The sequence below is a fragment of the Vibrio agarivorans genome (assembly GCF_030409635.1).
GTDB lineage: Bacteria > Pseudomonadota > Gammaproteobacteria > Enterobacterales > Vibrionaceae > Vibrio > Vibrio agarivorans.
In genome coordinates this window covers 974,824-1,090,166 of record NZ_JAUFQF010000004.1, presented here as the reverse complement: position 1 = coordinate 1,090,166, position 115,343 = coordinate 974,824, and the positions used below count along the sequence as shown (strand labels likewise).

The 115,343-nt window shown below is 47.2% G+C and carries 107 protein-coding genes and 5 tRNA genes (1 of these 112 running past the window's edge); 41 read left to right on the top strand and 71 right to left on the bottom strand.

The annotated features are described in order from the left end of the window. The 10 genes from gspL to gspC form a co-directional block, all read right to left on the bottom strand. Positions 1-230, bottom strand: the 5' end (the start) of a protein-coding gene (gene gspL / locus QWZ05_RS13575; protein WP_290298852.1) for a type II secretion system protein GspL. 982 nt of this gene lie to the left of the window's left edge; only the first 230 of its 1,212 coding nucleotides appear in the window; its start codon is at positions 228-230; its stop codon lies off the left edge, out of view. After that, positions 199-1,233, bottom strand: a complete 1,035-nt coding sequence (gspK, locus tag QWZ05_RS13570) for a type II secretion system minor pseudopilin GspK (RefSeq protein WP_290298850.1) — start codon at positions 1,231-1,233, stop codon at positions 199-201. Before gspK ends, gspL begins: the two co-directional genes overlap by 32 nt. Beyond that, complete coding sequence (gene gspJ, locus QWZ05_RS13565) at positions 1,226-1,888, bottom strand: type II secretion system minor pseudopilin GspJ (protein WP_289960273.1); 663 nt, start codon at positions 1,886-1,888, stop codon at positions 1,226-1,228. Before gspJ ends, gspK begins: the two co-directional genes overlap by 8 nt. Then, positions 1,878-2,231, bottom strand: coding sequence for a type II secretion system minor pseudopilin GspI (gspI, locus tag QWZ05_RS13560; protein ID WP_289960272.1), 354 nt, complete (start codon positions 2,229-2,231; stop codon positions 1,878-1,880). The genes gspJ and gspI overlap by 11 nt, the downstream gene beginning before the upstream one ends. Positions 2,232-2,233: 2 nt before the next feature. Continuing rightward, entirely contained in the window at positions 2,234-2,848 is a 615-nt protein-coding gene (gene gspH / locus QWZ05_RS13555; protein WP_290298848.1) for a type II secretion system minor pseudopilin GspH, read from the bottom strand. Positions 2,849-2,899: 51 nt separating this feature from the next. Continuing rightward, positions 2,900-3,343, bottom strand: coding sequence for a type II secretion system major pseudopilin GspG (gene gspG, locus QWZ05_RS13550; protein WP_164649403.1), 444 nt, complete (start codon positions 3,341-3,343; stop codon positions 2,900-2,902). A gap of 356 nt (positions 3,344-3,699) precedes the next feature. After that, positions 3,700-4,923, bottom strand: a complete 1,224-nt coding sequence (gene gspF, locus QWZ05_RS13545; protein ID WP_290298846.1) for a type II secretion system inner membrane protein GspF — start codon at positions 4,921-4,923, stop codon at positions 3,700-3,702. Then, on the bottom strand, positions 4,923-6,407 hold the full coding sequence (gspE, locus tag QWZ05_RS13540) for a type II secretion system ATPase GspE (protein WP_290298844.1): 1,485 nt from the start codon (positions 6,405-6,407) through the stop codon (positions 4,923-4,925). The genes gspF and gspE overlap by 1 nt, the downstream gene beginning before the upstream one ends. Then, the gene (gene gspD / locus QWZ05_RS13535; protein WP_290298843.1) at positions 6,407-8,431 is read right to left on the bottom strand and encodes a type II secretion system secretin GspD; all 2,025 of its coding nucleotides are present in this window, start codon (positions 8,429-8,431) and stop codon (positions 6,407-6,409) included. Before gspD ends, gspE begins: the two co-directional genes overlap by 1 nt. A gap of 39 nt (positions 8,432-8,470) precedes the next feature. Continuing rightward, positions 8,471-9,394: a type II secretion system protein GspC gene (gspC, locus tag QWZ05_RS13530; RefSeq protein WP_390216543.1), complete on the bottom strand. Its 924-nt coding sequence runs from the start codon at positions 9,392-9,394 to the stop codon at positions 8,471-8,473. Positions 9,395-9,570: 176 nt separating this feature from the next. On the opposite strand from gspC, the gene hslR reads away from it, so the two are divergent. The 4 genes from hslR (at position 9,571) to QWZ05_RS13510 (ending at position 14,873) form a co-directional block, all read left to right on the top strand. Next, positions 9,571-9,978 (top strand): ribosome-associated heat shock protein Hsp15, encoded by a 408-nt coding sequence (gene hslR, locus QWZ05_RS13525; protein ID WP_289960266.1) that lies wholly within the window; start codon positions 9,571-9,573, stop codon positions 9,976-9,978. A 16-nt stretch (positions 9,979-9,994) separates the two neighbouring features. After that, positions 9,995-10,876, top strand: coding sequence for an Hsp33 family molecular chaperone HslO (gene hslO / locus QWZ05_RS13520; protein ID WP_290298838.1), 882 nt, complete (start codon positions 9,995-9,997; stop codon positions 10,874-10,876). A 333-nt stretch (positions 10,877-11,209) separates the two neighbouring features. Next, positions 11,210-12,835, top strand: a complete 1,626-nt coding sequence (gene pckA / locus QWZ05_RS13515) for a phosphoenolpyruvate carboxykinase (ATP) (protein ID WP_290298835.1) — start codon at positions 11,210-11,212, stop codon at positions 12,833-12,835. A 136-nt stretch (positions 12,836-12,971) separates the two neighbouring features. Beyond that, the gene (locus QWZ05_RS13510; RefSeq protein WP_290298833.1) at positions 12,972-14,873 is read left to right on the top strand and encodes an AsmA family protein; all 1,902 of its coding nucleotides are present in this window, start codon (positions 12,972-12,974) and stop codon (positions 14,871-14,873) included. Positions 14,874-14,998: 125 nt separating this feature from the next. Here QWZ05_RS13510 and QWZ05_RS13505 read toward each other — a convergent pair whose 3' ends face one another. From QWZ05_RS13505 to QWZ05_RS13495, 3 genes are read right to left on the bottom strand one after another with little or no spacing between them, the layout of a single operon-like run. Then, complete coding sequence (locus QWZ05_RS13505; protein WP_264874513.1) at positions 14,999-15,913, bottom strand: bifunctional GNAT family N-acetyltransferase/hotdog fold thioesterase; 915 nt, start codon at positions 15,911-15,913, stop codon at positions 14,999-15,001. 38 nt (positions 15,914-15,951) lie between these two features. Further along, positions 15,952-16,386, bottom strand: coding sequence for a D-aminoacyl-tRNA deacylase (gene dtd, locus QWZ05_RS13500; protein ID WP_264874514.1), 435 nt, complete (start codon positions 16,384-16,386; stop codon positions 15,952-15,954). After that, the gene (locus tag QWZ05_RS13495; RefSeq protein ID WP_264874515.1) at positions 16,358-17,299 is read right to left on the bottom strand and encodes a virulence factor BrkB family protein; all 942 of its coding nucleotides are present in this window, start codon (positions 17,297-17,299) and stop codon (positions 16,358-16,360) included. Before QWZ05_RS13495 ends, dtd begins: the two co-directional genes overlap by 29 nt. A gap of 126 nt (positions 17,300-17,425) precedes the next feature. On the opposite strand from QWZ05_RS13495, the gene QWZ05_RS13490 reads away from it, so the two are divergent. Then, a complete protein-coding gene (locus QWZ05_RS13490) occupies positions 17,426-18,064 on the top strand; it encodes a DUF2959 domain-containing protein (protein WP_264874516.1) in 639 nt (212 codons plus the stop codon). A gap of 147 nt (positions 18,065-18,211) precedes the next feature. Further along, on the top strand, positions 18,212-18,736 hold the full coding sequence (locus QWZ05_RS13485; protein ID WP_290298827.1) for an AAA family ATPase: 525 nt from the start codon (positions 18,212-18,214) through the stop codon (positions 18,734-18,736). 184 nt (positions 18,737-18,920) lie between these two features. Here QWZ05_RS13485 and typA read toward each other — a convergent pair whose 3' ends face one another. Beyond that, a complete protein-coding gene (gene typA, locus QWZ05_RS13480) occupies positions 18,921-20,750 on the bottom strand; it encodes a translational GTPase TypA (RefSeq protein ID WP_164649417.1) in 1,830 nt (609 codons plus the stop codon). Positions 20,751-21,262: 512 nt separating this feature from the next. On the opposite strand from typA, the gene glnA reads away from it, so the two are divergent. The 6 genes from glnA to add all read left to right on the top strand — a co-directional run bounded on the left by glnA (position 21,263) and on the right by add (position 29,855). Continuing rightward, positions 21,263-22,672: a glutamate--ammonia ligase gene (gene glnA, locus QWZ05_RS13475; RefSeq protein WP_264874518.1), complete on the top strand. Its 1,410-nt coding sequence runs from the start codon at positions 21,263-21,265 to the stop codon at positions 22,670-22,672. Between the two features lie 133 nt (positions 22,673-22,805). Then, positions 22,806-23,366: a DUF4124 domain-containing protein gene (locus QWZ05_RS13470; RefSeq protein WP_264874519.1), complete on the top strand. Its 561-nt coding sequence runs from the start codon at positions 22,806-22,808 to the stop codon at positions 23,364-23,366. 128 nt (positions 23,367-23,494) lie between these two features. After that, positions 23,495-24,541 carry a nitrogen regulation protein NR(II) gene (gene glnL, locus QWZ05_RS13465; RefSeq protein WP_264874520.1) on the top strand — a complete coding sequence of 349 codons (1,047 nt, stop codon included), beginning with the start codon at positions 23,495-23,497 and terminating at the stop codon, positions 24,539-24,541. Positions 24,542-24,658: 117 nt separating this feature from the next. Continuing rightward, positions 24,659-26,059: a nitrogen regulation protein NR(I) gene (gene glnG, locus QWZ05_RS13460; RefSeq protein ID WP_264874521.1), complete on the top strand. Its 1,401-nt coding sequence runs from the start codon at positions 24,659-24,661 to the stop codon at positions 26,057-26,059. A gap of 117 nt (positions 26,060-26,176) precedes the next feature. Then, on the top strand, positions 26,177-28,720 hold the full coding sequence (locus QWZ05_RS13455; RefSeq protein ID WP_290298823.1) for a bifunctional diguanylate cyclase/phosphodiesterase: 2,544 nt from the start codon (positions 26,177-26,179) through the stop codon (positions 28,718-28,720). Positions 28,721-28,853: 133 nt separating this feature from the next. Next, positions 28,854-29,855 carry an adenosine deaminase gene (add, locus tag QWZ05_RS13450; protein ID WP_290298821.1) on the top strand — a complete coding sequence of 334 codons (1,002 nt, stop codon included), beginning with the start codon at positions 28,854-28,856 and terminating at the stop codon, positions 29,853-29,855. Positions 29,856-29,913: 58 nt separating this feature from the next. Here the strand turns inward: add and QWZ05_RS13445 are convergent, their stop codons facing one another. The 22 genes from QWZ05_RS13445 to flgB all read right to left on the bottom strand — a co-directional run bounded on the left by QWZ05_RS13445 (position 29,914) and on the right by flgB (position 48,842). After that, positions 29,914-30,894 carry a flagellar motor protein MotB gene (locus QWZ05_RS13445; protein ID WP_290298819.1) on the bottom strand — a complete coding sequence of 327 codons (981 nt, stop codon included), beginning with the start codon at positions 30,892-30,894 and terminating at the stop codon, positions 29,914-29,916. Continuing rightward, positions 30,894-31,751 carry a flagellar motor stator protein MotA gene (gene motA, locus QWZ05_RS13440; protein WP_290298818.1) on the bottom strand — a complete coding sequence of 286 codons (858 nt, stop codon included), beginning with the start codon at positions 31,749-31,751 and terminating at the stop codon, positions 30,894-30,896. The genes QWZ05_RS13445 and motA overlap by 1 nt, the downstream gene beginning before the upstream one ends. A gap of 10 nt (positions 31,752-31,761) precedes the next feature. Next, on the bottom strand, positions 31,762-32,493 hold the full coding sequence (gene fliA / locus QWZ05_RS13435) for an RNA polymerase sigma factor FliA (protein WP_290298816.1): 732 nt from the start codon (positions 32,491-32,493) through the stop codon (positions 31,762-31,764). A gap of 17 nt (positions 32,494-32,510) precedes the next feature. Next, a complete protein-coding gene (locus QWZ05_RS13430; RefSeq protein WP_264874527.1) occupies positions 32,511-32,981 on the bottom strand; it encodes a flagellar basal body-associated FliL family protein in 471 nt (156 codons plus the stop codon). 10 nt (positions 32,982-32,991) lie between these two features. Then, on the bottom strand, positions 32,992-34,050 hold the full coding sequence (locus QWZ05_RS13425) for a flagellar hook-length control protein FliK (protein ID WP_290298814.1): 1,059 nt from the start codon (positions 34,048-34,050) through the stop codon (positions 32,992-32,994). Next, positions 34,047-34,352, bottom strand: a complete 306-nt coding sequence (locus QWZ05_RS13420; protein ID WP_264874529.1) for a hypothetical protein — start codon at positions 34,350-34,352, stop codon at positions 34,047-34,049. Before QWZ05_RS13420 ends, QWZ05_RS13425 begins: the two co-directional genes overlap by 4 nt. After that, positions 34,339-34,737, bottom strand: a complete 399-nt coding sequence (gene fliS / locus QWZ05_RS13415; protein ID WP_264874530.1) for a flagellar export chaperone FliS — start codon at positions 34,735-34,737, stop codon at positions 34,339-34,341. The genes QWZ05_RS13420 and fliS overlap by 14 nt, the downstream gene beginning before the upstream one ends. Before the next feature lie 9 nt (positions 34,738-34,746). Beyond that, positions 34,747-36,081, bottom strand: coding sequence for a flagellar filament capping protein FliD (gene fliD, locus QWZ05_RS13410; protein ID WP_264874531.1), 1,335 nt, complete (start codon positions 36,079-36,081; stop codon positions 34,747-34,749). A 551-nt stretch (positions 36,082-36,632) separates the two neighbouring features. After that, positions 36,633-37,694: a flagellin N-terminal helical domain-containing protein gene (locus QWZ05_RS13405; protein ID WP_290298812.1), complete on the bottom strand. Its 1,062-nt coding sequence runs from the start codon at positions 37,692-37,694 to the stop codon at positions 36,633-36,635. Positions 37,695-37,874: 180 nt separating this feature from the next. After that, positions 37,875-38,462 (bottom strand): hypothetical protein, encoded by a 588-nt coding sequence (locus tag QWZ05_RS13400; RefSeq protein ID WP_264874533.1) that lies wholly within the window; start codon positions 38,460-38,462, stop codon positions 37,875-37,877. A gap of 258 nt (positions 38,463-38,720) precedes the next feature. Continuing rightward, on the bottom strand, positions 38,721-39,776 hold the full coding sequence (locus QWZ05_RS13395) for a hypothetical protein (RefSeq protein WP_290298809.1): 1,056 nt from the start codon (positions 39,774-39,776) through the stop codon (positions 38,721-38,723). Between the two features lie 53 nt (positions 39,777-39,829). Beyond that, a complete protein-coding gene (flgL, locus tag QWZ05_RS13390; protein WP_264874535.1) occupies positions 39,830-40,735 on the bottom strand; it encodes a flagellar hook-associated protein FlgL in 906 nt (301 codons plus the stop codon). Between the two features lie 9 nt (positions 40,736-40,744). Then, positions 40,745-42,118 carry a flagellar hook-associated protein FlgK gene (gene flgK, locus QWZ05_RS13385; RefSeq protein WP_290298806.1) on the bottom strand — a complete coding sequence of 458 codons (1,374 nt, stop codon included), beginning with the start codon at positions 42,116-42,118 and terminating at the stop codon, positions 40,745-40,747. Continuing rightward, positions 42,115-42,675, bottom strand: coding sequence for a rod-binding protein (locus tag QWZ05_RS13380; protein WP_290298804.1), 561 nt, complete (start codon positions 42,673-42,675; stop codon positions 42,115-42,117). The genes flgK and QWZ05_RS13380 overlap by 4 nt, the downstream gene beginning before the upstream one ends. 11 nt (positions 42,676-42,686) lie before the next feature. Further along, a complete protein-coding gene (locus QWZ05_RS13375) occupies positions 42,687-43,826 on the bottom strand; it encodes a flagellar basal body P-ring protein FlgI (protein WP_264874538.1) in 1,140 nt (379 codons plus the stop codon). A 9-nt stretch (positions 43,827-43,835) separates the two neighbouring features. Next, positions 43,836-44,513: a flagellar basal body L-ring protein FlgH gene (gene flgH, locus QWZ05_RS13370; RefSeq protein ID WP_264874540.1), complete on the bottom strand. Its 678-nt coding sequence runs from the start codon at positions 44,511-44,513 to the stop codon at positions 43,836-43,838. Positions 44,514-44,533: 20 nt separating this feature from the next. Beyond that, positions 44,534-45,319, bottom strand: coding sequence for a flagellar basal-body rod protein FlgG (gene flgG / locus QWZ05_RS13365; protein ID WP_290298803.1), 786 nt, complete (start codon positions 45,317-45,319; stop codon positions 44,534-44,536). 11 nt (positions 45,320-45,330) lie between these two features. After that, complete coding sequence (locus QWZ05_RS13360; RefSeq protein ID WP_264874542.1) at positions 45,331-46,062, bottom strand: flagellar basal body rod protein FlgF; 732 nt, start codon at positions 46,060-46,062, stop codon at positions 45,331-45,333. A gap of 11 nt (positions 46,063-46,073) precedes the next feature. Further along, on the bottom strand, positions 46,074-47,264 hold the full coding sequence (gene flgE, locus QWZ05_RS13355) for a flagellar hook protein FlgE (RefSeq protein WP_290298802.1): 1,191 nt from the start codon (positions 47,262-47,264) through the stop codon (positions 46,074-46,076). A gap of 54 nt (positions 47,265-47,318) precedes the next feature. Beyond that, positions 47,319-48,026, bottom strand: coding sequence for a flagellar hook capping FlgD N-terminal domain-containing protein (locus QWZ05_RS13350; protein WP_290298801.1), 708 nt, complete (start codon positions 48,024-48,026; stop codon positions 47,319-47,321). Between the two features lie 9 nt (positions 48,027-48,035). Continuing rightward, complete coding sequence (gene flgC, locus QWZ05_RS13345; protein WP_264874546.1) at positions 48,036-48,473, bottom strand: flagellar basal body rod protein FlgC; 438 nt, start codon at positions 48,471-48,473, stop codon at positions 48,036-48,038. A gap of 3 nt (positions 48,474-48,476) precedes the next feature. Continuing rightward, positions 48,477-48,842 carry a flagellar basal body rod protein FlgB gene (gene flgB / locus QWZ05_RS13340; RefSeq protein ID WP_264874547.1) on the bottom strand — a complete coding sequence of 122 codons (366 nt, stop codon included), beginning with the start codon at positions 48,840-48,842 and terminating at the stop codon, positions 48,477-48,479. A gap of 168 nt (positions 48,843-49,010) precedes the next feature. Between flgB and flgA the strand changes: the two genes are divergently transcribed. From flgA to flgN, 3 genes are all read left to right on the top strand, one after another. After that, complete coding sequence (flgA, locus tag QWZ05_RS13335; RefSeq protein ID WP_290298800.1) at positions 49,011-49,748, top strand: flagellar basal body P-ring formation chaperone FlgA; 738 nt, start codon at positions 49,011-49,013, stop codon at positions 49,746-49,748. Positions 49,749-49,826: 78 nt separating this feature from the next. After that, entirely contained in the window at positions 49,827-50,123 is a 297-nt protein-coding gene (gene flgM, locus QWZ05_RS13330; protein ID WP_264874549.1) for a flagellar biosynthesis anti-sigma factor FlgM, read from the top strand. After that, entirely contained in the window at positions 50,123-50,578 is a 456-nt protein-coding gene (flgN, locus tag QWZ05_RS13325) for a flagellar protein FlgN (RefSeq protein ID WP_264874550.1), read from the top strand. The genes flgM and flgN overlap by 1 nt, the downstream gene beginning before the upstream one ends. A 38-nt stretch (positions 50,579-50,616) precedes the next feature. Here flgN and QWZ05_RS13320 read toward each other — a convergent pair whose 3' ends face one another. From QWZ05_RS13320 to QWZ05_RS13285, 8 genes are read right to left on the bottom strand one after another with little or no spacing between them, the layout of a single operon-like run. After that, entirely contained in the window at positions 50,617-51,048 is a 432-nt protein-coding gene (locus QWZ05_RS13320) for a flagellar export protein FliJ (protein ID WP_264874551.1), read from the bottom strand. After that, positions 51,038-52,381, bottom strand: coding sequence for a flagellar protein export ATPase FliI (gene fliI / locus QWZ05_RS13315; RefSeq protein ID WP_290298798.1), 1,344 nt, complete (start codon positions 52,379-52,381; stop codon positions 51,038-51,040). The genes QWZ05_RS13320 and fliI overlap by 11 nt, the downstream gene beginning before the upstream one ends. Beyond that, positions 52,378-53,238 carry a flagellar assembly protein FliH gene (gene fliH, locus QWZ05_RS13310; protein ID WP_290298796.1) on the bottom strand — a complete coding sequence of 287 codons (861 nt, stop codon included), beginning with the start codon at positions 53,236-53,238 and terminating at the stop codon, positions 52,378-52,380. Before fliH ends, fliI begins: the two co-directional genes overlap by 4 nt. Before the next feature lies 1 nt (position 53,239). Then, positions 53,240-54,265: a FliG C-terminal domain-containing protein gene (locus QWZ05_RS13305; RefSeq protein ID WP_264874554.1), complete on the bottom strand. Its 1,026-nt coding sequence runs from the start codon at positions 54,263-54,265 to the stop codon at positions 53,240-53,242. Next, a complete protein-coding gene (gene fliF / locus QWZ05_RS13300; RefSeq protein WP_290298794.1) occupies positions 54,255-55,970 on the bottom strand; it encodes a flagellar basal-body MS-ring/collar protein FliF in 1,716 nt (571 codons plus the stop codon). The genes QWZ05_RS13305 and fliF overlap by 11 nt, the downstream gene beginning before the upstream one ends. Before the next feature lie 10 nt (positions 55,971-55,980). Further along, positions 55,981-56,313: a flagellar hook-basal body complex protein FliE gene (gene fliE, locus QWZ05_RS13295; protein WP_264874556.1), complete on the bottom strand. Its 333-nt coding sequence runs from the start codon at positions 56,311-56,313 to the stop codon at positions 55,981-55,983. 17 nt (positions 56,314-56,330) lie between these two features. Then, the gene (locus QWZ05_RS13290) at positions 56,331-57,686 is read right to left on the bottom strand and encodes a sigma-54-dependent transcriptional regulator (protein WP_390216605.1); all 1,356 of its coding nucleotides are present in this window, start codon (positions 57,684-57,686) and stop codon (positions 56,331-56,333) included. Positions 57,687-57,706: 20 nt separating this feature from the next. After that, the gene (locus tag QWZ05_RS13285) at positions 57,707-58,570 is read right to left on the bottom strand and encodes a MotY family protein (RefSeq protein ID WP_264874558.1); all 864 of its coding nucleotides are present in this window, start codon (positions 58,568-58,570) and stop codon (positions 57,707-57,709) included. 656 nt (positions 58,571-59,226) lie between these two features. Here QWZ05_RS13285 and QWZ05_RS13280 point away from each other — a divergent pair. From QWZ05_RS13280 to flhA, 7 genes are read left to right on the top strand one after another with little or no spacing between them, the layout of a single operon-like run. Then, positions 59,227-60,099, top strand: a complete 873-nt coding sequence (locus tag QWZ05_RS13280; RefSeq protein WP_290298791.1) for a FliM/FliN family flagellar motor switch protein — start codon at positions 59,227-59,229, stop codon at positions 60,097-60,099. Then, a complete protein-coding gene (gene fliN, locus QWZ05_RS13275; RefSeq protein WP_264874560.1) occupies positions 60,096-60,473 on the top strand; it encodes a flagellar motor switch protein FliN in 378 nt (125 codons plus the stop codon). Before QWZ05_RS13280 ends, fliN begins: the two co-directional genes overlap by 4 nt. Beyond that, positions 60,457-61,230, top strand: coding sequence for a flagellar type III secretion system pore protein FliP (fliP, locus tag QWZ05_RS13270; RefSeq protein ID WP_264874561.1), 774 nt, complete (start codon positions 60,457-60,459; stop codon positions 61,228-61,230). Before fliN ends, fliP begins: the two co-directional genes overlap by 17 nt. A 2-nt stretch (positions 61,231-61,232) precedes the next feature. After that, the gene (locus QWZ05_RS13265) at positions 61,233-61,499 is read left to right on the top strand and encodes a flagellar biosynthetic protein FliQ (protein WP_264874562.1); all 267 of its coding nucleotides are present in this window, start codon (positions 61,233-61,235) and stop codon (positions 61,497-61,499) included. A 5-nt stretch (positions 61,500-61,504) separates the two neighbouring features. Further along, positions 61,505-62,278 carry a flagellar biosynthetic protein FliR gene (fliR, locus tag QWZ05_RS13260; protein WP_264874563.1) on the top strand — a complete coding sequence of 258 codons (774 nt, stop codon included), beginning with the start codon at positions 61,505-61,507 and terminating at the stop codon, positions 62,276-62,278. A gap of 2 nt (positions 62,279-62,280) precedes the next feature. Beyond that, positions 62,281-63,414 carry a flagellar biosynthesis protein FlhB gene (gene flhB, locus QWZ05_RS13255; protein ID WP_290298787.1) on the top strand — a complete coding sequence of 378 codons (1,134 nt, stop codon included), beginning with the start codon at positions 62,281-62,283 and terminating at the stop codon, positions 63,412-63,414. Between the two features lie 50 nt (positions 63,415-63,464). After that, the gene (gene flhA, locus QWZ05_RS13250; RefSeq protein ID WP_290298785.1) at positions 63,465-65,558 is read left to right on the top strand and encodes a flagellar biosynthesis protein FlhA; all 2,094 of its coding nucleotides are present in this window, start codon (positions 63,465-63,467) and stop codon (positions 65,556-65,558) included. Positions 65,559-65,622: 64 nt separating this feature from the next. Here flhA and epmA read toward each other — a convergent pair whose 3' ends face one another. After that, a complete protein-coding gene (gene epmA, locus QWZ05_RS13245) occupies positions 65,623-66,600 on the bottom strand; it encodes an elongation factor P--(R)-beta-lysine ligase (protein ID WP_264874566.1) in 978 nt (325 codons plus the stop codon). A 309-nt stretch (positions 66,601-66,909) separates the two neighbouring features. On the opposite strand from epmA, the gene frdA reads away from it, so the two are divergent. The 4 genes from frdA to frdD are packed head-to-tail and all read left to right on the top strand — an operon-like array spanning position 66,910 to position 70,265. Then, positions 66,910-68,739 carry a fumarate reductase (quinol) flavoprotein subunit gene (gene frdA / locus QWZ05_RS13240; RefSeq protein WP_264874567.1) on the top strand — a complete coding sequence of 610 codons (1,830 nt, stop codon included), beginning with the start codon at positions 66,910-66,912 and terminating at the stop codon, positions 68,737-68,739. Then, entirely contained in the window at positions 68,739-69,497 is a 759-nt protein-coding gene (locus tag QWZ05_RS13235) for a succinate dehydrogenase/fumarate reductase iron-sulfur subunit (protein ID WP_264874568.1), read from the top strand. The genes frdA and QWZ05_RS13235 overlap by 1 nt, the downstream gene beginning before the upstream one ends. Positions 69,498-69,499: 2 nt before the next feature. Next, positions 69,500-69,883, top strand: coding sequence for a fumarate reductase subunit FrdC (frdC, locus tag QWZ05_RS13230; RefSeq protein WP_289960210.1), 384 nt, complete (start codon positions 69,500-69,502; stop codon positions 69,881-69,883). A 10-nt stretch (positions 69,884-69,893) separates the two neighbouring features. Beyond that, on the top strand, positions 69,894-70,265 hold the full coding sequence (gene frdD / locus QWZ05_RS13225) for a fumarate reductase subunit FrdD (protein WP_264874570.1): 372 nt from the start codon (positions 69,894-69,896) through the stop codon (positions 70,263-70,265). Between the two features lie 70 nt (positions 70,266-70,335). On the opposite strand, the gene hslU is transcribed toward frdD, so the two are convergent. The 5 genes from hslU to priA form a co-directional block, all read right to left on the bottom strand. Continuing rightward, positions 70,336-71,667: an ATP-dependent protease ATPase subunit HslU gene (gene hslU / locus QWZ05_RS13220; protein WP_290298780.1), complete on the bottom strand. Its 1,332-nt coding sequence runs from the start codon at positions 71,665-71,667 to the stop codon at positions 70,336-70,338. 46 nt (positions 71,668-71,713) lie between these two features. Further along, entirely contained in the window at positions 71,714-72,253 is a 540-nt protein-coding gene (gene hslV, locus QWZ05_RS13215; RefSeq protein WP_264874574.1) for an ATP-dependent protease subunit HslV, read from the bottom strand. A 293-nt stretch (positions 72,254-72,546) separates the two neighbouring features. Beyond that, positions 72,547-73,092, bottom strand: coding sequence for an SPOR domain-containing protein (locus tag QWZ05_RS13210; protein ID WP_290298778.1), 546 nt, complete (start codon positions 73,090-73,092; stop codon positions 72,547-72,549). Positions 73,093-73,243: 151 nt separating this feature from the next. Beyond that, complete coding sequence (gene cytR, locus QWZ05_RS13205) at positions 73,244-74,281, bottom strand: DNA-binding transcriptional regulator CytR (RefSeq protein WP_264875450.1); 1,038 nt, start codon at positions 74,279-74,281, stop codon at positions 73,244-73,246. A gap of 127 nt (positions 74,282-74,408) precedes the next feature. Then, positions 74,409-76,604, bottom strand: coding sequence for a primosomal protein N' (gene priA / locus QWZ05_RS13200; RefSeq protein ID WP_290298776.1), 2,196 nt, complete (start codon positions 76,602-76,604; stop codon positions 74,409-74,411). A 277-nt stretch (positions 76,605-76,881) separates the two neighbouring features. Here priA and rpmE point away from each other — a divergent pair, with 277 nt between their 5' ends. The 8 genes from rpmE to QWZ05_RS13160 all read left to right on the top strand — a co-directional run bounded on the left by rpmE (position 76,882) and on the right by QWZ05_RS13160 (position 86,000). Then, positions 76,882-77,100, top strand: a complete 219-nt coding sequence (gene rpmE / locus QWZ05_RS13195; protein WP_004415989.1) for a 50S ribosomal protein L31 — start codon at positions 76,882-76,884, stop codon at positions 77,098-77,100. Between the two features lie 268 nt (positions 77,101-77,368). Beyond that, positions 77,369-78,652, top strand: a complete 1,284-nt coding sequence (locus QWZ05_RS13190; protein WP_264874578.1) for a malic enzyme-like NAD(P)-binding protein — start codon at positions 77,369-77,371, stop codon at positions 78,650-78,652. A 148-nt stretch (positions 78,653-78,800) separates the two neighbouring features. Beyond that, positions 78,801-80,105: a serine/threonine protein kinase gene (locus tag QWZ05_RS13185; protein WP_290298774.1), complete on the top strand. Its 1,305-nt coding sequence runs from the start codon at positions 78,801-78,803 to the stop codon at positions 80,103-80,105. 6 nt (positions 80,106-80,111) lie between these two features. Then, positions 80,112-80,690, top strand: a complete 579-nt coding sequence (locus QWZ05_RS13180; protein WP_290298773.1) for an ECF-type sigma factor — start codon at positions 80,112-80,114, stop codon at positions 80,688-80,690. A gap of 191 nt (positions 80,691-80,881) precedes the next feature. Continuing rightward, positions 80,882-82,036, top strand: a complete 1,155-nt coding sequence (locus QWZ05_RS13175; protein ID WP_290298772.1) for a conjugal transfer protein TraF — start codon at positions 80,882-80,884, stop codon at positions 82,034-82,036. A 161-nt stretch (positions 82,037-82,197) separates the two neighbouring features. Then, on the top strand, positions 82,198-83,535 hold the full coding sequence (locus QWZ05_RS13170) for a serine/threonine-protein kinase (RefSeq protein ID WP_290298770.1): 1,338 nt from the start codon (positions 82,198-82,200) through the stop codon (positions 83,533-83,535). After that, positions 83,532-84,110, top strand: a complete 579-nt coding sequence (locus QWZ05_RS13165; protein ID WP_264874584.1) for an ECF-type sigma factor — start codon at positions 83,532-83,534, stop codon at positions 84,108-84,110. The genes QWZ05_RS13170 and QWZ05_RS13165 overlap by 4 nt, the downstream gene beginning before the upstream one ends. 147 nt (positions 84,111-84,257) lie before the next feature. Then, on the top strand, positions 84,258-86,000 hold the full coding sequence (locus QWZ05_RS13160) for a hypothetical protein (protein WP_290298768.1): 1,743 nt from the start codon (positions 84,258-84,260) through the stop codon (positions 85,998-86,000). A 58-nt stretch (positions 86,001-86,058) separates the two neighbouring features. Here QWZ05_RS13160 and QWZ05_RS13155 read toward each other — a convergent pair whose 3' ends face one another. The 11 genes from QWZ05_RS13155 to QWZ05_RS13105 form a co-directional block, all read right to left on the bottom strand. Next, positions 86,059-87,000 (bottom strand): SPOR domain-containing protein, encoded by a 942-nt coding sequence (locus QWZ05_RS13155; RefSeq protein WP_264874586.1) that lies wholly within the window; start codon positions 86,998-87,000, stop codon positions 86,059-86,061. Between the two features lie 146 nt (positions 87,001-87,146). Next, the gene (locus QWZ05_RS13150; RefSeq protein ID WP_264874587.1) at positions 87,147-88,085 is read right to left on the bottom strand and encodes an ABC transporter permease; all 939 of its coding nucleotides are present in this window, start codon (positions 88,083-88,085) and stop codon (positions 87,147-87,149) included. A 2-nt stretch (positions 88,086-88,087) separates the two neighbouring features. Then, on the bottom strand, positions 88,088-89,065 hold the full coding sequence (locus QWZ05_RS13145; RefSeq protein ID WP_264874588.1) for an ABC transporter permease: 978 nt from the start codon (positions 89,063-89,065) through the stop codon (positions 88,088-88,090). A gap of 233 nt (positions 89,066-89,298) precedes the next feature. Then, on the bottom strand, positions 89,299-90,849 hold the full coding sequence (locus tag QWZ05_RS13140; protein ID WP_264874589.1) for an ABC transporter substrate-binding protein: 1,551 nt from the start codon (positions 90,847-90,849) through the stop codon (positions 89,299-89,301). 125 nt (positions 90,850-90,974) lie between these two features. Next, positions 90,975-92,696: a dipeptide ABC transporter ATP-binding protein gene (locus tag QWZ05_RS13135; RefSeq protein WP_264874590.1), complete on the bottom strand. Its 1,722-nt coding sequence runs from the start codon at positions 92,694-92,696 to the stop codon at positions 90,975-90,977. A 603-nt stretch (positions 92,697-93,299) separates the two neighbouring features. Then, entirely contained in the window at positions 93,300-93,539 is a 240-nt protein-coding gene (locus QWZ05_RS13130; protein WP_264874591.1) for a hypothetical protein, read from the bottom strand. A 58-nt stretch (positions 93,540-93,597) separates the two neighbouring features. Then, positions 93,598-93,674, bottom strand: a tRNA-Pro gene (locus QWZ05_RS13125). Positions 93,675-93,737: 63 nt separating this feature from the next. Then, positions 93,738-93,813: transfer RNA gene (locus tag QWZ05_RS13120), tRNA-His, on the bottom strand. A gap of 47 nt (positions 93,814-93,860) precedes the next feature. After that, positions 93,861-93,937, bottom strand: a tRNA-Pro gene (locus tag QWZ05_RS13115). 64 nt (positions 93,938-94,001) lie between these two features. Next, a tRNA-His gene (locus QWZ05_RS13110) sits at positions 94,002-94,077 on the bottom strand. 34 nt (positions 94,078-94,111) lie between these two features. Continuing rightward, positions 94,112-94,188: transfer RNA gene (locus tag QWZ05_RS13105), tRNA-Arg, on the bottom strand. 308 nt (positions 94,189-94,496) lie between these two features. Between QWZ05_RS13105 and QWZ05_RS13100 the strand changes: the two genes are divergently transcribed. Further along, positions 94,497-94,913 carry a c-type cytochrome gene (locus QWZ05_RS13100; protein WP_289962400.1) on the top strand — a complete coding sequence of 139 codons (417 nt, stop codon included), beginning with the start codon at positions 94,497-94,499 and terminating at the stop codon, positions 94,911-94,913. Positions 94,914-95,034: 121 nt separating this feature from the next. Here QWZ05_RS13100 and rep read toward each other — a convergent pair whose 3' ends face one another. Continuing rightward, positions 95,035-97,050, bottom strand: coding sequence for a DNA helicase Rep (gene rep / locus QWZ05_RS13095; protein ID WP_264874592.1), 2,016 nt, complete (start codon positions 97,048-97,050; stop codon positions 95,035-95,037). A gap of 283 nt (positions 97,051-97,333) precedes the next feature. On the opposite strand from rep, the gene QWZ05_RS13090 reads away from it, so the two are divergent. The 4 genes from QWZ05_RS13090 to ubiK all read left to right on the top strand — a co-directional run bounded on the left by QWZ05_RS13090 (position 97,334) and on the right by ubiK (position 102,535). After that, positions 97,334-97,912 carry a TetR/AcrR family transcriptional regulator gene (locus QWZ05_RS13090; protein ID WP_264874593.1) on the top strand — a complete coding sequence of 193 codons (579 nt, stop codon included), beginning with the start codon at positions 97,334-97,336 and terminating at the stop codon, positions 97,910-97,912. Between the two features lie 18 nt (positions 97,913-97,930). Next, positions 97,931-99,037 carry an efflux RND transporter periplasmic adaptor subunit gene (locus QWZ05_RS13085; protein ID WP_264874594.1) on the top strand — a complete coding sequence of 369 codons (1,107 nt, stop codon included), beginning with the start codon at positions 97,931-97,933 and terminating at the stop codon, positions 99,035-99,037. Positions 99,038-99,048: 11 nt separating this feature from the next. Then, complete coding sequence (locus QWZ05_RS13080; RefSeq protein WP_264874595.1) at positions 99,049-102,171, top strand: multidrug efflux RND transporter permease subunit; 3,123 nt, start codon at positions 99,049-99,051, stop codon at positions 102,169-102,171. Between the two features lie 112 nt (positions 102,172-102,283). After that, entirely contained in the window at positions 102,284-102,535 is a 252-nt protein-coding gene (gene ubiK, locus QWZ05_RS13075; protein WP_264874596.1) for a ubiquinone biosynthesis accessory factor UbiK, read from the top strand. A 110-nt stretch (positions 102,536-102,645) separates the two neighbouring features. On the opposite strand, the gene ilvC is transcribed toward ubiK, so the two are convergent. Then, complete coding sequence (ilvC, locus tag QWZ05_RS13070; protein ID WP_264874597.1) at positions 102,646-104,130, bottom strand: ketol-acid reductoisomerase; 1,485 nt, start codon at positions 104,128-104,130, stop codon at positions 102,646-102,648. 170 nt (positions 104,131-104,300) lie between these two features. Between ilvC and ilvY the strand changes: the two genes are divergently transcribed. Next, positions 104,301-105,191, top strand: coding sequence for an HTH-type transcriptional activator IlvY (gene ilvY, locus QWZ05_RS13065; protein ID WP_264874598.1), 891 nt, complete (start codon positions 104,301-104,303; stop codon positions 105,189-105,191). A gap of 69 nt (positions 105,192-105,260) precedes the next feature. On the opposite strand, the gene hemN is transcribed toward ilvY, so the two are convergent. The 5 genes from hemN to QWZ05_RS13040 all read right to left on the bottom strand — a co-directional run bounded on the left by hemN (position 105,261) and on the right by QWZ05_RS13040 (position 109,721). Next, positions 105,261-106,664: an oxygen-independent coproporphyrinogen III oxidase gene (gene hemN / locus QWZ05_RS13060; protein WP_290298761.1), complete on the bottom strand. Its 1,404-nt coding sequence runs from the start codon at positions 106,662-106,664 to the stop codon at positions 105,261-105,263. Positions 106,665-106,709: 45 nt separating this feature from the next. Then, a complete protein-coding gene (locus tag QWZ05_RS13055; protein ID WP_290298759.1) occupies positions 106,710-107,198 on the bottom strand; it encodes a DUF2489 domain-containing protein in 489 nt (162 codons plus the stop codon). An 8-nt stretch (positions 107,199-107,206) separates the two neighbouring features. After that, the gene (gene yihI, locus QWZ05_RS13050) at positions 107,207-107,770 is read right to left on the bottom strand and encodes a Der GTPase-activating protein YihI (RefSeq protein ID WP_264874601.1); all 564 of its coding nucleotides are present in this window, start codon (positions 107,768-107,770) and stop codon (positions 107,207-107,209) included. After that, entirely contained in the window at positions 107,767-108,408 is a 642-nt protein-coding gene (locus QWZ05_RS13045) for a class I SAM-dependent methyltransferase (protein ID WP_290298757.1), read from the bottom strand. Before QWZ05_RS13045 ends, yihI begins: the two co-directional genes overlap by 4 nt. A 695-nt stretch (positions 108,409-109,103) precedes the next feature. Continuing rightward, the gene (locus QWZ05_RS13040) at positions 109,104-109,721 is read right to left on the bottom strand and encodes a c-type cytochrome (protein WP_264874603.1); all 618 of its coding nucleotides are present in this window, start codon (positions 109,719-109,721) and stop codon (positions 109,104-109,106) included. Positions 109,722-109,870: 149 nt separating this feature from the next. Here QWZ05_RS13040 and yihA point away from each other — a divergent pair, with 149 nt between their 5' ends. Further along, on the top strand, positions 109,871-110,539 hold the full coding sequence (yihA, locus tag QWZ05_RS13035) for a ribosome biogenesis GTP-binding protein YihA/YsxC (protein ID WP_264874604.1): 669 nt from the start codon (positions 109,871-109,873) through the stop codon (positions 110,537-110,539). A 527-nt stretch (positions 110,540-111,066) separates the two neighbouring features. On the opposite strand, the gene spfP is transcribed toward yihA, so the two are convergent. From spfP to QWZ05_RS13025, 3 genes are all read right to left on the bottom strand, one after another. Further along, positions 111,067-111,114: a small protein SpfP gene (spfP, locus tag QWZ05_RS22415; protein WP_438356636.1), complete on the bottom strand. Its 48-nt coding sequence runs from the start codon at positions 111,112-111,114 to the stop codon at positions 111,067-111,069. A gap of 192 nt (positions 111,115-111,306) precedes the next feature. Further along, positions 111,307-114,099 (bottom strand): DNA polymerase I, encoded by a 2,793-nt coding sequence (gene polA / locus QWZ05_RS13030; protein ID WP_264874606.1) that lies wholly within the window; start codon positions 114,097-114,099, stop codon positions 111,307-111,309. Between the two features lie 725 nt (positions 114,100-114,824). Next, on the bottom strand, positions 114,825-115,283 hold the full coding sequence (locus QWZ05_RS13025) for a GNAT family N-acetyltransferase (protein WP_290298756.1): 459 nt from the start codon (positions 115,281-115,283) through the stop codon (positions 114,825-114,827). Between the last annotated feature and the right edge of the window lie 60 nt (positions 115,284-115,343).

The window sequence follows — 115,343 nt, the reverse complement described above, 5'->3', positions numbered from 1 at the left end:
AATTGGCGACTGGCGCCCTTTGGTATCTCTACGCGATTCAATGCCACATCGGTGGCTGATAGCAATAAAATAACGCTACGCTGCTGAGCATAACCCTGTAGCGTCTCTAGTTCTGATGCATTCGCTAGCTCACCACTAGCAATTACTTCATTATTCTGTGTAGACCACACCAACCATGGAACGGGAGAGTTCGGTTGGCTAGTTAGTCGAACGGTCAGAAACTCGCTCACTGATCCCTCCAAAACGACGGCGTACTACCGACGCTGTTTCCCTATTGTCACTATACAATAGGCTTCTAATTCTTACTCTAGACTGCTCAACCCAAACCTGAGCGTCTAACTCAAAATACTGGCTATCCACACCTAAAAAGGCTTTAGCTTCGTCACGAACACCAGCCTCAACACTGGACATTTCAGACTCGGCAAGGAAATCATCAACTGAATCCCATCCATCATAAGGGCGTCCCTCAATCAGGTTTTTCGCATCACTGTCAGAGAGGTGTGGATGAAACATAGCCTCTAACAATGGCGCTTGATGCGGCTCGATAGTATTGACATTTAACACCCACTGGTCTGTTGGCAATGCACACACCATCGGCGCCACTTTCTGCATTATCTCACCGGTCACACCATTAATCGCTCGCAGCTCGCTGCTGTCGGCAATCCAGCTGTTTGCGGTTAAATATGCCGGCTGCACACTCTCGTAGTAGCTATCTTCAACACCACTAATGGTCTGTGTACTGTTATCAGGGTCGATAAACTCATAGGTCGAGTCGGTAATGGTTTCCGCAAGGTAGTTATCGACATCCATCGCCTCTAGAAGATACTGCCATACACGCATAATATAGGGACGTTGGTTTGAGTTAGTTGGAATCGTTGCAGAGCCAATCGCATTCAAATTCAAACAGGCTTGGCGATCCCAAATTCGCCCGCGCGCCACGCCATAATCCAGAGGATAAGTCTGCTCCTCTAGGGCCCAAGCCTGAGAGGTATTAATCGTGTCACTGTCTTTGTAGCTCTGCTCGATACCAACAACAGCAAGAGCTTCAACCCCCAAGCTATACCAATACGCTTGCTGGTAATTAATCTGATTGGTCGCGCGTTTAAACTGGGTAAACAAGCGCCCAGACATGCTCGCCGCTATCGACGCCATCACTGCCAGTATCATTAACACGACGATGATGGCTACGCCTCGTTGTTTACGAGCAAAAGAGGCTTTACGAGATTTAACCATCCGTCTCACCGCCCGAATTTGTCAATTGGCCACCAGAGGTGAGGTAGATTCGCTCTATTTCACCATAATCTTCTAACTCCAAAGTGACCGACACTGCGCGAGGCAGTCGGTTGGAGACCGTCCACTCTTTAAGCCATTCAGAGCCGTTGTAAAAGGTCACTTCAAAACTCTCAACACCACTAAGCAGTGGGGCAACGATGGGCTCTTGCCCTACCGGCGTATCAGGGTAGCGCCACCAAGCACGCTCAAGCACTTGCTCTTGTGTGCGATATCCGACCTTTGTCACCTCTCCGCGAGGGAACTGCTGCTCTGGGTTATGCCAACCCAAACGCGTAAATACGAGACCTTTGGTATCAGAATCAAGTAGGTAGTCTTGCCAAAAAAGCAGAGCAGAACTTGGCTCTTCACCATTGGTGCGCATCGTACGCGTTGCCATCTGACGAAAATCATTGTCCATCATAACCAGCGCACGCTGAATTTCTTTCAGTCGCTCACTACGCTGCATCGACAGCTCATTACTCTGTTGCACCTGATTAAGCACTTGGTATGCGCCAACACTTAAACTGGCAAAAATAGCGATAGCCACCAGCACTTCAATTAAAGTGAAACCGCGTTGAGTTTTATTTACAGGCAATGAGCTAACTCTACGGGACATAACTTCTCACCGTAACAGAAGGCGAACCCTCTTTGGTTGTAGCGACACTCACATCAAATGCTTTGAGCAAGTTGTCCGAGGTTTTTACTGGCGCGACTTGCCAATACCAAGTTCGACCCGCCAACTCTTCAGTGCCCTTCTGTGCTCGCAGTCTGTTTGGCTCCAACATCACCTTTGCCATCTGGTTATCCACCACCATGGCGGCGAACGTCTTCTCTTCAAGATAACTTAGAGTATTAATATGCTGGCTCACCGAGCGGATCACCGCTATAGCAGCCGTGGCAAAAATCGCTAAAGCGACTAATACCTCAAGCAATGTCATACCCGATGTTTTGCGTCTCATCACTACTCTTCCCCCGGAGCCGGTTCGCCCGGAGCAAGGCGATGAATCACGCCATTTTCTGCGACGACAATACGCCAGTTATCGTCATTCACTTGTTCATCATTGGCCAAAATATTCAAACTAAAGGGCGTGATCTCACCACTTGAGAGAATAAAAATCTGTGGTGGTCGAGGTTTACTGTCGTTCTCAACATCTGCAAACATGTCCTCATCAAACAGAGAGCCTGGGTTAAACAGACTTTCATTATTTGACCAAACGTCGCCACCCAAAGCCATGCTCATCATTAAGCTGTCAGGCAGTGCGATTTCATTGGCCATGCCTTCTAGCTCCATCGCTTGCCAACCTTCATCACCAAGGGACATTAGATGAATACGATTCTGTTTTTCGTCTATTCGTAAGCCGTAGTTATGTCCACTCAACAGGGCTTCATCATTAAGCAGCTGCAGCTGTAAGAACAGTCGCTGGCTCTCTTCTTTCGCCTGATCTTCTGTCGAGTTCACAAATGTTGAAATCACGGCAACCGCACTGACCGAAACCAGCACTAACACCAACAGCAGCTCTAAAAGCGTAAAGCCATTGCTTCGACTTAACTTACTCGGGTTTGAGACAAAAAACACAATCACACTCTAAGATATGGGGTAAGCAAGGGCTTACCCCAATCAATACTATTACTGGAAGTCTTGCAGATTCCAGTTACCGATATCAGCAGCAGCGCCTTCGCCACCTTCTTGACCATCCGCACCTAGGGTGAAGATATCAATTGTGCCGTTATCACCAGGGCTTAGGTATTGGTAATCGTTACCCCAAGGGTCTTTTGGTAGGCGACGGATATAACCATTGTCACGGTAATTACGTGGCTCTGGATTGCTTGGCTTAGTCACAAGCGCTTCAAGGCCTTGGTCTGTTGTTGGGTACACGCTGTTATCTAACTTGTACATATCTAAGGCATTTTCTAAAGCAACAATATCGGTGATCGCTTTCTGTTGGTCCGCTTTCTCTTTGTTACCCAATAGGTTTGGCACAACAAAGCTCGCCAAAATACCCAAAATAACCACAACCACCATTACCTCTAGCAGGGTAAAACCTGATTGTTTCTTTAGTTTGTTTCTCATTTTCTTCTCCAAAAACAACACTATCAAGGCCTGAGATAGGCCATGGAATCTAATTCTCCTCCCCCTTATCAAGGGGGAGGCCGGGAGGGGGTTAACCATCCTCAACTCAATCGCAAAATTCTGCATTTGTTGACAGGCCGCATTAACCCCACCCTAACCCTCCCCTTCAAAAGGGGAGGGAACTGTTCTTCCCCTCCTCTTAAAAAACGGAGGGAGTTGTTTTGCTCCTCCCCCTTATCAAGGGGGAGGCCGGGAGGGGGTTAGCCCATACTCACTCAATCACAAAACTCTGCATTTGTTGAAAGGCCGCATTAACCCCACCCTAACCCTCCCCTTCAAAAGGGGAGGGAACTGTTCTAGCCGCTCATTAAGTTATTCATTTCTAGGATCGGCATCATGGTCGCCATGACAATGAACAAAACCAAGCCAGCCATCAATGCAATCAAGACCGGAGTAAAAATACCCAAAGCAATGTTCACCGTGGATTCAAAGTTAGCGTCTTGTGTGTCTGCCGCGCGAGTAAGCATCGATTCCAATTGACCACTTTGCTCACCACTGGCAATCATATGCAGCATCATTGGCGGGAACAATTTGGTCTGATCGAGCGCTTTACGCAAACTCGCACCTTCACGGACATTGTCCGAAGCGACGGTCACTTGCTGCTTGATAAAGTGGTTAGACATAACATCCACCGCCACTTTCATCCCTTCAAGAATCGGGATCGCACTAGATGTACAAATCGAAAGTGTACGCGCAAAGCGAGCCGTATTCAGCCCTTTACTGATGCGTCCCATCATTGGCATAGCAACGATTTTTTTGTCCCAAGCCAGACGGATATTGGGTTTAGACAAAGCAAACTTAGCAAGATAGACCAAGACAATGACGGAAATAAGAATCGCGACGCCCCACTCTTTGACAAAGTCACTCGAGGAAAGCAAGAACTCGGTTGATGCTGGCAGGTCTTGCCCCATCTGAATAAACTGGCCGACAATTTCTGGTACCACTGCAGCAAGCAGAAACGCGACGATACCAACAGCGAATACTACAAGTACGACTGGATAAATCAGAGCTTGTTGCAGCTTAGAGCGCATCTTCTGACGGTTTTCTGCGTAATCAGCGAGACGCTCAAGTACCGCATCAAGGTGCCCTGACTTTTCCCCTGCCGCCACCATTGAACGAAAGAGTTCATCAAAGATATGCGGGTAATCAGCCAGACTATCTGCCAAGGTATAACCTTCGGTCACTTTTGATCGCACTGCAGCCAACATGTTTCGAATACGTGGTTTTTCTGATTGCTCAGACACCGCTTTCAAACACTCTTCGAGTGGCATACCCGATTGTACTAGTGTCGACAGCTGGCGAGTGATCAGAGCCAGATCAGGAGTACTGATACCACGTTGAAAAGCGACTTTCTTAGCCGAAGAGGCCTTGCTCGATTTTGCGCGAGTCTCCGTCACTTCAACCGGAATTAAGCCCTGCTCTTTAAGACGGGCACGCACTTGTCTGGCGTTATCACCCTCGATAACGCCTTTCTTTTGCTTGCCTTTTGCATCCAGTGCCTTGTATTCAAACGCCGCCATTAGCCTTCCTTAGTGACTCGTAACACCTCTTCAAGAGAGGTCTTCCCTTGCAGAACTTTACTCAAGCCATCTTGACGAATGCTTGGGGTGTGCTCACGTACACTCTTTTCAATCGCCTGCTCACCGGCCTCACTATGAATCAGCTCTTGAACCTGCTCATCCACCAGCAACAGCTCATGAATACCGGTACGGCCACGATAACCTTTGTTATTACAATGTTCACAGCCGTTTGGACGGTAAAGCGTTAACTCTTGCTCTGCTGGCACACCAAACCACTTTTTCTGCTCGTTATCTGCTTGATAAGGCGTTTTACAGTCATTACACAGAGTACGTACTAGGCGCTGCGCAAGTACGCCAAGCAAAGATGAAGAGATAAGGAACGGTTCAATTCCCATATCACGCAGACGTGTGATCGCGCCAACAGCGGTATTGGTGTGCAGCGTCGACATCACCAAGTGACCCGTCAAAGAGGCTTGTACGCCAATTTGCGCTGTTTCTAAGTCACGGATCTCACCCACCATGACGACATCTGGGTCTTGACGCAGAATTGCACGCAAACCACGAGCAAACGTCATATCTACCTTTGGGTTCACTTGCGTTTGACCGATACCATCGATATCAAATTCAATCGGGTCTTCAACGGTTAAGATATTGCTTTCGCTGCTGTCGAGCTCTTGCAGGCCCGCGTACAAGGTTGTTGATTTACCAGAACCGGTTGGGCCAGTAACTAAGATAATCCCATGTGGACGAGCGATGATATTGCGGAAGTTTTCATGGGTTGCAGGCGTCATGCCTAAGCTATGCAGGTCTAGACGCGTCGCGTTTTTATCAAGAAGACGCATTACCACACGCTCACCGTGTGAAGACGGCATGGTTGATACACGTACATCGACCGCACGGCCACCGATACGCAGCGAGATACGGCCATCTTGCGGCACGCGTTTCTCGGCAATATCCAGTTTTGCCATTACCTTGACACGCGAAACAAGCAGCGGGGCAAGCTTGCGGCTTGGCGCTAGAATATCACGCAATACACCATCGACACGGAAACGAATCGACAGAGATTTTTCAAAGGTCTCGATATGGATATCCGATGCGCCTTCTTTGATGGCTTCACTGAGCATCGCGTTGATCAGTTTAATGATCGGGGCATCGTCTTCTGATTCGAGCAAGTCTTCATCTTGCGGCAACTCTTCAGCTAACGAGAAGAAGTCATCACTGTCAGCGCCAATATCTTCCATCAACTGACGCGCTTCGCTCGAATCACGTTGATACACCTCAGTGAGTTTTGTATCGAACGCTTCTTTACTCATAGAGTGCAAAGTGAATGCACGCGGTGACACGCGCTGCACTTCCAGCAGCGCTTTCATAGAGATAGGCTCTAAATGATAGAGAACACTGCCCTCGTCACCATGCTCCAATACCATTTGAAAACGGTTAGCAAAGCTAAAAGGCAGACGGTGATGAATAACCTCTGCTTCCATTACTTCGCTTCCATTTGATCAATCAATGCTTGTAGCTCTGGAGCATATTCACGCGACTGACCAAATTCAGGCAGTACTGGAATATGTTCATCATCCATCAGTCTCAAGCCTTGCTCTGCTTTCAATAGCTGCTCTGCACGTATGTAGTTGTACTTACGCTGAGAAATACCATCCGCTGACATGCCATCACGAATAATGGTTGGCTTAATGAATACCATCAGATTACGCTTTTCAGTCTGCGTGCTGGTCGATTTAAATAGCTGGCCAAGGTAAGGAATATCACCAAGTAGTGGTACTTTTGATTCACTCTCTAGTGCTCGCTCATCAATCAAGCCACCTAATACAATCATTTGGCCATCATCAACCATGACTGAGGTATTAATTTGACGCTTGGCAAAACGTACATCCACTGCCCCATTGGCACCTAACACGTTAGATACTTCTTGTTCAATATTAAGCTGAACCGAGTTGCCTTCGTTGATTTGAGGGACAACTTTCAACTTGATGCCGACCTCTTTACGATCAACGGTTTGGAATGGATTATCGTTATTCGAACCAGCAGTAGAGCCAGTTACAACCGGAACTTCTTCACCGACGATAAACGAAGCTTCACCGTTATCCATCACCGTGATGCTTGGAGAAGATAGGATGTTAGAGTGAGAATCTGTTGATACCGCACTAATTAGAGCTGTCCAGTCTCCCATCACTACACTCATTGCAGCACCGTTAACGCCTGATAGTGCCGCTGCTAGTGTTGAGTAATCACCAGCTTCAGTCGTAGTTTCATTACGCAGGAAGTTACCATCTGTATCGTACACTGCTGTTGTAGTCGTTGTATCCTGAGCTTCCTCAAGACCAACCATCACACTACCAATCGATGCGCCTGTGTTGCCGTACTGAATCATGGCACCCGTTTCTAGGTTACCCCATTGAACACCAAGGTTGATACCATCACCCTCTGACATCTCAACGATAAGGGCTTCAATCAATACCTGAGCACGGCGAATATCAAGTTGAGAGACGATCTCTTGCAGGGCATTCATAATATCTGGCGGAGCTGTCATTACTAGCGCATTGGTGTGTGGGTGAGCCGCAATCGTCACCTCACCACGTACATTTGATGAGCTGCTGCCTTGCCCAGCTGATTTTTCAGCTTGCAGGTTTTCAGAAACACCGCGCAGCACATCTACAAGCTCTTCCGCTTTCGCATACTTTAGGTAAACCACTCGGTTATTACCCTTGCTTGCCATTTCAACATCAAGCTGCTTAATAAGACGCTTTAGCTGCGCGCGAACTTTTGGATCGCCTGAGATAAGAATTGAGTTAGTGCGGTCATCGGCAACTAATTTAGGCTGCATGTTCGGTGGCGTGTTCTTCGCATCGGTTGTCTTATTAAGGGCTTCAACGATACGCACCATTTCGGCTGCTGACGCATTTTTCAGGTCAACAATTTCAATCTCTTTATCACCAGCTTGGTCAACACGCTTGATGATTTCAGCTAGGCGATTAACTACTGCAGCGCGACCCGTGATCAAAATGATGTTGGCAGGGTCGTAGTGAACCACGTTACCGGCACCTGCGTTATCATTTAGCTGGCGTAAAAGCGGAGACAGTTCACGCACTGATACATTACGCACCGCGACAACGCGTGTCACGACACTATCGCCTGCTGCGCTGTCATCGCCGACAACTGGAATCGCAGAGGTTTTTGCGTCTTTCGCCTTGATGACTTTGAGGATACCGTTGTCCATCTCAACTACAGCGAAACCATACACTTCCAATACGTTGAGGAAGAAGCTGTAATACTGCTCTTCTGTCAGCATATCGTAGCTTCTTACATCCACCTTACCTCGAACAGAAGGATCGACAATAATGGTTTTCTCGAGGTTGCGGCCAACAATGTTGATGAACTCTTGTATATCAGTGCCTTTAAAACTTGCACTAAAGTCTTCAGCTAGAACGGGCGTTGTTGTTAACAAGCTTCCTGCCAGTAGCCAAGCACTTTTCTTAAGCCAATGCTTCACGGTGTACTCCTAAAACTGAGCGGTTTTCTGACTCAGGGTTTAAAACTGTATATAGACATCGTACGGTTGACCGTCACGTTCTACCGTGAGGCTCAACTCGGTTAAGTTGCCGATATCTTGAAAAATCTGACCCATTGCCGCTGGATCGGTTAGGTCTTGTCCATTGAGTTGCGTGGCGATATCGCCATTTTGCAAACCAATCGACTCAAATAGTTCTCGGTCCTTACCTGGACTCAAGCGATAACCCACGACATCGCCATCGCGTTTGACTTGCGACATGCGAACATATTGGAAGAGTTGTTGCGGATCTTGCGAAATTTCCTGTTGAATTTGCTCCAAGCGGTCACTGTCCGGCTCTGGAGCAGCAGCTTGGCGTGATTGTACAGGATTTGCAGCAGGAGATTGTGAACGTTTGGTGTAATCGATGCCGTCGAGCATCAAGGTCTCGTCTCGACCAGAATTTTCAATGATCACGCGGTCGACAAGCACAGCTTTTAACTTAGCTCGAGTGCCTTCAATCGTTTCATCAAGGCCATACGTAGCCTGTTGGCCGCGATTGGCAATAACAGCGAGGCTCTTATTCGCACTGGTGCTTGCCACAACGCCTACCAGCGTGAGGTTCAATTTGGTTTTTGGCGCGTCAGTCACTACTGGTTGTTGGCGCTCAACTGGCGCAGCATCAGCCTGATAACGGCCGAACCAGTGCGCATTATGAACATCAGATAGATCAATAGAAGAGCGGCTTGAGTCGCCACTTGCAGAAACTTGCCCCGCTCGCCAAGGCGTGATCTCGGTTTCAGGCTCAAGGAGCATCCATACCATCTTGCCAAGAAGCCAAGCGGAAGATGACAGCAATACAATAACAAGCAGAGTGCTGATACGTCGTTGGTGCTGTTTTAGTAGGTTTAATAATGACTGTCCGTCAAAACGAGCCAAGTTGAAGGCAGTTGTAGCCAAACCCATGTCCTTATTGAAATAAATTGGTGCGCTATTATAGATAATAAATATTTCACTATATCATACACGCAAAGTAGACACGCTTTTTTGTTCTTTACAAAGCATTACACCTTGAAAAAGTGAGACCGCGCTACCATTGTGTGTGTGATTCGTTAATTAATGGTAGGAGAAACCAAGTCAGTATGGGTTCCAACAACACACGCAACGACCAAGGTGATCAAGCAGTACGTCTCGATAAATGGCTATGGGCAGCGCGTTTTTACAAGACACGCTCTATTGCTCGCAATATGATCGATGGCGGTAAAGTGCATTATAATGGTCAACGCAGCAAACCAAGTAAGGTTGTTGAAGTGGGAGCCACTGTTGCCTTGCGTCAAGGTCACGAAGAGAAAACTGTCGTGATCGAGCGTATCTCTGACCAACGTCGCGGCGCGCCTGAAGCGCAAACGCTATATAGCGAAACCTCGGAAAGTGTCCAAAAGCGTGAAAGCAATGCGATGCAACGTAAGCTACACGCCCACAACCCGAGCCCTGACCGACGCCCTGACAAAAAGCAGCGTCGCGATATTATTAAGTTTAAACACCAATAAGCTGGAGCTTCCTTCTATGGCAAACAATGTTTTAAATCGCTACCTATTTGAAGACCTTTCTGTACGTGGCGAGTTGGTACAATTGGATGATGCATACCAACAAATTATCTCCAGCAAGGAATACCCAGCAGCGCTGAAAAAGCTATTGGGTGAGCTCGTGGTTTCAACCACACTATTAACTGCAACTTTGAAGTTTGAAGGCTCTATTACTATCCAACTTCAAGGTGATGGCCCTGTTTCTCTTGCCGTCATCAACGGCGATCACGACCAAAAAGTTCGTGGTGTTGCTCGTTGGGAAGGCGATATTGCTGATGATGCTGGCCTGCACGACATGATGGGTAAGGGCTACCTAGTCATCACTATCGACCCGAAAAAAGGGGAGCGTTACCAAGGTGTCGTTGGTCTTGAAGGCGAGAACCTGACAGAAGTGATCGAAAACTACTTCGCCAACTCTGAGCAGCTAAAAACTCGTCTTTGGATTCGCACTGGTGAGCACGAAGGTAAACCACACGCAGCAGGTATGCTTATTCAAGTTATGCCAGATGGTACGGGCACACCAGATGACTTCGAGCACCTAGAGCAGCTAACCAACACGGTAAAAGACGAAGAGCTATTCTCTCTTGAATCTCAAGAGCTGCTTTACCGTCTCTACAACCAAGAGAAAGTACGCCTGTTCGAACCTCAACCTGTTGAGTTCTTCTGTGGTTGCTCACGTGAGCGCAGTGCTTCCGCTATCATCACGCTTGATCGCGCTGAGGTTGATGACATCATCGCTACCGAAGGCAGCATTGCTTTACACTGTGACTACTGTGGCAGCAATTACTCTTTCGATTCTGCGCAAGTTGCAGAACTCTATGCTGATGCGCAAGGTGGAAACGGCAACAACACCATCCATTAATTCGCTTAGATTATAAAGCACGTTAAATTCGTACTAGACCAGCCTTCGAGCTGGTCTTTTTTATGCCTAGGTTTCCTCTAAAACCCCGCCCTTATCACAATTTTATTTAACTTTATTTTTACAACTTATTAATATTAGAGCTATAGCGCAAACGTTTCAGTTAACGATAGAATATTTCAACCAGCTTGTGATGTAGGCATTAAAACCACAAAAAATTGGTGGATATTTTTTGAACTATCTCCCTGTTTTAACCCCGTCGCGTTGCTAGCATGGTGGACAGATTAAAATAAAAACACTCTTACAAAATCCCTACACTTCTTAAAAGGAGCACCTATGACTGTTATGGAACATACAAAGGCTGCAACACTTGATCTTTCCAGATACGGACTTGTTGGCGTAAAAGAGATTGTTCGCAATCCCAGTTACGACCAGCTATTCGAGGAGGAGACTCGCCCAGAATTAGAAGGTTATGAAAAAGGCACAGTGACTGAATTAGGCGCTGTTGCTGTCGACACGGGTATCTTTACCGGGCGTTCGCCTAAAGACAAATACATTGTCAAAGACGACTCAACGCGCGATACCATGTGGTGGTCTGATCAAGGTAAGAATGACAATAAGCCAATTTCTACGGAAGTTTGGCGCGATCTAAAACAACTGGTAACAGAAGAACTTTCAGGCCAACGCCTGTTCGTTATCGATGGTTACTGTGGTGCTAACCCAGATACTCGCCTTAGCGTACGTATCATCACAGAAGTGGCTTGGCAGGCTCACTTTGTTAAAAATATGTTTATTCGCCCAACAGAAGCAGAGCTGCAAAACTTTGAACCAGACTTCGTGGTGATGAATGGTGCGAAGACAACCAATCCGAAGTGGCAAGAGCATGGTCTGAACTCTGAAAACTTCGTCGCGTTCAATTTAACCGAGCGCATGCAGATTATCGGCGGTACTTGGTACGGCGGTGAGATGAAAAAAGGTATGTTCGCAATGATGAACTACCTACTTCCTCTGCAAGGCATCGCATCAATGCACTGTTCTGCAAACGTTGGCGAAGCGGGCGATGTCGCAGTCTTCTTCGGCCTGTCAGGTACGGGAAAAACCACGCTTTCCACCGATCCAAAGCGTCAGCTGATTGGTGATGATGAACATGGTTGGGACGATGACGGTATCTTCAACTTTGAAGGTGGCTGTTATGCGAAGACCATTCGTCTATCTAAAGAAGCTGAGCCAGACATTTATAATGCGATTCGCCGTGACGCACTGCTTGAGAACGTGACGGTTCGCAATGACGGCTCTATCAACTTCGATGATGGTTCGAAAACAGAGAACACGCGTGTTTCGTACCCAATCCATCACATCGACAACATTGTTAAGCCAGTTTCAAAAGCAGGCCACGCACAAAAAGTCATCTTCCTAACCGCTGATGCGTTCGGTGTGTTGCCGCCGGTTGCGAAACTGACGCCTGAGCAAACTAAATACCACTTCCTATCAGGCTTTACCGCAAAACTTGCCGGTACAGAGCGTGGTATTACCGAGCCAACACCAACCTTCTCTGCCGCGTTTGGCGCAGCGTTCCTAACGCTACACCCAACTCAATATGCAGAAGTACTCGTCAAGCGTATGGAAGCCGCTGGTGCAGAAGCTTACCTTGTAAACACAGGTTGGAATGGCACAGGTAAACGTATCTCTATTCAAGATACACGCGGCATCATTGACGCTATCCTCGATGGCTCAATTGATGAGGCAGAAACCAAGCAGATCCCGGTATTCAATCTAGAAGTACCACTTGACCTACCGGGTGTTGATAAAGAGATCCTAGATCCACGCGATACTTACGTTGACCCACTACAGTGGGAAAGCAAAGCCGAAGATCTCGCGCAGCGCTTTATCAATAACTTTGTTCAATACACTGACAACGACGAAGGCAAATCACTGGTTGCGGCTGGTCCACAACTTGATTGATTAAAATAAAAACTGATAAGTAGATTACAAGCCCTTCTTTTGAAGGGCTTTTTTTGTTGCTGTGAAACACATTCTGTTCCAAGCTATAGACTCAAGCCGTCTAAACAACGTCATAAATCACACAAGGAAGCAGTGAATGAAGAAGTGGTTAGTCATTATCGTGATAACCCTGTTGTTACTCTTTGGTGCCAGCATCGCCCTGCTTTGGTGGTTGCCCATAGAGCATAAGACGCGCTTAGTGAATGCCTTTCTTGAACCCTATGCACTGAGTGTCGAACGTGTTGACTACACACCGCCCTACAAGTTGCAGGTTGAAGGTTTGTCTAGCGAGGATAATGACCTATATCTGCCTTCCGCGACGGTTTGGCTCAATCCCGGCATCATCCATGACAACCAAATTATTATCGACAGCGTGCTGATTGAAGGGGTACAGCTCAACGATCAACAACGTTTACGCTCGCTACCTGTGTTTAATGCCACTTTTCTTGAGCATATCAAGTTTCACCAGTTGGCATTGAAACATGTGGATATGGATTTTGAAGGATGGATTCTGCGTGATGCGAGTATTCAAATTGCTTCTCCTCGCTGGCAAACGCCCGAGCAGCGGCTGCCGTATGGCGACATTCAGTTTCAAGCCGATCAAGTGTATATAGAAGGCGAAGCGCTCAACGATGCACTGATGAATATCGTTCATCAACCTGATAAAACCACGGTTTACGGAGCCTCATTTGAGTGGAATAACGCCAAGTTTAGTGGCCAGGCAGAGTTAATTGATGACTATTGGTCACTGATCAATGTCACTATCCACCAGCTCGATATTGCCTTAGAGCAGCAGCAGATTGATGAGCTCCATTTTGAGCTACTCGATAATTTTAAAATCAATCATATTAATAGTTTAGATCTAATTAGTAGCCAGATATCTACCGAGATCTGGCAGACTGAAAATCTTAACCTTTCGATCGAAGAGATCCATTTAGATCAAAACATTTGGCAACAAGAACAGGGCTATTTCTCGTTTGATGCTGACTCTATCTCGTTTAAAGACTTTGCATTTGTGGCACCTAAAGCCAAGGTCGTTCTCACCCCGAATCAATTTAATATTGAAGAGTGGGACAGTGACTTGTGGCAGGGGCGTTTACAGGTATCAGGGCTTTGGACACCAGCAAGCCTAAAGCTCAAAAAGCTGCACATGTCAGGAGTCAAGCTACTTGATGACACCCTTGAACAGTCAGGGCTAATCAAAGAAAAGTTATCTACATTCAGTAATATAGCCATTGATGACTTAGCTATTTCTCGTAGTCAAATCGTGCAAATAGAAACAGAACCTTTTTGGCAAGCGTCTGGTATCAACGCCAAGGGTAAGCAGCTGATTGTGAAACAAGCTGATCAATGGGGAATGTGGCAAGGCGACCTTGAACTTTCTATCAACAGCGCGAGTTACGATGACATCATCACCACTCAGGGCATTATTGAAACGCATGTTGATAAAGATGAATGGCGACTCAACCGACTGTTTATTCCTTTAGAGCAAGGCTACATTGATGCCAAAGGCTTCAGAAAGCTCTCTGGTAACAGCCTACCTTGGCAATTAGATTTCACGATTGATGGCTTGCCTATTAATACCTTTCAACAGTTTGACTGGCTACCTTTTGAGATCAGTGGCCTGTTAGATATGCAAGGCGATCTCAAAGGTTTGAGTAAAACTAATGAGATACTGCGCTACTCAATGGATGGGCATCTCGATATTGGTTTTCGTGATGCCACCTTGATTCATTATGCAGAGCAAGGCGACGATACTCAAACAAAGGTTCAGCCGTTTGAAATGTCGCGCTTATACAGCACCTTTCATCGCGGGGTGATTAAATTTAAAACGAAAGAGTTAGTAGGCACTCACTTTGATGGTGAGTTCAGCGGCGAGTATGACTGGGTTGAGCCTAAAGATGAGCCGTTGTGGATTAAGTTTAATGGCGAATGTGAGAGTTGGTGGTTGGATGTGTTGAGTGGTGATACTCGGGACTTTAGTGACTGTGATGAATAAGCTCTTGCTCCTCCCCTTATCAAGGGGGAGGCTGGGAGGGGGTTAGATCAGCGATAATCACTAGTCTTGCGCTCGCTGTGAGTCCGCGTGTTAACCCTCCCTTTATAAGGGGAGGGAACAAAAGCCTAGGCCAAAGTCTCCTGATAATTCGGCAACAACATGTAAGTACCCACAAACTCCACAGACGGCGTATTGCCACTATAAATAATCACGCTGATAACAATACGCGCCTTGCGACCCGTGGCGAGCCTGTCTAAATCTCCCGAAATACCATCAAGCGAGGTTTGTGCGACTGGGTTTTCCGTCACTGGATGACGATAACGAATTTGGCTATCCGCCAACACGATGTCCGCCATCAAGTTACGCTCTTTCATCAGTAGCCAAGTCATCCCCCAACCCGTTAGCGTCGCTAGGGTGAATGCCGAGCCAGCAAACATGGTGTTATGCGGGTTAAGGTTTGGGTTTAATTGAGCGCAGCACTCAAACTGATAGCCCGTATACTGGTTTATTTTAATGCCCATCTTGTCGCTGATCGGGATTTGTTGCTCCCAGCGCTGTTGCAGTTCTTGGCACCACTCCGGTTTGCGCAGAACATTCGCCATTGGGTCTAGCGGCTTGACCATCTGTTGGTGACGCACTGGGCCGCGCTCATTGCTAAGCTCACCGCGCAATTCAAAACCGTTTTTCTCGTAGAAAGCAATCGCATCTTCACGCGCATTACACACCAAACGTTTTGCGCCCTCTTGGCGAGCTAATGATTCCAATGCCACCAGCACCAAAGAGCCCAAGCCCTTGCTGCGGCGATTCTGTTTCACCGCCATAAAACGGATCTGGCCCTCGCTATCTGGCGTAATATACAAACGCCCTATCGCCATTGGACGGCCACGGCTATCGGTGATCATGCGGTGATAACTCATGGTATCAAACTCATCACGCTCTGAGCCTACCGGCATACGCCACGGCTCACGTAGCATTTGCCAACGGAACTGATAATACTTGTTCCACTGATTCTCGGTTTTTGGCGTAATAAGTTTGAACATGCTCTTCCTTTAGAATGGATTAAGCCCTTGAGGGCTCGCTACACCTGTAGCCAGAATGTCACCGGACCATCATTGATCAGCGACACTTTCATATCTTGCGCAAATCGACCGCGCTCTGTCGGTAATACTAACTCACATTGGTCAGCAAAGTAGTCGTACAAGCGTTCAGCATCCACTGGATCAGCACCACGAGAGAAACCTGCGCGCGTGCCTTTCTTGGTATCTGCAGGCAGTGTGAATTGCGAGACCACTAACACTTTGCCTTCCACTTGCTGAACGTTTAGGTTCATCTTACCTGCGTCATCTTCAAACACACGGTAAGTGGTCACTCGCTCCATCAAGCGCTTGGCTTTGGCCTCGTCGTCCCCTTTTTCGACACCAAGTAAAACCAACAAGCCTTTCTCGATTTCACCTACCACTTCACCGTCAACTCGAACTGCGGCCTCACTTACTCTCTGGATCAGGGCTATCACTGTCTACCTCTAAGCTCTTCTGTTGTTTAACACTTTTTTGTTGCGAAGAGTTTACCACGTGAGAGTCATCTCTCCAGTGTTCTCTCTCACCCAGTGCAGCCGTCACCTCTGCGCCGAGCAGCACAATCATCCAACACAGATATACCCACACAAATAAAATAGGTATCGCCGCCAATGCACCATAGATGAGCTGATAGGAGGGAAACTGAGTAATGTATGCCGCAAACGCCTTTTTACTGAGCTCGAACAGCAGCGCTGCAACCATACCGCCAATGACTGCATGGTGAAAACGCACCTTTTTGTTCGGTACGACAAGATACAGCACTACAAAAGCAGACGTTGAGAGAATGAAAGGCAACCAACGTAACAACAGGTTATAAGCCCCTGACGCCACTTCATGACTTAATATGGTGAGTGAGGTGATGTAGGAGGTGGCTGCTAAACTTGCCCCGACGAGAATCGGTCCGAGCGTTAAGATCATCCAGTACATTGAAAATGAGATGATCGCACGGCGCTTTTTCTTTACTCGCCAGATGTAATTGAGGTTCTTGTCGATATTTGAAATTAGCATCATGGCAGCAATAAACAGAGCGGCACCACCGACGGCGGTCATCTTACCCGTATTCGCGACAAACTCTGCGAGCGCACCCTTCACGGCTTGACCTGCCGCAGGCACAAAGTGAGTAATCACAAAATCTTGAATCGCTTCACCAGCTCCTGAGAAGATCGCAAACGAGGAGAGAATAGAAAGCAGCACCGTCAGCATCGGCACGATAGAGAGCAGCGTGATATAGGCAAGATAACCCGCATTCACATTCACTCTATCATGGTTCATTCGCCTGCCGAGATAGTGCAGAAAGTAGTAAACCAGTAACAACCGCCCTTCAAGCTTCGGGCTTAAGTAGTTCTTCATTCAAGTCATCCATGAACCATACTAAGCAATATGGCTTAAATTTGAGTGTACGGAGATAAAATTTTCCTTCGTAACACATTAAGTTATAGTTATTAACATACTTATTCTAATCGAAAGGAAGTCGATATGCGCTATCTCATTGCCGCTGTGATCACATTGATGACACTGACTGGCTGCTCATCCACCTACTATGCTGCTATGGAACAAGTGGGCTATCACAAGCGAGACATTATGGTTGACCGAGTGGAAGATGCCAAAGATTCTCAGCAAGAGGCTCAACAAGAGTTCACCAGTGCACTTGAGGCGCTTTCAGCGTTAACCAATTTTAATGGCGGTGAGCTGGAAACGGTCTATAAAGATATCAATAGCCGTTACGAAGCCAGCGAAGCGGCTGCGCAAGATGTGAGAGAGCGAATTGAAGCGATTGAGGATGTCTCTGATGCATTGTTCGAGGAGTGGCAGCAAGAGCTAGAACTTTATAGCAACGACAAATTGCGCCGCTCAAGCGAACAAAAACTACGAGATACCAAGGCTTCCTACCAAACCATGCTAGCGGCAATGTGGAAAGCTGAGCAGAAAATGACGCCTGTCCTCGATACGCTGCGAGACAATACGCTGTATCTAAAACACAATCTGAATGCGAGTGCTGTTGGCTCTCTTCAAGGCGAGTTTATGAGCTTAGAGAGTGATATTGAACTGGCGATCGAGCAGATGAATGCCGCGATTGCTGAGTCGGATAAGTTTTTGCAGACGTTGAGTCAGTAGGTTCAAGGTTCAAGGTTCAAGGTTCAAGGTTCAAGGTTCAAGGTTCAAGGTTCAAGGTTCAAGGTTCAAGGTTCAACAGTGTTTGCGATAGCTTGAGATGCGCAATGTCTGTATTCTGAAGTCTGTATCCTTTTCTCGAACGGTAATATGGCACCTATCATTATTTCTGGCGGGCCGGGCGCTGGCAAAACAACTCTGCTTAATGCGCTTGGCGCTCTCGGCTTTGCTACCTTTCCCGAAGGCTCTCGCACGCTTATTGAACAGCAATCACAGATCGAAGAAGGTGCTCTGCCTTGGACGGATCTACCCGCTTTTGCCAAGTTATGTCTTGAGTTGATGAGTGAGCAAAAGCGTCTTGCCAATCAGTATAAGACCGCTTTTGTTGACCGAGCCATTCCCGACATTATTGGTTATCTCAAGATGGGGCAATGTCAGGTAGATGAAGTTTATCGTTTAGAGAGCGCTGACTATCATTCACAAGTGTTTGTTTGTCGTCCTGAGGCGTCGATTTATGTACAAGATGACGTGCGTCCCCATAGTTATGAAGAAGCACTGGAAATCCATGAACTACTTTGTGAAGTATATATGGAGCTTGGGTTTGAGGTGATTAATGTACCTTGGGGGAGTGTTGAAGCGCGGGTTGAGTTTGTGAAAAACCAGCTCTGGCTTTAGGTCCACCTCTTCAGCTAGATTCTGAAATGAATTCAGAATGACGATAATATTGGCCTACGCACCCATATCCAAGCACTGCGTCACCCTGAATTTATTTCAGGGTCTACTTTGAAATTAGTACATACAAAAAGCCCCGAGCAGCATCGCTACTCGGGGCTTTTTAATCTTACCAAGTAATCAGCAATTACTTAGCGTTACGCGCTTCACGCTTACGATCACTTTCCGTTAGGAACTTCTTACGGATACGGATGCTTTCAGGCGTTACTTCTACTAGCTCGTCTTCATCGATGAATTCTAGAGCTTGCTCAAGCGTGTGCTTGATTGGTGGAGTAAGAACCTGAGCGTCATCTGTACCAGATGCACGAACGTTGGTTAGCTGCTTACCTTTCAGTGCGTTTACTGTTAGGTCGTTGTCACGGCTGTGAATACCGATGATCATACCTTCGTAAACTTCAACACCGTGACCGATGAATAGACGGCCGCGCTCTTGGAGGTTAAACAGTGCGTTAGTTAGTGCTTTACCTGCAGCGTTTGCAATCAGTACGCCGTTAATACGTTGACCGATTTGACCACCTTTGTGTGGACCGTAGCTGTCGTATGTATGGTAAAGAAGACCAGAACCAGAAGTCAGAGTCATGAACTCAGTTTGGAAACCGATCAGACCACGAGATGGCATGATGAAGTCCATACGCACACGGCCTTTACCATCTGGTGCCATGTCTTTCAGTTCACCTTTACGTAGACCGATGTTTTCCATGATGCCGCCTTGGTGCTCTTCTAGAACATCAATTGTTACCGTTTCAAACGGTTCCATTAGCTGGCCATCAACTTCTTTGATGATAACTTCTGGACGAGATACTGCTAGCTCGAAACCTTCGCGACGCATGTTTTCGATCAGGATAGACAGGTGAAGCTCACCACGGCCTGATACGCGGAATTTGTCTGGATCGTCTGTTTGTTCAACACGTAGTGCAACGTTGTGTACTAGTTCTTTCTCTAGACGCTCAAGGATGTTACGTGACGTTACGTACTTACCTTCTTTACCTGCGAATGGAGACGTGTTTACTTGGAACGTCATCGTTACTGTTGGCTCATCAACAGACAATGGTGGTAGCGCTTCTACATCACCCTGTGCACATACTGTGTCAGAGATTTTTAGCTCGCCAAGACCTGTGATAGCAATGATGTCACCCGCAGCTGCTTGGTCAACGTCGTGACGCTCTAGGCCAAGGTAACCTTGAACTGTACCTACTTTACCATTGCGCGTCTTACCATCAGCGCCAACAACAGTAACTTGTTGGTTTGGCTTGATAGTGCCGCGAGTTACGCGACCAACACCGATAACACCTAGGTATGAGCTGTAATCAAGCTGAGAGATTTGCATCTGTAGTGGGCCATCAAGGTCAACGTCTGGTGCAGCAACTTCATCAACGATAGTTTGGAACAGTGGTTCCATGTTCTCGCCTTCTTCGCCTTCTTCGCGAGTTGCCCAACCGTTTAGTGCTGAAGCGTAAACCACTTGGAAGTCTAGCTGCTCATCAGTCGCACCTAGGTTATCGAATAGATCGAATACTTGGTCCATAACCCACTCAGGGCGAGCACCAGGGCGGTCAATCTTGTTGATTACAACGATTGGCTTAAGACCGTGAGCGAATGCTTTTTGCGTAACGAAGCGAGTTTGAGGCATTGGGCCATCAACCGCGTCTACAATAAGTAGCACACAATCAACCATCGACATAATACGCTCAACTTCACCACCGAAATCCGCGTGTCCTGGAGTATCTACGATGTTGATGCGGTAGTCGTTCCAGTTAATGGCAGTGTTTTTCGCCAGAATGGTAATACCACGCTCTTTCTCGATGTCGTTCGAGTCCATTACGCGCTCTTCAACTTCGCCGCGAGATTCTAGCGTGCCAGACTGCTGAAGTAGCTTGTCTACTAGGGTCGTTTTACCGTGGTCAACGTGCGCGATAATCGCGATGTTTCTCAATTTATCAATCTGTGGAGTTGCCATGAATTTGCTTCACTCAGGTATAGTCGCCGCTCAGTTATCAACACACCTTACCAATCGAAAATTAAGGAATGATGTAGCTGGCCACGAGTTTGATTAAAAAAACGGCCGTTAATGTACCAGATTTTGGTAAAAATCACACGATTATGTGATCTATCACCCGTTACATTCAAGATCATAGATTACGCCACGCTTTTTCGCCGTGATTATTGTTCCAACAGATTGACATCTTTTTTCTTTCAAGGCTGAATGGATGCACCAATGTGGTACAAAAAAGAGCAAACTCTTTTGTTGTGCACAATCTTGGTGCAGATGGATTCTATTTTGGTGCAGAGAGCTTTTACTCCTTAGAACCAAAATACGTAAACCACTGAAAATAAAGGAATTGAAAAATTGGCACGCTTTTAGCAAACGATAAACCAGCATCGAATAGCACGATTGAAATAAACCTATTCAATGCTGGATTCAAAGAATCGAGCCATTTACCGCTTTAAATACACTGGAGGTTATCCAAGATGTCAGTAGAAAACGTTCTATCACTGATCCAAGAAAACGAAGTTAAATTTGTTGACCTACGCTTTACCGATACAAAGGGTAAAGAGCAACACGTTTCTATCCCTGCACACCAAGTTGACGCAGACTTCTTCGAAGAAGGCAAAATGTTCGACGGTTCTTCTGTAGCAGGTTGGAAAGGTATCAACGAGTCAGACATGGTAATGATGCCAGACGCATCTTCTGCTGTTCTTGACCCGTTCACTGAAGAAGCAACACTAAACATTCGTTGTGACATCCTAGAACCTTCTACTATGCAAGGTTACGACCGTGACCCTCGCTCAATCGCTAAGCGTGCTGAAGAGTACATGCGCTCTACTGGTATCGCAGACAACGTTCTTGTTGGTCCTGAGCCAGAGTTCTTCCTATTTGACGATGTGAAATTCAACACTGACATGTCTGGTTCTTTCTTCAAGATTGACGACATCGAAGCGGCTTGGAACACAGGTTCTGACGTAGAAGGTGGTAACAAAGGTCACCGTCCTGGCGTTAAAGGCGGTTACTTCCCAGTAGCTCCAGTTGACTCTTCTCAAGACATCCGCTCTGCAATGTGTCTAATCCTTGAAGAGATGGGTCAAGTTGTTGAAGCTCACCACCACGAAGTAGCAACAGCTGGTCAGAACGAAATCGCAACTCGCTTCAACACGCTAACAGCTAAAGCGGATGAGATTCAGGTTTACAAGTACGTTGTACACAACGTTGCTCACGCATTTGGTAAAACGGCAACATTCATGCCTAAGCCACTTGTAGGTGATAACGGTTCTGGTATGCACGTTCACCAATCTCTTGCTAAAGACGGTGTTAACCTATTTGCTGGTGACAAGTACGGCGGCCTATCTGAAATGGCGCTATTCTACATCGGCGGTATCATCAAGCACGCTAAAGCAATCAACGCATTTGCTAACGCGTCTACTAACTCGTACAAGCGTCTTGTACCAGGCTTCGAAGCGCCAGTTATGCTAGCTTACTCAGCTCGTAACCGTTCTGCTTCTATCCGTATCCCTGTGGTACCAAGCCCTAAAGCGCGTCGTATCGAACTACGCTTCGGTGATCCATCTGCGAACCCATACCTATGTTTCGCTGCAATGCTTATGGCAGGTCTTGACGGTATCAAGAACAAGATCCACCCAGGTGAAGCAATGGATAAAGACCTTTACGACCTACCTGCAGAAGAAGCAGCAGAAATCCCAACAGTGGCTTACTCACTAAAAGAAGCTCTAGAGTGTCTAGACGCTGACCGTGAGTTCCTAACTTCTGGCGGTGTATTCTCTGACGACTTCATCGATTCTTACATCGGTCTTAAGTCTCAAGACGTAGAAAAAGTAAACATGACAACTCACCCACTTGAGTTTGAACTTTACTACTCTGTATAAGACTCGGATTTCAATGTAAGCCGATAGGTTTTCATACCGAATATTAGGCTCGCCTCGCAGGCGGGCCTTTTTTATGTCGCCCTGTTTTGTTGTTGGTTTAGCATAAACCTACCGCGCTCAATAGGACGAAAGCATGCGTATCTTTTTATTCCTCTTCACCGCCGTAATAAGCGTATGCTCTATGGCGGACCAAACGGTTTATACTTGGGTCGATGCTCAAGGTGTTCTGCACTTTAGTGATACTCCCACGGATGTCAGTGCCGAGACACTTTCCCTGCCAAGCTACTCTGTTACCTCGCCAGTACCGGTAGATGTGCCTGATCTGAGCACCGAACAACAATCAGAAAAACAAGGTCAGCAAACTGCCGCTGGATCCCCAGCAACAGAACCCCAAAAAAAGATCGCACCACTGACCATCCATTTTCTCTCTCCTGCTGATGACCAAACGATTCGCAGTAATCGTGGGTTAATTTCGATTCAAAGCCAACTCAATCGCAGGCTTGCGATTGACGAAAGCCTTCAATTGTTCATGAATAACAAGCCCTATGGTGCACCAACCCATAAGCCTTTGTGGGAGCTAAAAAATATTGACCGAGGCAGTCACGAGTTTACGGTCAAAGCACTGAAAGGCGGCAAGGTAATTGCATCATCAAGCTCTATAACGGTGCATCTTCACAGAGCGAGCATTAAGTAACGTTTTTATTGCCTTCAACTGCTGTAATTTTACTTTCTCTCCCCATCATGATGCGCCATACTTGATAGCAATGCACCATTTTAGTGCATGAGTTATTTACTCACCGGTTCAAGTACAAGGATGCAGAAGTGAACACTGAACTCAGTCACGCCATACTCAACAATGTTGTTACCGCGACAATGATGCTCGATGAGACGCTTGTCGTGCGTTATGCCAACCCAGCGACTGAGCAACTCTTTGGTCAAAGTGCCAAGCGCCTGACTGAGCAACCGCTCTCGAAACTGATCCAACACGCCTCAATGGATCTCGCACTGCTCACGCAACCACTGCAGACCGGTCAAAGTATGACAGACAGTGACGTTACGTTTGTGGTCGACGGTAAACCACTGATGTTAGAGGTCACAGCAAGCCCGCTCTCTTGGAACAAAGAGCTGATGCTGTTAATTGAGATGCGCAAGATCGATCAGCAGCGCCGCTTAAGCCAAGAGCTTAATCAGCACGCGCAGCAGCAGGCAGCAAAGCTGTTAGTACGCGGCCTTGCACACGAGATAAAAAACCCACTCGGTGGATTACGCGGTGCCGCTCAACTTCTTGAGCGAGCTTTACCTGAAGAAGACCTCAAAGAGTACACACAGATCATTATTGAGCAGGCAGACCGCCTAAGAGCGTTGGTTGACCGCCTGCTTGGCCCGCAAAAGCCCGGTAAAAAACAAGAAGAGAATGTCCACCTGATCCTTGAAAAGGTGCGTCAACTGGTTGAGCTAGAAGTAGGCTCTGATGTGGTCATTGAGCGCGACTATGACCCTAGCCTGCCTGATATCTTGATGAACGCCGACCAAGTTGAGCAAGCGCTGCTCAATATCGTCAGCAATGCTGGCCAAATATTGAAGAAGCAAGACCACGGCCTTATTACGATTCGCACCAGAACAGTGCATCAAGCCAATATTCACGGTAAGCGTCACAAACTTGCTGCCCGTATCGAAGTGATTGATAACGGCCCAGGTATCCCGACCGATCTGCAAGATACCCTGTTTTACCCCATGGTCAGTGGCCGAGAAGGTGGCACAGGCTTGGGATTATCGATAGCACAGAATTTAATTGACCAGCACCAAGGCAAGATTGATGTCGAGAGCTGGCCAGGCAGAACCATCTTTACGATCTATTTACCGATATAAACGACTTACCGATATAAAGTCGGAGACAATGGTTTTGCCCAAACAATGGCATTTATGCCAACTAAAACAGATTAATGATTATGACTTTGTCAGTTTGCAAGCTTAAGGATAATAACTATGAGTAAAGGATATGTATGGGTCGTCGATGACGACAGCTCTATCCGCTGGGTAATGGAGAAAACCCTCTCCTCAGCGAACATCCGCTGCGAAACTTTCGCCGATGCAGAGAGCGTCTTGCTCGCACTTGAGCGTGAAACACCCGATGTTTTGGTCTCCGATATTCGTATGCCAGGTATCGATGGCATTGAACTACTACAACAGATTCAATCCCAAAGCCCTGACTTACCTGTCATCATCATGACCGCGCACTCTGATTTAGACGCTGCGGTGAATGCGTATCAAAAAGGGGCATTTGAATATCTACCTAAACCGTTTGATGTGGATGAAACCTTAAACCTTGTTGAGCGTGCACTCGCGCACCGTCAAGAGCAGCGCCAAGAGTCGATGAAGGAAGAGCTCGACACCAGCACGCCAGAAATCATTGGTGAAGCGCCTGCGATGCAGGAAGTGTTCCGCGCGATCGGTCGCCTCTCTCGCTCTTCGATCTCCGTTTTGATTAATGGTGAGTCTGGTACAGGTAAAGAGCTTGTGGCTCACGCCCTGCACCGCCATAGCCCTCGTGCGCAAAAGCCGTTTATTGCCCTCAATATGGCCGCTATCCCTAAAGATTTGATTGAGTCAGAGCTGTTTGGTCATGAAAAAGGGGCGTTTACCGGTGCTAATAGCGTACGTCAAGGACGCTTCGAGCAAGCGAACGGCGGTACACTGTTCCTTGATGAAATCGGTGATATGCCGCTTGATATTCAAACGCGACTATTGCGTGTTTTGGCGGACGGTCAGTTCTATCGTGTCGGCGGCCACTCTGCAATCAAAGTGGATGTACGTATTGTCGCGGCAACCCACCAAAACCTTGAGAAGCTGGTACACAAAGGCGACTTCCGTGAAGATTTGTTCCACCGCCTCAATGTGATTCGTGTGCAGATCCCGGCACTGCGAGAACGTAAGCAAGATATCGAGCAACTGACCCTGCACTTCCTCAAGCGTGCGGCTGACGAATTGGGTGTCGATACCAAAACCCTTCACCCTTCGACCATTGAGGTTCTCAACCGTCTAGACTGGCCCGGTAACGTGCGTCAGCTAGAGAACGTCTGTCGCTGGCTGACAGTGATGGCAAGTGGTAGTGAGATTTTACCTAACGATCTACCGAGTGAATTGATTGATGAGAAGCCTGCTATCACTAATGACGGTGTAGGTTCATGGCAAAATCAACTTGCTAGCTGGGCGAAAAACACCATTGCCCAAGGTGACTCTGACATTCTTGCTGTCGCACTGCCAGAGTTTGAGCGCATACTACTAGAGGCTGCACTCGACCACACCAATGGCCACAAACAAGAAGCAGCAAAAGTATTAGGCTGGGGACGAAACACCCTGACACGCAAACTCAAAGAGCTCTACTGATCACTCGGCAGACAGTGTATTGCTCTGTCTGCCTGATTTACTGTACTTCGTACTATTGTCGAAAAAACAATCTGTGCTAAACTCCTGAGCCCTTTTTTTTGGATTCTGACGTGCCACATGTTCCACTCTCGCCAACTGCCTTTACGAAGTGCCCTTATGATGCCATTTGCCATCATATTTTTGTGCACTATTGGCACCATAATCGGCATTCAAAAATACAGCTATGAAAAGATTTTGGTTGATGCGAGTAACCGCCACCTTAACTCGATTACCGAGCACACGGTTCGTCGTCTCAGTCAGTTTCTAGAGCAGCCCTATCGAGTCAGCCTTTCTATCAGCCACAACATTGGTTATCAATCACTCTATGACCAAGGTGACACTTCATCCGTTGAAGACTATCTAAGGTTCAGCTTCGAAAAGCTGTTTAGCCGTATTGATCATGTGGATGTGATTGGCTTTGGTGGCGAAGGCGGGGATTATATTGGTTTTCGCAGAGAGCAAGATGACCAGCTCTCATTGCTGCTCAAAGATGAGCGTACTCACGGTGATTTGCTGATCTTTGCTGGCGATGACATCAACAGCCCAGTGCTATCCACGATTGAGCATTACGACCCTCGTGTACGCCCTTGGTACACGCCAATTAAGTCAAATCAAATACCGATGTGGTCACCGATTTATGCTAATGCCGATGACCGAGAGGAGATCACACTCACTGCCCTTGCCCCTATCTTTGAACAAGGGGAGTTTCAGGGGGTAATCGGTACTGATATTCGCATCAATACATTCAATGAGTTTCTGGCCGACTTAGCGAAAAACTCATCGTCACTGATCTATATTGTCGACCAAGACAAGCGCATTGTTGCGCAATCCACCTCAACGCCGATGATCTCAAGCGGAATCGCTGCATCAAAAAAAGATGAACGTATCTTTGCCAGCGAAAGTGAATCTTTGGTCGTGAACCAAACTGCAACGCTTTTCAATCGCCAAGACTTAACCGAGATCTCGCAATCGACTCGCCCAGACTCAAAACGCTTTGATATTGAAATAGAGGGCGAACGCTACTTTACCTTCCTTACACCGTTCAACGACCGATATGGTCTAGACTGGCATATCGTGGTGAGCACGGCAGAGGATGATCTCACTGGCCAATTCTACTATCACCAAGTCATTAGCTGGCTGATAGGGGGCATGGTATTTATCATTGGCCTGTTGCTCAGTTTTCTAGCACTCAATCGCGTCACAACGCCAATAACTGAAACGGTCACTGCAGCACGTAAACTGGCACAAGGTGAATGGGCTAGCAGCCTACCGAAAGCGGGTAATATCTATGAAACCAACCAGCTAGTGACCACATTCAGCGAAATGGCAACCAACCTCGAAGCCTCATTCAATGCGCTTCGAGACCAACTGGTATTCGATTCATTAACCGGGCTCTATAGCCGCGAGGGACTGATACGCAGCGCAGAAAGCCAATCGCCGCTCACAGGTTATCTGGTTTTAATTGGCATTAACCAATTCCGAAGCATCAATGAGAGTCTTGGCTACAACCGTGGCGACCAACTACTGATTGATATTGCCCAACGCCTCAAAGCGCAGTTTGGCAATGAGACACTGATTGCGCGTATTGGTGGCGATGAATTTGCTATCTATCTGACAGATATTAAAAATGACAATGAAGTACTGACCAGCGCAAATCGCCTGCAGTCACTATTCTCGTCCCCAGTTAATGTCGAGCAAGAGCAGGTGGTGACCAGTATTTCACTCGGGATTGTGTCCTCTGAGTGTGCGAATAATGATATGGCACACTGGCTGCGCAGCGGCAGTATTGCACTGAGCAATGCAAAATCAGAAGAGAGCCTCATCAGCTTCTACCAACAAGAGATGGGCACACTCTCGCTGCAACGGACGCAGCTCATCGCCAAAATGAAACTGGCCATTGAAAATCAAGAATTTGTACCTTTCTACCAGCCTCTGGTCGACCTGAATACAGGCGCCACGATTGGGGCTGAAGCACTGGCGCGCTGGCAATCACCTGTTGATGGTTTAGTGTCTCCAGCTCAGTTTATTCCAATCGCGGAAGATACAGGTATGATCGGCGATATTGGCGAGCATATCTTAACCCAAGCATGCCAAGACCTAGTGCAGATGACCCGCCGTGGTCAATGGCAAGCGGACTTTCAGATGCACGTAAATTTATCGGTTGTTCAGCTCAGATCGCCTCATTTGATTGCACATTTAACGCAAATCATCCAAAAAACCGGCGTAGATACCCGCAAGCTAACCCTTGAAATTACGGAATCTAAAATTGTCGATAGCAGTTCAATTGTGGTGCAAAACCTACAGGCCATTCGCGACCTCGGTATCGGTATCGCGATTGATGACTTTGGTACTGGCTACAGTTCTCTGGCGTATCTTCATACACTGCCCTACAACCACCTCAAGATCGATCGCACCTTTATCAACCGACTCGATGAGGTACAACTGGAAAATTCCGTGGTTGCGGCCATCATTCAAGTCAGTCGTGGGCTCAATGTCAGCGTGGTCGCTGAGGGCATCGAAACTGAGCAGCAAATGCAAAAACTGCAGCAACTTGGCTGCCCAATCGGCCAAGGTTTCTATTTCGGTAAGCCAAAACCCTTGGTTGAGTGGTCTCAAGCGTAAATCTGCTAAGGCAAACGATTACTTAGAAACTGCTGACAATTTGTTCTGTCCCTTGCCCGTCGATTTTGTTATACACGTTGCGAAAACAACTCAACTACACTCAAGTAACACTCATTTGCAGGGAAACTCATAGATGATCACCAAAAACCTTCCCCTTACCGATTTGCACCGTCACCTTGATGGCAACATTCGCACTCAAACCATTCTCGAACTGGGTCAACAGTTTGGTATGGACTTGCCAGGACACGATGTTGAAAGTCTGACGCCACATGTACAGATCGTAGAAGCGGAGCCTTCATTGGTCGCGTTTCTCTCGAAGCTCGATTGGGGTGTGGCGGTTCTTGGTGATTTGGATGCGTGTCGCCGCGTAGCTTATGAGAATGTGGAAGACGCACTCAACGCACAGATTGATTACGCCGAGCTGCGTTTCTCGCCTTATTACATGGCAATGAAGCACAACCTACCTGTCGCCGGTGTGGTGGAAGCGGTGGTTGATGGTGTGCAAGCGGGTGTACGTGACTTTGGCGTCAAAGCCAACCTTATTGGTATCATGAGCCGTACGTTTGGTACTGAAGCTTGTCAACAAGAGCTCGATGGTATTTTGGCGCATCGCGACCACATCGTCGCAGTAGACTTGGCCGGTGATGAACTAGGACAACCAGGCGATCGCTTTGTGTCTCATTTTAAGCAAGTGCGTGACGCGGGTCTTAATGTGACGGTACATGCTGGTGAAGCGGCAGGTGCAGAGAGTATGTGGCAGGCGATCCAAGAGTTGGGCGCTACACGTATTGGTCACGGCGTAAAGGCGATTCACGACCCTAAATTGATGGACTATCTTGCGAAGAATCGCATCGGTATCGAGTCTTGCTTAACCTCAAACATTCAAACCAGTACGGTTGAGTCTCTGGCAGACCACCCACTGAAAACCTTCCTCGACCACGGCGTAATGGCGTGTATCAACACGGACGATCCTGCCGTTGAAGGTATCGAGCTACCATTTGAATATGAAGTGGCAGCTCCAAAAGCAGGCTTGAGCCAAGAGCAAATTCGTCAGGCGCAGATCAATGGTCTTGAGCTAGCCTTCTTGTCGGATGCTGAGAAACAAGCACTCCGCGATATCGCAGCCAAGCGCTAAACACGGTTGTCGCCAATCAATACAAAAATGCCGATGTTGGAAACATCGGCATTTTTAATTAGTAAACGTCTACCATTTGGTTTTGCAGAGCTGCAGTCCGAGCATCATCAATCGCACTAGGGTGCTCGGTTGATCCACTATGACCAAACAACGCATTCAGCATCTCTTCACTTTGCGCGGTGAGTACCAAGATTTCAATCCGACGGTTAATCGCACTCTGCGGCCTTTGCTCATCAAGTAGCATCGTGTCAGACATTGCTGTCACTTGTGAAACGCGATTGGCAGGCATACCACCGAATTCCAAAATCTCACGGGCTATTTGCGCACGCTGACCAGACAACAACCAGTTATTGCCAGCACTACGCTGGTTAAAGCCGGTTGAATCTGCATGTCCAGATATCATCAATGAGTTCTCTATCGTCGCAAACACCGGCGCAAGTGACAGCAGCAAATCCTCAAAGAAATGCGTCAGCGCCGAACCGCCGCGCAGAAACATCGGTTTATCTTCCCCATCATTGACCAACACGCGCAAGCCTTGCGGCACAATCTCAACGTGCAAATGGTCACTGACATTTAAGTGTTCACTGTACTCATCAATGAACTGCCCCAAGATAGTCATCTGCTCTTGCGTATCATAGCGACCAGCAATCAACGACAGACTCTCTGTACCCTCACCGCCATAGTTATTGCTGTCCCCATCTTTGACACTGATGGTCAGGCTATTGCCCATATCCGTTGGGTTAGTGGGTTGAGCACTCAACTGGTCTGGAAGTGCACTACCACCGAAATCAATCGGAAATAGGCTGTTGTTGTTGAAGCTCTCATCAACAGCGATTAAATCAGGGCTGCCCGCCAACTTACCAACAATACGCTCTTTCTCATCATCAGTGGAAACTTGCAGCACCCACATCACCATGAAAAAAGCCATCATTGCCAAGGTAAAATCAGCAAACGCCACCTTCCATGCACCGCCATGATTCCCCCCTTCCTCACGACGGCGGGACTTTCTAACAATGATATGTTCTGAAGGTGTACGCATTATTGGAATACTCTCTGAGTTACCCAACTCTCCATTTCAGCAAAAGTGGGTTTCACATCTAGAAGAATCAGCTTACGTCCTGCATCGACAGCAACAATCGAGGTTTTGCCTGAAGCGTAGGCCACCAAAATGGCGCGCACACACTCGAATGCGGATATCTCACGCTTAATCTTCTTCTCCATCGCCGCGCTGATTGGGTCGAACACGCAGTAACAAAAGAAGATACCAAGAAAGGTCCCCACCAAAGCTGCTGCCACACTGACACCAATCTGTGCCATGTCTGCATCGATATTCGACATCGTAATCACAATGCCCATCACCGCCGCCAAAATACCGAAACCTGGCATCGCTTCCGCCATACGGTGCATACTGCGAGACGGCATTAACATGTCATCTTCTATCGCGAGGATCTCTTGCTCTAGCATGCCCTCAAGCTCATGCGCTGAGATTTTGCCCATCGCCAATAAGCGGAAGTTGTCACAGATGAAAACCACCAGCTCTGGGTGCTCCATGATTTCTGGATAAGCAAGGAACAAGCTGCTTTGATTTGGCTCTTCGATGTGTTCATCCAAGGCACGCATACCGCCCGCTCGCACTTGCTCTAGAAGGTGGTGCATCAAAGACAATAGCTCTTGATAAAGACGACGCTCATCTTTTTTAACCGCTATCGATTTTGCCTGATGCCACATCTCAACAATCACATGATGAGGGTTGCCTAAAATAAGTGCGCCAATGCCCGCACCAAGAATAATCGCCAATTCTGCTGGCTGCCACATAGTGCCTAGATAACCACCTGCGGCGACATAGCCACCAAAGACACCAAAGATGATGACCATGATACCGATAAATTTTTGCATGATTTTTCCTTTAAAACTGTTGCTTGATCATCACTTGCAGATTCTTCACTGCCGACTTATGTAGCTGACAAACTCGCGCTTCTGTCAGCCCGACCACCATGGCGATCTCTTTTAAGCTCAGCTCTTTGAGGTAATACAAACTCAAGATGATCTGTTCACGCTCTGGCAGTTGGCCAAGTGCATAGCGAATTAAGTTGTGATCAATCACCTGTTGAGTCCCCTCATCAAAGGCCTCTGGCGAATAGGCTTCACCGCTTTCTTGAATTAGGGTATCGAGACTTTGCAGTTCTTCCGCTTGGCTAATTGATAACACACGGTGATACTCATCGCTGGTAATGCCAAATTCAGCCAAAATCTCCTTCTCACTTGGCTCTCTTGCCAGCTTTCTTGTGAGTACCTTGATCTTGTTCATTAAGTCATGAGCCTGCTGACGCAACTGTCTTGGTCGCCAATCTCGACGACGCAACTCATCCAGAATTGCTCCGCGAACTCTTCGTGAAGCAAACAGAGGAAAGTTATCATCAAGATCGCCATAACGGCGTGATGCCTCAAGCAGCCCCATCAATCCAAGCTGCTCCATATCATCAAGCCCGACCGCGGCAGTGCAGTGCGGACGCAGTTGATTCACGATACGTTTAACTAACGGCAGATACTGCCTTAGGATCTCACCTTCACTCTGCTCTGGGCGCTCGGTTTGAGGCGCCATGTACTCATCTGGTAAGCGACACTGTGCATCTAACATGACTCACTCCTATTTAGTTACTGCAGTACCAGCTTGGTAAACAACACATCACTGATGGCATGTTGATAGCCATTTTTCTGTAGCGTATTGGTCAGCTGCGACTTCACTTGTAGCTGTAGCGCTTCAATGTCGTCCATCTCTCGCATCTCTTCATAGCTCATCTGACTAAACATCTTGAGTAGAACGTTGTTGACCACAGGGCGATAAGCCAGCAAGTCTTCGTGTGCGTGGTTACTCAAGGTTTTGAGGTCGAGCTCCAGCAGCAAATAGTGCATGCGCTCTTCGCCGTTAAGTGAAATAACGAACTTATCTAGTGGCATAAAGTGCACTTGATTGTCTGACTGGCCATTACCTGCAAACAGGCTTTGTCCTTGAGGCAAGTTATTGCTGATCAGGTAGTAGGTACCACCAGCGGCACCCACAACCAGCGCGGCAGCCGTAAGGCCTGCCAAGATCAGTTTCACGCTTGGGTGATTAAAGTTAATCATCAAGAATTCCTTAGATTAAACGTGTGATTCGATGGTCGTCTTGACCTGAAGATTGGAGTGTCGACTCATGCCAGTTGGACTGGGCCACCACCTCTTGCTCAAAGCGAGGCTCATCGCCGTCTTCTTGTGGTTGGTCACTCACATCCACATCGACACTGGCACCTGCTAGTTGCTTCGATTCCAAATCAATACGCAGGCGTTCTGCTTGCTGAGAGATGACTTCGCGCAGCGTTGGATCACTGGCAAACAGCTGAACGTGGACCTTGCTGTTATCAACTTTCACCGCGAGCTCTAGTGTGCCAAGATGAGGAGGGTCGAGACGAATTCGAGCTTGAGAAACATCTTGGTTCATCTGCATTCGCACTCGATCTTTCAATACCGACAGCATCTGCTGACCCCAAGCTTGTTTGTTTTCATCGACTTTGATTGGCGCCCACTCTGCTCGCGCCGTGGTTTGCGCTTGCGTGTGCTGCACATCAACTGAAGGGTCAATTGCTGTAGAAGTGAAATTCGCCGATTGGGTCATCAGCATAGAGATATTCGCCATGCTGCCCGGTTTCACCGCTTGCAGCAGCTCTGGATTATTGTGCTCAGGTCTTACTGGCACCATGGCATTCGCCATCATGCGCTCAACCGCTTGTGAAAAGTTAAGCGTATGCTGTTCACTGTTAGCACTGCTTAAAGCGGCATTCGACAGTGACTGCTGCATCTGACCAAGCTGCACATCAACGCTATGTAATCCATCAGCACGGCGCATCATTTGCAATACTTGCTGCTGCACCTGATCATCAAACTGGCTCACCATCGAAATCACTCGAAACTGACCTTCGGGCGGTAACTGTGCTAAAAAGGGCTTATCTGCATCGAACTGCCAGCCTTCTTGATCGGCCAGATGCTTAAGCTGATCATATAAATCAAACCAGTATTCACCCGCTTCACTATCGCTGGTTACATCGGTAATTCCCAGCAGCTCTGCAAAGCTCAGCGCTTGGTCAGCAGAAGCAGACACCTGCTCTGTTAAACCCATCTGATGTGCAACAGGTGTTGGCATGGCTGCAATCACACTCATGCCCCGCTCCTTTCCACTTGGTAATAGCCTTCTAGGCCTTCACGTTCAGACTGCAGCTTGGCGAGTGTACGGCCAATACGCTCTTTTTCTACTTCACAGCGGTCTACTGCGATAGAGTGCTGAGTGCGCAAGGTAATGATGTCGCGCTGCATGCGTTTGGCCTTTTCAGGATTCAAATGCAGGTGCTCTAACACTTGGCGAATTTTCAGATCCAGCGTGCGCAACTTTTGCCACTCTTTTTGCTCGCAGCAGTGGTTAATATGCAGAGCCAGCTTGCGTAAATCGGTGCTAGTTATTTCCATGTGCCTCTCCGAAGTTTTTCCATCCCTCTTGGATATTGCTCATCACGGTGCGCACTTCGCCTAGCTTAGCGATGTCATTACTGGTACTTGCTTCAAAAAGACGCAGTGCACAGAAGTCATACAGACGATTCATCTGCGCCGCCATTTCACCGCCACGCTCCATATCCAGTGCACTGTTAAGGCCACCAATAATGTCGAGACAGCGAGCGATTGATTCGCCCTTCTCTTTTAGGCGCTGCGACTCCATGTGGCCTTCCGCACGCGTTAGCGTGTCAAGAAAGCCCTCAATCAGCATCAATACCAACTGGTATGGGCTAGCCGCGGCCGCTTGCGCTTCAACATCAACTTGTTGGTAAGCATCAAAACCAGACTCTTCAGTAAACATTAGGGTTCCTTAGTACATAAACATTGAGCCGGTAGACTGCATCTGTGACATCACTTGCTGCATCGCAGTGTATTCACGCAGGTATCGGTCATAGGTTTTTTCCATGCGGTAATCGAGACGTTCTTTTTTGTCGTCAACGCGGTCGATGTTGCCTTGGAGGGTGTCTTGGCGAGATTTAAGTAGATTGCTGCCGCTATTGCTGCTGCCGGTGTACGGTTCAATCACCTTCTCAAGATTGTTCAGCACACCTTGTTCACCAAAGAACAGGGCATCAATTTTTTCTGGCTCTTCTGCAAGCACTTTTTCAAAGCGCTCACCGTCGATTTTTAGAGTGCCATCGCGGTTTGCTTCAATACCGATGCTGTAAAGTGTGCCTTCGCCGTAGAGACCACGCATCGTGTTGTTGAGAGTATTTTTGATACTGCGAGCGGTTGAATCACTAGCTAGAACGCCAGCTTCAGTGATTTTTTCGTAGTCATTATCTTCATCATCTGAATCATCATTTTCGATTTGATACTCGGTTTGAGTGTGCTTGAGCAGCACTCGCATCAGTGTGTTGTATGCATCAACAAATTCCTCAACCGCTTCCTTTGATGCTTCTTGGTCTGTGCCAACAACCAGCGTGATTGGGACATCACCTGACTCTTGAGCTTTCGTGACATCGAAAGAAACTCCGTAAATGACATCATCAAAAGTGTTATTGCTACTTGTTACACGTAAGCCATCCTCTCCACCAAGATAGATAACCGCGTCTTGTGCTCCACTTAACTCGTTGTAATCGAGCTCGCTACCATCGCTCAAATTGTCAAAGCGAACTTCAAAAGAGTTTTCCGTTCCAGTGTCTTCGGAGCTCAACAGCAAATTCAATTCACCATCAGTACGAACAACACTCGCAGTCATTCCTTCCAACTCATTAACATGATCAGCTAATTGATGAATATCTTCGAAGTCAGCAAAGTTAATAACCACCTCGCCCTCTTCACCAGGTATATTCAGCGTCATAGAACCTTGTGCTGGTAAAGTGCCATCACCAAAGCCGACAGTCCCTTGTTGAGCTTGAGCTAATTTCTCGACAAAAATGTCGTATGACCCCTCTCGAGCATACCTGTCAGCCGATGCACTGATATATCCATCTTCACTTACTGTTACTGAGTTCTTTACAAAGCTGTTATCTGCTTTATTAATGTCATCAAGTGCTGATTTAAAGCTACTAAACGCAGAATCAATCTCTTTCCACGCGTTGAGCTGAGTCTCATACATTTTTTGTTGGTTGGCATATTGAATATCAAACGGCTGACGCTGAATCATTACCATCTGCATCGCCATTTGTGCTGGGTCGATCATTTCACTCTTCCTACTTATTTGTGCTGCCTATCCGGCTCAGTGATTCAATCAGGCCTAACACACATCTATCACCTTTTAGAGCAAGATGTGTTCCAAACTTAAACCTGTTCCTATTTGACGCATTTCAGCACTATTTCATCGCTAAAGGCGTGATTTTTGCGCATTTTCAGCGCCATTTTGACATTAAGCGGAAGGGCCACTTCCGCATAACGGAAGCATCGAACTTCACCTTTGATTCCGCTTGAAACTGATAAAGATCCATCAGGTTTCTAACAATAAAAAACGACAAATAGTGGGTGTTTATTAATTGATTTGGTGGGGGTTATTGAGGAGAAACTGTACGTAATAGCATGACGATAAAACACGTCACCCTGAAATCATTTCAGGGTCTAACAACCACGCGTTGAGATGGTCAAATATCGTGAGTAGATGCTGAAATAAATTCAGCATGACAGTGCAAGTGGCCGACAAGACCGACAGAGATACAAACTAAAAAAACCGCAGCCAAGCAACTGCGGTTTTCATAAAACTATAAGGAAAGGAGCAATCGATTAGATTAGGCTCATTACCATGCCAGACATGCCGTTTGCTTGAGAAAGCATAGACATAGACATTTGCGTTAGCATCTGGTTTTTCATCATGTTTGAAGATTCAACAGCGTAGTCTGTATCCATGATACGGCCTTTCGCCATTTCAGTGTTTTCACGCATGTTGCCCAGGTTAACTACTGTGTGGTCTAGACGGTTAATAGTAGCACCTAATTCAGAGCGAAGAGCACCGATACCAGATGTAGCAAGTGAACCGTCAATGTCACCAGAATCATCAGTAGTAAACTTAATACCACCACCATTTAGTAGCTCATCGACAGAATCCATACCCTTCGCTGCGCCTGAACGAGTATCAAGATTAAAGATATCCTCGTCCGTCAACCCATCTGTTTTTAGTTGAGCAATTTGCTCAGCAGTAAAGCTAGTAACTTCGTCAATATCCCAACCAGCTGCTGCTGCTTCAGTGTGATCTGTGAATACATCACCGTTAGCGTCAGTCCAACCACCAGCTGCAGAAAGATCTATACCTTTTAGAGCTGTAATTGCATCGCGAATATCACCTAGCCCCTCTGATACATCAATAGTTAGAGTTTCATTTGTTGATGCACCAATTTGGAAAGTAATTTGACCGTCAAACTGACCACCAACAGCAAACAGGTTGTTACCTGAGCCGAACTGAGTATTTGCAACAATGCTATCTAGCTCGTCAACTAACTGATTCCACTCAGCTTGCATTGCTGTGTGTTCATCAGTTGAGTTAGTACCGTTGGCAGCTTGTGTTGCAAGGTCTTTCATACGGTGACCGATGTTAGTCATCTCATCAAAAGCACCTTCCGCTGTTTGCAGCATAGAAACTGCATCTTGAGAGTTGCGAGATGCCGTAGATAGGCCATTCACTTGAGATTGTAGGCGAGTTGCAATTTGTAGACCTGCTGCATCATCAGAAGCAGAGTTTACACGGAAACCTGTTGAGATGCGCTGCATCGCTTGGTCCATTGACGCAGATGTCTTATTCAGGTTGTTTTGCGTCAATAGTGACGTGTAGTTAGTGTGGATAGATAGCATGGTTAAGTCCTCTTTTGGTTATGCTGTATCTCTTACATAGCTACAAAACGTCATGCTCAAACGGGAGCTTAAATTCAAAATCGCTGCTTTTTTCATCCACGACAAGAAAAAAAATATCTTAAGTTCTATTTCTGCCTTTTTTGTGTCAAATACCGGGTATTTGAGCATCTGTTCCGTCAACTAGATAACCAAAACAAGAATCGCCGTGACACCAAAAGCCACAACTAACACACGTTTAAACCACAAAAGGTGAGAGTTATCGCGGTCAGAGTTGATAGAGATTCTATCATTTGCGCCCCATAACAGTTGCAACGGCTCGACCATATCCAATCCGCGACTCACTAAATGCCAACCGCCGCTGATTGAAGGAATAAGCTTCAATACCTGTTCATTGGCCAGCGTTGAGGCAAGGAGCTGCGTCTCCCCTTGAGTTATCTGCCAGCGCACCTGATGAGCCTGTCCCTCTAACTCAAATTTTGCTGTCAATACGCCACTCTCTGTTGGCATACGCAGCGTGGGTGACACCATTTGCTGCACTTGATACAAGGCATCTTTGCTTGTTGCGGTGTTGGAATGTGGCGGATAAAGCATTCTCACCACCTGCCACTGGGCAAGCGGCATGGTTAAATGCGGCAGTTGCTGCTGGCCATGCCTAGCTGGCACGTGCGTGGCACTTTGTGCAGGTTGTGAGAGTTGCTGTTCACTTTTCAGTTGCTGTGGTTCGATGCGAACCAATTTTTCGATGCCGGGTGGAAGTTGAGACTGCATGGGTTGCCTCGCTATATTAATAAGTCGCGGATAAAGCTCATCACTTCTGAGCGAGAGCTCTGACATCTACCGTCATGCTGAGCTTGGCTCAGTATCTTGCTGAGGGAGTCTCAGGCTGTTTCGCGTGTTGGGAGTAGGCCCTGAAACAAGTTCAGGGTGACGGTATTTTTGAGTTCTGTCTTTGGTTCTGGTAGTTCAATATCTCTAAAAAAGCCCTCAATAGTGAGGGCTTTTATGATTATTCGTTTGGTTATCCAGTTAGCGAGAGAGCAATGCCACGACAGTATGACGGTGCACATTAGCCTGCATTTGAATATTGCGATACACCTGAGTAAAGCTCATCTCGACTGGTAGAATGCTAGCAAGGTCTTGTTGTGCTGATTCTAAAGACAAATCAGACAACATCGCGTGCTGGTTACTGATGCTCGACATCTTCTCATTGATGTTGCGGCGATAATCACGCAGCTCTTGTACACTGGCTTTCACCTGTTGAATTAGCTGCTTGGTTTCTTTTTGACTATTGCTCAACGCTTGGCGATCGGTCTTAAGTTTGGTTGGCTCAAAACGCAGCTGAGTGGTTTCAACTCGAGCTCGATTGGCTTTACCGGCAGGGAATCGTTCCCCTTGGCCTGTCACCTTTAAGCTCTGCTGCAGGCGCTCCCAGTCACCTTCATTGGCACTAAAGACCAATTGGCGCTGCCTGTCTAAACCGACACCAATACCATGCTCGTTAAACGCATGACGAAACTGCTGCGCTTGCTTTTCTGGGCTGGCATTAGCCGGGATTTTTACTGGAACGGCACTGGCTCCGCCTTTACCAAGATTAAAAACCAACATTTCATCTCGGCCCACCACACGCTGCGTATCCAAGCCCTTCATCTTAAAAGTGGTTTGGGCTTCACCATGGTAGATAGGCTTGAGCTGGCGGCTTATTAACGATTGCCCCTGATATTTTGCATTTTCGTAGCTGTTTTCTAAACTCGTCGTGAGTTTTTCAATATGGGTTTGCAGCTGATGCGAAGCCTGAGAAGAACGCGCGGCATGACTTAATCGCTTATTAAGCTCAGTCAGCCCTTTACCTATGTCCATCAAGCTTTGCTCGGCAACTTGCGCTGAAGCCAATTGCTGCTGCGCACGCTGAAGCAAGCTCTGTTGGCGAGTGTGCTCCGGCGTTAGGGTGCGAGATAGGCGAATGGGATCGCGTTGGCGACTCTCTGCAACCGAGCTTGTTTGCTCTGCGCGTTTGGCAATCACACTCGGTTGATGATTATTACCCGCCGATGCTGATCTTAAATCGCTAATTTGAGAAACCATAGTGATTTATCTACCTATCTTATTGCTGTTTTTCTAGTGAATAATGTCTTGGGTTACATCATGCTAAACAGCGACATGTTCGCCGTTTTCATATAAGTCGCTTGTGTCGCTTGCAGTGCCAACAGATAGTTATTGAACTCAATCATGGCGTCGGCATAATCTAGATCTTCTAGCTGACCAATCAGATGATTGTTGAATAGCTCCACTTCACTGTGACCATCTGACATCGTCATAATAGTGTTTTGGCGCACACCTAAATTGGTGATTTCACCGGTGACCTTACCTAATGCATCATCGAGCATTTTTACGCTCTGCTCGATAATATCGCTATCACCTGCAGAAAAATCTGGATCACGTAACTCTTCTACCAAAGCATCAATCTGATTGAATAGGTTGCTGTCACCAGAGAAGAACATATCGCCAGCATTAACATTTAGCTTCACTGTCACACCATCGCCAATCACCACCTCACGTACGCCTGAGTCTCCGTTGTAGACCCAATTACCGTCTTCATCTTTCTCAAGTGGCTTAGTGTTCACTTCGTTGCCTGAGAAGATATATTTGCCATTCTCATCTTTGGCATTGATGAGCGATACCAGCGTGTCTTGCAGCTGTTCAAGTTCACTTGCGATTGCTTCACGCTCATCAACACCATTGGTGTCGTTACCTGCCCACAACATCAAGTCGCGAATTTGCTGCATTACATCTACAGAATTCGAAAGGTACGTCTCTTGGCTTTTCAGCGCCAAATCAGCAGAATCGATATTGCTTTGGTATTGGCTAATCGCTGCTTGTTGACGGCCCAAGCTCATCACTCGCGTCGCAGCCATTGGGTCATCCGACGGCAATAACACACGCTTACCCGTCGCCATCTGCTGCATCAGTTTGTTCAAGCCTAACGAGTTGTTGTTAAGGCTTGAAGACATCATTTGGCTGTATTGATTAGTACTTACACGCATGAGTTTTCCTTAGTAAAACAGCTGCATTACAGAAGCAAAGGTTTGGTTTGCGGTGCTGATCACCTGCAAGTTGGCTTGGTAGGCTTGCTGATATTTCATCAGATTGACCGCTTCCTCATCCATATTGACGCCACTCGTGCCCGATTTTTCGACTGTGGCTTGTACGTAAATATTACCCGCGGCTTGATAATCAGACTGTGCCTGGCGAGATTTCACCGCCACATCGCCCACTAACGAGCTAAACGCACCGCCGAGTGTTTGTGTGCCTAAATGGCCAATATCAAATTCACGCTCTTGGATTTCGATCAGCTTGAGTAAGTTGCCGTTGTCGCCTGGTGTACCATCACCCGAAAGAGCGAGATCTTCTGGTCTGAAATCAGGGTCAATCGACAAGGTGGCGGCTGGGTTGCCTGGGTCAAAGGTAAACAGTGGCTTACCTGCATTGCCTTCAAGGTCAAAACCTTCAGCGAGCTGATCGTTAAACGCAGTGGCAAACTCCAATGCAATATCGTTGATCACTTCCATCGACGGCTTAAGTACGTCGTGCTCGTAATCATCCAGCGCCCCTAGTTTGCCACCGATATCAGAGCCGATTGGAAAGTCTTGGCCGTTGAAGCTCAGGCTCAACACTTTACTTTGCGGGTTATTCGGGTCGGTTTGCAGACCAAACTGAGCGACTTGATTACCGCTCAGCAACGGCTGACCATTTGGCAGTGAGAGATCTAGGGTGCCATCGCCTGCATCCGTTACGCGCACTTCAACAATCTCAGACAACTCAGTGATCAACACGTCACGCTCATCTTGCAGTGCAGAAGTGTTCGCACCGTTGGCTTCGCCCTTACGGATCTCTTCATTGAGCTTGTTGATGTTGTTAAGCAGGCTATTGGCTTGTGATACCGCACTGCTGCGCTGCTCGTTAAGATCGGAATATTGACCGTCTAGCGAGCTGCTCAGCTGATTAAAGCGATTTGCTAACGCCTCTGCTTCACTGATGATTTGCATGCGATGTGCTGAGCCATAAGGCGACACGCTCGCACCGTTCATTGCAGAGAAGAAGCTATTAAAGCCTTGATCTAAATCCATCGAGTCCGCAGACAATAAATTCTCTAGACGTTGCAGTTGCTGTGCTGAAGTCGACGTTGAGCCAATCATTGAGCTAGCACGGAACAGTTGATTGGTTTGGTATTGGTCAGTGATGCGGCGAATACTATTGACGCTCACGCCATTACCCGCCTCGCCCATGCCTTTTGGGCCAACTGTGCCAAATACGGCTTGTTGGCGGCTATAGCCAGGAGTATTGATGTTGGCAACGTTTTGCGCCGTGACATTCATACCCATTTGGCTTGCGGTCACACCGGATAAACCAATGTTCATCAAACTCATAATGTTGACTCCTTATCATTCACAAGCAGTAACGGTTGCTGGAATGCTCGCGTGGATTGTTGTTCTGCAAGCGTTTGTTTCTGCTGCTGTTGTGAATATAAAGCGACCGTCTGTGGCGTTTCCTTAAATTCATTTGAAGCCATTTCCGGCGCTGACTCCGATAAGCCTTTTGATAGCTGCTCGACGATCGACTCCGCGAGACCTAAACGGCCTTTCGCCATCTCAATTGAGATCTGACCATCAAAGAACTCTTGGTAGGTTTTTAGCTCTCGACTACTAAACAGTGGGTTATCTTCATCATTGCTTAAGGCCTCACTGGCTTGACGCATCTGCTTGAGCACCATCTGTAAAAACATCGACTCAAACTGTTCTGCGACGCCTTCAAGTGCCTCTTTTTCATCGGCTAACTTGAGGTCATTCAAGCTACGGCTATCAAAAGCTGTCACCGCACTTGTATCACTGCTAAGGCTGTTTTTAGCAATGGGTTGATTCATCATGGCACTGGCTGGCATCGCCTGCAGCGCCATCGGGTTGACTGGCATAATTGTTACACTCATTGCTGCGCTCCCTATATCACCACAAGCTCGGCATTCAGTGCACCTGCACTATTTAATGCCTGCAAAATTGCCATTAAGTCATCCGGTGACGCACCAAGGCTGTTTACCGCTGTCACTATAGTTTCGAGCTCTACACCTTCCGGCCAGATGAACATCGGGTTAGCCTCTTGAGTAATGTCGATGTCCGTTTCCGGCACGATTGCGGTGTTGCCCCCAGCAAAAGCATTGGGTTGGCTGACGTTGAACGATTCACCAATCGTCACCGTTAGGTTGCCGTGACTGACCGCAGCTCGGCCAATTTGTACCCCTTGACCAACAACCACCGTACCTGTGCGCGTATTAAACACCACGCGAGCACGCTGCCTACCGATATCCACTTTCATCTCTTCTAGCATCGACATAAATATCACACGCTGCTCTAGATCTTCCGGGGCTTGCAGTTCAATACGAGCGTGGCTCACGGCCACTGCGGTATCTGGGCCAAACATCTCATCAACGGTGCGCGAGATATTTCTTGCGGTAGTAAAGTTAGGTTGTAAGAGGTTCAGCGTCACGACTGGCTTAGAGACGAAATCAGACGGAATTTCACGCTCGATAATCGCACCAGAAGGAATACGGCCACTGGTTGGGACGTTAACCGTAATGCTTGAGCCAGTGCGACCTTCTGCTTTAATCCCGCCAACCACCAAGTTGCCTTGTGCGACAGCGTAAACCTGCCCATCAATCGCACGCAGTGGTGTCATCAGCAGAGAGCCGCCACGTAAGCTTTTCGCATCACCAATCGATGATACGGTGATATCAATGGTTTGGCCTTTGCCCGACATCGGAGGAATCGATGCATGTACACTGACCGCCGCGACGTTGCGCAGTTTAGGGTCAATATTGTCATCTAGCTGTAAGCCGAATTGACGCAGCATGTTAGTCACCGACTGGCTGGTGAACTTCACTTGGTTGCGGTCACCGGTGCCATCAAGGCCAACTACTAGGCCATAGCCCACTAGTTGGTTCTCTCTCAAACCTTGAATATCAACTAAATCAATCAGATGACGTTCGCTCGCTGAAAAAGAGTCATTCGCTTTGACCTGATGGGTGAAAATAATAAAAACCGTGACGAGAAAGAGGCTGACGACAGCCATAACTTTATTAATCATTGCAGCCTCTTACAGTGGAAACAGCGGGTTCACAAACAGCTTGGTCAACCAACCTGCTTCGTTTGCATCAGCTAAAATGCCGCTTTGCGAATACGTAATGCGCGCATCACCCACTCGCTGTGATGAAATTTCATTGCCGTTGTTGATATCATCAACACGCACTAGGCCATTAAGACGAATGAATTCATCCCCTTGATTTAGGCGCAGCCACTTTTCTCCCTTGATGCGAAGTACACCATTTGGCAGAACCTCGTGCACCATAACCGTGATAGAACCACTCAACGAGTTACGCTGAGAGCTGGCTGAGCCGCCATTAAAATCACGATCGCCAGATAAGCTTCCTGAGCCACTGCGGGCACTACTTCCGGTGTCGTAACCACCAGAGACCCCAGCGGAGGAGCTTTTACCAAAGTTGGTGTTGGCTTGCTTACTCGAGCGCGTATCTTCATCCAGCGACACGGTTAAGATATCCCCCACGCGATAGGCGCGGCGATCTTGGAACAGGGTCCAAATATAGTCATCGCGATACACCGAGCCTGAGCTTGCATCTGGCAATGAATAATCCAGTGCTGGCGGCGCATATACGTCATCGTCTGGCGCCGGTCTATCTTCGATTAAGGGCGTGCTGTTCGAAACACAGCCTGCTAATACCCACACACTACAAAGCAGTGTTAGCCATCTCAGCATGAGTGATACCTTCCTACCGCTTAAAGAACTTGGTTAACGTATTGCAGCATCTCATCAGATGAAGAGAGTGCTTTGGCGTTCATCTCATAGCCGCGCTGGGTGGTGATCATATCGACCATCTCTTCCACCACTTGCACGTTTGAGCCTTCTAACACCCCTTGCTTAAGCTGACCAAATGCACCTTCACCTGCGATACCATCGATTGGCTCACCACTTGATGCCGTTTGGCGATACATGTTGCTACCAAGTGCTTCAAGGCCGGCTGGGTTAATAAAGTTTGCTAAGTTGATTTGGCCAATATCGACTGGAATGTCGTTGTTCGCGACTTTCGCCGTTACTGTGCCATCGTTACCAATCGTGATCGTTTCTGCATCATCTGGGACTTGGATGTTGGCAGCCAAAGGCAAGCCTTGAGCGGTGACTATCATGCCTTCCGAGTTCAAGTGGAACTGACCATTGCGTGTATAAGCTAGCTCACCATCGGCTGTCTCAAGCTCAAAGAAGCCCTGACCATCAATCGCCACATCAAGGCTTTGATTGGTGGTTTGATACATGCCTTCAGTGAACACTTTCTGTGTACCAACAACACGTACACCCGAGCCAAGCTGAATGCCGCTAGGCAGTTCGTTTACTTCATCAACCATCGCACCTGGCTGGCGCTGAATCTGATAGAACAAGTCTTCAAATGCGACGCGGTCGCGCTTGTAACCTACCGTGTTTACGTTAGCTAGGTTGTTAGAAATGGTCGCCATTTTTGCATCTTGAGCGGCTAGACCGGTTTTACTAATCCATAGTGCTGCGTTCATCTATTTATCCTCTACGCTCGAACTAAGCGGTTACCCGCTTCAGCGATTTTTTCTGCGGTTTGCATCATTTTTAGCTGCATCTCAAAGTTACGACTAAGCTGCATTGACGCGACCATCTCTTCTACAGCAACCACGTTGCTCTGCTCGAGATAGCCAGACACCATCATCACTTCACCATCTTCTGCGGGTGCGATGGGCTCTTGGCTACCAAACAAGCCCGTTGAAAGCTTTTGTAGCTCTGTGGTGTCTGGGTTGATTAATTTCACCTGACCGACATCAATGGCGATCTCTTCCCCTTCAGGAACGATGCTAATCGTGCCGTTATCACCAAACTCGATAGAGCTATAGAGCGGGACATTGATTGGTGCATCATCGTTGCCAAGCAGTGGCATATCGTTAATAAATAGATCGCCTTCTGGGCTGCGTTCAACATTACCTGCGCGGGTGTAAACCTGCTCTCCGGCATCGGTTTGCACCGCAAAGAAACCATCTCCACGAATCGCAAGGTCTAACGCTCGGTCTGTTTGCTGCAGGGCTGCTGGGTCAAAACGTGTACCACTGGTTTGAGGCTGCACAAGTGCACGAGTGTCATACGCCGCACCTTGAACCGCATACGACTGAGCACGCTCCATGTCAGCACGAAAGCCGTGCGTATTGATGTTGGCCAGGTTATTGGTGGTGATCTGCTGCGCGGTAAACACTCGAGATGCCCCCGACGCAGCGGTATAAATCATCTTATCCATCTAGATGAGCCCTACAGATTGAACAGAACTTGAGTCAGTTGCTGCTGAGTCGATAGTGATTGCGCATTGGCTTGGTAGTTACGCTGAGCGGTCATCAAGCCTACAAGTTCACCTGTGAGATCAACGTTTGACTCTTCAAGATAGCCAGCGCTCAGTCCGCCTAATGTGCCCGTACCTGGCGCGCCAACCAGAGGCTGACCTGATGCTTGTGTCGCGCTCCATGCCGTAGAGCCCACTTGAACTAAACCACCGCTGTTCGGGAAATCCGCTAGCACTACTTGCCCCTGCATCATCTGTTCACCATTGCTGTAGTTGGCAAATAGGAAGCCATCTTCATCAATGCTTACACCGGTCAGTTCGCCTGCGGTATGACCATCAGAGCGGTTGGTTGATACCGCAAAGTCACTACCGTATTGCGTTGTACCGCTCATGCTGATATCGAATGACATCGCTGACGCGCCATTTTCTGGGTCAAAGTTGATGCCTACATTGCCTGTTGGTGCCGTTAGGTTACCGTCGGTATCGAACGTCATTGATGTGGTCTCATCAAGCACTTCACCGTTCATGGTGTAGTGCACTTCCCACTCATTTTCGTCGGTTTTGACGAAGTACTGCGTTAGGGTGTGCTCATTACCTAGAGAGTCATAAACGGTGGTGGTGTAAGACGAGTTGTAGCTGTCGTTGTCTTCTGGATCGAATTCATTAACCTCGGTATCAATCACTGAAGCGCCTGCATCTAAGTTGGCTGCAAAATCAACGCTGCCCGTTGCCTTTGCGGGTACTGAGCCCGTTTTCACTTGCAAGTCGGCCACTGAACCTGTCATCACATTGCCGTTAGCGTCGACGTTATAGCCTTGCAGGCGGTCACCGTTGCTGTTAACGATAAAGTTGTCTTTGTCTTGGTGGAACATACCTGCGCGAGTGTATGTTGTTGAACCGTCTGCACCTTCCAGCATAAAGAAGCCATTACCACCAATCGCCAGATCCATTGAGCGACCTGTCATCACCATGTTGGCACCATTAAAGCTTTGAGATACCGATGACATTTCTACACCGCCACCCATGCCGCCGTTCATTACCGCTGCAAATTCGGCGCGTGACGATTTATAACCAACCGTTGAAACGTTGGCGATGTTGTTACTGATGGTGTTTAGCTCTTGTGAAGTGGAGTTCAGGCCACTCATTGCAATGTTAAAGCTCATTTGAATTATTCCTAAATTTCTAAAATGCTGTCATCACTGGCAAAGACCTAAGGTCTAGTTACGGGCCAGACGACTCATAAATGGAGAGACTGTTGGCGCATCATCACTAGGTTCTAGGTCGCCATATTGAGTCACTTGGAAGAACGGTACATAGCCAACGCCAGAGATTAAGAACTCTGGTGAGCCGCCACCTGGTGGAATACGCATCTTGTCGATCACGCCTTCAATCATCAGCTCTGGTGTGTAATCTGAATCGTCTGTTACGACTTTCAATGCGTAATGACCATCGGTAAGACCTAATGCTTTCGGATCAAGAGCAAACTCCACTTCACCTTCTTTGTTTGCGCCAAGTTCGATCGTCTTAACCAGTTGAACCGCATCATCACGAATCTCGATGTTTAGCGTTTCAACCGAGCTAGTCAGGTCAATCACGCCGTTGTGGGTTTCACCTTCAAACTCGATCTCATTGGTCGAGACGCGTACTTCCTGCCCAACCATGCCTGCCGTGGTTAACACCTGAATGTTGTCCAGCAGTACCATCTGGTTGGTGACTGTCGAGTTCATGTTCTGCATCGTTTCCACCTGAGTCATCTGCGCGAGCTGCGTCATGAACTGTGTGGTATCAAGTGGGTCGAGAGGCGTTTGGTTTTGGATCTGTGCGATCATCAAGGTTAAGAATGTATTGTCTTGACCGCCGTTTGAGGCAATCTGACCATCACTGTTGGTTTGGCTATTAGAGCCATCTGACATTACCGCTAGCATCGTTTACTCCTATTGCCCTAGCTTGAGCAGGCCTTGCTGCATGCTGCGAGTACGACTTAACACGTCGACATTGGTTTCAAAACTGCGTGATGCTGACATCATGTCTGCCATCTCATGCACCACATCCACATTTGGGTAGAACACATAACCATCAGCATCGGCTATCGGATTCCCTGGCTCATAGCGCTTGTCTAGCTGACCGTCGGTATTGACGACATCAAGCACCTGCACACGAGCACCTGCCGAGAAACTTTGTTGCGAGCCAAACAGCGACTGCTGATGTTGTTCATAAACCGTTGCAAAAACTGGCTTACGTGCACGATAAGTCTCCGCTTCTGTGGTTGAGCCTGAGTTGGCATTGGCTAAGTTACTGGCGATGGTATTTAGGCGCGTGGTTTGCGCCGTCATCGCTGAGCCTGCTATCTGGTAAACATCGGAAAATGACATAAATTACTGACCTGTAATGGCTGTCGACAGCCCTTTAAACTTCATATTGAGGAACGTTAAACTGGTTTCAAAGTCCATTGAGTTTTGTGCAAATGCTGCCTGCTCTACGCCCAGCTCAACGGTATTGCCATCCACCGAGTTGTTGTATGGATTGCGATATTTAAGCTGCTCAGTAGACAGCTCTATCGAATGACCTAATTGAGCACGAGTCTCGACTTCAGCTAGCGCTGCTTGAAAGTCGTAATCACGCGCTTTAAACCCTGGGGTATCCACATTTGCTAAGTTGCCTGCGATCACCTTAGAGCGCTCTGCACGCAGATTGAGTGCGTGAGGATGAACGCCAAGAGCACTATCAAAACTGATTGTCATTGAGTATCCTTGCCAATAATTTCTAGGTTAGGCGCTAGTATTAACAAGTTACGTGCCAGTTTTTAAGTTATTGATTTTTAATAAATTGAAATCAAAACCTAAGTGCTTAGGAAGTAATATTTCCGCCCAATAGGAAGTGGCTAGGAAAGGGGAAAGGTTGAGCAAAAAATGAAGAAGAATATTTGTCGACAGGCGTTAATCGGACTGACCGGTTTAGTCTTGGTTGCAACATCGGTGGCCAGTGAAGGTGCAGACAGCAGACTCAATGACGTTATTTCAGCAGCGATTGAGTCGGATATCACACGCCAGATTGAAGTCAGTCAGCAAAACAATGGCTGGCAATTGGAACAGCCAGAGATCTCAACAACCTTGCCATCAGGCAGCCATCGGCTCGCATGCTCACAACCACTTGAGGTAGAAAGGCGAGATAAGCGCCGCTTTCCTGCAGGTAACTTACGTTATCGAGTCACCTGCTCTGAGGTGTCTGGTTGGAGCATTCAGGCTCAAGCGCACTTTGATGCACAGGTGCAAGTCGCCTATGCTAAGCACACTATTGCGAAGGACAGTTTAATCTCGGTTGAGGACATTGAAATGCGCACTATGCCGCTCTCACGACTCAGTCGTGATTTTGTTGCTCTACCTTCACGTCTGATTAATCAGCGCGCTCAGCGACAGATCCGTCAAGGACGGATGATTTCACCCGAAAGAGTCAGTGCGCCCTATATCATTCAGCGTGGCGAACAAGTGGTCATGATGGCGAGTGGTGATGGCTTTTCTACATCCACAGCTGGAGTCGCGCTGGAAAGCGGTTATGACAACCAACAAATTCGTGTTCGTAATGTCCGTTCTGGCAACATCATTAACGCCATCATCATCGAGCCTGGCAAAGTACAAACGCTGTTTTAATTTATTGGAATGATTTTAAGGCGCTAGGTTTGTGAGTCGTTATTAGTAAGTGACCCACTTAGTAGAGAGAGACAGACAATGAAAATTGGTCCTAACACGAATCCAAGCATGCTAAAAACTCCGGTAGTCAAAGAGCCGGTGACGGATAAAGTAAAAGAGAGCAGCGCACAACCAAGTGCTGATGTGACTCACTTATCGAAAGTAAGCCAGCAAGCTCGTGAACTTGAATCTCTACAACAAGAGCTTCATGACTTGCCTGATGTTGATCTAGAGCGGGTAAACCAAATTCGTGCAGAGCTAAAACAAGGTGATTTTAAGATTGATTTAGATGAGCTAGCAGGTGCTATCTTTAACACCCATCAACGCGACTCATAATGAGTATGAACAGCGATAAAATCGCCGCGATTAAAGCATTTATTCAAGAAGTAAGCTTGGATGTAAAAGATTACCAAGCACTCCTTAAGGTGCTGCGTACTCAGCATATTTTGCTAGCGCAACGCGATTCACAACGCCTTGAGCAAACTGCCGCTCAATATCAACAGTTCCTCGCTAAGCTTGAGAATCGTGCAGCAAAACGCAGCCAGCTGCTGATTAAAATTGGCGTGTCATCCGACGCACAAGGCGTTGATAAGTTAATTAACGCTCTACCGGACAGCATCGCACAACCTTTAACCAAGAATTGGAATAAGCTACAAGCCGTGGTGTCTGAATGCCAAGCGCAGAATGAACGCAATGGTAACCTGCTCTCTATGCAGCACAGTATTTTGTCAGAGCTGACGCATAAATCTGAGCCGCAAACCTACTCTCCTGAGACCTACCCAGCAGAATAACCCCAGAATATCATCTGGGGTTACTGTCGCTGTATCATCTATCCATTCAGCTGACGCTGGAAATAACGCTGTGCTCCAATTTCATCATTGAGCTTCTGCTCAGCTTTCAATACTTGAGAAAGCTCGGCTTTATGTCGCTTATCAAGCACGGTATCCAAACTTTTTACTCGGATATTTTGCTGTTGCAGGTGATGCTGTAGGCGTCGTTGCTCTGCTTGCGCTAATGCAAAGTGCTGCTGCTGTAGCTTTTCTAGATGCTGTAAGTTACCACGCAATTGATGACGATTACGCCACGCCATGGCACTTTCACCATCATTGACCTGACACTCATCATAGATGGTTTTTAGCTGCTGAAGGTTGTTCTCAAAGCGCTCACTTTGATTACGTTGCTGCTGCAGTTGTTGCCCCAATTTTTCCAATCGGTCTTGATTGATATCGCGAAAGCGCTGTAAACCTTGTTTAGCGGCCATTTGAGATCTCTCCAATTAGCTGCGCGAGTTGTTGCTGTGACTGTTCAAACGCCGAGGCTTCATCTTGCGCCTGCTGTAAAAAGCTCATTAAAGCAGGATACACTCGAACTGCGGTATCCATCACCTCGTCATTACCAGGTTGATAACCACCCAATGGGATCAGCTCTTTGACCTCTTGATAGCGACTATATAGATGCTTAAATTGCATCACATTTTGTACCTGTGGCTTGTCTACCACTAGCGGCATGGTTCGGGAAATGGATTGAGCTATATCGATAGCCGGATAATGGCCTGATTCCGCCAGTTGACGACTGAGTACTATATGGCCATCCAAGATCGCACGGGCACTGTCAGCAATCGGGTCTTGTTGATCGTCCCCTTCAGTCAGAACGGTATAGATAGCGCTCATACTGCCTTTGGGGTTACTACTGTTACCTGCTCGCTCAACAAGTTGTGGCAGCATACTAAACACTGAAGGTGGATAGCCTTTGGTGGCCGGCGGCTCGCCCAAAGCCAAACCAATTTCTCGTTGTGCCATCGCATATCGAGTTAAAGAATCCATCAACAAAAGTACGTCTTTACCTTTATCACGATAGTGCTCTGCCACACGGTGACAAAGCTGAGAGGCACGAAGACGCATCAGGGGTGACTCATCGGCAGGTGAAGCAATCACGATGGCTTTGGCTAAGCCTTCAGCGCCAAGCGCATGCTCAATAAACTCTTTCACCTCACGGCCACGCTCACCAATCAGACCAACGACGACGACATCGGCTTGAGTCTCACGGGTAATCATTCCTAGCAAGACACTCTTACCGACACCACTACCCGCAAACAAGCCCATACGCTGACCTTTGCCCATTGTCAGCATACTGTTGATCGATCTAACGCCAACATCGAGCGGCTGAGTAATCGGCTGGCGCTTCATTGGGTTTACCGCATTTCCCTGCAAGCTGATCCGCTCACCTAAACCAAGTTTTCCCAAATCATCAATAGGCTCACCGAGACCATTCACAACACGGCCAAACCAGCTATCACTGATCGAAAGCTGACACTCCCCCTCAACTGGCCATACTCGGGCACCAGAGAAGAGGCCCGTTGCTGGGCGAATCGGCATCAGATACGCCACGTCGTGATTAAAGCCGACGGTTTGCGCTTCAATCTTGTCTCCGCTGCCCGTTTCCACCAAGCAGCGTTGACCGGTAAGAAGTCGACATCCCACCGCTTCGAGCATTAACCCTGTGACCTTAACCAAGCGACCCGTCACTTTCGCGACGGGTACGGTATTGATTGAGGCCATTGCTTCTTCTAAACGTTGATCAATGGCATTGCTCATAGACTTGGCTCTAACATTTCTGCTTGCTCATTAGCGGGCTCTTCAAGAAGGTGCTTTTGTACTGACTGCATGCAGGTTTCTAAACGCTGATCACAGCCTGCATCTGCTTCAGCAGTTTTGGTGACAATGCGGCAATCTCCTTGACGAAGACTTGGGTCACAGACAATGTTCCACTGCTCTATCTTCTCAGCAGCCACCTGTTCGATTTGCGAGAACTCCTCTTGCGCCATCATCACTTTAATGCCTACTGGTTCACTCGGTAAGGTTTCGAGTGTCTCTTCGACCAAAGCCAAAATCTGCTGAGGTTGCAACGTCAGCTCACAACGGATCACTTGCTGAGATACCTTTCTTACCAGCTCGCATACCTGTTCACGTTGGCGACGCTCTTGCTCTGTGAACAAGCTTTTCAACTTATCTGTCATCGCCACAAAAGGGACAGCGGCCTCAAGAAAGGCTTTCTTTCCTTCAAGTTTACCCTGCTCTACCCCTTGTTCGTGACCCGCAAGTAGGCCCTGTTCAAAGCCTTGCGCTTGGCCTTTCTCTAGGCCCTCTTTGACACCTTCGTCATAGCCTTTGGTCATGCCAAGTTGAAAGCCCTGACTGTATTGCTGCTGAATATCACCACTGATGCTCTCGGATGTCTCTAACTCATCAGAAAAATCTTCTTTTTCTTCACTGCTGCCAAGAACATCGAACTCATCAAAGCCGGTAAATTCACCAAGACCAAACTCGTCATCGAGTGATGGTTCAGCAGGCTGCATTGTGGCATTGAGAGCAGAGGGCTCAACAATAGGTGGAAAACGAAAACTACGATATTGATGCGGCTCAAGGCGCATTATGCGATTGCGTCGAGACATGTTAATCCACCGTTTTCTCTTGATAGAGCTGTAAGGTGATTTCACCAGACTCGTTTAGCTCACGAACGTACTCCATGATCTCCTCACGCGCACGCTTGACTTGGCTCATTGATACCTTACCCATTGCAGCCATTTCAGACTCAAATGACTGACGCATACGCTTAGGCAGAATAGAGAATATCGACTTGCGTGTCTGAGCATCCGCGCCCTTCATCGCCATCGCCAATGTTTCAATTGGCACTGACTCGACAATCTGGGTGCGAATCGCTTCTGATTGACGAGTAAGAATGCCGAACTCATACATTTTACCCTTCAGGCGCTCTACCAGTTCTTGGTCATGCTCTTGCAGTGCTTCCATGAGACCGGCTTGATCACCTTGATAACGGTTGATGATGTCAGCCGCTTGCTGCTCACCTTCCACAAGCGAGTTGGCATTGTCAGCCAGATATTCAATACAACGATCAACCAGCTCTTGCAGCTCCTCTGCCACTTCGCGAGTGACTTCACTTAAATTAGCGATACGGAACAGTAGCTCTTTCTGCGTCTCTTGGTCATATTCTTCTATCGTTTCTGACGCAATATTCGCGGGCAGAAAAGCAATAAACAGCGCTCGCATCTGAATGTGCTCATAGCTCAGGAAGTTCGCTAACTGGCTTGGTTGAATCCACTGTAGGCGTTGCATCACCGTGCGTACTTCATCACCGTAAATACTATCAAGTAGGTTTCGTGCTAGGCGTCCGCCCAATGCTTTGTCCAGTGTTCGCTGGAGGAAGGTGCGCGATGCTCCACTGATCCCAGACTGTGCTCGGAATTCATCAAAAAAGCCCTGCAACACAAATTGCGCTTCAATACTTTTGATCGCAGGTTGATGAGCCATAGCATGGCTCACCTTCAACAATTCATCACGAGACATATGCGCCATGACTTTAGCTGCTGCATCTTCTCCCATGCTAAGCAACAGGATTGCCGCTTGCTCAATCGGGTTTAGCAATACGTCATCAGGTAGAGATACATTATTAAGACTCATTTGAATTCACCCACTTTTTCACTACATCAGCGACACGTTCAGATTCTGCATCGGTTAACTTTTGCAGATGCTCTACTTGAACCTCTAAGTTTGAACCTAGTGGCGGTAAGTCATAGATATCTTGACTTGAACTGGCACCACTATCCTCAGCAAGGCCACCGCCGCCCATCATTGAATCAATCAGCGCATCCGCTAGGTCTTGGTCATTGTCAATCTTGCCAGTAGGCATCGAAACCGGCGCGGCTGACGCGGCAAGGCTTGGTGCTGCTGCCATTGATGTGGACTCGGATACGGCTTTCACTGTCGGTGTAGCCAGTGAGCGCACTAAAGGACGCAATACAAAGAAAATAAAACTTAAGGTGATCAAGGCATACAAGCCATATTGGATCAGCGCAAGATTGTGTTGTTGGTGCCACCAAGGCACTGATTCTGCAACCACTTCTGGTTCCCTCGCAAAATTGAATGCATGCAGACTAAACTGGTCTCCACGATCATCGATATACCCCACAGAATCTTTGACCATCTGTGCAATCTGCTCTAACTCGGCTTGCTGCCAACCCTGTTCGTTGACCGCATCATTGAGTAACACTGAAACCGATAGATGCTCAATACCGCCTTGTGCCATCTTGGTATGACGAACCTTGCGGCCAAAATCATACTGACGTGAACTTTCAGCACGTTCATTGCGTGACTCGTTATTGGCCCCTTCACCATCAACTGGCGCTTGGTTGCTTAGTGCTCCTGGAATACCCAAAGCCATTTGGCCCTGAGAGTTATCTTGCTTGCTGAACTCCGAGCGCACCACTGGGTCACCATCGAGCGACTCTTGTGTCTCTTCTATCTGGTCAAAATTCAGTGTTGCAGACACTTGAACGCGAAAGTTACCCATACCAAGCAGAGGCGTCAGCATATCTGTCGCACGATGCACAATATCTCTCTCAGTGCGCTGCTGCATTTCGTGGAATTGAACACTCAAGCGATTTTGTGCGCCGTCACGAATGTCTGCGCTCAGCAGGTTTCCGTGCTGGTCCACCACTGAAACCCCCTCTTGAGGCATACCAGTTATGCTGCCACTCACCAAGTTCACAATGGCTTCGACTTGCTGATACTCTAGCGTGCGCCCAGGTAGTAGCTCTACCATGACCGCCGCAGATGGCTTCTCCTCATTGATACCAACAAAGAGGGTTCGATTAGGGATAGCCAAATGCACGCGTGCATAGTTCACAGAATTAATCGCAAGAATTGTGCGAGCTAACTCTCCCTCAAGGCCCTGACGGTAACGAGCATTTTCAATAAATTGACTAGTACCTAACCCTGTCGCCTTATCAAGAATATCCAAACCCTGTGGCAGTTGGGCTTTTACACCGTGTGCAGCCAGAGTAATTCTCGCGTCAGCCAATTTGTTTTCAGGTACCAACACTTGCCCTGTATGGTTATCGATTTGATAAGCAATCTTCACCTGAGTCAAAACATCGAGGATTTCTGCGCTGTCGTAGCGCTCGGCCTCACCATAGAGTGCTCGATAAGGTGTCGATTTGGTCCATAGGATCACAACGATAAACGCGGTAATTAACGCGGTTAACGCGGCTATAACCATGGCTTTGTGATTGCTCGAGGTAAATTCACGAGCCTTGCTTTGCCACTGTTTCCAACGAGCAGGTTGCTCTGTGCCGCTTGGCTGGCTTTCTAAAGTTGTTACGCTCATTTAACCCTCACTAAAGTGGCATTTTCAGTACATCGTCATACGCTGACAGTACTTTGTTTCTGACTTGAGATAATGCTTGGAAAGAGATGCTGGCCTTTTGGCTTGCGACCATCGCACCAACCAGATCATCAGATCGACCTGCATCCACGTCAGCAGTAAGCTGACTGGCGTGCTGCTGATGATCATCAACTCGGCGCACCGCCTGTTTCATTGCAGTATGAAAATTATCTTTTTGAGCAGTATGTGGATTAGCGTGGACTTCGATCCCCGTTTGAGCGCGCTCTCGCATCGCCCCCATGTTACTGATCATGCTCTGCTGCATCGCAGATTGTTGCATTGACATGAAAATGACTCTCTCAATTAAGCCGCTGAATGGGCATATTGGCGAACGGTATCGACATCGATTCCCTGATCTCTCATAGCCGCAAGCTTGTATCTCAAAGCTCGCGTTGTAATTCCTAAAGCTTCTGCGGTTAAGTTTCTGCGCCCGTCATATTTAGCCAACGTGTCGAGAATGAACTGATTTTCAGCGTGCTTTTTAGTGCTCTTTAGTCGCGCCTGTGGCTGCATCTCTGGCGTCAGTGGACGGTCGACGGCCGCAGCAACACAGGGCAGTGTCGGCAACATAAGATCTTGTGGAGTAATCCATGTGCTATGACGCATAACTAATGCGCGTTGAATGGTGTTCTCTAGCTCACGGATATTGCCAACCCAGTCATAGGTCACAAGGGCTTGTTGAGCTTCTGCGGTTAAACGACAGGTTTCATTACAGCCTCGATTATATTTGGCAATGAAATGGTCAGCTAACGGCAGGATATCTTCTTTGCGCTCGCGCAGCGGTGGCCATTGCAAAGGCAGCACATCCAAGCGGTAGTACAAGTCCTGTCTGAATTTACGCTCAGCGACTGCTTGCTGAAGGTCTACGTTGGTAGCGGCGATAATTCGGATATCAAGCTGGATCGCTTTGTGGCTGCCGATACGCTCAACTTGACGCTCTTGCAAGACACGCAGCAATTTTGCTTGGACCGCCATCGGCATTTCACCAATCTCATCCAATAGCAGCGTCCCACCTTCAGCTTCTTCAAACTTACCTGCTTGGGCTGAAGTCGCTCCCGTAAATGCTCCCTTAACATGGCCAAACAGTACCGCTTCTAGCATTGACTCCGGAATAGCTGCACAGTTAATCGCAACAAAAGGCGCGTCCTTGCGTGATGAATGCTGGTGTACATATTTTGCTAGCACTTCTTTACCCGTCCCAGACTCACCGGTGATGAGTACTGTGGCATCTGTTTGTGCTGCGCGGTGAGCAAGTTGCAGTACTTGTTGGCTGCGCCAACTGCTGGCAACGAGATCATCAGAGGTTCGGCGCACGGTTGAGACGCGCTGAATCAAGTCAATCAATTGCTGAGGTTGATAAGGCTCTAGCAGATAGTCCGAAGCTCCGGCACGCATCGCCTCACTTGCCAACTGGTTGCTGGTGTAATCCACCATGGCGATGGTGGTCGAGTGCGGGGAAAGATGCTTTGATTTTTCGATCACTTCTAGCAGCGCCATATCTGTGAGCTTAGATGAGGCGATTAAAATAGCGTCTGGCGCTGCGCTTAAACGAATCAGGGCATCAAAGCCTGCGGTAAAGCAAACACAAGAGTAACCTGCGCGCTCGATATCTTGCTGAACACGGTATGAGTGCTCAAGACAAGGATGAGCAAAGATAATCTGAGTGCGTCCATCGCGATTCACGATGCACCTCCTTGAACCAAGCGCACTTGAACACGACGGTTTTTATGTCGTGTTTGAGCATCACTATGGTTGACTTGAGGGTAACGCTGACCATGAGCTCGAACTTGAATCTTTTTGCCATTAACGCCCTGACTCACAAGATAGTTGCGCACTTGATTAGCACGTTGACGGGAAAGCTCAATATTACTCAATGCATGCCCCTGATCATCCGTATGACCATCAATTAAAATAGTCGTAAGGGAAGAGTCCCAGCTGATGTACTGAACCAAATCATCAAGCACGCGCTTATCGCTCTTAGCAAGCTCGGTCGCGTTCGAGTTAAAGTAGAATTGGTTATCTTTGGCCTGCGAGTAGCTCATCGGTAACAAGTTCGCCATACAGAGCTTCATTTCTTGCATTGGGTGGGAAAAATTAACCGCTGGGATATCCCAACTGATCGGCTTACCTGTCTGCTTATCCAATACTGAAACCTGCGCCCAAGCGCCTTTTTCCATCTGATTCAGCAAAGACTTAATCGTCTGAGCATCATAAAAACGCACGCCATACTCTCCTGCTGAATCTCCGTCTAACCAACGCTCAACTTGAGCATTGATGCGCCAAACCTGCTGGTTAACGCTCAGCCATGCAGAATCGAATGCGGCTGGTCTTTGAAAGGTTTCAATCAATAACTCTGGCTCTTTACCTGATTGAACTTGAATGCGAGCATGGCCATCAAACTTGAGAGGCGTCTCCATCAAACATTGGAATCGGTTGCCTGAAAATCGCCATTCCACCAAGTCCAATGGTTTTTGAATGGTTTGTGCGAGTAGCAAGGTTGGCATAGTGAACATACCAACAACTAGTAACCTAATAAGTGTCATGTTTATTCCTTCAGCAACTCGATAAAACTTACACATGTAAGTCAGAACACCGCTTACCTTCTATCTATCTCTATTTTTAATACGACATAATCACGCAACAAATATAGAACTCAATTAAAAAAGAAGATTAAATAGTAGGAAATAATAAATTCGAGAACATGCTATTTGCGCTTATTAATATTTTCCATAGTAATGACACTGGTTATTTTCTCTACTTGGGCGAAGATCACACTTTATCAGCAACAGGATGCAATGCCATTAACACACTTTTACACATTGACATTAAAACAAACACTCCCCGCAAAAACCATGCGTTAATCAAGCGTAAAAATACTTAACAAATATATATACCTAGCCATAACAGAATAGTGGAAACACTATTAATAAAACTATCATTAAACTGTAAATAACTGTCTGTAAAGGACAAATACACCTATCAACACATTCTTAAAAACACCACTTACCCACTTCTTAAATAAAAATTATAAATAATTTAAAAGTGTGATCTTGCTCCATCAAAATATAACCAACAATATTATTCCAACTTTACTTAGTGCTTAATGTGCTTGAATTTGACACTGTCCAGTCAATGTCAAATATAAAAGCCAGACAATATACGAATCGAATCACAACATTTAGATAAGCTCAGGCCAAGCATGAAAAGCAATAACAAGCACATCCAAAAAGAAAGTGAACAACTCGATGTATTTAATATCGACCCAAGAACATTAGGTCGTCCATTAAATATTGCTAAGGCAAACCTAACCCCTAAGCTAAAGAGTATTGAAGAGACACTCACAATGGCGATCAACTCAATGACTAGACGTTGTGATAGTCAAGTCGAGCTAAAATCAATCACCATTGATATGAAACCTTCAGTTCCGCTGCACACTGCGCCTAGTTTTTTTAGTCACTCATCCCACAAGGGGGTTTGCCGCCTAGAACTGAGTCTGCACTTGCTTGCTCAATTAGCGGAAGCTTTCTATGGTGGCAAACCCTGCTTTTCAGCTAACGCCAGTAGCAATGTGACTCACTTACGACTAAATGCGAGTGAAAAGCGTGTTCAAACACGCCTGAGTTCCGTTGTTCTGAATCAGATTGATGCGAACTGGAGCCCTCTCGACAATAGCCCTGAATTTAATACGGCTTGCTTGTCTGTGCGTTTCGATATCGTCATCGGTGAGCTAAGAGGTGAGCTGAGTTTACAGTTAGACGACGAGCTGCTGATCGCTCTAGGAGAGCCGACTAAAACCACCAGCTATACCTCAGAAGAGATTAATGACAAGCGCAATCACCAGTTACGCCAAGTTCCCGTTAAGCTAAACGCAGTGCTTGCACAGCAGCGTATGCCTTTAGAACAAGTCGCTCAGCTTCGTGTGGGAGACATCATAACTTCAGATATTAAAGAGATTGTTGAGGTGAGCTCTGGCGAACAAAAACTGTTCCTTGCTCGCATATCAGAACAAAACAATCACTTGGTATTGCACATTACTGATCACATCAATCAAACCGAGAATTTTTCATCATGAATGACCAAACCCTAAATCTGTCCTTAGAAGAGGATCTGAACTTTGATGCGGAAGTTGCGGATATTTTCTCTGAGACCACGACTGCGCCCGAAGAAGCTGCACCTGCCACTCATGCTCCACGCGAACTGAGCTTTTTCCGTCAAATCCCAGTGTCTGTGACGCTAGAAGTCGCTAGCACGTCACTGCCGCTAGGAGAGCTAATGCAAGTTGGCCCCAACTCTATCATTGAACTCGACAAACTTAACGGTGAGCCGCTTGATGTGAAAGTGAATGGCCACTTGTTGGGTCATGCTGAAGTGGTTGTCGTGAATGACAAATACGGTCTACGAATTACTAGCATTGCGGAAGACGCATTGAATGAAGTCTCGCTATAACTCTTTGTTCAAGCAGATAGCCCTTGGATTATTTGCTGTTATCGGGCTGGGTCTGTTTTCAGACCTGGCTTTTGCTGATCAAGGTATTCCTTTTATCACCGTTACCGATGGTGAGAGCAGCGAAGAGTATTCTGTCAAAGTTCAGATCCTAATACTGATGACAGCGCTGACTTTCTTGCCAGCCATGCTGATGATGATGACCAGCTTCACGCGAATCATTGTTGTTCTAGCGATTCTTCGTCAAGCACTCGGCTTGCAGCAAAGTCCACCAAACCGAATTTTGATAGGTATCGCTCTGACCATGACCATGCTACTGATGAAGCCGGTCTGGACGCCAATTTATGAAGAAGCTTACAAGCCTTATGAGGCAGGTGAGATTACGCTGCAACAAGCCTTCTCAGTGGCTGAGCAGCCCGTTCGTCAATTTATGCTGACGCAAACCTATGAGAATTCACTAGAACAGATGCTGCGTATCGCTGGCGATCCTCTCGACCTAGAACCTGAAGAGATTAGCTTTGCTGTCTTGATGCCTGCGTTTGTGATCAGTGAGCTAAAAACCGCCTTTCAGATCGGTTTCATGCTGTTCATCCCCTTCTTGATCATCGACATTGTGGTCGCCAGTGTGTTGATGGCCATGGGTATGATGATGCTCTCTCCGCTCATCATATCTCTGCCGTTTAAGTTAATGGTGTTTGTAATGGTCGATGGCTGGGCGATGACCGTTGGCAGCTTAAGTGCCAGCTTTGGAGGGCTCTAGCCGTGAACCCTGCAATAGCAAATCTATACTCCGACGCCATCTATATGATTATCACTATGGTGGTTGTCTTAATTGGTCCTAGTTTGCTCGTCGGCTTGGTCGTGGCTATTTTTCAGGCCACCACACAGATCAATGAGCAGACGATGAGTTTTTTACCTCGTCTGCTGACGACATTACTGATGCTGATTTTTGCCGGCGGCTGGCTGCTGCGCAATATCAGTACCTTCTTCAATGACCTGTTTTTCACTATCTCAAACATAGTAAGTTAGGTCTAATGTACGCGTTATCTTTTGCTGAAATAACTGCAATGTTGGGACAAGTCTGGTGGCCGTTTTTCCGTTTGTCTGCCGCCTTTCTTACCATGCCCTTTTTTGGTGACGCCTACATTAGCCCGCGCCTGCGAGTCTTCTTCGCTCTCTCTATCGCGATAATCTCTGGCCCTTTGCTGCCAAGTATGCCGGAAGTCGATCCGGTTTCTGTTCAAGCTATCGCGATTGCCCTTGAGCAGGTTGCAATCGGCGCCATGCTTGGTTTCTGCTTGCAGTTTTTGTTCGCGGTAATGGGTATGGTTGGCCAAATCATGTCAATGCAGATGGGCTTGGGCATGGCCATGATGAATGACCCTGCAAATGGGATCTCGATTGCTTTGATTGGTAACTACTTTTTGATGTTCACCACTTTGCTGTTTCTCTCCCTTGATGGTCATCTGGTAGCGCTGGATATTATTGTCCAGAGCTTTGAGCGCTTTCCTGTCGGTGGCGGGATCAGCGAATACTCTCTTCGTAACCTTATCAGTCTTTTCAGTTGGATGATTGTGGCTGCGGTTTCGATTGCCCTTCCTACCATCGCAGCCATGCTCACCGTAAACCTGACTTTTGGTGTGATGAACCGTGCGGCGCCGTCACTGAACGTATTTGCTCTCGGCTTCCCAATGTCGATGATGTTGGGTTTATGTGCTGTTTTACTTTCACTGTCTGGCTTACCAGCTATCTACACCGAATTGTCGCATGACATCCTATACCAGATGCGTCAGATGGGGGGTAACTAAGCATGGCAGAGAATCAAACCAGTCAGGATAAAAGCGAGAAACCCAGCCCCCAGAAACTGCGCAAAGCCAAACAAGAAGGACAAGCAGCCAGGTCCAAAGAGTTTGTGGTCGGTGTACTGTTTATCGCTATCGCCTTATTTCTATGGGTCTATGGTCATTTCCTCGGTCAGCAAGCGGAAAAGCTGTTTGTGATTAATTATCAGCTCTCGTATGACGAATTACGCCAACCGGACGTGATGGCGAGAAAGCTTGCCGAGAGCGTAATGTTGCTTGGTGGGTTGTTTGTGCCTATGGCTGTGGTACTGATTCTAGTCACGATATTCAGCTCGATGATCCCCGGTGGCTGGGTGATGTCACTCAAGCTCATCAAGCCCAAACTGAGTAAAATCAGTCCGATTGAAGGGCTCAAGCGCCTTTTCTCTCTTAAGTCTCTCGTCGAATTGGTTAAATCTATTCTCAAGATCGTCTTTATTGGCGGCGTTCTATATTGGCTGCTCAGTAGCAATCTTGCCAACTTAATTGCTGCGCAACGTGCACCGCTTGAACAAGGGATCGGCCTCACTCTCAACCACCTGATTAAAGCCTTAATCTATTTCGGTTTTGTCGTGTTACTCATTGGTTTAATCGACATGCCTTATCAGCTTTGGAACCACACCAAGCAGCTCAAGATGACCAAGCAAGAGGTCAAAGAAGAACATAAAAACACCGAAGGTCGTCCCGAGATTAAGCAGAAGATTAAACAACTTCAGCAGCAGATGTCGCGTCGTCGAATCGACAATTCAGTGCCGACAGCGGATGTGGTGATCACTAACCCAACGCACTATGCCGTGGCCATCAAGTATGACCTCGAACGTGCTGGGGCACCTTTTGTCGTCGCCAAAGGGGAAGATGAAATGGCACTGCGTATTCAAGCCATTGCCAGACAAAACTATATTGAGGTCTTAAACCTACCGCCACTTACACGCGCGGTTTACTTTAATACCCGAGTTGACCAAGAAGTGCCGGGGCCACTGTTTGTCGCTATCGCCCATGTCCTGACCTACGTCATGCAGTTAAAAGAGTACAAGCGCGACCGTACAGCTAAACCGACACCCCTGCCGCCATTGGTGATCCCTAAGGCGCTGCAACATGACTAACTTACCGAATTTCATTACTGACTGAATCGCTAATACGAGTAGAACACCTTATGAAAGAAAGACTCAATCTATTATTCCCTGCGATTAAAAATAGCTACTTCGGCATCCCGATCTTGCTATTGACTGTACTCGCCATGGTCATTCTGCCACTGCCACCCGTGCTGTTAGATACGTTATTTATCTTCAACATTGTTCTGGCGGTGATCGTATTGCTGGTTGCGGTATCGAGCACTCGACCACTCGACTTTAGTGTCTTCCCAACCATCTTGTTGGTGGCGACACTCATGCGCCTCACGCTTAACGTTGCCTCGACTCGTATCGTATTGCTTGAAGGCCACAATGGTGGTGATGCTGCCGGTAAGGTCATTCAAGCCTTTGGTAATGTGGTGATTGGTGGTAACTACTTCGTCGGTATTGTGGTGTTCATCATCTTGATGATCATCAACTTCGTCGTTATCACCAAAGGTGGTGAGCGTATCTCGGAGGTATCAGCTCGTTTTACTCTCGATTCACTGCCCGGTAAACAGATGGCGATTGATGCCGACTTGAATGCTGGCATCATCGACCAAAACCAAGCCAAAGAACGCCGTAAAGAGATTGCTCGCGAGGCGGACTTCTATGGCTCGATGGACGGTGCCTCTAAGTTCGTTCGGGGCGATGCGATCGCGGGTATGTTGATCCTCATCATCAACATTCTTGGTGGTGTCACTGTCGGTATGGTGCAGCATGATCTCAGTGCTGCGGAAGCCTTCCAACGCTTTGCTCTCTTAACCATTGGTGATGGTCTGGTTGCTCAAATTCCATCGCTATTACTGGCGGTTGCGGCAGCGATCATCGTGACACGTGTCAGTGATTCAGGTGAACTATCTGATGACGTGCAGCAGCAGATGCTGGCGTCTCCTGTTACGCTAGCAACGGCATCAGGTATCATGCTGGTGATCGGTATTGTCCCAGGTATGCCGCACCTCGCCTTTTTCAGTTTTGCCGCCCTACTTGCTTTCGCCGCTTGGAAGCAGAGTCGAAAGCAACTCAATCCAGAACCACTAGAGCAAGCAGAAGCGGTTGCAGAGGCGGTTGCACAAGACGATGCCCCTACTCTCAACTGGCATGATGTACCGCACGTTCATCCACTCTCACTCGAGCTTGGCTATCGCTTGGTTAACCTTGTTGATAAAAACCAAGGAGAGCCTTTAGCCCTGCGCGTGCGTGGTGTACGAAAAACCATTACTGAGCAAGCCGGCTTTTTGGTGCCAGAAATCGCAATTCGTGACAACCTTAAGCTCAAACCCACTCAATACACGATTTCCCTGTATGGCGAAGTGTTAGCCAAAGGCGAGATAGACCCTGAACGTCTAATGGCACTTGCCGTCGGTGAGGTTTATGGTCAATTGGATGGCGTGTTAGCCAAAGACCCCGCCTATCAATTGGATGCCGTTTGGATTGAACCCAACAACAAGCCTCAAGCTTTGAATCTCGGTTATTCTGTGGTGGATGGTGCGACAGTAATTGCCACTCACCTAAGTAAAGTGATTAAAGAGCACACGGCAGAGCTGTTTAATCATGATGATATTGAGCGAGTGATGGAACGCCTTGCTCAGCACTCGCCAAAACTGGCAGAAAGCTTGGCCACTCAACTGACCCACCAGCAGCAGATGCGTGTTTATCGTCAGTTGTTGGCAGACCAAGTGCCTGTAAAAGATACACTCAATATCTCTTCTATCATGCTCGAGAGTAGTGAAATCACCAAAGATCCAATACTCATCGCTTCCGATATCCGTGTAGGTTTGAAACGCACTCTTACTAATCACCTCGTGGGTACGAGCAACGATTTCAATATTTTTACCCTCAGCGATAGCTTAGAAAAAATGCTGATGACGGCGCTTAATAAAGCGCAGCAAGCTGGTGCGGTTGCACTTGATAGCTTCCCGGTTGAGCCTACCTTGCTGGCACAGCTGCAGCAAAACATGCCGAATATTCGTGAGCAACTCAAGCAGAATGGCTACAAACCAGTGCTTCTGGTTGCGCCACAACTAAGGCCTTTACTGTCTCGCTATGCTCGCACCTTTGCCAAAGGCTTAGTGGTGCTGTCATACAACGAGATCCCAGAAGACAAAAACATTAATGTGTTAGGACACTTAGGTTAGAACACCCCTAATAGAGGTGCTGCTTTGCATAAGGTGGCACCTCTATTTCCTTTTCCTTCCGTTACTAAGCACGTGGAAAGGCAAAGGCCGTCACTTGATCAATATGATTGCAACCAAGCGCTAGCATGATTAAGCGATCAATCCCCAACGCCACGCCCGCACAATCAGGCAGTCCTGCTTCTAATGCCGCAATCAAATGATGATCTATCGGTTGTGGTTTGAGACCCATCGCTAATCGCTTATGGTTGTCCTGTTCAAAGCGAGCGAGCTGCTCTTGCGGGTTGTCCAATTCATGGAAGCCGTTTGCCAACTCGATGCCTTTAAAATAGACCTCAAAGCGATCCGCTACACGTGCGTCTTGGGGATTAATTTTCGCCAGCGCCGCTTGTGAGGCAGGAAAATCATAGACAAAAGCCGGCGCATCTTGGCCAATCTTGACTTCAACACCAATGCTAAATAACAGCTGCAACAAGGTATCTCTGTCTTGCTCTGGCATAGCAATATCTTCAAGACCAAGCGTGCAAGCAACCCGTTTCAACTCATCCATTGACGCTTCCAAAGGACACACACCCAACACCTCAAGAAAAGCCTGCTGGTAGGTCATGCGATGCGCAGCTTGGCACTGCAATACCAACTGTAGTAACTCATCCATCTCATCCATCAGCTTATGATGATCAAAGCCAACGCGATACCACTCAAGCATGCTGAATTCCGGGTTATGGTGGCGACCATTCTCTTCGTTACGAAAGGCTTTATTGATTTGGTAGATGCAACCACTGCCCGCGGCAAGCAGACGTTTCATGTGAAACTCTGGGCTAGTCATCAAATAGAGCGTCTGCCCCTTGGCATATTCAGGGCCAACAAATTCGGTGTTGAACGTATGCAGATGAATGTCTGTTACCGTGGCATGACTCATGGCCGGTGTATCCACCTCCATAACCTCACGCAGAGCAAAGAACTGGCGGATTTGACCTAGAATTTGAGCGCGCTGCTTAAGCTGCTCAATAGAAGCGGATGGCTGCCAAGCCACAGAAGTCGACATAACATTTTCTCATCAATATAGAACCGCGACAGTTTACTCCTCAAGCTCACTAACCCCAAGCTTTACCCACCGGTGATAGCAATCACAAATCACTCAAATTTTGCATCGCGCGAATAAATACCGAATAAAAAACCTAAGTAAATCAATTTTTCCTTAACCTGAGTCTTTTACACTGGATTACCACTTTGGGATAGGTGGCGATAATGAGCCTTTTAATTCATACACTTATCAATAAGGCTCGCATAACAGAACAATGTCAAAACGGGCGAAGTAGAACGCCATTTCACTTACACACACTGGAGGATAACTGTGAAAACAATTACCACAGATATCGCAGTCATTGGCGCTGGCGGCGCTGGTCTGAGAACCGCAATTGCTGCGGCAGAAGCAAATCCTGAGCTAGAGATTGCTTTGATTTCTAAAGTTTACCCGATGCGTTCGCACACCGTTGCAGCAGAAGGTGGCTCGGCAGCAGTAATTAAAGATGAAGACAGCCTCGATAATCACTTCAACGATACCGTTGGTGGTGGTGACTGGCTGTGTGAGCAAGACGTGGTGGAGTACTTCGTTGAGAACGCTACCCGCGAAATGATTCAAATGGAACAGTGGGGCTGCCCATGGAGCCGCAAAGAAAACGGCGAAGTTAACGTGCGCCGTTTCGGCGGTATGAAGGTTGAGCGCACATGGTTTGCGGCAGATAAAACCGGCTTCCACATGCTCCACACCCTATTCCAAACCTCAATGAAGTACAGCAACATCAACCGCTTTGATGAGTACTTTGTGGTTGACCTGATTGTCGATGAAGGCGAAGTTCAAGGCCTAATCGCGATTCACATGTCTGAAGGCGAACTTGTTACCATCAAGGCAAAATCGGTTGTGCTAGCAACAGGCGGTGCTGGACGCGTTTACCATTGTAATACTAATGGCGGCATCGTCACTGGTGACGGCATGGCAATGGCTTATCGCCACGGCGTGCCACTGCGTGATATGGAGTTCGTTCAATACCACCCAACAGGTCTACCTGGCACGGGCATCTTGATGACAGAAGGTTGTCGCGGTGAAGGCGGTATTATTGTCAATAAAAACGGCTACCGTTATCTGCAAGACTATGGCATGGGCCCTGAAACCCCAGTGGGCGAGCCGAAAAACAAATACATGGAACTGGGCCCTCGCGACAAGGTGTCACAAGCGTTCTGGCACGAGCAACAGAAAGGCAACACCATCAAACACCCGCTAGGTGATGTGGTTCACCTTGACCTCACTCACCTAGGTGAAGAGTATCTGCAAGAGCGTCTGCCGTTCATCTGTGAACTATCAAAAGCCTACGTCAACGTTGACCCTGCCAAAGAGCCAATCCCAATTCGCCCTACCGTACACTATACCATGGGCGGGATTGAAACGGATGGACAGTGTGAAACTCGCATTAAAGGTCTATTTGCCGTCGGTGAATGTGCTTCGGTTGGTTTGCACGGTGCGAACCGACTTGGTTCAAACTCACTGGCTGAGTTTGTTGTCTTTGGTCGCGTAGCGGGTGAAAACGCTGTGAAGCGTGTTGATGAATTTAAGGGCTGGAACGAAGACGCCATTAAGGCGCAAGTTGCCTCCGTTGAAGAGCGCATCAACGCACTACTCAACCAAGAAGGCGATGAAAACTGGGCAGATATCCGTACAGAAATGGGGCACACCATGGAAGCGGGCTGTGGTATCTACCGTCAAGAAGACTTGATGCAAGCAACCATCGAAAAGCTGCAAGAGCTGAAAGCCCGCTATAAGAAAATTGGTATCAAAGACAAAGGTAAGGTCTTCAATACTGACCTACTTTATGCGATTGAAGTCGGTTACGGCTTAGAAGTGGCTGAGGCTATGGTTCACTCTGCGATCTTACGTAAAGAGTCTCGCGGCGCACACCAACGTCTCGACGAAGGCTGTACTGAACGTGATGACGAACTGTTCCTAAAACACTCGCTCGCGTTCTACCAAGCCGATGCCGACCCACAAATCGACTACAGCAATGTGACGATCACTAAGTCACAACCTAAAGCTCGTCTGTACGGTGAAGCCGCAGAAAAAGCAGCAGCAGAAGAGAAGAAGGCCGCGGAAGCACAACAAGCGGACGTGAAGGAAGAGGAGCAAGCATAATGTCACCTAATCGTATTCAGAAAGTCGAAATTCTGCGTTATGACCCAGAGCGCGATTCGGAACCGTTCTTCCAGACGTTTGAAGTACCTTTCGATGAAACTATGTCGATTCTTGATGCTATCGGCTACATCAAAGATAACCTCGATAAGAACCTGTCTTACCGCTGGTCTTGTCGCATGGCGATCTGTGGTTCATGCGGCATCATGGTCGATGGTGTGCCAAAACTGGCATGTAAGAGCTTCCTGCGTGACTACCCGAATGGCGTCAAGCTTGAGCCACTAGCGAACTTCCCAATTGAGAAAGACTTGATTGTCGATATGACGCCATTCATTGAGCGCCTAGAAGCAATTAAGCCGTATATCATTGGCAACGATCGTACACCAGAAGATGGCACCAATATTCAAACACCTGAGCAGATGGCCAAGTACAAGCAATTTGCAGGCTGCATCAACTGCGGCCTTTGCTACGCAGCGTGTCCACAGTTTGGTTTGAATCCTGAATTCATTGGCCCAGCGGCATTGACACTAGCACACCGCTACAACCTGGATAGCCGTGACAATGGCGCAGCAGAGCGTATGCCAATGATCAACGGTGAGAATGGTGCTTGGGGTTGTACGTTCGTTGGTTACTGTTCTGAGGTTTGTCCGAAGAATGTTGACCCTGCGGCAGCGGTTAACCAAGGCAAAGTCGCATCGTCGATGGACTTTGTGATTGCGATGCTAAAACCCGATGGCAAACCAGTAAAAGAGGAGGCGTAATCATGAGTAACCGTAAACCGTATGTACGCGAAGTAAAGCGAACTTGGTGGAAAGGCCACGCTTTCTATCGCTTCTATATGCTGCGTGAAGCAACGATTCTGCCCCTGATTTTATTCACTCTGTTCCTTACCGTAGGTATGGGTGCACTAGTGAAAGGTCCTGAAGCTTGGGAAACTTGGCTCGGCTTTATGGCAAACCCAGTGGTGATCGCTATTAATATCGTTGCGCTGGCAGGCAGTTTGTTCCACGCGCACACCTTCTTTAGCATGATGCCTCAGGTAATGCCGATTAAAATCAAAGGCAAACCGGTAGAGAAGAAACTTATCGTGCTAGCTCAATGGGCGGCGGTTGCTTTCATTTCACTTGTCGTACTGATTATTGTCTAAGGAGTTTATTGTGAGTCATACCAACACTAAGGTAGATACGGCACCAAAACGCTCAGACGAGCCTATCTGGTGGGGCCTATTCGGCGCAGGCGGCACGTGGTTTGCGATGCTAACGCCAATCACCATCTTCGTTATCGGTGTTCTTGTACCGATGGGATTGGTTGAGTTTGATTACGAACGCGTTTCAAGCTTTGCCAGCACCATTATTGGCGGTCTGTTTATTATTGCAACGCTCGCTCTGCCAATGTGGCATGCGATGCACCGCCTACATCACGGCATGCACGACCTTAAAATCCACACCGGCGTGGTAGGCAAGATTGCCTGCTACTGGGTGGCTTCAGCGATTACTTTGCTAGCTATCATCTTTGTTTTGATGGTTTAAGTATTCACTTGCTGGAATGAAAAAGAGATGCCCTTTGGCATCTCTTTTTTCGGTTCAATATCACTATCGATTAAAGAATAAAGCGGCTTAGATCTTCATCTTCTACTAGCTCACCGAGCTTGGCTTTCACGTACGCTTGGTCAATCACTAGCTCACTGCCCGCTTTGTCGGTCGCCTCGAATGAGATCTCATCCATCAAGCGCTCCATAACCGTATGCAGACGGCGCGCACCGATGTTCTCTGTCGTTTCATTCACCTGCCAAGCTGCATCAGCAATCTGATTGATGCCATCTTCTGTGAAGCTGACGTTGACGTCTTCAGTCTTCATCAACGCAGTGTACTGCTCCGTCAATGATGCTTTTGGCTCAGTAAGAATACGTTTAAAGTCATGGCTTGATAGTGCTTCAAGTTCAACGCGGATCGGTAGACGGCCTTGCAGTTCAGGGATCAAATCTGATGGTTTCGCTACTTGGAATGCACCTGAAGTGATGAACAAGATGTGGTCGGTTTTCACCATACCGTGCTTAGTTGAAACCGTGCTACCTTCAATAAGAGGCAACAGATCACGCTGAACACCCTCACGCGATACATCTGGGCCAGAGCTTTCGCCACGCTTACAGATTTTGTCGATCTCATCGATAAACACGATGCCGTTGTTTTCAACGTTGCTGATTGCGCTTTCTTTCAGCTCTTCTTGATTCACCAGCTTCGCCGCTTCTTCTTCAGTCAGTGCTTTGAAGGCATCTTTGATCTTCAGCTTGCGCTTCTTCGTAGTGTCGCCTGCTAGGTTTTGGAACATACCTTGTAACTGGTTGGTCATCTCTTCCATGCCAGGAGGCGCCATGATCTCAACACCCATTTGCGGCGCAGCGATATCAATCTCGATCTCTTTGTCGTCCAGCTTGCCTTCACGCAGCTTCTTGCGGAAGATTTGACGAGTATTTGAGTTGTCTTCTGTCTGTTCGTTTTGACCCCAAGCATCACGTGCTGGTGGCAACAGTGCATCAAGCACACGCTCTTCCGCTTGCTCTTCGGCGCGGAATTTTACTTTTTCCATCGCTTGCTGATGCGTCATCTTGATTGCCACATCCGTCAGATCACGAATAATGGTTTCCACTTCTTTGCCAACATAACCCACTTCGGTGAATTTTGTCGCTTCTACCTTAATGAATGGCGCGTTAGCAAGTTTCGCTAGGCGACGAGCAATCTCAGTTTTACCAACACCTGTAGGGCCAATCATTAGAATGTTCTTTGGTGTCACTTCTGCACGTAAGCTCTCTTCGAGCTGCATACGGCGCCAGCGGTTACGCAGTGCAATCGCTACCGAGCGCTTTGCATTGTCTTGGCCAATAATATGGCGGTTCAGTTCATGAACAATTTCGCGAGGAGTCATTTCAGACATAGGGATTCCTTAATTCGTTAAAACAGCAAACACGACTATCTTGGGATTATTCAGCTTGCGCCGGTGTTTCTAGTTCTTCGATAGTGTGGTGATGGTTGGTGAATACACAGATGTCACCAGCGATTTTTAATGATTTCTCCGCGATCTCTTTCGCGTCTAAATCTGTGTTCTCAAGTAGCGCTGTCGCAGCAGCTTGAGCAAAGTTACCACCTGAACCAATCGCGATCAGGTCGTTTTCTGGCTGAACCACATCACCGTTACCCGTGATGATCAGAGAAGCCGTTTCATCAGCCACCGCCAATAGCGCTTCTAACTTACGCAGTGCACGATCACTACGCCAATCTTTTGCAAGCTCAACAGCCGCTTTGGTCAAATGACCTTGGTGCATCTGCAGTTTACTTTCAAAGCGTTCAAATAGCGTGAACGCATCTGCCGTACCACCAGCAAAACCAGCCAGTACTTTGTTGTTGTATAGGCGGCGAACTTTACGCGCATTGCCCTTCATCACAGTGTTGCCAAGTGACACTTGTCCATCACCGGCGATAACCACTTTATTATTACGGCGAACAGATACAATCGTAGTCATGAGTCAGGCCTTATATTTGAATTCACATTGGATATAAGGATTATATGAGGATATGGGGCAGAAAATTCAAGGGGTGCGGTTTTAACGGATGACCTATTGGTCATCAGAGTTAAATACGCATGATCATGAAGAAAACGTCATGCTGAATTCATTTCAGCATCTAACCATACGTTCCCTACACACTGATAGTAGATTCTGAAACGAGTTCAGAATGACATTTGAAACAGACCGTCAATTAGGCACTTACTCGTTTCCTAAAAATAAAGCCCACTCATTTGAGTGGGCTATAGAAACTACTGCGAATCTTTCCAAATCGCGCAAGGCTCAATCTTAGCGCGCTCTAGACGATGCCTATCTCGCTCCGCATCACGCTTCATGTCATAAGGGCCCAGCACAACACGATACCAACTGCTGCCTTCGGTTTTACGCACCTTGCTTTCTATGCCTTGGAAAGCGATATCTAGCTTACGCGACTCGGCTTGCTCAAGAGACTTATAAGCGCCACATTGCATGATATAAGGAATATCAGAAACCTGTAGCTCTTTGGCTTCCACTTCAATCTGGCGATTAGGCAGTGTCTCTACGTAATCCCACTTCTCTTCAGGCTTAGGCGGCAACACCTTTTTCGGTTTTGGTACCGGCTTCGGCTGAGGCTTAGGTTGAACAGCGACAGGCGCTTGTGGCTCTGGGTCTTGACCTAATAGGTACAACCCATAGCTGAAAATGCCAAGTAATAGGATCGCGAGAAGCCCACTACGCCACGGTTTACGTCGTGGAGTGGAGCGTTTGGTTGGCCGCTTGGGTGTCCCTCGGCCACGTTTTACGTAATCTTTTGCCACAGCAAATAATATAAATTGGTGAACGACATTCCGCATGGTAAAGCAGAATGCCGTTCTAGAACAGACTTAACCGGAAAAGGGGGACAAAAACGGGCAACCGGTTCTATTTGGTGCAAAATTGCGAGAATTCTGACACTTGCATCGACAGAATCTAAACCAATCTTGGTGGCGCAGCACTGTCACGAATCACCAGCTCAGTCTCAAGTAAACGAGACCCTGCTCGAACATCATGACCACGCAATACTTCCAGCATCATGAGCATGGTTTGACGGCCAATTTCATAGCGTGGTTGAGCGACTGTCGTTAATGGTGGATCGCAATACAAGCCAAAGTCGATGTTATCAAAACCGACAACAGACAAGTCTTGCGGAACGCGGAAACCAAGACGTTTCGCTTCCTGAATAGCGCCAATAGCTTGCGTATCACAGTGACAGAAAATCGCAGTCGGCGGCTCTGAATTAGACAGCAGCTTACGCACGCCTTTCACGCCACCCTCAAAGTTGAAATCACAATACTCTACATATTCAGGCTTCATCTCTAGGCCTGCTCGACGCAAGGCTTGCTGATACCCTTGATGACGGAACTGACATAGCGTAGACGTGTTAGGACCTGAAATCTGCGCCACTTTCTTATGGCCAAGTTGTGTCAGGTAATTCACGGCCTCAAAGGCAGACGTCAGGTTATCAATATGCACCGTTGGCAGTTCAAGCTCTGGGGCATATTCACACGCCATCACCATCGGCGGCAGGTTTTTTTGCTCTGATTTACTCACATCAAAAGGCAAGTCTGAACCTAGCAGCAACATACCATCTGCTTGCTTGGTGAAGACAAGGTTTACAAAAGAAGATTCGCGCTTCTTCTGTTGGCCACTATCACCTAGTAATACTAGGTATCCATGCTCCATTGCGGCATCTTCAATACCACGAATGATCTCTGAGAAATACGGGTCACAGATATCAGGCACAATCGCGACAATCGTTTTTGATTCATTGCGACGCAGATTACGCGCTAAAGAGTTTGGTGAATAACCCGACTCCATTACGGCATCTTCGACCTTCTCTCGCGTTGCTGCTGAGACTTTCTCAGGGTTCATCAATGCACGGGACACCGTAGCAGTCGAAACGCCTGCCAATAAAGCAACATCCTTCATTGTCGCCATTACATCTGTCCTCTCGTTTTCATCTTCAATTTTTACTCCGTAGCAAACAATTAGTGTATGTATTTACGAATTTAATGTTACGGGGTGATTAACATTTCTTTCAGTAAAAAGGTGATATGACTCACAACACAACAGATCAACTAATGGCATATCGCCGTTAGCTGAGGTCTTGTGGCTCAATATCTAAGCTCCAACGCACTTTTTTCGCCAATGGCAAAAGCCCAATGGCAGGCTTAGCGCTAGAGAGCAATCGCTGCATCTGAGCGCGGGATTGCGTTTGTAATAGTAGCTGCCAGCGATATTTCCCCGCTCGCTTTGACAGCGGTGCTGGTGTCGGCCCAAGTACAACATCTCCTTGAGAATACAGCGGATGTGCTTCTAGGGTGTGGCGCACTTGACGCAAAAACTGCTCAACCATCTGATTGTCGTTCGCTTCCGCTTTAAACAAGGTTAAAAAGCTATAAGGCGGTAGCAGAGCCATTTTGCGCTCTTGCAGAGCCGTATCCGCAAATTGGCTATAGCCTTGAGTCAGCAGTGCTTGCAGCAACGGATGCTCTGGGTGGTGCGTTTGCAAAATCACTTCACCACGCTTACTGGCTCGGCCTGCTCGGCCTGCGACTTGAATAAAGAGCTGAGCTAAGCGCTCTGAAGCACGAAAATCACTGCTATACAACGAGCCGTCGACATCTAACAGGGCCACTAGGGTCACATTGGGAAAATGGTGCCCTTTAGCCAGCATTTGTGTGCCAATCAATATCTGATGATCGTTGTTGCGAATCGACTCTAGCGCCTGTTCAAGGCTGCCTTTTCGACGCGTGCTGTCACGATCAATACGAATGGCGCTGTAATCTGGGAACAAGCTGTTTAGCTGTGTCTCTAACTGTTCAGTCCCCACTCCGACAGTCACAAGGTGCGAGCTACCACACCCCTGACACTGATGAATCACCGGGCGTTGTGAACCACAGTGATGACATCGAATCTCATTGCTATTTTGGTGATAGGTGTAATACGCCTCACAGCGATGACACTCCGCGATCCAGCCACACTCATGACACATCAAAGCTGGCGAAAAACCGCGGCGGTTGAGAAACAATAACACCTGATTACCCGCTTCAAGGTGTTTACGCATCTCTGCGATGAGTGGCGCCGACAAGCCCCCTTCCAAATAAAGCCCCTTAATATCAAGAACCTTATTGGTCGTCGGTTTTGCCGAGCCTGCTCGCTGCGTTAAATGCAAGTGGCTGTATTTTCCTGTACGCGCATTGTGTAGCGTTTCAAGCGCTGGGGTCGCTGAGCCAAGAACAATCGGAATGCCCTCTTTGTTGGCTCGCATAATAGCGACATCGCGCGCGTGGTAACGTAGGCTATCTTGCTGCTTATAAGAGCTGTCATGCTCTTCATCGACAATGATGATACCGAGGTCAGCAAATGGGGTTAGCAGTGCTGAGCGCGTACCGATCACAATGCCACATGCCCTATCGCGAGCAGCCAACCAAGCATTGAGGCGCTCAGTTTCGTTGAGATTAGAGTGCACAACTGTGACAGGCACATTAAATCGTGAAGCAAAACGTTCGATAGTTTGCGGGGTCAGGCCGATTTCCGGCACCAAAACCAAAGCTTGCTGTCCGCGCTCTAGCACCGGCTTTATCAGATTAAGATAAACCTCGGTCTTGCCCGAGCCCGTCACCCCCTCGAGCAAAAAACAGCCGTAACTCTGACGGTGATTGACACTCGCAATCGCCACGGCTTGCTCTTCATTCAGCTTTGGTTTTTCTACCTCTCGCTCAACCTGAGCTCCCCAAGGTTGAATTTGGGGTAATCTCGATTGCGCGGCAATCCAGCCTTTTTCTTCAAGGGCTTTTGTGACGCTGGTTGAAACGCCCGCATCATTCAATTTCTCTCGGGTTAAGCCGCCCGACTCAAGCAACTGTAGTGCTAACGCTTGTTTTTTTGCACGGCCAACGCCGGCCATTAATTGAGTGCGTCCTTCCTCTGTAAGGTGCCACTCAACAATCGCTTCCACTTGTGCAGGCTTGCCTTTTTTCAGTGCCGCTGGCATTGCATTGGCGAGCGTATCACCCAATGGGTATTGATAGTACTGACTGCACCAAGTTAAAAGCTGGAACAGAGAGTCAGGCCACAACGGCTCAGCATCTAGCACCTGCTTAATCGATTTCAGTTTGTCGAACTCTGACTCGCTAGCAAAAGCCGTCACAATACCAATCATGGTTTTGGGTCCAAACGGCACGGCTACTCGCCCGCCAATCACCGGAAAAAGGTGAGCAGGAATTAAATAATCAAACGATCTGTCCAGAGGTACTGGCAAAGATACACGAGCAATAGATGGGCGCATGGACTGACTGAAAACGATTGCGGAAGCGTCATATTATACTCAAATGCCCCTCAATCCAATGATTGAACCGATGGGCAGTGAAAAAGTTGGCGATTTTTTTAGCAAATCAGTTGATCCCTAACGCCGCTTTCTTTACTATATCGCGCCTTAGCTATATGGCTTAATTTTGCTCACGCAGCAGAATCAGCGGTATAGCAAGTAAAAACGTTTTTGTTAAATTACGTGTGGTGTCCAGCGTAGAGTTGGATAGCGACACGGCCCAATTGAGGTTATCCCTATGAAAACTGGTATCCACCCAGAATACAAAGCTGTAAAAGCAACTTGTTCTTGCGGCAACTCTTTTGAGTTCAACTCAACTCTAGCTAAAGAATCTATCCACCTAGACGTGTGTGACAAATGTCACCCATTCTACACTGGTAAGCAACGTATCGTTGATACAGGCGGCCGTGTAGATCGCTTCAACAAGCGTTTCGGTGCTCTTTCTTCTAAGAAGTAATTCTTCTGAAGTAAGTACAAAAAAGGACGTCATCGACGTCCTTTTTTAATGCCTAAAATTCACCAGCCAATAATCATTATTTTCTTCTAACGCGCAACACCTCAAGCGCGTGCGACAATCCTCTCGAAGCATCATCAAACAGTACTGGTCTGATCTGCAGACTTTTATTCTACGAATTTACCTTAGTTCACAATTTAGCCTAGGTTTATGATCCAGCTTCCACTAAAATATTGCTCTGTCTCACATACATGGATTTATAGCAGCTCTCATGCCTAACGATAAAAACGACGCTACTCCACTTTCTGCTGAAGAACAATTTCGCCAGCAAGCTCTCGACTATCATGCTCAACCTACCGCAGGTAAAATTGCAATTTCACTCACTAAACCAGCTGATTCAGCGAAAGATTTAGCACTCGCATACAGCCCAGGTGTGGCAGAGCCAGTCCGTGAAATCGCCCTCAATGCCGACAACGTTTATAAATACACCTCTAAAGGCAACATGGTTGCGGTTATCTCAAACGGTACAGCGATCCTGGGTCTAGGTAATCTTGGCCCTATGGCTTCTAAGCCAGTAATGGAAGGTAAAGCGCTGCTATTTAAACGTTTTGCAGGCCTTGACTCGATTGATATCGAAGTTAAACACCGCACCATTGATGAGTTCGTTGATACGGTAGCGAACATTGCAGACACTTTTGGTGGCATTAACCTTGAAGACATCAAAGCACCGGACTGTTTTGAGATTGAAAAACGCCTCATCGAGCGTTGCGATGTACCTGTATTCCATGATGACCAACACGGTACCGCCATCGTAACGGCAGCCGGCATGCTTAACGCCATCGAACTGCAAGGTAAAAAGCTCGAAGACTCTACCATCGTCTGTCTAGGTGCAGGCGCTGCTGCAGTGGCCTGTATGGAACTCCTGATCAAGTGTGGCGCAATGCGTGAGAAGATCTACATGCTTGACCGCAAAGGCGTGATCCACACTCGCCGCGATGACCTAAACGAATACAAGCAATTGTTCGCTAACAATACCGACAAGCGCACATTAGAAGATGTTATCTGCGGTGCTGACCTGTTCCTTGGTGTATCAGGCCCGAACCTACTTCCACCAGAAGCACTGAAGCTGATGGCGGACAAACCGGTTGTGTTTGCGTGTTCAAACCCAGATCCAGAAATAAAACCTGAGCTCGCTCACGAAGTGCGTGATGACTTGATTATGGGCACGGGTCGCTCTGACTACCCGAACCAAGTGAACAACGTACTGTGCTTCCCATTCATCTTCCGCGGCGCGCTTGATGTGCGTGCAAGCGAAATCAACGATGAGATGAAATTGGCAGCCGTTGACGCCATTCGTCAGCTCGCTAAAGAGCCAGTACCCGCTGAAGTATTAACAGCAGCAGGCGTTGATGCGCTGGAGTTTGGCAAAGACTACATCATTCCAAAACCAATGGACCCTCGCCTACTACCACGCGTGGCAAAAGCGGTGGCGCTAGCCGCTGTTGAGTCTGGTGTAGCACGCATTGAAATGCCAGAAGGCTACATGCAAGACTAAGATCTGCACACATTAATGCCAGTGAAATGCATTCACTGGCATTATTCATTCAGTAGCACGCATTTTTGTATCAAATCATTTCAAGCGAATTTACTCAGCAACAAGACTCGTTACACTCATCTAGGTCGAATTAACCGTATAGCGACCCGTGATACTATCCGCTTCTCAAACTGAGATTTTTTACTCTCTTATTGACCAACCTGATCATGTTCAGCAACAAGCTCTGAATCTACTGGCGCAGCAAGACTCTGAGCAACATGAGAAAATAAGGTCAATGCTAGCCTCAGAGCAACTGAACCATATTACTCAACTGCTACGGCACAGCGCCTCAACAGTGTGTTACCAATCAGAAAATCTCGTTGGGATGCACATCGACAAATACCGCTTGGAGCAGACACTTGGTCAAGGGGGGTTCGGCCAGGTCTATCTAGCTAAGCGAGATAATCACACCTTTGATCAACAAGTCGCTATAAAGGTATTTGAGCCATGGGTATCAAAGATACTGAGCCAGACCCCAATCTCAGCACAGCCCTTTCAAGAGGCGCACATACTTGCCAGGCTTAATCATCCCAATATCGCCAAAGTGTATGACGGTGGGTTCGAACAATTTGGTGGGCAAAGCACCATTTACATTGTGCTTGAATATATTGAGGGCATTACACTCGATAACCATCTTAAACAAAACGATTTATCATGTAATGACTGCCTCGATGTCGTTATTCAGATGTGTCGTGCTATTGAGCATGCGCATTATCATCAAATACTGCATGCCGATATCAAGCCCAGCAACACCATTATTACACCTGACGGCAAGGTTAAGCTGATTGATTTCAATATCGTGCACCACCTGCACCAGATAGCTGAAGGCCAGCAACTCTCGGCTTACAGCCGTCAATTTGCTAGCCCAGAGCAGATCGCGGCCGAGCCTCTCACCAAAGCCAGTGATATCTATTCTTTAGGAAGGACTTTACAGCATCTAACAGCGAGTCTGCCGTTTTGCAATGACATTCATCAGGTGGTTCAAAAAGCGACTGAACCTAACCCAACAAAGCGCTATTCGTCAGTCACTCACCTGCTACGTGATGTTGAAAACATTCGTCAACTGCGCCCAATATCATCGCGTTGTCACGACAAGAGCTACCGGATTTACCGCGCTATCCAGCGTCACCCTATCTCGATGATGCTTGCCTTTTTTGCGATCATTTCCGTGGTGTTATTAACCTTTGCCATGATTGATAGGCATCAACAGTTAGAATTTGAAGAGAAGATCGCCTCAGAGATGGTCATTCAACTTAGGCAATCGATCTACGATAAATCCGTGCACGAGTTCGACCTCACCCACGAGATTTTGGATGATTTCACCCAGCGTATTGAAGAGAGCCGCGTCATACCAAGCCGTATTCATAAAGCGCTAATCAATGAGATGCAGCAGCCGTACCCGGACCATGAGTAATTACTAATGCCGACCTGTTTAATTCAAAACTACCTCGCGGGTAACAAAGCCGCTGAAGGCAAACTATACCGCCTAGCCTATTCTCGACTTCGCGATATTGCCCGCCATACTCGATCACAATGTGGCCTCAAGCACGGAGAAGAAAACAAGGTGTTGTGTGACAGCGTAAATGCCACCACCGCGCTGGTTCACGACGCTTATCTAAAGCTGAATCCGCTATCTCCCGACAGCGTAAATAACCAGAGGGAGTTTTACTTACTAGCAGCGAAAGCCATGCGACAAATTTTGATTGATAACGCACGCGCTCAGTCTGCACAAAAACGTCAACCTATGACCTCTTTACACCCCTTTTCAGAAACAGAAGAAAACGAAATCATAGGTGTGGTGAGCTTTGAAAAATCCCTCGACCGTTTCAGTTCTCGCTACCCACGTCAATCCGATGCCCTCAAACTCAAATACTATATCGGCCTCACCATTGATGAAATCAGCCAACTCCTCGAATGCAGCACTAGCTTAGTCGAAAAAGACCTGCGTTTTTCTCGTGCGTGGCTGCAATCGCGTATGCTTGTCGCAGAAGTTTCGTAAAAAACTTTACGGAAAACATCGACCTTCTTCGTGCCTTGTTTGGTTTTTATTTGAGCGGTAAAACATACACCGCTCACTAAGATGTGACGCGCATTCAAATAATTACATCTTCTATCGTGTTCTTTGTTAACTAACAGTGACAAAACACGTTGGACAAAAAAATAAATTCGAATCAAGCAGGATCGAAAAAAATGAAACGGCTTACAGCACTAGCAATGTCAGTGGCGCTAGGGTTACCCCTTGTTGCAAACGCAAACGTAGACACACGCTCTTTCGCGATGGGCGGCACTGGTGTCGCATCAGCAACATACCTCACCAGCAGCATTCACAACCCAGCACTTGCTTCTCAATATGGTGAGAGCGATAACTTTGGCATGATCTTGCCAACATTCAGCGCTCGTGTGCACGACAGCAGTGACATGGTAGACACCATCGATCGCTTCGATGATGCATTTATGCGTTGGGAAGACCAAATTAACGACGGTGATTTAAATGCCTCTCCAGAAGAGTGGCAAAACATCTTGCGCGAGCTTCAAGGTGAAGTACTTACGGCAGAAGCGAGCACTGGCATTATCATCGCGATTCCAAACAAATACCTTAGCACTAACTTTTTCGCGCTTTTAAACGCGAATGTCATTGGTGTACCGGTAGTCGATGAAAGAGACCTCAACCCTGATCTCAACGACCCTGATGATTTACACTCAAGTGTCTACGCTCTCGGTGGAGCAACACTAGATGTAGGTTTAACCTTCGCCAAGCAGTTCGATTGGTTTGATAAGCCCCTGCACCTAGGTATCTCACCAAAAATACAGCAGATGCTATCTCTTGGCTATGGTGAAGCCGTGAATGATTTCGAAGACGATGACTTCGATTTTGATGATGCTAACACTGATGCGGCCTTCAATATGGATATTGGTGCTGCATATGAACTCACTGACAAGTGGAACTTGGCTTTCTCTGCACGCAACCTGATTTCACGCGAGCTAGAGACCAATGAATATCTTGGTCAAACATCGACTTATGTAATTAAGCCAGAATATGTAGTTGGTGCCTCTTACGATCGCGGTTGGTACACGCTTACTACCGATGTCGACCTGACTTCAAAAGAGTATTTCAAAGAGATCGACTACAAGACTCAATACGCACGCTTTGGTGCTGAACTAGACGCGTGGCGCTGGGCACAGATTCGTGTGGGTTATGCGCACTCAATGACCGATCATGCTGATGACTTGTTGACTGCAGGTCTTGGCTTGAAGCCATTTGGCTTGTTCGGCTTGGATATCTCTGGGTCATACGGCGAAGACAACAACTACGGTGTCTCTGCTCAGATGATTCTGCATTTCTAATCTGCGCTAACCAAACAAAACTGTTTCAATATCAAAGCCCCCATGAATGGGGCTTTGTTCTTTTTAAACTCCACCTTATCCCTACCTTTTTTCTGCCATTTCCTATACCATCGCGCCACTGTAACAAAATGTAACTCACACAAAGCAAGCTGCGCATAATAATGACAATATCGACGACACAATGCTTTTATCGCTGGCTCGATGCCAAACCCGATGAACAACAGCGCCTTCTTTTACACACACAACAACAATGTCCTGCCACATTTAGCCAGCTCAATCGATTGATTACTGAACATAATGCCCCTTTACTCACACAGCTTATTGAGAATCAGTCTAAACACCTTATTACCTCGGATAACTGGTGTGAACTTGAAGGTGCGACGATCGATAAGTATCAACTCATCACCCTATGTGGCCAAGGAGGTATGGGGGCGGTATTCTTAGCCGAAAGGGCCGATAAACTCTTTAAACAGCAAGTTGCGATTAAGTTCTACCACGCCTACTTGAATGAGATAAGCTCACCAGAGTTTCTTCTCAAGGAAGCTCAGCTGATGGCGAACCTTAACCATGCATCGATTCCCAAAGTCTATGATGCGGGGCTATACAACAACAGCGTTTACATTGTGATGGAGTATATTGAGGGAGAAACCCTCGACAATTACTTAGCGCACACCACACTGTCTACAGAACAAAAATACCAATTGTGTCTCGAGATCTGCCGCGCGATTGAACACGCTCATCAATACTGCCTGCTACATGCGGATCTTAAACCGCAGAACATCTTGATTACCAAAGATGGCAAACCAAAAGTTCTAGATTTTAATATTGTTCAGCCGAGCTTCACGCAAAGCTCACCTACCACGATGATGCTCAATAGTTACAGCTGTGGGTTCTCAAGCCCTGAACAACAGCAAGGGCTAACACTCTCGGTACAAAGTGACGTTTATTCTTTAGGCAAGGTTATTGGCCATATCTTTTCGCCAAGCTCGTTTAACTATGAGCTTAATGTGGTGCATGCGGTGGCGTGTCATGATGATGTCTCTATGCGTTATCAGTCGGTGTCCGAACTCATTCAAGATCTGGAAAACCTCGCTGATAAAAAGCCCATTTCACAACTGAAGAACCAATTTTTCTATTGTTTAAGAAAAAGCTTTGAGCGTTACCGTGTTCGTTGGTTATTGAGCTTTGCTTTAGTCATGGTGTTGACTGGATTCAGCGTAGTACTTACCGACAAAAACCAATTCTTAAGACAAGAAATGACAGCACGAGAACTATTAGTAAAAGAGCTAGCGAATCTATTCTACGTAAGCCGAAAGACGCTACAAAGTGAAAGAGATATGGTGTCAATTGTTCACAACATGCATGAATTGGTGTTGCGAAAAAGCGACCTACCAATTGACATAAAAACACGGCTCGCTTACGCGTTAATGCTGCCCATTTCAGACAAGCATTCACTTAAAAAAGATAAGACAATCCAAATACCGTATAGAAGACAATGAACAAAGATTGGAATCATTTGACGCAACTGATAGTAGCTTGGCAACAAGGCGATCAACTGGCAGAACAGCAACTTTACCAATTGTGCTATCTAAAGCTGCGAGCGATTGCTCATGCAGCACTGGCCAAATCGCAACACAAGTTCGGTCACAATAATACTGTCCTCTCCAAAGCTATGCTTGATACTCATGCTCTGGTTAATGAGGCATATATCAAGCTTGCACAATGCCATTCTTTAGAATTGAAAAACCGTAAGCAGTTTTTCCTATTAGTCGCCAAAATTACTCAACAGATTTTGGTGGATAATGCCCGAGCAATGAAAACAGACAAGCGCGCTGCAGCCAATCCATCACCACAACTAGAATGCCTTGATATCGACCATTTTCTCTCTGCCGCTAAGCTCCTGGAGGTGTTTGAATATCACTACCCTCGCCAAGCAAAGGCACTCAAACTCAAGTACTTTTCAGGTTTAAAGTTGGATGAAATCAGCTCATTAATGAGCTGTAGTAAAAGCTTAGTGCAAAAAGACATCCACTTTTCAAAAGCTTGGCTTAACGCCTCACTGCCACAAAACTAGATCTGCATCACACTTAGTCACTCTTTTTTCTCTGTTTTTCCTTAAAGTTCGTTCCTTGCTCCGATCTGCACTTACACGAATAATCGCGCTCGATTCAGTAGAACTGAATCGCCTTTTTTTTATTCAATCTTTAAGAAGCTAATTACAATGAAAAAACTCAGTTTACTATCACTGTCAGTGGCGGTAGCCCTTACGGGATGTGGGTCAGATGATGATAACAGTTCAGTGACTAACCCTGGAACGGGCGTTACACCTTCTCCAGCCGCAAGTCGTTTTATCGATGCTGAAGTAGATAACCTGTACTATACCGATGGAACAAACTCCGGTATGACATCCAACGGCGGTGAGTTTTCTGTCGAAAATGAAGCAACAGTCACTTTTTATGTTGGTGGAGAAGCAGGTCTTAAAGTAGGCGCGGCTTCAAATCGCGATGTATTGAGCCCATTTGAAGCCTCTGGTACTTATGACCGTGCAGTTAACCTAGCTATTTTGCTGCAAAGCCTAGATGAAACAACCAACAATGAAGAGCTAATTACTCTTCCAGATCTGTCTGAATACGCAGTCGAACTGAGTCAAATCAATCTGGATGACAGAGAATCAGTACACAGCTTCTTATCAGAAACTATGCAGTTAGAGCCAGTGACAGAAGACGCTGCAGTAAAGCACATGACGGATGCACTAGATGGTGTAGATCGTGGTTTAGATTCGCCAGTACCTATGTTTGAGCGTGGTAAAGGACACATTATTCGTGAAGTGAGCGTATCTCAAAATGTTCGCTCTATCGTTCCTGAATTTAACTATGACCACACACAACGCTATGTTCACGCCGATAAGACTGCCTCTCTAGAGACATTTGATATTGTGCGTGATTCAGGGCGCTGGGATTACCGCTTAGATGCAGAAGAATTAGTCATGCTTAAAGGCAACAATGATTCAGGCTTTAGTTCGACCTATGCGGCTGAGTTCCTAACCTGTATTGAAGAACATGGCGAAGCAAGCAAATATGTTGAAAACGATGGTGAGAGAACTTGTGATGGTTCAAAGGCTGAAATTGATGACAAGTTTGCTATTAATAATGCCTTTTCTTACAAGTTCAGCAACCCGAACAAAGCAACAACGGAAGATGAAGCACTTAACTACTCATCTGAAGACCCAGAAGAACGTAGCTCTGTTGAACTCTTCATGCCATTTGTTCTATCTGAGACACAAGCTGAATTGAACAAGGTCGAAGAAATCGCGCCATACAATGATGCCGACGAAGATGATGATGAGGTCTCTATGCAGGCAAACATCTATGCTCAGTCTTACGATCCAGTAACAGAAGTTCTTACCATTCATGAGAAGAAGTTCTCTCTCAGTGATGATGTGCAAGAGGGTGATGAATTCGACTATGACACAGTAAGAAGAGCCGTTGAGAAGACTAAATTTATCTACCAAATCGAAGACCAAGAAACTGACCGCTATGTTGACTTTATTGGTACTTGGGTAGAGAAAGAAACGTGTAACGATGGTCAGGTTGCTGAGCTGAAATTCAAGTTCGATGCAACTGGGATGATCATGTCAGGCACAGAATGTAATAGTGGTTCACCGGTCACTATCGAAGAGGAAGGTCCGTACTCTTATACTGATCTTAGCAATATCGACTACTGGTGGTTTGGTCAAGAAGGTCGAGAGTCAAAAGCAACACTGGCAGAACTTAACACTACCGTTCGTTTCTGTGACAGTGATGACTACAAAATGGGTGACGTTTGTCCTAGCGATGACGAGTACTTCGTGACTTGGACTTATATGCCAGCGGGTAAAAATTTGGATCAAGGTTATCTAACACGTCGCAAGATGTCGCCAAACGGTGAAACTCGCAACGTAAGCTCAATGCAGAAAATCGACTAATTAAATTCCATACATATCAAGATGCCACCTCATGGTGGCATCTTTTTTTGTCGTCGCTCTACTTAACACACATTACATTGAGTAGTGACTTACCCGAAAGTTGATTCACCTGCCCGCTAGTAAACAGCCCTTTGCGCTCCTCCCCCCAATACGGCAGATGAACGGGCCACTCTCCTTTATCCATAATTTTGGCATCGAGAAACTGCTGCCACTCCCTATCATTCGGCAGGCGCATATTGATCTGTTGGCAGGTTTTGGTTGCTGACGCATAATTTAGGCGTGTCCATGGTAGGCCATGCTCCATATAAAACTGCTCATCACTGAACATCAAATAGGGCACCGCATAATTGAGGCCATTTACCACGCTTTCTAGGCGAATAGCCACTTCTGAAGCGTGTTTACTGGTGTTTGTTTGAGGCAAATTGGCAATGGCAACAGGTTGGGTTGCCGCTGGAGCGATCTTTTTAGGCTTCGCACTGGCAGTCGCTGCGGGTGTTGGCTTTTTAGGCTTTGGGGTTACCACAGGCTGAGCTTTTTCTGACTGTGCTTTTGCAGATGAAGCTGCGCCTTGCTGATATACCGCACGTACGAAGGCTTCGTTATAGCCCTTAACGCGCTTTACACTGCGCAGATCGGCATTGGCTTCTGGTAAGGTCTTATACGGGCCAATTAAGCAGCGCGAGCCTTTGGGCTCTGGTCGTGCCCACACATCAGCTTTGATCACATCGTAAAGTGGCTTCGCTTCTTTGAGGGTTAACGGTTTAGACAAGATGCCGCACTGAATCCAAAACATCGATGTTGGGTGCTTTGGTTGCTGCTTACCCCACAAGCCATCACCAACTGGGCAACTCGCATTCAACACAGCCAGCTCAGAGCTTGACGCCTGTGTCGCATCACACAAGAACTCCTCTGCCTGCACTGATGGGCTACTGAGCCCCCACCATAACGTGCCAACAATTATTGCCGCTGTTTTACCCCAATGGCGCTTATTCACGTCCATATTTCGCTATTCCTTTACCGCTTTAACCATTCCTGACAAGTTCAATGCAAAAAAAGAGCCGCTTTATGCGGCTCTTTCAACTTTCGTTTTCTAGAACCTGTAAGTTCTAGTTTATACAGCTTTTGTTACTCGCGTAGGTAAATGGATCACCCTTTGTAGATTTTCGGGTTAAACACATCACGCAGCCAGTCGCCTAGCAGGTTGATCACCAAGACCAGTGTCACCAGTACAATGCCTGGGAAGGCAGTAATCCACCATGCGCCAGAGAAGATGTAGTTAAAGCCTATGCTGATCAGTGCACCCAATGACGGCTGGTCTACCGGTAGACCTAAACCTAAGAATGACAGTGCCGCCTCAGACATGATGGCATTAGCAATCTGTACTGTTGAGATAACCAAGATTGGAGACAAACAGTTCGGCAGAATGTGACGGAACATGATACGCGGTGCTTTAAAGCCCATCACACGTGCCGCTTCCACGTATTCTTTCTTCTTCTCTGCCAATACGGTAGCACGCACAGTACGTGCATACTGCGGCCACTCGGCGATACCGATAATCACCACCAGCATCACAACCGCATATTGACTGTAGAACTGGCTACCAAAGCTCGCTTTGAAAATAGCAGAGACGATGATCGCGACCATCATGGTTGAAAAAGAGAGCTGAATATCAGCAAAACGCATTAAGAAGCTATCAATACGACCGCCAAAGTAACCCGCTGACAAGCCAATCACAATGCCTAAGAACAGCTGTAGACCGACAGCTAGAAAGCCAATGGTCAGTGATAAGCGAGAGCCGTATAGGATGGTCGATAAGATATCGCGACCTTGTTCGTCAGTGCCCAGCAAGAACTCAGGTTCACCACCATCGAGCCAAGACGGCGGCAGCTCTGAGTTCATAATATCGATTGAACCCAGATCATAAGGGTCACTTGGAGCAATCAATGGCGCGGCTAATGCAGCGAACAAAAACGCAAGAAATACAGCGAAGCTGAACATCGCCACTTTGTCGCGAACAAAATAGTAAATAATGTCAGAGTTCTTAAAACGCTCCCAACGAGAAGGAGCTGCTGCTACTTGTTCCATGATTATGCTCCTTTACCAGTAATGTTCACAGTTGGGTTAATAAGACCATACAGAAGGTCAACGATGGTGTTCGTCACCACAAAGATAAGACCAACGAAAATTACGTATGCAGTAATAAGCGGTGTATCAACGCGGTTAATCGCATCTAAGAACAGCAGGCCAGTCCCCGGCCATTGGAATACGGTTTCGGTCAAGATGGTGTAAGCCACCATAGTACCTATCTGTACGCCCCCGACTGTAATCACAGGCAGCATGGTATTTTTTAGCGCGTGCTGGTAGTAAATCTTATTAAGCGCCAAGCCTTTGGCTTTACCAAACTTAATGTACTCAGAGCTCAACACTTCGAGCATTTCAGAACGTACAAGGCGAATAAACAGCGGTAGCATGATAGACGCTAGCGCAATACAAGGCAGAACAAGGTGACGCAAACCATCAAGATTGAAGAAGCCTGACTCCCAGCCGAGTAGATTGGTGGTCTCTCCCCGACCATAAGAAGGCAGCCAGCCTAGCTCAATTGAGAACACATACATCAACATGATTGCAGTAAGGAATACTGGTATAGAAATACCGACACTACTGCCCGCCATCACTACTTTGGTAAAGAAGCTCTTAGGGTGAATCGCAGAATAGACACCGAGCGGTATTGATAACACTACGATGATTAAAGTAGCACCAAACACCAACTCTAGAGTCGCGACTAAGCGGTCAAGAATCACATCCACCGCTGGTCGTTTGAAGAAATAGGATGTGCCGAGATCGCCTTGTATAGCGTTGCCGACAAATCGTGAATATTTTGTAATGAAGGGATCATTCAAGCCCAGTTCATCACGCAGTGCTTGGCGCTCGGCTTCTGAAACCGACTGACCAACCAGCTCACGCAATGGGTCCCCGAGGTTGTCTTGAATGGCAAACGCCACCAAACTGATCACAAACATCACTATCAGTGCCTGATACAGGCGCTTGACCAGAAACGAAAACATTCCTTGCCCCTTAACTTTCCATAAATTTCAGTCTGTAACTCTGACTTTTCTCTTTCCTTGGTGTAACAAGCCTCGCGAACTTCATTAATGGTTCGTCATTTAAGCAAATTAATCTGGAAACAAAAGAGTGAGTCGAATGTTCAGTCTTAAAAATGGCACCTAGCCCGACTGAACAAAGCTAAGTACCAAAAACTGTGAGTACCCACTAACTGGGTACTCACTGACTACCTTACTTATTTAACCTTCAGGTCACCGAAGTAAGGGAAGTTCATTGCGTTTACGATAGGTGCAATTTCAACGTTAGATTTTGCTGCCCACGCTAGGTTCTGCCAGTGTAGAGGAGCAAACGCCGCATCGTTGTACAGGATAGTTTCAACTTCTTGTAGCTGAGCTGCACGTTTCGCTGGGTCTGTTTCAACGTTTGAAGCGTCAACCAACTTGTCTAGCTCTGGGTTTGAGTAGTGACCACAGTTGTACTGACCACGACCCGTCTCTTCGTTACGCGTCATTGTTAGAAACTCAGAGAAGTTCGCTGAATCTTCTGTATCAGAGTGCCAACCGATCATCAGCATGTCTGCTGCACACTTATCAAACTCTGGCCAGTATTGCGCTTTCGGCATAGTTTTCAGGTCTACCTTGATGCCGATTTTCGCTAGCATTGCCGCTGTCGCTTGCGCCACTTTCGCATCGTTCACGTAACGGTTATTTGGTGCCATCATGGTAAGAGTGAAACCATCTGCGTAGCCCGCTTCAGCCATTAGCTCTTTTGCTTTCTTAACGTCGTAACGTGGCGTTAGCTCTGCTTTGTAGCCAGCATAGCCTTCAGGGCCTTGCTGACCCGCTGTTGTAGCGAAGCCGCGCATGATGCGCTTAACGATACCTTCGTTGTTTATCGCGTGAACAATCGCCTGACGAACACGAACGTCTTTTAGTGCTTCATTGCTGTTCTGGTTCAATTGGAACGTGATTAGACGCGTACCAGGTAGTGTTACCAAATCAACACCGTCTGCTGATTGAACACGGTTGTGATCGTTTGGTGCAACAGGGGCAATCATGTCAACGCCGCCAGAAAGCAGTGCTGCTACGCGAGTCGCATCTTCTTTGATTGGCACTAGCGTTAGCTTATCAACGTTACCTGTGTCTTCATCCCAGTAACCGTCAAAACGCTCAAATACGGTTTGTACGCCCTGCTCACGAGAAGCAACAACGAATGGACCGGTACCTGAAACGTTAGTTGAAGCGAACGAGTTACCGTGCTTAACCACTTCTGCTTTGTCTTTGCCGTCTTCAGTTGAGCCAGAGTAGAACTTGCTGTCCATTGGGAAAATGTAAGTTGCTGTCTGAAGAACCAGTGGATATGCGCCTTTAGAGATGATTTCTACAGTGTAATCATCCACCTTTACCATCTTCTCATACGGTTCGAAAATCGCTTTAAAGTCTGGAGAGTCTTTTAGACGGTCAAAAGTCCAAACGACGTCGTCCGCTGTTAGGTCGTTACCAGAGTGGAATTTCACGCCTTCACGTAGCTTGAAGCGGAATGTCGTATCATCAACACGCTCCCAAGATGCAGCTAAGCGAGGTTCAAAATCTAACTCTTGTGTGTAACGAACTAGCGGATCAAATACCATGTGCGACATTTGAAGCGTACCACCAGACAACTGCTCATGTGGGTCAAGTGATACTGGGTCAGCATCGTAAGCGACTTTGATTTCAGCCGCGGCTGCACCAAAGCTTAGGCCAGCTGCCATTAATGCCACTGCTATTTTGCTTTTCATGGTTTTCATTGCATAACTCCTTATGCGGGAATCCAATCCCTAGTTGTTGTGTTTGCGTCTGTTTGTTCCAAGTGAACTTGGCTTTGTTATTACTCCCAACCACTGAACGACCTGCGTTGGGAGTGAATCTAGTTCTAACCTGCTGCTACAGCGATGTCTTCACGCAGACCAGTAAACTCTGGCATCAATGAGATCAGCTGTTTGCTGTATTCATGCTGCGGGTTAGTGAAGAGCTGCTCGGTTGGAGCCACCTCTAGCAAGGTGCCCATCTGCATCACGCCGACTCGGTCACACATCTGACGAATAACCGGTAAGTCGTGGCTGATAAACAACATGGTGAGATTCAGTTCATCCTGCAAGTCCTTAAGCAGGTTGAGGATCTGTGCCTGTACCGAGACATCGAGCGCCGATGTTGGCTCATCACAGATAAGAAGACGTGGGCGCGTTGCTAAAGCACGCGCGATAGAAATACGTTGACGCTGACCGCCAGAAAATTCATGTGGATACTTCACACCCGCCATGCGACCCAAGCCAACGTGATCAAGTAGATCGTTCACGATCGCACGGGTTTCCGCTTCATTCTTTGTCAACTTATGGAAACGAATCGGCTCTGCGATGATATCGAAGATTTTCATGCGTGGGTTCATTGAGGTATATGGGTTTTGGAACACCATCTGCATTTGACGACGCAGCGGGCGACGCTCTTTCTCTGAACGAAGAGACGTTAAATCAATACCTTCAAAACTCACTCGACCTGAGTTTGGTTCGTACAGACCCGCAATTACTCGCGCAATGGTTGACTTACCCGAGCCTGATTCACCCACAAGACCAAACGTCTCACCTTCTTTGACATCAAAGCTCACGTTGTTCGACGCCTGAACGTATTCGCGACGGCTCTCAAATAGAGAGTCTTTGGTAACAAAGCGAAGATTCACATTCTCCACGTTTAGAAGCGACCCAGTGTAATCTCGATGGTCCTGGCTTTGACCCAACCAGTGATTTTTCACATCTAGCGGCTTCATCTCTTTTGCTTCTTCGATGTAGCTCACCAACGGGAAGCGGTCGAGTTTGATGTCTGAACGCGGTACCGCTGAAATCAGGCTATGTGTGTACGAGTGCTCTGGCGTGCCTAGCACTTGTTTCGTCGGGCCAAACTCTACAAGCTCACCACGATACATAACCGCCACACGATCTGTAACGTTAGAAACCACACCCATATCGTGAGTGACCAACATACAGCCAACGTTATTCTTGATACACAGCTCACGAATCAAACCTAGGATTTGGTCTTGGATAGAGACATCCAATGCTGTCGTTGGCTCATCGGCAATAATCAGATCTGGTTCACCCGCGAGTGCAATCGCGATAACCACACGTTGACGCATACCACCAGAGAATTGGTGAGGATACTGTTTAAGACGGTTTTCTGGTTGCGGGATACCAACTTGATTCATCAAAGAGAGTGCACGCTGGTACGCCTCTTCGTCTGTCACCTTCATATTGGCGTGAATCGTCTCTTTTAGCTGCTGTTCTACAGTGAAAAGAGGATTCAATGAGGTCATTGGGTCTTGGAAGATAAATCCAATTTTTGAGCCGCGAACTTTACGCATCTGCTCTGGAGATAAGCCAGAGATCTTTTCGCCATCGAGGAAGACTTCACCATCAGCAATAGTGCCTGGAGGGCTAAGCAGATCGATCACTGCGTTACCTACGGTTGACTTACCAGCACCCGATTCACCAACAACACCGACGATCTCTCCTCGTTCAATATTAAAGGAAAGTGCTTTTACAGCGGCGTGTACACCATGACGAGATGGGTACTCGATGCGAAGATTTCTAACTTCTAAAAGAGACATGTATCAGACCTCTACTGCTTTAGACAGTTTTCTGCCCTGTCTGAGATTCGGTTATCGCGCAATCCACGCAAAACACCAAATCAATATGATTCCATTCAAACCAGAATTTTATTCTGGCTAATTACAAGGAACACAATGTGGCAAATATTTCACGAAAAAGCAACAAACAAGGGATAAAAACTCAATTTTCACTGTCAGAAGCATATCTAACTGAATATTTATTAATCGATTGATATATATTAATTCACGACTATATTTCACTCTTCGTAGCACAATACTCGGCAAATATGGGCTACAAGCTAGATCAACCTTTTCTCCCCATCCAACCCACGCACCAAATCAGTGCATAAGTAATGAATAGATGCCAATCCGGATCAATTTAACATTATTAAAACAACCAACCTTTTTATGTCTATTAGGCAAGATTATTACCTACCTATTCGTTATATAGGCAGTTGAATAAACTTCACGATATTCATTGTTTAGGATTATTGCTTGCGTGATGGGCGATTTTGGTGCAATGAATTTGAGTTGGGAGATCGAGGGGGAATTTGCGGGTTATTTTTTGGAATACAGAATACAGAGTTCAGAGGTGGTCGCTATTTAGATCTGTATTCTGAACTCTTCTTTTTCCCCTAAACGCAAAAAACCTCTGTCTTTCGACAGGGGTTCTGTGTAGTGGTCGGTGAAGAGGGATTCGATCGGACTGGCGCTCCAGCCCACGAGCCGCATGTACTTTCCTTTTCCAGATAGCAAAAAACCCTCGTCTTTCGACGAGGGTTTCGTGTAGTGGTCGGTGAAGAGGGATTCGATCGGACTGGCGCTCCAGCCCACGAGCCGCATGTGCTTTCCTTTTCCAGATAGCAAAAAACCCTCGTCTTTCGACGAGGGTTTCGTGTAGTGGTCGGTGAAGAGGGATTCGAACCCCCGACCCTCTGGTCCCAAACCAGATGCGCTACCAAGCTGCGCTATTCACCGACTTTGTTTTATCTCTTGCGAGAAGGGAAGCTGTTGCTACCGAACCCATTAAATGGGAAATAATGGGGTGGCTAACGAGATTCGAACTCGCGACCACCGGAATCACAATCCAGGGCTCTACCAACTGAGCTATAGCCACCATCAATTTTTGTATTTACCGCTAAAGTATAGCCATAAATGAAAGAGTGGTCGGTGAAGAGGGATTCGAACCCCCGACCCTCTGGTCCCAAACCAGATGCGCTACCAAGCTGCGCTATTCACCGACTTTGTTTTATCTCTTACGAGAAAGGAAGCTAATGCTACCATACCCATTCAAAAAAGAAAGAATGGGGTGGCTAACGAGATTCGAACTCGCGACCACCGGAATCACAATCCAGGGCTCTACCAACTGAGCTATAGCCACCATAATTTTTTAACCGATATCTCCTCCAGGGCAATGGTACGCCCGAAAGGATTCGAACCTTCGACCTTTGGCTCCGGAGGCCAACGCTCTATCCAGCTGAGCTACGGGCGCATGCCCTATCGGCGGAGTGGAATAATACGGATATCACACTAGGTCGTCTAGTGTTTTTTTTAACTTTTTTTGCGTTTGATGCCTTTTTCGTCAATCAAAGTGTGACGAGTACCTATTTTGGTCGTAAAAAACAGTGACAACCCAGTTTTGATCGGTTTATCGCAACAAACTATCGGGATATAATCACCTGATATTTACAATGATTTAACAGCCGTGTGTCTTTGTTTCTCACAAAGCAGCGCATGGAAGCCTCTAACAACAATAAAAAGGTCGGTTTTTTGCCAACCTAGGAACGTAAAGTGAGTTTATTGGATATGTCTCGTCGAATGATTAGTGCTGTTTTTGCCACCTTAGCTTTTTCTAGTGCCGCAATGGCCGCCAATGTTAGCCAAGCTGACTACGATGCGATTGAGCAGCGTATCAAGCCGGTTGGCAATGTTTATCTTGCTGGTAGTGAGCCTGTCGTAGAGGAAGTAGCAGCTGGCCCTCGTGATGGTGCAACGGTTTACGGTACCTTCTGTACTGCTTGTCACGGTATTGGTGTGAGCGGCGCTCCCAAAACCGGTGATGCGGGCGATTGGGCACCACGTATCGCTCAAGGTATGGATGTGCTCGCTGACCACGCGATCAACGGCTTTAACGCAATGCCACCGAAAGGTTCATGTATGGATTGTTCAGATGATGAAATCATTGCAGCGATTGAGCATATGATTGAAGGGATATAGGTAGAGAAGGTTGAAGGCGGTATTGTTGCCTGGCTTCAACGTCAAGTGCTTGGAATACAGAGGTGCTCGCATGTAACCTCTGTATTCTTCTTTCCCTTATACCTCCAGCCTATTATTTCCCCTACTTCTTAAACATCGAACGTAGGTTGGCAATATGAGCCTGCCCTTTCGCCATACGCTCCTCTTGCGTTACTGGCTTTTTCACCGTTTCCCACTCAACATCGTCAAATGGTAATTCATCTAAGAAGCGGCTTTGGGTTGGCTTAATCAGCTCACCATACTGGCGACGTTCTTTACACATGGTGAAGGTCAGCTCGCGCTGTGCACGGGTAATGCCTACGTACATTAGGCGGCGCTCTTCTTCGACATTATCTTCATCGATACTGGTTTGATGCGGCAGGATCCCCTCTTCAGTCCCCATAAGATAGACGTATGGGAACTCCAAGCCTTTCGAGGCATGCAGCGTCATTAACTGAACAGCATCACTGTCTTCATCATCTTCACCACGTTCCATCATGTCACGCAGAGTCAGGCGTTGTACCACCTCTTTTAACGTTTTCTCTTCTTGATCGTAGTTGTCCCCTTCAAGGTCAGCCACAATCCAAGAATAGAGATCAGAGACGTTCTTCATGCGCATCTCTGCCGCTTTAGGGCTGCTAGATGTTTCGTAGAGCCAATCTTCGTAATTGATATCACGCACCAATGAACGCACGGCTTCAACCGTGTTACCTCGCTCGGCTTGATCGGCAACAGCCACCAGCCATTGAGTAAAGCGACGCAAGTTTTCTAAGCCACGACCAGAGAGGGTTTGTTCAAGACCCAGCTCAAAGCTACATTCAAACAAGCTCTTACCACGCATATTGGCGTAGCTGCCAAGCTTCTCTAGCGTCACAGGGCCTATCTCACGGCGCGGCGTGTTAACAATGCGCAAAAAGGCATTATCGTCATCAGGATTCACTAGCACGCGCAGATACGCCATGATGTCCTTAATCTCTGCTCGCGCGAAGAAGGAGGTACCACCCGAGATCTTGTAAGGCACACGGTTTTGCATCAAAGATTTTTCAATCAAGCGAGACTGGTGATTGCCTCTATATAAGATGGCATAGTCGCCGTAGTTGGTTCGATTAAGAAATTTGTGAGCGATGATCTCACCGGTAATACGCTCAGCCTCGTGTTCTTCATCTTTTGCGTTTAATACCTTGAGCTTTTCACCATCAGGGATTTCAGAAAACAGCGACTTCTCATAAACATGTGGGTTGTTGGCAATCAAGATGTTCGCTGCGCGCAAAATACGGCTGGTTGAGCGATAGTTTTGCTCCAATTTAATCAGACGTAAATTGGGGTAATCTTCGCCAAGCAGGACTAAGTTTTGTGGTTTTGCGCCACGCCAAGAGTAGATAGACTGATCATCATCTCCAACCACGGTCAAACGGCCACGCTCACCCACCAGCAGCCTAACCAACTCATATTGACTGGTGTTGGTATCTTGATACTCATCCACCAGCAGATAACGAATACGACTTTGCCAACGCTGACGCACCTCTTCGTTACCGCGCAAAAGCAAAACAGGCAATAGGATCAGGTCATCAAAATCGAGCGCGTTATAGGCTTTCATCTGTTTGTCGTACATCTCAAAGCAGAAAGCAAACAACTGTTGCTGTTCACCCTGCGCTCTTGCTTTCGCTTGATCGGGCGTCAGCATGTCGTTTTTCCAGTTAGAGATGGTGCTCAGAAGCTGTCTTAATAGGTCTTTATCGCCATCAAGCTGCTTCTCGGTTAGCTCCTTTAAAAGGGCTAACTGGTCTTGGTCATCAAATAGAGAAAAGCTCGCCTTTAAGCCAAGGTGTTTATACTCGCGTTTGATCAAGTTAAGGCCTAGCGTGTGGAACGTAGAAACCATCAACCCTTTCGACTCGCCTGTACCTAAGGTTTGTCCGACACGCTCTTTCATCTCACGCGCCGCTTTATTGGTAAATGTCACCGCGGCAATATTTCGCGCTTTGTAACCGCACTGCTGAACCAGATAAGCGATTTTATTGGTGATAACACGCGTTTTACCTGAGCCAGCGCCAGCAAGGACGAGGCAAGGGCCTGACACATATTTCACCGCTTCATCTTGAGCTGGATTCAGTTTCATTGGGTTACTCTCTATGACTAAATGATCGGACCTAGAATGTTAGGCCGGCAATGATATACCCAATCCCTACCTAGATGCGAGCCTATCAAGGTTAAGTGCACCGCTTGACCTATCTCTATTATAAGCACCATTACCGCGCACATCAGTTACACTTACTTACATCTGTTATAACCAGGTTGGCCATTAATAAACAAAATGAATCTAAAGTATAAATAACTTTTTATTGATCTGTACCCAGAGTGCTGACTTATAATGAATGAACGTTCATTCACTTGGAGGATTTATGACGAAACGAGAATCCGATAAGCGACAAAGAATCCTGGAGTCAGCCGAAAAGCTGATTGCTGAAGTTGGATTTCAGGGGCTTTCAATGAACCGACTCGCCAAAGATGCTGAAGTTGCAGCAGGCACTATCTATCGTTATTTCAACGACAAAGAACACCTGTTAGACGAGGTGCGTATCGATGTTATGCGCCGAGTAGCGACTGAAATTCAGAGAGATCTTGATGACTCGTTAGACGTGAAACAACGCTATCGACAAGTCTGGTTCAACATCTGGCACTTAGCTGAGTCAAATGCGTCTTCCTTTAGTAGCCGTTTGCAATACGACTCCTTGCCTTGCTCTGATTTCTACCGAAAGCGAAAGCAAGAGCTACAATTATTCTCTAAGGTCAATCAGATCTTTGAAGATGGTAAAGCACAAGGACAGTTAAAACCCATAGCGAATGAAATTCTTGCAGGGCTGACATTTGAAGCCTGTGCAACGATTTCTCGAAAAAATGCAATTGGGCTGTACACATTAACCCCAACGGATATTGAAGCCGCATTTGATGCTAGCTGGGATGCCATTATTAATCACTAATTCGGAGTTCAGAACAGAATGAAAAAGTGGACTTTCTTCATGTTGCTTATCGCCATCTTGCTATTTGGTAGCGTAATTGGCTTTAACCTTTTCAAGCAACAAAAAATCGCTGAGTACATGGCGAACCGACCAGAGCCAGAGTTCCCAGTCACTGCAGTAAAAGTGGATGCCGTCGATTGGGTGCCGGTTATCGATGCCATTGGCTTTATCGAGCCAAACCAAGGTGTCACCGTGGCTAACGAAACCAGCGGTGTCATCAAAAAGATTCTTTTCGATTCAGGTAAGCAAGTAGAAGAGAACCAAAAACTGGTGTTGCTTGATTCTGAAGTTGAAAAAGCGAACCTCAAGAGTACACAAGCACGCCTACCTGCTGCCAAAGCTAAATATCAACGCTACCAAGGCCTATTCAAAAAAGGCTCGGTGTCTAAAGAAGCTTTTGATGAAGCGGAAGCAACTTACTTCTCTCTTTTAGCGGATATCGACAGCTTAGAAGCGTCGATTGATCGCCGTGAAATCAAAGCGCCATTTTCAGGTATCGTCGGTATTCGTAACGTTTACTTGGGCCAATACCTGCAAGCAGGTACGGATATTGTTCGCCTAGAAGACACCAGTGTCATGCGCCTGCGTTTCACTGTGCCACAAACAGATATTTCACGTATCCACATCGACCAAAACATCGAAATTTTCGTAGACGCGTACCCAGAAAAAACCTTTTCTGGCTCTATCTCGGCTATTGAACCTGCGGTTAACGTGCAAAGTGGCTTGATCCAAGTTCAAGCTGACATTCCAAACAGCGATGGTCTACTCCGCTCTGGTATGTTTGCTCGTGCACACATCATTCTACCGAAGATCAGCGACCAAGTGACCCTGCCGCAAACTGCGATTACCTTTACGCTATACGGAGACAACGTCTACATCATTACTGAAGAAGACGGGGAAACACGCGTTAAGCAGCATGTGGTAAAAGTTGGCGAACGGGTTGCTGATATCGCCCATATTCTAGAGGGTGTGAAGCCGGGTGATACTGTTGTCACATCAGGTCAGGTGCGCTTGAGTAACGGTGCGAAAGTTCGCGTGGTTGAGAGTGATGCTGCAACACCACCTGCTGAAACTCCGATGCTGTAAGCGAGGTTACTATGCGTTTTACTGATGTTTTTATTAAACGTCCGGTGCTCGCGGTATCAATCAGCTTCTTGATTGCCCTGCTTGGTATCCAAGCAATGTTCAAGATGCAGGTTCGTGAGTATCCCGATATGACCAATACCGTAGTGACTGTCACAACCAGTTACTACGGCGCGTCAGCGGACTTGATTCAAGGCTTTATTACCCAACCTCTTGAGCAGGCAATTGCTCAGGCTGACAACATTGACTACATGACCTCATCGTCGGTACTCGGTACCTCGACGATCACCGTCAACATGAAGCTTAATACCGATCCGAATGCGGCTTTGTCAGATATTCTGGCCAAAACCAACTCGGTGCGTTCGCAGCTGCCGAGTGAAGCCGAAGATCCAACGGTAACCATGTCGACAGGTTCAACAACCGCGGTACTTTACATTGGTTTCACCAGTGATGAACTGTCATCGAGCCAAATCACTGACTACCTTGAGCGTGTAATCAACCCGCAGCTGTTTACGGTTAACGGTGTGTCTAAGGTCGACCTATACGGTGGCATGAAATACGCGCTGCGTGTTTGGCTAGACCCTGCCAAAATGGCGGCGCTCGATCTCACCGCGACGGATGTGATGGGCGTGCTGAATGCCAACAACTACCAGTCAGCGACGGGTCAGGCAGTGGGCGAATTTGTTCTGTATAACGGTAGTGCTGATACGCAGGTATCGAACGTGGCAGAGCTAGAAAATCTGGTTGTGGGCTCGGTTAACGGCAACATTATCCGTCTGGTTGATATTGCCAAAGTGACGCTTGAAAAGAGCCACGACGTGTATCGCGCCAGTGCGAATGGCCAAGAAGCTGTGGTTGCCGCGATCAATGCGGCGCCAAGTGCCAACCCAATCAACATTGCCGCCGATGTCTTAGACTTATTACCGCAACTTGAGCGCAACCTGCCGAGCAACATCAACATGAACGTGATGTATGACTCGACTGTTGCCATCAATGAGTCCATCAATGAGGTGGTGAAAACTATCCTTGAAGCAGCATTGATCGTACTGGTCGTGATCACCCTATTCCTCGGCTCATTCCGCGCCGTACTGATCCCTATCGTGACGATTCCACTCTCTTTGATTGGTGTGGCGATGGTGATGCAGGCGATGGGTTTCTCTTGGAACTTGATGACCTTACTGGCGATGGTATTGGCAATCGGTCTGGTGGTAGATGATGCGATCGTTGTCCTTGAGAACGTCGACCGTCACATCAAGCTTGGCGAATCACCATTCCGAGCCGCGATTATCGGTACGCGAGAGATTGCTGTCCCAGTTATTGCCATGACACTGACGCTTGGTGCGGTTTATGCGCCAATCGCGTTGATGGGTGGTATCACAGGCTCACTATTTAAAGAGTTTGCTCTCACGCTAGCGGGCGCGGTATTCGTTTCGGGGATCGTGGCACTGACACTCTCACCAATGATGTGTTCAAAAATGCTCAAGGCGAACGAAAAGCCAAGTAAGTTTGAGCAGAAGGTTCACGGCGTGCTTGATAGCATGACTGAGCGCTACGCGAAAATGCTGAAATCGGTTATGCAGCATCGCCCGGTGATTATCGGCTTTGCGGTTATCGTTTTTGCTACTTTGCCGATGCTGTTCAAGTTCATTCCAAGTGAGCTTGCACCATCTGAAGATAAAGGCGTGGTGATGTTGATGGGTACCGCACCATCGAACGCCAACCTCGACTTCATGCAAAACACCATGAACGATGTGAACGAGATTCTATCGGATCAGCCAGAAGTGGCATTTGCTCAGGTGTTTACTGGTGTGCCTAACTCAAACCAAGCCTTCGGTATCGCATCGATGGTGCCTTGGAGCGAGCGCGAGGCAAGCCAATCAGAAGTGGCGAACCGTGTGAGTGGCTTAGTGGGTAATGTACCTGGCATGGCGGTAACGGCATTCCAGATGCCAGAACTGCCTGGTGCAGGTTCAGGCCTACCGATTCAGTTTGTTATCACCACACCGAGCAGCTTTGAGAGCTTATTTACGATTGCGAGTGACATCTTAGCAGACGTAACGGCGAGCCCACTGTTTGTCTACACCGACTTGGATCTCAACTACGATTCGGCAACGATGAAAATCAGCATCGATAAAGACAAGGCCGGTGCCTACGGCGTTTCGATGCAAGACATCGGTATCACTCTGAGCACTATGATGGCGGATGGTTACGTCAACCGTATCGACTTAGACGGTCGTTCGTATGAGGTGATCCCACAGGTAGAGCGTAAGTGGCGTCTAAACCCAGAATCGATGAACCAGTACTATGTACGAGCAGCGAATGGTAATGCGATTCCACTCGGCAGTTTAATCACCATTGATGTCGTGGCGGAGCCTCGCTCACTGCCTCACTTCAACCAACTCAACTCTGCCACCATTGGTGCGGTTAACAGCCCGGGTGTCGCGATGGGCGATGCGATTAATTGGTTTGAAGACATCGCGCAGAACAAGCTACCAAGTGGCTACAACCATGACTATATGGGTGAGGCTCGCCAATACGTAACGGAAGGTAGCGCCCTTTATGCCACCTTTGGTTTGGCTCTAGCGATCATCTTCTTAGTATTAGCGATTCAGTTTGAATCACTAAAAGACCCTATCGTTATCATGGTTTCTGTGCCATTGGCGATTTGTGGTGCTCTGATTGCCTTGGCTTGGGGGGCGGCTTCAATGAACATCTACTCGCAGGTCGGGTTGATCACACTGGTTGGTCTTATCACCAAGCACGGTATCTTGATCTGTGAGGTGGCAAAAGAAGAGCAACTGCACAACAAGCTATCGAGGATGGATGCGGTTATGGAGGCAGCGAAAGTACGTCTGCGCCCTATCCTAATGACAACTGCGGCGATGATTGCAGGTCTTATTCCACTGATGTACGCCACAGGTGCCGGTGCCGCGCAGCGCTTTAGTATCGGTATTGTTATCGTTGCGGGTCTTGCGATTGGTACGCTGTTTACCTTGTTCGTACTGCCAGTAATCTATAGCTACCTAGCTGAGAAACACAAACCGCTTCCTATCTTTGTTGAAGATAAAGACCTAGATAAGCTAGCGCGTGTTGATGAATGCAAAGCCGCTCATCGAGAGCTCGCTGAGCGCAACTAGTTCATCCAAATCGACTTAAGGCCACGAAAGTGGCCTTTTTTTCGTCTGATACAGCGACAAATTCGTATTGATTACATATTATGTGAGCAAATTGATAGGAGTTAGATTCAACATGTTTGATCCAAAGAAATTAGAGCAAGTTGCTAAGCAAATTCATGACTCTATGCCTCAGCCAGTCAAAGACCTGGGTGCAGACGTAGACCAAAAAGTACGCCAAGTGATTCAAGGCCAACTGAATAAACTTGATGTTGTCAGCCGTGAAGAGTTCGATGTGCAGACTCAAGTGCTACTTCGCACACGTCAAAAGCTGACGGAAATGGAGCAAAAGCTGGCGGACTTGGAAGCGAAATTAGCTGACAAATAAACTCAGTACGCTTCAAAAGAACAAAGGCTTGCCGTGTTAATGGCAAGCCTTTTTTTTATATGTTGTGTTTGTAATTATTCGCTAACTGACGCTGTTTAGAGATTAAGTAATTAACCGCCTACTGCGATGTGCTTCATGTCTGTCATGTAGCCGCGTAGCTCTTCACCGATGTACTCTACTGGATGATTGCGGATAGCATCATTCACTTCGATTAGAGTTTGGTTGTCCACTTGGTTTGAAGACTCGCCTAGACCTTTACCAATCACGTCTGTGTTCACTGAAGGCATGAACTTCTCGCGCAGTAGCGGCGTTGCTACGTTAGCGAATAGGTAGTTACCGTATTCAGCAGTATCAGAGATAACCACGTTCATCTCGTACAGGCGCTTACGTGCAACTGTATTTGCGATGAGCGGTAGTTCGTGTAGTGACTCATAGTAAGCCGACTCGTCGATGATGCCAGAAGCCGTCATTGCTTCGAAGGCTAGCTCAACACCAGCGCGAACCATAGCAACCATCAAGATACCGTTGTCGAAGTACTCTTGCTCAGCAATTTCAAGGTCGCTAGATGGGTAGTTTTCAAACGCTGTCTCTGCGGTTTCTTCGCGCCAGCCTAAAAGATTCTTATCTTCGTTTGCCCAGTCAGCCATCATAGTGCTTGAGAACTCACCTTCGATGATGTCATCCATGTGCTTGTTGTAAAGCGGACGCATCAGCTCTTTTAGCTCTTCAGATAGCTCAAATGCACGGATTTTCGCTGGGTTTGATAGGCGATCCATCATGTGTGTGATGCCACCAAACTTAAGTGCTTCTGTAATGGTTTCCCAACCAAATTGAAGCAGCTTGCCTGCATAGCTTGGGTCGATGCCATCAGCAATCATCTTCTCGTAGCATACGATAGAGCCAGCTTGAAGCATGCCACATAGAATAGTTTGTTCACCCATTAGGTCAGATTTTACTTCTGCTACGAATGAAGACTCTAGACAACCAGCGCGGTGACCACCTGTTGCAGCAGCCCATGCCTTAGCGATATCCCAACCTTCGCCTTTCGGGTCATTCTCTGGGTGAACAGCAATCAGAGTTGGAACACCAAAGCCACGCTTGTACTCTTCACGAACCTCAGTACCAGGACACTTAGGTGCCACCATCACAACGGTGATATCAGGACGAATTTGCATACCCTCTTCAACAATGTTGAAGCCATGTGAGTAGCCTAATGCTGCGCCTTCTTTCATCAGCGGCATAACCGTTTCTACAACGTTAGTATGCTGCTTATCAGGAGTTAGGTTAACCACTAGGTCAGCTTCAGGGATTAGCGTCTCGTATGCGCCGACATTGAAGCCGTTCTCTTTTGCATTTTTGTAAGACTGGCGCTGCTCATCGATTGCTGCTTGGCGCAGAGCGTATGATACGTCTAGGCCAGAATCACGCATATTTAGGCCTTGGTTAAGACCTTGCGCGCCACAGCCCACGATGACTACTTTCTTACCTTTAAGGAAATCTGCTTCTGTTGCAAATTCTTCACGATCCATAAAACGACAGCGACCTAATTGGTCCAATTGTTGGCGTAGGTTTAGGGTATTGAAATAGTTAGCCATGAGGGCTTCTCCTTACAGTGAATTCATCCATCAAACTTGGTTGAGGTCAGCATCTTTGCTGAATGATTCCATACTAAATCAGGCATTTGATTGCTTAAAGTGATATATTCACAACTTGTCGTTGCAAATAATGCAACAGCCAATTTTTGCAAGGAATGCAACACGCAACCATGAATATCAAGTCTCTCCAATTGTTTATACATTTGTGTGACAGCCAAAGCTTTAGTCGTACAGCGACTGCGATGCACATCAGCCCTTCGGCATTAAGTCGTCAGATTCAAAAGTTGGAACAGGAAGCGGGTCAAAGACTTTTCGTACGAGACAACCGCAGTGTTGAGTTAACACCCGCCGGTAAGAGTCTGTTTCCTGTTGCGATGCGAATCGTCTCGGAGTGGAAGCAGTTCCATAACAGCACCAGCAATGAAGAGCAGGTACTGAAAGGGGAAATTCGCCTATTTTGCTCTGTGACCGCAAGCTATAGCCACCTGCCCGATCTACTTTCAGAGTTTCGTCTCCAGCACCCCTTCATCGAGTTCAAGCTATCTACTGGCGACCCAGCTCAAGCGATTGATAAAGTTCTGAATGATGAAGCAGATATCGCTATTTCAGCACAACCAGAGCCTCTGCCTGCGCGACTAGAATTTGAAACCATCAGTGAGATCCCGCTATCTGTCATCGCCCCCTCCGGTGTCAGCAGTTTTAGTGAAGCCTTGATGGGCAATGAGATAGATTGGGGCAAGATACCTTATATCGTCCCAGAAGCGGGAGCCGCTCGTGAGCGCGCCAACAACTGGTTTAAGGCGATGAAGATAAAACCCAATATCTACGCGCAAGTGTCTGGGCACGAGGCGATTGTCAGCATGGTTGCGCTGGGTTGTGGGGTCGGCATTGCGCCAGATGTGGTGATCAATAACAGTCCGGTAAAAGAGAAAATCATTCGCCTTAAAGCCGCCTCTATTCCACCATTTAAGCTCGGAGTGGTATGTAAAGGCTCACAAAAAGATAACCCTTTAGTACGTGCCCTGTGGCAAGTGGCCGAAAACACTTATATCGCGCCTTAACAACAAGCAGAAAGTAAAAGAGCGAACCCTATGGCTCGCTCTTTCTATCATTATGTTCAACAGTGCAAGTTAGATAACTCGTGAGAACTGTTGCTGACGCGCCTTATCACGCAAATACTTATCGAAGCACATACAGATGTTTCGGATCAGCAATCGGCCACGCAGAGTCACTTCTATGTGAGACTCACTGACCGTAACTAACTCATCGTTGATAAAAGTTTGCAGCAACTCTAAATCTTGTTTGAAGTATTGGTTGAACGTCAGACCAAATGTCTTCTCAATCTGCGTCTTGTCTAGCTTAAAGTTACAGATAAGCTCTTTAATGACTTCACGGCGAATCAAATCATCGTTATCTAGCACAACACCACGCCAAATTGCATGACGCTGCTCTTCCACTTGCGCGTAGTATTTCTTCAGCTCTTTCTGATTCTGAGCGTACGCATCACCCGCCATTGAAATCGCGGAGACGCCGAAGCCAATCAAGTCACACTCGCCTTGCGTTGTGTAGCCTTGGAAATTACGGTGCAGCTCACCTTGGCGCTGAGCCACTGCAAGCTCGTCATCAGGCAGCGCAAAATGGTCCATACCGATAAACTGGTAGCCCGCACCCGTTAAGGTTGCGATGGTGTCTTGCAAGATGGCCATCTTCTCTTTGGCTTGTGGCAGATCTTCATCTTTGATTTTACGCTGCGCAGCAAACAACTGTGGCATATGGGCGTAGTTAAACACCGATAAGCGACCCGGTTTCATCTCCAGCACTTGCTCGAGTGTTGCCGCGAAAGATTCTTTGGTTTGCTTAGGTAGGCCGTAGATCAGGTCAAGGTTTGTTGAACGGAAGCCCAGTTTTTTCGCTCGCTCAACCATGGCAATAATGAACTCTTCATCTTGCTCACGGTTAACCAGCTTTTGCACTTCTTTGTTGAAGTCTTGAACACCTATACTCAGACGGTTAAAACCTTCAGAGCGAAGGTGATCCAGCATGGTTAGTTCGATTTCACGTGGGTCGACTTCAATACTGATTTCGGCCGTCTCATCGAATGAGAACTCCCCTCGCAGGATAGCCATCACTCGACTGATTTGCCCTTCAGTTAGGAACGTTGGCGTACCACCACCAAAGTGCAGCTGTGTCACGCGACGACCTTGCAATAGAGAAGCGCGAGTACGGATCTCTAGCTCAAGCATGTCGAGGTATTCATCCGCTTTGTGCGAATGACGAGTGATCACCTTATTACAACCGCAGTAGTAACAAAGCTTATGACAGAACGGAATGTGGATATACAGCGACACAGGACGCTCTGAGTATTGCGTGCACGCCATATCGTAATCAGAAACCGTAAACATCTCATGAAACTCCAACGCCGTTGGGTATGAGGTATAGCGCGGCCCTGAATAGTTATATTTATCCAAAATCGCTTGATCCCAAACAATCTGTTGCTGGTTACTTTCCAGTTGAGACTCTACTTCATGAGACATGGTTCTAATTCCAATTTATCACTGTGTTGGCAGGTGTCGCTTGCGCTACACCATTTGAATGTTGATTTGATTGTTCAGTGGTTGGATCTGCTGCTTGAGCTGTTTTAACTCCTCAACAATCGCCTCTGACAAGCGTGACTCAGCCTTTTGACGGGCTAAGTTCTGTTTCATTCGCTCACGTTTTTCCAACGTTTGACGCTCTTCACCTCGCGCCATATCTTTCACTACATGGTAGAGCTCAGAAATAGCTGGGTATGTTGCGTCAAAGTCCACTCTATCATCACCCTGCACATAATCCATAATGCAATACACACGGATACTGATTTCAGAGAGATCACACTGCCCCTCAATGCCTGCGGCACAAAGAGTGCTGACATTATCGAAGATGTTGCTATTGCGTTTATCAATAGCCAGCTTCATATGGTGCTGTTGCAACTCCGTTTGCTTTTTTAGTTGCAGCAGAAGGTAACCAGCGTAGCTGGCCAGGCCAACCACAATTAGCCCCCCAATGATCGCTAATAAGGTTACATTCATGGCAATGATTATCCTTTAAAGTCGTTCAGGTCGAGATCTTCAAACTGAGAAAGAAGGTCTTCGTCAGTTGCTGGACGCTTCGCCGCTTTCTTTGGCTGCTCAACAACGTCTGCTTCTTCCTCAAAGTCCTCTTCTTCTTGGTCTTCTTCATAAATACCAAGCTGCTTCATCAGTACTTCCATACGATCCATTTTCTGATCGACATACTTCTGAAGGCCGGCACCCAGTTTTTCACCATTCTCTAGACGATCCAGCAGCACCAAGAATTGTGCATCATTTTCAATTGCTGCCAATTCTTGCTCTGCAGAAACACGGCGCTCTGCTTTGCTCTTCTTCTTAGGCGCTTCAACAATTAGAGGGATTTTCTTCTTGCTGCCTAAGCGTGGGTCACGTTGTTGACCCTGTGTTTGTGCTTTCTCAGATTTTGCATCTGAGTTGCGGTTACCGGTTTTTAGACCTTTACGTTTTTTTAGTCTTTTACGCTCACGGCCTTCTACATCAGACTGTGTACGGTTACGAACAACGATAACGTCTAGGTTACCGCCTGATCTTGCTTTCTTTGTACGACTCATTGCTGGGTCTTCCTCAGTAAAATTACATCTTTACCAATAAATTCAAGTTCGAGCCTATCCCGCTCTGCTAGGAACTGAAACGTAGCACGGCTAAAAAAGACCACATGGGTTGGGTCATTTTTATAGTGCCACGCAGCAAACGCCTCTGCGTCGATAACCATCTTGGTCATAAGACCAATCCAGCCTCCCGGCTTAACCAGATTCAACCATTGTTGCCACACTTTACCCGGCTCATAAAGGTGTTCAATCACCTCGGTCGCCGTCATAAAGTCATAGGCCTTACTCAATACTTCACGCTCAGGATGATAATAAATATCATACAGCGCCATTGAGTGCCCCGCCTCTTGCATCATTAAGTGTAGTGTTGGACCAGGTCCACAGCCAAAATCGAGGCCAGATGAAGCGGGTTGTATACGTTCGAGTATGGGGTCGACGACTCGTGAAAGAAAGCCTCGGTAGCCCATATCTTGCGGATTATTATCATGAAGATCGTAGTGAGACTTTTCTGCCTCAGCACCCAGTCGCAGCTCTTGCGGCACAAACACTAACTGACAACGCTGACACTTCTGATAGCTGCGGCGTTTGTCTTGATGAAAGTGCTGTGTGTCATTGTGATAACACAAGGGACATGAATGCATAACGAGATCCTCAAATAAGGATGCGAAACATACCAGAAATAGAAAAAAAGCGATAGGTCACCCTATCGCTTTCTGACTGCCTTAGCGGCTAAAATGTGTTGCACTCAATCGGGTGCACCAATAATCCATTTGTTTTTTGCGCTTTCCCTGCAAAAGTTTTTTGTTTGTTCATCATCCTGATGAGTTTTCGCGTTCCGTCTTGACTTCCTGCTGCTGGGCTAATCTTTAGCCTGCTCCATTCCACTGTCTTTTCCTTAGACGTAAGTTAACCATCCTTATCACAACAAGCATCCTGCCTATTGTTCTTTCCATGGTTGAGACTTCCAAGCTCCCTGCTTGCATCCTTGGAGACCATCTTGGTCTATTGTCCTTGTTTCAGCGTCCTGCTGATGGGGTTACTTTATCTCAGCCGCCTTCTTGAACAAGCTCAAAACACCAATTTTTCAATCTGATTTCATGATTTATTTACCAATCACATCAAGATCAATAAGTTAAAAAAAATAAAGCGTAAAACGCCATTTGCACTATGGCAGATCTCGCACAATGCGTCAGGCAAATAAGTGTGCTACTTGTTTTTGCACTGATGGTGCAAATACGTGCTACGTCACAAAACAAAGAAGCACCCGATTGGGTGCCTCAACATTCATGACTTAAGCTGTCTAAAACGCTTGTGTTGTCTAAATCACTAGTGGGTATTAGTGCAGACCACCGACATATTGCGACAAGATAGCGATATCTTCATCGGTCAACTTCTTAGCAATATCGCGCATCATCGCGTTCATATCGTTTGCACGATCGCCTGAGCGGAATTTCTCTAGCTGCGCTTTAATATAGTCAGGCTGCTGACCGGAGATTTTTGGAAAGCCCGATAGCTCAGTTCCATTTCCGCGTGGGCCATGACAAGCAATACAAGCCGTCAAGCCGCGTTCAGCATCACCCGCACTGTAGAGCACCTTGCCTGCATCAACGACATCTTCTGGCGTTGTCGCGTGGGCAATAGGTACTGACGCATAATAAGCCGCGAGATCGGCCATATCTTCGTCGCTCAAGGGCATCGCCATACCACTCATCACTGGGTCGTAACGGCCTTGCTTACCGGCACTGGTCATTCCCAGCTTGAACTCTTTTAACTGCTTTTCAATGTACTTTGCGTGTTGACCTGCTATGGTTGGATAGATAGGCAGCTGGCTATTGCCGTCTGCTCCATGACAAGCTGCACACGTGAGAGATTTTGCCTTACCTGCTTCTATATTGCCTGTTGCCCATGCCGAACAACTGGCGATAAGGCTTAAGATTAGCGCTAATTTCTTCATGACATTCCATTATAATTATCAAGCTTCCAGTACCACTCTGAGGTGTTACTCATGGTACACTATTGCGACCTTGTGCCGAGCACAGTTATTTTACACAATTTCACAAAAAAGTAATCAATCGACTACACAAAGTCGAGATGGAGTTAACAGTGAGCGTAAAAATTCATTATCAAAACACCCACTTCATTACCAGTGCGCCAGATATTCGCCACCTGCCGGAAGATGAAGGGATCGAAATCGCGTTTGCTGGGCGTTCCAATGCGGGTAAGTCTAGCTCACTGAACCGTTTGACCAACCAGCGCAGCCTGGCTAAAACCAGTAAGACACCAGGTCGTACGCAGCTCATCAACCTTTTCAAGGTGACTGACGGCTGTCACATCGTTGACTTGCCTGGATATGGTTTCGCGCAAGTTCCACTTGAAATGAAAAAGAAGTGGCAAAAATCTCTCGGTGAATACCTACAGAAACGCCAGTGTCTGAAAGGGCTTGTGGTATTGATGGATATCCGTCATCCAATGAAAGATCTCGACCAGCAATTGATCTACTGGGCAGTCGACAGCGGTATCCCGGTTCAAGTTCTGCTAACCAAGGCTGATAAGCTTAAGCAAGGTGCGCGCAAAGCGCAGGTGCTCAAGATCCGTGAAGATGCGAAAGCTTTTGGTGGTGATGTTCGTGTTGATGCCTTCTCTTCACTGAAAGGTTTGGGCGTTGATACACTACGCAACAAACTTGATGAGTGGTTTGCCCCAGCCATTGAAGCTTTGGCACAAAGTGACGAAGAGCTAGATGGTGATGCTCAAGAGCAACCTGAAGAGTAAGTTCTTGTATAAGTTCTGGTAACAGTTTTTTAAAAAGCCCTGCCATAAACGTGCAGGGCTTTTTTGTATCTGTCATTTAACGATCAAATGTCTAAAAACAAAAACCCCACTGCAGGGAGTGGGGTAACGGGAGAGAATATATTAGGTAATAATTGTTATGCGTCTAGCATTCCCGATTTCCAGCTTTGAATCAAGCCTAGACCCAAATACCCCACCCTCGCAACAATCACAATTAAATCACTATTAAACAATCACTTAACATGAATGGCTTTATTCTAAGTAGCTTGGTTAGTTATTAAAAATAACAAAAGTGTGACTGTCATTTTGCAACATTTCCGTTTGCTAACCTAAGCCAACAGCAAAGAAAAATGGCATAACAAAATAGAGAGATACGCTGTGGGTTTGTGACAAATTGAAGTAATAGAAAGAGAGAAAATTGGAGCCTAACATTATGATTTATATAACGAATAACTTTTCTTTCGCCCAATAAAAAACGCCCCAGCTAAAAACTAGCTGGGGCGGCTGAATCAGCCTAATCCAATAACGTGAAACAAAAGGTCTGAAAGATAGAACATCTTACCTCTGTACCCTACGCAGATAAATGTACAACAATCAGTCAGAAAATGAAACTGCTTTTGTAGTTTTTTTTCATTAAAATTTTATTAACTTACACTAAACACTTGCCAGTATTAGGTTAATTAACGACAAAAAAAGCCAGCACTTGTGGGCTGGCTCATGTTATTTACGCAGTTTTGTCTATTTTTTGTCTAGTGCGCCTGATCCCAGTTGTCACCGTGACCAGCGTCTGCAACAAGAGGAACCTCAAGTTGAGCCGCTGATTCCATCAATTCCTGTACTTTACTTTCAATTTCGGACAAAGCTGACTCTTCAACTTCCAAAACCAGTTCATCGTGTACTTGCATCAAGAGTTTCACACGACCATTGCCGTTTTGCTCAATCCACTCATCCACCAATAGCATGGCTTTTTTGATGATATCGGCTGCGGTACCCTGCATTGGTGCGTTGATGGCTGCGCGCTCTGCAGCTTTGCGGCGCATGCCGTTACGTGATTTGATTTCTGGCAAATGAAGACGACGACCAAAGATGGTCTCGACATAGCCCTGCTCAGATGCAGCGCTGCGAGTATCTTCCATGTATTGCATCACACCAGGGTAACGTTCAAAGTACTTGTCCATATAAGACTGGGCCTCGCCACGAGGAATACCCAGCTGCTTAGCTAGACCAAACGCACTCATACCATAGATTAGACCGAAGTTGACGGCTTTAGCTCGGCGACGCTGCTCGCTGCTCACGTCAGCAATATCAACCCCAAGGATCTCAGCCGCAGTCGCTGCGTGAATGTCTTTGCCCTCACGGAATGCTGATAGCAAGGCCTCATCACCAGACAGGTGCGCCATGATACGCAGCTCAATCTGAGAGTAATCGACCGCTAAGATCTTACAACCATGCGGTGCAACAAAGGCTTGACGAATACGGCGCCCTTCTTCGTTGCGAATTGGGATGTTTTGCAAATTTGGATCTGTCGATGACAAACGACCCGTTGCCGTCACCGCTTGATGATAAGAGGTATGTACTCGACCCGTTTCTGGGTTGATCATTTTCGGCAGTTTATCGGTGTAAGTCGATTTTAGCTTAGCTAAGCCGCGGTACTCGAGAATCAGCTTTGGTAGTGGGTAGTCAAGCGCCAACTCTTGTAACACCTCTTCATTCGTTGAAGGAGTGCCTGATGGCGTTTTCTTGATAACAGGTAGTCCCATCTTTTCAAACAGAATGGCTTGCAGCTGTTTTGGTGAGTTCATATTGAACTCTTGCTCTGCAACTTCAAAAGCTTTTTGCTCAAGCTCATCAAGGCGTGCTGCAATCTCTTGCGACTGCGCGCCAAGCAGCATGTCATCAATAAACACCCCCGTGCGCTCGATACGAGACAATACAGGCACCAACGGCATCTCAATCTCTTGATAGATACGGTTGAGCTTGTCATCTTGCTCTAAGCTTTGGCTCAAACGGTTGTGTAGACGCAGCGTGACATCTGCATCTTCTGCGGCGTAAGGTGAAGCCTGATCGAGTTCAATTTGATTGAACGTCAGCTGCTTTTTACCTTTACCAGCAATCTGCTCGAACGAGATACAGCTGTGCTGTAGGAAGCGTAGTGCCAAGCTATCCATGTCATGCTTGCCACCAACGCTATTAAAAACATAAGACGCGAGCATGGTGTCATGCTTGATGCCTTTCATTTCGATACCATAACGTGCAAGTACGCTCGCATCATACTTGAGGTTCTGACCCACTTTTGCCTGACTATCATCTTCTAGAATCGGCTTCAATTGCGCGAGCACCCAATCACGATCTAGCTGCTCTGGAGCATCTAAGTAGTCATGAGCCACAGGCACATACGCAGCAACGCCTTCTTCTGTCGCAAAAGACAAACCCACCAGGTTCGCTACCATGTAATCTAGGCTGTCTGTCTCGGTATCAAATGCAAAAACATCGCTGGCTTTGAGTTTGTCGAGCCATTTGGCAAAAGTCTCTTCGTCAAGTACCGTCTCATACTGGCTTCTATCAATGGTCACTGCCGATGTGTCCATATCAGACTGAGCCGCGCTTGCTGTTGCAGTCGCGCCCGCTGACGCACCATCGGCCTCAACCACGCCAGTGCCACCTTCAAGCAGTTCATTCAGCCATGATTTAAACACCAACTGACCGAACAGCTTAATCAGCTCATCTTTGTTTGGTGTTTGCTTAACTAAGGACTCTGGTGTCTCTTCGAGTTCAACATCCAGTTTGATGGTCGCCAGCTCGTATGACAGCAAAGCATTATCTTTGTTATCAACCAGCTTCTTGGCCATCGTTTTTGAACCACGGAAACCTAATGGCGCAATATCGTCTAAGTGATCATATAGCTTACTTAGGCCGCCAATGCCTTGCAGTAGTGCGGTTGCCGTTTTATCACCCACACCCGGCACACCCGGAATGTTATCGACTTTATCTCCCATCAGCGCTAGGTAGTCGATGATGAGCTCTGGCGGGATCCCAAACTTCTCAACCACACCTTCACGATCCATTACGACATTAGTCATGGTGTTAATCAGCGTGACATTTTCGTCCACCAACTGCGCCATATCCTTATCACCGGTACTGATCAGCACTGGCATGCCTGCTTGAGATGCCTGATAAGCAAGTGTACCGATCACGTCATCCGCCTCGACGCCAGGAATCGAAATCAACGGCAGACCCATTGCACGAATGACGTTGTGTAGTGGTTCAATCTGACAACGTAAATCATCAGGCATCGGTGGACGGTTTGCTTTGTACTCTGGATACATATCGTCACGGAACGTCTTGCCTTTTGCATCAAACACTACCGCAATTCGATCCGAAGAAAACTGACGCATCATGCTACGAAGCATGTTGACCACGCCATACACTGCATTAGTCGGAATATCACCGTTACTCATCGTGCCTGGATAAGCATGAAAAGCGCGATAGAGGTAAGAAGAGCCATCGATAAGAATCAACGGATTATCAGGAATACGAGCCATAATTTGAGGTATCCAAAGATAAGCTAAAAATAGTGTGCCTAGAATGCCACGAGAGGGACTCGGTTTCTATGCTGATACAGTGGAAATACCTGCACTTTTTTCTTGACAACAGAACCTCCCGCTTGTGGATAAGTCTGTTTATATAATTTTGTCGATTGTGTCTAACTGTTCACATCAAGCGAAATAAAAATAGTTAAACCCCTGTTTTAAAGAGAATTAGACAAAGATCCACTCAATTCTTTTCGATCGCTTATTGATCCTTAATTGTGGAAAAAACTGTCGGGCCCCATCCTATGAGGGCTTCAATTACGATCCAGTTGCGCAACAGATATGACTAAAACATAGGCAATTAAAAGCCAAGATCAATTAGAGCTGAGATAAAAAAGAAAAAGCGGTCTCGTAGTGAGAGCCGCTTAGCAAATGAGGTTGTAATGATTTTCAGAAGAAATACTGCCATTACACCGGAAGCTATAAATTACACTGGAAGCAATGTGAGCAATGTCGTGTCTCAGCAAACAAAGCCATTAGTCATACCACTCTCGTGGCTTGGAAGCGCCTTTCCACCCGACACCTCCCTAACAGCTTTATTCCCTTTGACGAAACAAACAGTAATGATTCTCATTTTCAAATGCAAGCATTAATTGAGAATAAATATCATTTGATTCTTAGGTTGCGATCAGACACTCGGTTCAAGGCTGCTCAATACCGAGATCAAACCGACTAGATCAACGCAGCTCACAAGCAATCAATAACTTAGTGAAATGAATACGAGACTCCTGCAATGGATCAACACGTTCAAAATCTTCAATTTGGTAGTGATTGCGGATCAACAAACGCAACATACTCGGAAACTGATTACGAGATTTCACTTTAAGCTCGCGATAGCCCTTATCTACCACCCATGCCTCTTGATAGTCCAGTAGCTTTTGCGCTACCCCCTTGCCTCTCGCTAATGGAGACACACCACCGAGCCAGCTGTAGTAAGTTGTGTCATCCAGTCGATAGCCAATTTTAAAACCCAGCAACTGCCTATCTTCAACGGCCACCAGCACTAGCACATCATGTTTGTCACTCAAGCGCTCAGATAGGCTTTCGACTGTCTCTTTTCGAGCAAACTCACCGATTGTTTCTACTACTTGAGTCACCTCATCAAGGCTTCCAACTCGAACTTCAACCCCAGACATCTCTCTTTCTCCCAATAAAAAGGCTGATACCTCCATTCAGAGATACCAGCCTATATCAAA

What these genes read in the sequence shown, in the direction of transcription:
- QWZ05_RS13170 (WP_290298770.1), top strand. Translation starts at nt 82,198, where the DNA reads ATGACAATATCGACGACACAATGCTTTTATCGCTGGCTCGATGCCAAA.
- hslV (WP_264874574.1), bottom strand. Translation starts at nt 72,253, where the DNA reads ATGACTACGATTGTATCTGTTCGCCGTAATAATAAAGTGGTTATCGCC.
- fliA (WP_290298816.1), bottom strand. Translation starts at nt 32,493, where the DNA reads ATGTTAGATGCACAGTGTCGCTTACCAGATGAGTACATGGCGCCTCAA.
- typA (WP_164649417.1), bottom strand. Translation starts at nt 20,750, where the DNA reads ATGGCAACTCCACAGATTGATAAATTGAGAAACATCGCGATTATCGCG.
- QWZ05_RS13175 (WP_290298772.1), top strand. Translation starts at nt 80,882, where the DNA reads ATGAAACGGCTTACAGCACTAGCAATGTCAGTGGCGCTAGGGTTACCC.
- hslO (WP_290298838.1), top strand. Translation starts at nt 9,995, where the DNA reads ATGGCAAACAATGTTTTAAATCGCTACCTATTTGAAGACCTTTCTGTA.
- flgM (WP_264874549.1), top strand. Translation starts at nt 49,827, where the DNA reads ATGAAAATTGGTCCTAACACGAATCCAAGCATGCTAAAAACTCCGGTA.
- QWZ05_RS13135 (WP_264874590.1), bottom strand. Translation starts at nt 92,696, where the DNA reads ATGTCTCTTTTAGAAGTTAGAAATCTTCGCATCGAGTACCCATCTCGT.
- glnA (WP_264874518.1), top strand. Translation starts at nt 21,263, where the DNA reads ATGTCAGTAGAAAACGTTCTATCACTGATCCAAGAAAACGAAGTTAAA.
- fliR (WP_264874563.1), top strand. Translation starts at nt 61,505, where the DNA reads ATGTACGCGTTATCTTTTGCTGAAATAACTGCAATGTTGGGACAAGTC.
- fliH (WP_290298796.1), bottom strand. Translation starts at nt 53,238, where the DNA reads ATGTCTCGACGCAATCGCATAATGCGCCTTGAGCCGCATCAATATCGT.
- QWZ05_RS13455 (WP_290298823.1), top strand. Translation starts at nt 26,177, where the DNA reads ATGTTCCACTCTCGCCAACTGCCTTTACGAAGTGCCCTTATGATGCCA.
- QWZ05_RS13505 (WP_264874513.1), bottom strand. Translation starts at nt 15,913, where the DNA reads ATGTTCAAACTTATTACGCCAAAAACCGAGAATCAGTGGAACAAGTAT.
- QWZ05_RS13305 (WP_264874554.1), bottom strand. Translation starts at nt 54,265, where the DNA reads ATGAGTCTTAATAATGTATCTCTACCTGATGACGTATTGCTAAACCCG.
- QWZ05_RS13490 (WP_264874516.1), top strand. Translation starts at nt 17,426, where the DNA reads ATGCGCTATCTCATTGCCGCTGTGATCACATTGATGACACTGACTGGC.
- QWZ05_RS13090 (WP_264874593.1), top strand. Translation starts at nt 97,334, where the DNA reads ATGACGAAACGAGAATCCGATAAGCGACAAAGAATCCTGGAGTCAGCC.
- QWZ05_RS13495 (WP_264874515.1), bottom strand. Translation starts at nt 17,299, where the DNA reads ATGAAGAACTACTTAAGCCCGAAGCTTGAAGGGCGGTTGTTACTGGTT.
- QWZ05_RS13150 (WP_264874587.1), bottom strand. Translation starts at nt 88,085, where the DNA reads ATGGAACAAGTAGCAGCAGCTCCTTCTCGTTGGGAGCGTTTTAAGAAC.
- QWZ05_RS13140 (WP_264874589.1), bottom strand. Translation starts at nt 90,849, where the DNA reads ATGAAAACCATGAAAAGCAAAATAGCAGTGGCATTAATGGCAGCTGGC.
- flgK (WP_290298806.1), bottom strand. Translation starts at nt 42,118, where the DNA reads ATGAGTTTGATGAACATTGGTTTATCCGGTGTGACCGCAAGCCAAATG.
- flgC (WP_264874546.1), bottom strand. Translation starts at nt 48,473, where the DNA reads ATGTCATTTTCCGATGTTTACCAGATAGCAGGCTCAGCGATGACGGCG.
- QWZ05_RS13400 (WP_264874533.1), bottom strand. Translation starts at nt 38,462, where the DNA reads ATGCAGTCTCAACTTCCACCCGGCATCGAAAAATTGGTTCGCATCGAA.
- fliN (WP_264874560.1), top strand. Translation starts at nt 60,096, where the DNA reads ATGAATGACCAAACCCTAAATCTGTCCTTAGAAGAGGATCTGAACTTT.
- QWZ05_RS13405 (WP_290298812.1), bottom strand. Translation starts at nt 37,694, where the DNA reads ATGCTATCTATCCACACTAACTACACGTCACTATTGACGCAAAACAAC.
- flgB (WP_264874547.1), bottom strand. Translation starts at nt 48,842, where the DNA reads ATGACAATCAGTTTTGATAGTGCTCTTGGCGTTCATCCTCACGCACTC.
- QWZ05_RS13280 (WP_290298791.1), top strand. Translation starts at nt 59,227, where the DNA reads ATGAAAAGCAATAACAAGCACATCCAAAAAGAAAGTGAACAACTCGAT.
- flgA (WP_290298800.1), top strand. Translation starts at nt 49,011, where the DNA reads ATGAAGAAGAATATTTGTCGACAGGCGTTAATCGGACTGACCGGTTTA.
- QWZ05_RS13285 (WP_264874558.1), bottom strand. Translation starts at nt 58,570, where the DNA reads ATGACACTTATTAGGTTACTAGTTGTTGGTATGTTCACTATGCCAACC.
- ubiK (WP_264874596.1), top strand. Translation starts at nt 102,284, where the DNA reads ATGTTTGATCCAAAGAAATTAGAGCAAGTTGCTAAGCAAATTCATGAC.
- yihI (WP_264874601.1), bottom strand. Translation starts at nt 107,770, where the DNA reads ATGAGTCGTACAAAGAAAGCAAGATCAGGCGGTAACCTAGACGTTATC.
- QWZ05_RS13040 (WP_264874603.1), bottom strand. Translation starts at nt 109,721, where the DNA reads ATGAAGAAATTAGCGCTAATCTTAAGCCTTATCGCCAGTTGTTCGGCA.
- hemN (WP_290298761.1), bottom strand. Translation starts at nt 106,664, where the DNA reads ATGTCTCATGAAGTAGAGTCTCAACTGGAAAGTAACCAGCAACAGATT.
- ilvY (WP_264874598.1), top strand. Translation starts at nt 104,301, where the DNA reads ATGAATATCAAGTCTCTCCAATTGTTTATACATTTGTGTGACAGCCAA.
- QWZ05_RS13025 (WP_290298756.1), bottom strand. Translation starts at nt 115,283, where the DNA reads ATGTCTGGGGTTGAAGTTCGAGTTGGAAGCCTTGATGAGGTGACTCAA.
- frdC (WP_289960210.1), top strand. Translation starts at nt 69,500, where the DNA reads ATGAGTAACCGTAAACCGTATGTACGCGAAGTAAAGCGAACTTGGTGG.
- glnG (WP_264874521.1), top strand. Translation starts at nt 24,659, where the DNA reads ATGAGTAAAGGATATGTATGGGTCGTCGATGACGACAGCTCTATCCGC.
- flhA (WP_290298785.1), top strand. Translation starts at nt 63,465, where the DNA reads ATGAAAGAAAGACTCAATCTATTATTCCCTGCGATTAAAAATAGCTAC.
- pckA (WP_290298835.1), top strand. Translation starts at nt 11,210, where the DNA reads ATGACTGTTATGGAACATACAAAGGCTGCAACACTTGATCTTTCCAGA.
- QWZ05_RS13360 (WP_264874542.1), bottom strand. Translation starts at nt 46,062, where the DNA reads ATGGATAAGATGATTTATACCGCTGCGTCGGGGGCATCTCGAGTGTTT.
- add (WP_290298821.1), top strand. Translation starts at nt 28,854, where the DNA reads ATGATCACCAAAAACCTTCCCCTTACCGATTTGCACCGTCACCTTGAT.
- motA (WP_290298818.1), bottom strand. Translation starts at nt 31,751, where the DNA reads ATGCAAAAATTTATCGGTATCATGGTCATCATCTTTGGTGTCTTTGGT.
- fliE (WP_264874556.1), bottom strand. Translation starts at nt 56,313, where the DNA reads ATGTCAATGCAACAATCTGCGATGCAGCAGAGCATGATCAGTAACATG.
- ilvC (WP_264874597.1), bottom strand. Translation starts at nt 104,130, where the DNA reads ATGGCTAACTATTTCAATACCCTAAACCTACGCCAACAATTGGACCAA.
- flgL (WP_264874535.1), bottom strand. Translation starts at nt 40,735, where the DNA reads ATGCGTGTAAGTACTAATCAATACAGCCAAATGATGTCTTCAAGCCTT.
- QWZ05_RS13235 (WP_264874568.1), top strand. Translation starts at nt 68,739, where the DNA reads ATGTCACCTAATCGTATTCAGAAAGTCGAAATTCTGCGTTATGACCCA.
- gspE (WP_290298844.1), bottom strand. Translation starts at nt 6,407, where the DNA reads ATGGAAGCAGAGGTTATTCATCACCGTCTGCCTTTTAGCTTTGCTAAC.
- QWZ05_RS13165 (WP_264874584.1), top strand. Translation starts at nt 83,532, where the DNA reads ATGAACAAAGATTGGAATCATTTGACGCAACTGATAGTAGCTTGGCAA.
- flgH (WP_264874540.1), bottom strand. Translation starts at nt 44,513, where the DNA reads ATGCTGAGATGGCTAACACTGCTTTGTAGTGTGTGGGTATTAGCAGGC.
- QWZ05_RS13395 (WP_290298809.1), bottom strand. Translation starts at nt 39,776, where the DNA reads ATGGTTTCTCAAATTAGCGATTTAAGATCAGCATCGGCGGGTAATAAT.
- QWZ05_RS13320 (WP_264874551.1), bottom strand. Translation starts at nt 51,048, where the DNA reads ATGGCCGCTAAACAAGGTTTACAGCGCTTTCGCGATATCAATCAAGAC.
- QWZ05_RS13470 (WP_264874519.1), top strand. Translation starts at nt 22,806, where the DNA reads ATGCGTATCTTTTTATTCCTCTTCACCGCCGTAATAAGCGTATGCTCT.
- gspC (WP_390216543.1), bottom strand. Translation starts at nt 9,394, where the DNA reads ATGGGTTTGGCTACAACTGCCTTCAACTTGGCTCGTTTTGACGGACAG.
- QWZ05_RS13425 (WP_290298814.1), bottom strand. Translation starts at nt 34,050, where the DNA reads ATGAGTGTGATTGCAGCCATGCCAACACCTGTTGCACATCAGATGGGT.
- QWZ05_RS13045 (WP_290298757.1), bottom strand. Translation starts at nt 108,408, where the DNA reads ATGCATTCATGTCCCTTGTGTTATCACAATGACACACAGCACTTTCAT.
- fliF (WP_290298794.1), bottom strand. Translation starts at nt 55,970, where the DNA reads ATGAGCGTAACAACTTTAGAAAGCCAGCCAAGCGGCACAGAGCAACCT.
- QWZ05_RS13485 (WP_290298827.1), top strand. Translation starts at nt 18,212, where the DNA reads ATGGCACCTATCATTATTTCTGGCGGGCCGGGCGCTGGCAAAACAACT.
- rep (WP_264874592.1), bottom strand. Translation starts at nt 97,050, where the DNA reads ATGAAACTGAATCCAGCTCAAGATGAAGCGGTGAAATATGTGTCAGGC.
- gspG (WP_164649403.1), bottom strand. Translation starts at nt 3,343, where the DNA reads ATGAGAAACAAACTAAAGAAACAATCAGGTTTTACCCTGCTAGAGGTA.
- QWZ05_RS13190 (WP_264874578.1), top strand. Translation starts at nt 77,369, where the DNA reads ATGCCTAACGATAAAAACGACGCTACTCCACTTTCTGCTGAAGAACAA.
- QWZ05_RS13380 (WP_290298804.1), bottom strand. Translation starts at nt 42,675, where the DNA reads ATGAGTGTAACAATTATGCCAGTCAACCCGATGGCGCTGCAGGCGATG.
- QWZ05_RS13130 (WP_264874591.1), bottom strand. Translation starts at nt 93,539, where the DNA reads ATGCGGCTCGTGGGCTGGAGCGCCAGTCCGATCGAATCCCTCTTCACC.
- QWZ05_RS13430 (WP_264874527.1), bottom strand. Translation starts at nt 32,981, where the DNA reads ATGATTAACTTTAATCACCCAAGCGTGAAACTGATCTTGGCAGGCCTT.
- QWZ05_RS13055 (WP_290298759.1), bottom strand. Translation starts at nt 107,198, where the DNA reads ATGAATGTAACCTTATTAGCGATCATTGGGGGGCTAATTGTGGTTGGC.
- epmA (WP_264874566.1), bottom strand. Translation starts at nt 66,600, where the DNA reads ATGTCGACTTCTGTGGCTTGGCAGCCATCCGCTTCTATTGAGCAGCTT.
- QWZ05_RS13510 (WP_290298833.1), top strand. Translation starts at nt 12,972, where the DNA reads ATGAAGAAGTGGTTAGTCATTATCGTGATAACCCTGTTGTTACTCTTT.
- polA (WP_264874606.1), bottom strand. Translation starts at nt 114,099, where the DNA reads ATGGCTCGTATTCCTGATAATCCGTTGATTCTTATCGATGGCTCTTCT.
- gspI (WP_289960272.1), bottom strand. Translation starts at nt 2,231, where the DNA reads ATGAGACGCAAAACATCGGGTATGACATTGCTTGAGGTATTAGTCGCT.
- fliP (WP_264874561.1), top strand. Translation starts at nt 60,457, where the DNA reads ATGAAGTCTCGCTATAACTCTTTGTTCAAGCAGATAGCCCTTGGATTA.
- gspF (WP_290298846.1), bottom strand. Translation starts at nt 4,923, where the DNA reads ATGGCGGCGTTTGAATACAAGGCACTGGATGCAAAAGGCAAGCAAAAG.
- fliS (WP_264874530.1), bottom strand. Translation starts at nt 34,737, where the DNA reads ATGTTTACTGAAGAGTCTGGTTTTGATGCTTACCAACAAGTTGATGTT.
- hslU (WP_290298780.1), bottom strand. Translation starts at nt 71,667, where the DNA reads ATGTCTGAAATGACTCCTCGCGAAATTGTTCATGAACTGAACCGCCAT.
- QWZ05_RS13155 (WP_264874586.1), bottom strand. Translation starts at nt 87,000, where the DNA reads ATGGACGTGAATAAGCGCCATTGGGGTAAAACAGCGGCAATAATTGTT.
- fliD (WP_264874531.1), bottom strand. Translation starts at nt 36,081, where the DNA reads ATGATCGACCCAGCACAAATGGCGATGCAGATGGTAATGATTCAGCGT.
- QWZ05_RS13160 (WP_290298768.1), top strand. Translation starts at nt 84,258, where the DNA reads ATGAAAAAACTCAGTTTACTATCACTGTCAGTGGCGGTAGCCCTTACG.
- priA (WP_290298776.1), bottom strand. Translation starts at nt 76,604, where the DNA reads ATGCGCCCATCTATTGCTCGTGTATCTTTGCCAGTACCTCTGGACAGA.
- gspJ (WP_289960273.1), bottom strand. Translation starts at nt 1,888, where the DNA reads ATGTCCCGTAGAGTTAGCTCATTGCCTGTAAATAAAACTCAACGCGGT.
- rpmE (WP_004415989.1), top strand. Translation starts at nt 76,882, where the DNA reads ATGAAAACTGGTATCCACCCAGAATACAAAGCTGTAAAAGCAACTTGT.
- QWZ05_RS13180 (WP_290298773.1), top strand. Translation starts at nt 80,112, where the DNA reads ATGCCGACCTGTTTAATTCAAAACTACCTCGCGGGTAACAAAGCCGCT.
- QWZ05_RS13080 (WP_264874595.1), top strand. Translation starts at nt 99,049, where the DNA reads ATGCGTTTTACTGATGTTTTTATTAAACGTCCGGTGCTCGCGGTATCA.
- flgE (WP_290298802.1), bottom strand. Translation starts at nt 47,264, where the DNA reads ATGAGCTTTAACATTGCAATGAGTGGCCTGAACTCCACTTCACAAGAG.
- flgN (WP_264874550.1), top strand. Translation starts at nt 50,123, where the DNA reads ATGAGTATGAACAGCGATAAAATCGCCGCGATTAAAGCATTTATTCAA.
- flgG (WP_290298803.1), bottom strand. Translation starts at nt 45,319, where the DNA reads ATGAACGCAGCACTATGGATTAGTAAAACCGGTCTAGCCGCTCAAGAT.
- QWZ05_RS13420 (WP_264874529.1), bottom strand. Translation starts at nt 34,352, where the DNA reads ATGGAAATAACTAGCACCGATTTACGCAAGCTGGCTCTGCATATTAAC.
- QWZ05_RS13145 (WP_264874588.1), bottom strand. Translation starts at nt 89,065, where the DNA reads ATGTTTTCGTTTCTGGTCAAGCGCCTGTATCAGGCACTGATAGTGATG.
- gspK (WP_290298850.1), bottom strand. Translation starts at nt 1,233, where the DNA reads ATGGTTAAATCTCGTAAAGCCTCTTTTGCTCGTAAACAACGAGGCGTA.
- QWZ05_RS13085 (WP_264874594.1), top strand. Translation starts at nt 97,931, where the DNA reads ATGAAAAAGTGGACTTTCTTCATGTTGCTTATCGCCATCTTGCTATTT.
- flhB (WP_290298787.1), top strand. Translation starts at nt 62,281, where the DNA reads ATGGCAGAGAATCAAACCAGTCAGGATAAAAGCGAGAAACCCAGCCCC.
- QWZ05_RS13350 (WP_290298801.1), bottom strand. Translation starts at nt 48,026, where the DNA reads ATGCTAGCGGTAATGTCAGATGGCTCTAATAGCCAAACCAACAGTGAT.
- QWZ05_RS13445 (WP_290298819.1), bottom strand. Translation starts at nt 30,894, where the DNA reads ATGCGTACACCTTCAGAACATATCATTGTTAGAAAGTCCCGCCGTCGT.
- QWZ05_RS13375 (WP_264874538.1), bottom strand. Translation starts at nt 43,826, where the DNA reads ATGATTAATAAAGTTATGGCTGTCGTCAGCCTCTTTCTCGTCACGGTT.
- hslR (WP_289960266.1), top strand. Translation starts at nt 9,571, where the DNA reads ATGGGTTCCAACAACACACGCAACGACCAAGGTGATCAAGCAGTACGT.
- fliI (WP_290298798.1), bottom strand. Translation starts at nt 52,381, where the DNA reads ATGAGCAATGCCATTGATCAACGTTTAGAAGAAGCAATGGCCTCAATC.